The sequence below is a fragment of the Telluria sp. Soil_C_11 genome, assembly GCF_057657395.1.
Map to the genome: position 1 here is coordinate 396,253 of NZ_JBDGIN010000003.1, position 112,645 is coordinate 508,897.

A 112,645-nucleotide genomic window follows, 5' to 3' on the forward strand; every position below is an offset into this window, starting at 1 on the left:
CTCGATCACGCCGTCCAGCGAGCCGTGCAGGGTCAGCCACTTCACGGCCGTCTTCGGACCGCACTTGCTCACGCCGGGCACGTTGTCGACAGTGTCGCCGATCAGGGTCAGGTAATCGATGATGCGATTCGGCGGCACCCCGAACTTGGCCAGCACGCCGGCTTCGTCGAGCTTCTCGTTGCTCATCGTATTGATCAGCATGACCTTGTCGTTGACCAGCTGGGCCAGGTCCTTGTCGCCGGTCGAGACCACGGTGTTCATGCCGCGCGCGGTGGCCTGGGCCGCCAGGGTGCCGATCACGTCGTCGGCCTCGACCCCTTCGACCATCAGGATCGGCCAGCCCATGTGGCGCACCACTTCGTGGATCGGCTCGATCTGCTTGCCCAGGTCTTCCGGCATCGACGCGCGCGTGGCCTTGTACTCGGGGTAGAGGTCGTCGCGGAAGGTCTTGCCCTTGGCGTCGAACACACAGGCGATGTAGGCGGCCGGGAAGTCGGCGCGCAGGCGGCGCAGCATGTTGACCATGCCATGCATCGCCCCGGTCGGGTGGCCGTCCGGGCTGCGCAGGTCGGGCAGCGCGTGGAAGGCGCGATACAGATAGCTGGAACCGTCGACGAGAAGCAGGGTATTGTCCATGTATGGGATCGAATGAGCAAAAGTGGGCCGTGGCGGGCGGGAAATGTGCGCCATTATCGCAGAATCGGGAATGCCTCCCATATGGGGCCGATTCCCTCTTTTCATACGCTTTTTACTGGCGGGCGGCGCTGTTTGTTACAATGGACTAAACGATAAAGGTGATCACCATGCCACGCATTTCCTCCCGCCTGCCCCTCCTCGCACCTTGCCTGACCCTGCTGCTGGCCGCGCAGGCCGGACAAGCGCTGGCGCAGCAATCGACGCAACCGCAGACCCAGCAAACCCAGCCGCAGGCGGCGCAAAACCAGGCGCCGCCCAAGCTCGAACGCGTCGAACCGGGCAGCGATGTTCCGGCCACGAACATCCCCTCGCGCACCCGCACCCAGATCACGGAAAGGCGCGACGGCGGCCAGGTCACCGAAGTCGAAGTCAACAGTAGTGGCAGCCATTACACCATGAAGCCGAATACCCCGCCAGGCAATGCCGTACCCGGCAGCAACGCCAACTCGATCCGCGCCCCACAATGGAAAGTGGGCGAGTTCGACCTGTCGGGCAAGCGCAAATCCGCCGCCGAGGCAGGAACCAACGCCCCGGCCGCCGCCGATGTGCCACCGCCTCCGCCGCTGCCGGCCAGCGCCGAGAAAAAATAAAGACCGGCCGCGGAATGCGGCCGCCACAGTGACTTACTCTTCGTGAACGATGGCAGTTTTCACCGCGGTCACACTGGACGACCTCAGCCAGTGGATCAAGCAGTTTCCCCTTGGTAAAGCCCTGGACCTCCAGGGCATCTCGAGCGGCATCGAGAACAGTAATTTCTTCCTGACGACCGAGCGTGGCGAATTCGTCCTGACGATCTTCGAGAACCTCAGCTTCGAGCAATTGCCCTTCTACGTGCAGCTGATGCGCCACCTGGCCGAGCGCGGCGTGCCGGTGCCGGCCCCGGTGCCGAACGACCAGGGCGAACTGGTGGTGGCGCTTGCCGGCAAGCCGGCCGTCGTGGTCAGCAAGCTCGACGGCAGCTCGCAGATGGATCCGCAGCCCGTGCATTGCGCCGAAGTGGGCACCATGCTGGCGAAGATGCACCTGGCCGGACGCGATTTCCCGCTGCGCCAGCCGAACCTGCGCGGCCTGGACTGGTGGATCGAGACCGTGCCCAAGGTCCTGCCCTTCCTCGATGCCGATAAAGCCGCCCTGCTGGAGTCGGAACTGGCGTTCCAGCGCGAATTCGCCGCCGGCGCGGTGTACGCCGGGCTGGAACAGGGCCCGGTGCACGCCGACCTGTTCCGCAACAACGTGATGTTCGTCGGCGAACGGCTGAGCGGCTGCTTCGATTTCTATTTCGCCGGCTGGGATACCTGGCTGTTCGACATCGCCGTCACCGTCAACGACTGGTGCATCGACCTCGCCACCGGCCGCCTCGACGAAGCGCGGGTGCGCGCCCTCACCCAGGCCTACCATGCGGCCCGCCCCTTCACCGAGGGCGAGCGCCAGGCCTGGCAAGCGATGCTGCGCGCGGCGGCGCTGCGCTTCTGGCTGTCGCGCCTGTACGACTTCTACCGTCCGCGCGAGGCCGAGATGCTCACGCCGCACGATCCGACCCATTTCGAACGCGTGCTGCGCGAGCGCATCGCGGTTCCCGCACCTGGCCTGACAGCATGAACAATCTGCCCGCACGTACCGGCTGGGAATGGCTGAAAGGCGGCATGGGCCTGTTCCGCAAACAGCCGGCCGCACTCACGACCCTGCTGTTCGCCAGCATCCTGCTGGCGATCGGCATCAGCGCCGTGCCCATCATCGGTCCCATCGTGGTGGTGGTGCTGATCCCTTCGTTCTCGATGGCCTTCATGCAGGCCTGCCTGATGATCGACAACGGCGACCGGGTGACGCCAGCCGTGCTGCTGACCGGCTTCCGCAAGCCGGTACTGGCCGGCCTGTGCAAGGTCGGGGTGATCTACCTGGGGGTGTTCCTGGTGCTGACCCTGATCACGCTGGCGATCACGCCGGAATCGCTGCGCCAGCTGCCGGGCAATATCAAGCTCGATCCGAAGGACAAGCTGCCGTTCACGCTGGGCGACGTGATGACCGTGTTCGGCCTGCTGATCCTGGAAACGGTATCGCTGCTGACCCTGTGCTTCGCCGCCCCGCTCACCTACTGGAAGCGGATGGGGCCGGGCAAGGCCACCTTCTACAGCTTCTTCGCCGTGGTGCGCTCGGCGCGCGTGTTCGGCGTGCTGCTGCTGTCGTGGTTCGGCATCTTCACCGCCATCACCTTCGTGGTGGTGAACCTGTTCAGCGCGATCGCGCTGGCCCAGGTCGTGCTGATGTGGCTGACGTTCCTGTTCGTGATGTTCCTGCAGTGCGCGATCTATGCAGGCTATCGGGACATCTTCGGCAAGCCGGCCGGGCCGGAAGCGCAGCCGGCGTAAGGCGTGGGCTCGGGGAGCCCACCCTACATGCAGCCGTAGGGTGGGCACCACGTGCCCACCATCGCATCACCGGGCGACCTTCTCCAGCTTGGCCACCGACAGGTCGAGCATCTTCATGCCGGCCCCGCCGAAGTTGATCAGGGCGCGCGGGCTGCCGGCCCCGCCCTCGATGTTGACGATCACGCCTTCGCCGAAGCGCGAGTGCGACACCTGCTCGCCGATGCGCCAGCCGATGCCCTTGTCACTGTTCGACTTTTGCGTGATCTGCTTGGCGATCTGGTTGTCGCTGCCGCCCTCGCGGAAATTCGCGTCGTCCCAGGCCGTGCTCGCCTTGCGGTTGCTGAACCAGTTGGTCTGCACGCGCGGCGACAGCCACTTCAGCGATTCCTCCGGCAGTTCGTCGAAGAAGCGCGACTTCATGTTGAAGCGGGTCTGGCCGTGCAGCATGCGCTGCTGGGTAAAGCTCATGTACAGGCGCTTGCGCGCGCGCGTGATCGCCACGTACATCAGGCGCCGTTCCTCGTCGACGCCGTCCAGCTCGCGCGAACTGCTCTCGTGCGGGAACAGGCCCTCTTCGAGGCCGGTGATGAACACGGCGTCGAATTCCAGGCCCTTGGCCGAGTGCACCGTCATCAGCTGCATCGCGTCCTGGCCGGCCTGGGCCTGGGCGTCGCCCGCTTCCAGCGAGGCGTGGGCCAGGAAGGCCGACAGCGGCGACATCACGGCCGCCAGCGGCGCGTCGGCATCCAGCACTTCGACGCCGTCGGCATTCACGATGGCCGTGCCGCTGCTCGGCTGCGCCTGCGGTCCCAGGTGGGCCGGCGCCTGGATGCCGAAGCCCTCTTCCTGCACGAAGTGGGTGGCGGCGCTGACCATCTGCTGCAAGTTCTCGATGCGCTCCGCGCCTTCCTTTTCCTTCTCGTAGTGGGCCAGCAAGGTGCTGCGCTCGAGCACCACCTTCACCATCTCCGGCAGCGGCAGCTGCTGGGTCTCGAAGCGCGCGCTCTCGATCAGCTTGACGAAATTGCCCAGCGAGGTGCCGGCCTTGCCCGTCATGTAGGGCACCGCCGCGTACAGCGACACGCCGTAGCTGTCGGCCGCCATCTGCAGCTGCTCGATCGAGCGCGCGCCGATGCCGCGGGTCGGGAAGTTCACCACGCGGAGAAAAGCGGAGTCGTTGTGCGGGTTGTCCATCAGCTGCAGGTAGGCGATCGCGTGCTTGACCTCGGCGCGCTGGAAGTAGCGCAGGCCGCCGTACACGGTGTACGGCAGGCCGGCTGCGAACAGCGCGTGCTCGATCACGCGGCTCTGCGCGTTGGAGCGGTACAGGATCGCGATCTCGCTCCGCGGCATGCCCTCGGCCATCAGGCTCTTGGCTTCGTCGATGATCCACTGCGCTTCTTCGAGGTCGGACGACGCTTCGTAGATGCGCACCGGCTCGCCCTGCCCCGCATCGGTGCGCAGGTTCTTGCCCAGCCGCTTGCTGTTGTTGGCGATCAGGTAGTTCGCGCTGTCGAGGATGTGGCCGTGCGAGCGGTAGTTCTGCTCCAGCTTGATCAGGTTCTTCACCTCGAACTCGCGCTCGAACGCCTGCATGTTGCCGACGTTGGCGCCGCGGAAGGCGTAGATGCTCTGGTCGTCGTCGCCCACCGCGAAGATCGCGCCGCCGGCCGGTTCGTTATGCCCGGCCAGCAGCTTCAGCAGGTTGTACTGCAAGTCGTTCGTGTCCTGGAACTCGTCGACCAGGATGTGGCGGAAACGCATCTGGTAATGATGGCGCAGCGGGTGGTTACGCTGCAGCAATTCGTAGGCGCGCAGCAGCAGCTCGGCGAAATCGACCACGCCTTCGCGCTGGCATTGCTGGTCGTAGGCATCGTACAGCTCGACCATGCGGCGCTGGACATGGTCGTAGGCCTCGACCTGGCTGGCGCGCAGGCCGTTGTCCTTGGCGTTGTTGATGAAGTACATCAGGTCTTTCGCCGGGTACTTCTCGTCGTCGACGTTCAGGGCCTTCAGCATGCGCTTGATCATCGACAGCTGGTCCTGCGAATCCAGGATCTGGAAGGTCTGCGGCAGCGCGGCGTCGCGGTGGTGGGTGCGCAGCAGGCGGTTGCACAGGCCGTGGAAGGTGCCGATCCACATGCCGCGCGTGTTCACCGGCAGCATCGTCGACAGGCGGGTCAGCATTTCCTTCGCCGCCTTGTTCGTGAAGGTCACGGCCATCAAGCCGGCCGGCGAGACCTGGCCCGTCTGGATCAGCCAGGCGATCCGGGTCGTCAGCACGCGGGTCTTGCCCGAACCGGCGCCGGCCAGGATCAGGGCGCTCTGGGACGGCAGCGTGACGGCGGCGAGCTGTTCGGGATTCAGATTGTCGAGGAGATTCATGCGGGCATTATAAACGTCGGGATGCGCCGGGGGAGGCTTTCGGCGTCAAATTTACTGGTTATATATACAGTATCACAACAGTTTCCTCAAGGCTCGCTAGCGCCATCCAAACGGGACTTATCGTAAGTTGATTGCAGATGTGTTCCCAAGGACGTACATCGCAACCCACGCTCTATTTGTGACAAGGAGGCAACAATGCTGAATCGAGTCGTAACTGTGGCCGCACTCGCGGTCGGCGGCATGATGCTGTCGAAGAAAATGAAGAACCGTGCTTCGGGCATGGAATCGTCGATCGTCGAGACCATCGAAATCAACGTGCCGGTCCGCACCGCCTACAACCAGTGGACCCAGTTCGAGGACTTCCCGCAATTCATGGACAGCGTGAAAGAGATCCGCCAGCTGGATGACAAGCACCTGCACTGGCGCGCCAACGTGGCCGGCGAAGAGAAGGAATGGGATGCCGAGATCACCGAGCAGATCCCGGACAAGCGCATCGCCTGGCGCAGCGTGACCGGGGTGCCGAACGGCGGCGTGGCGACCTTCCACAAGATCTCCGACAGCACCTGCCGCGTGACCGTCCAGATGGACTACCAGCCGGAAAACGCCGCGGAAAAACTGGGCGACGCGTTCGGCGCCGTCCGCATGGAACTGCGCGGCAACCTGCAGAAGTTCAAGGAAATGCTGGAATCGCGCGGCAAGGAAACCGGCGCCTGGCGCGGCAGCATCGCCCAGCACTGATCCGTTTTGACTTGTGCGAGCGCCGCCTCCGGGCGGCGTTTTTTTATGATTTTTCCGCGCCTAAACGGATCGCGGGCCCTTCCCGGCCAAGCGTAGGATGACAGTCCTTTTCAGGAGGAAGAACATGGACAACACCGACGATCCGATCCAGGCCCTGGTGCGCGACCACGACATGGTGCGCAAGCTGGCCGACAAATACCTCAACAGCAACGACATGGCAGTCAAGAAGCAGGCGGCCACCCAGCTGCTGCAGGCCATCCACACCCACTCGCGGCTGGAAGAATCGATTTTCTATCCGAACGTGCGCTGCATCGACGAAAGCCTGGTGCACCATTTCGAACAGGACCATTTGAAGGTCGACGAACTGCTCGCCACCCTGCAGGGCATGGCCCCGGACGCTCCGCGCGCCGAGCCGATGATGCGCGAGATGCTGAATGCCGTGCTGGCCCATATCCAGGAAGAGGAAACCGAGCTGTTCCCGCGGCTGCGGCAGTCGAATGCCGACATGAGCGATATCGGGCTGCAGATGCAGTCATTCGAGGCGAACCTGGTGCACATGCAGGGGCAGGTGAGCGATCAGGTGCGGCGGCGCTGAGCTGGCCTTTACCGTCGCCCCCGCGCACTCTTCAACGTCGCCCCCGCGCACTATTCAACGTCGCCCCCGCGCACTATTCAACGTCGCCCCCGCGCAGGCGGGGGCCCAAGCTTGCGTGCGCTAACGTAACGCTAGCAAAACTTGGATCCCCGCCTTCGCGGGGACGACGTTGGTTTAGGACGCGGGGACGACGTTGGTTTAGGACGCGGGGACGACGTTGGTTTAGTACGCGGGGACGACGGTTCACACGCTTACCAAACCCGGCAACGCTTCTCCTTCACCATCGGCTGCCCCGGCTTGCACTGGAAGGCCTGCTGGAACTGCGGCATGTTCACCACCAGGCCATTCACGCGGTAGCGGCCCGGCGAGTGCGGGTCGGTCATGGCCTTCACGCGCAGGTTTTCCGGGCGGTCGTTTTCGCATGCCCACTGTGCGTAGCCGACGAAGAAGCGCTGTTCCGGGGTCAGGCCGTCGCGCAACTCTTGCGGCTGGGCTTTCTGCGGCATGCTGGCCATTTCGGTCTGCCAGGCCATCCAGCCCAGGATCAGGCCGCCCAGGTCGGCGATGTCTTCGCCCAGGGTCAGCTTGCTGTTGATCTTGATATCGTCCACCACGTTGTACTGCGCGTACTGGTCGACGATGCAGGCGGCGCGCTCTTCGTATTCCTTGGCGTCCTTCCTGGTCCACCAGTCCTTCAGGTTGCCCTTCGCATCGAACTGGCGGCCTTCGTCGTCGAAGGCGTGGGTCAGCTCGTGGCCGATGGTGCCGCCGGTGTTGCCGTAGTTCGGCGCATCGTCCATCTTCGGATCGAACAGCGGCGGCTGCAGCACGCCGGCCGGGAAGTTGATGTCGTTCATCTGCGGATTGAAGTAGGCGTTCACCGTCGGCGGGGTCATCGACCATTCGCCGCGGTCGAGCGGCTTGCCGATCTTGGCCAGGTCGCGGCGCGACTCGAACACATTGCCGCGCTCGACGTTGCCGGCGAAGTCGCCCGGCTTCACGACATAGGAACTGTAGTCGCGCCACTTGTCCGGATAGCCGATCTTGTTGACGATCGCGGCCAGTTTTTCCTGGGCGCGCTTCTTGGTATCCGGACTCATCCAGTCGAGCGAATCGATGTCCTTCTTCATCGCTTCCTCGACCTGGCGGGTCATGTGCAGCGACTTGGCCTTCAGCTCAGGCGAGAACGCGCGGCTGACGAATTCCTGGCCCAGCGCCTCGCCCAGCTGGCGGTCGACCAGGCCGACGCAACGCTTCCAGCGCGGCGGCTGCTGCTGGATGCCGCGCAGCGTCTTGCTGAAGAAGTCGAAGTGTTCCTGGTCGAAGCGCGAAGCCAGTGCCGGCGACAGGTTGCGCGCCACATGCCAGCGCAGGTAGGTGCGGGTCGCATCGATGTCGCTGGTCTTCCACATCGTCGCCAGCGCCTTGAAGAAGGCCGGCTCGGTGACGTTGAAAGTCTTCTGCTTGCCCTGCCCCATCTCGGCCAGGTAGGCGTGCCAGTCGAAGCCCGGGGTCAGGGCCTGCAGGCCCCTGGCGTCGACCTTGTGGAAGAGCTTATATGGGTCGCGCTTGTCGACGCGCGACAGCGAGGCTTTCGCCAGTCCGGTTTCCATCGCCATCACGCGCGCGGCCTGGCGCTGCGCCTGCTCCGGGCTGTCGCCCAGCAGCGTGAAGGTGTTGGCGATGTGGGCGACGTATTTGGCGCGGATCTCCTTCGACTTTTCATCCGTCTTGAGATAGGAATCGCGGTCCGGCAGGCCCAGGCCGCCGGCGCTGGCGAAGGCGATCACGCGCGTGGAGTCGGCGAAGTCCTGGCTCGAACCGAAGCCGAAGAACAGGCCCGGGTCGGCCAGCGCCAGGTGAAGGCGCGCCAGCACGCGCGGCAGGTCCTTGTTGGTGCGCAGCGCCGCGATCTGGTCGAAATAGGGCTTGAGCGGCTCGGCGCCGCGCGCTTCGATGGCGCGTTCGTCCATGCAGGCGCCGAAGTAGTCGCCGATCTTTTGCTGGCTGGCGTTGCGGCCGTCCTGGCGTTTCGACAGGTCTTCGAGGATGCCCCACAGGAAGCGCTGGTTGTCCTGTGCCAGCTTGCTGTACACCGACCAGCGGGCCTGGTCGGCCGGGATCGGGTTGTTCTTCATCCAGCCGCCGCAGGCGTACTGGTAGAAGTCGACGCAGGGGTCGGCGCTGCGGTCCATCGAGCTGGTGTCCAGGCCCGGCGTGTAGGGGAACTCGGTGGCCGGGCGTTCAGCCGCTGTCGTCGGGGCAGGTGCGGGAGAGGTCTGGGCAGTCGCCAGTGCAGCGGCACCGGCAAGGGAAAGAAGGACGGCTAAGCGGGCTGGACGCATAATTCGGGGCTTTATGAAAATATTAATGACCATATGCTGCCATATCGCCCAAAAAAAATAAATGGCACGTGTTTCGCAAACCGAAACACGTGCCATTCATGCATATACAAAAGCGGACGATGAATTACCGCTTATTCACGGCTCGATTAAAACTTGAAAACGATGCCGACGTTGTAATTGGTCGAATCGCTCGACGGCTTCTGCACTTCGATGCGGCCGGAGATGGCCGGGGTGAAGTGGTAGTTCAGGCCGACACCGTACAGGCCACCGCTGGTGTCTTCGCCATAGGTGGCGTTGCCAAAGGAAGCTTCGGCGCGCAGCTGGTTGTAGCCAAGGCGGCCGTAGACGTCGAACTGCGGATTCAGCGGGTAGGAGCCGACAACCGACAGGTGAGTCTGCTTGGCCTTGACGTCAACGCCCATCTCGGTCCACTTGCCCAGCTGGCGATAGCCCAGCTCGACGGCAACGTTCTGGTTGAAGCCGTAGCCCAGGAAGCCGCCGAAGCTGGCCTTGTTGTCGCCGAAGCCGTCGATCTTGGTCGAGCCAAGGTCGACGCCGCCGTAGAAAGCGGTCGGAGCGGCAAAAGCGGAAGAAGCGATGAAGACCAGTGCAGCGGCGGCAGCGATTTTCTTGAACATGTTAATTCCTGTTTTTTTAGGTTTATTTAATGGCACCGGAAAAAATTCTTCCAATTGCCCAAAAGAAATTATACATGTTTTATCTTGCGCCACACGATAATGGTGCGCCAAATCCAGCCAGGCATTTATCCGAACGAATATCGGATGCATATCAAAACAAGGCCAGAAATGAAATCCCATTTTGGCCTTATTCATATGGGTGCAGACGACAGGCCTCAGCCCTGCCCCGGCGCCTGCTGGGCCAGGCCCCTGGCCATGGCGTCGCGGATCAGCCCGCGCATGGTCTTGTCGGCGGTCTTGCTCTCGCGGTCCATTTGCTTGCCGAGCATGTCCATCTTCTTGCCCAGCTCGTCCATCGGCTTGCCGGCCTCGTTCATGCGCTTGCCGACCTCGTCCATGCTGGCGCGGGCGCGGCGCTGGCCTTCGCTCTCGTGGGCAGCGCGCATCTGCTCGCCCGCCTCGTTCATCTGCCGGCCCAGCTTGTTCATCTGCTCGTTCAGGCGGTCGCGCTCGGCATCGCTGCCGGCCTTGCCGATCTGCTGGCCCAGGGTCGACATCTGGCGGCCGAGATCGTTCATCCTGCGTTCCAGCTCATGCACCCGCGCCTCGTCGGGCCGCATGCCGGTGGCCGCCTGTTCCATCTGCTTGCCCAGCGCTTCCATCACCTTGCCGTGCTTGTCCATCTCCTTGCCGTAGGCGTCCATCTGCTTGCCCAGCTGGTTGACCGGCTCCCAGGCGGCACGCGCCTTCGCCAGCGTGTCCGGATCCTGCACGATCCAGGACTTGCCGCCGTCGCGGAACCACAGGAACTCGCCCTTGATGCTGCGCTTGAGCTGCTTGATGGACGACCAGTCGGCGCTGTTGCCGGTCATGTTGAACCCCTCGTCGCCCTCGCCCACCAGGGCGTACGATTCGCCACGTTCCTCGCGCAGGGTCACGTGGACCCCGGGTTTGTTCTGGGCGGCAGCCGGCGCTGCCGGCGTGGTGCCGGCATGGGCGTGGATGGCCGCGGTCAGGGCCAGGCCGAGGGCCGGCAGGGCCAGCTTCCAGTTGAGCGGTTCCGCTTGCGGACGAACCAGGCGTTTGATGCGAGACATGAGATTTCCTCCATGCGCCCCAGGGGCGAGTTGCGGGGTGGAGAGCTGGAACAGGTCCAGCTCGGATAACGCGAGCGCGAGACGACGCGGTTCGCCCAGCGCGCTTGCGGCCAGGTCGTCGGCGATCAGCTCCCGCTCGGCCCGGATGCGGTGCGACAGCCACCACACGGCCGGGTGATAGAACAGCAGGATCTCGATCGCACTCTGGACCAGGTTGACCAGGTAGTCGTGGCGCCGCACATGGGCCAGTTCGTGCGCCAGCAGGGCTTCGAGCAGCTGCGGCGCCATGCCGGTCGCCAGCGAGGCCGGCACCAGCACCAGCGGGCGCAGGCAGCCGGCGGTCACCGGGCTGGCGAGGTCCTCCACCAGCCCCAGGATCACCTTGCGCCCGATGCCCAGGCGCGCCGCCAGGCGGTCGAGCACGGCCTGCCAGGCCGCATCCGGCCGGTAGGCGCCCGGACGGCTGCGCCGGCGCACCCAGGCCAGGCCCAGCAGCAGGCGCAAGGCCATCAGCGCGGCGCCGGCCGACCAGCACAGGATCACCAGCGGCAGGCGCGGCCGCAAGGCCTCGCGCCAGCCCGCCGCGTCCCACGCCGCCGGCAGCGCGGCGCCATCGGCCAGGCCCGCTGCGGCATCACGCACGGCAGCGTGCGCGCCGGACGGCAGCGCCTGCATCAACGCGGACGGCAGCGCCGTCGCGCCATCGACCGCGCCTTGCCCCAGCACGCGCGCCAGCATGCCGGCCAGCGGCAGCGCGGCGCACAGCAGCAACGCGCCGCAGGCGACCAGATAGCGCCACTGCGGACGCGCCCTGCCCAGCAGTCCCAGCAGCACGGCGGCGGCGCAGCCGACCAGCGCGCCCTGCCAGACGAAGTCCAGCAGCGCCCAGGCCAGGCCGGAGATCCAGGCTGCGGCGCTCATCGCGCCTGCCCGTCGCTTGAACGGTGAACGGAGTGCATGCGGTTTCCTTTCGACGGATCCAGAATAGGTCAGCTAGAAAAATTTGTCTAGAACTTTTTTTCTAGATTTGGATGAAGATGCGATGGAGGCAGGATAGGGATCGCGGAAGGCGATCGCCAGCGTGCTGCGACAGGCTGCGGAATCGAGGGAGTGGGTGGAAGAACTTGGGCCCCCGCCTGCGCGGGGGCGACGGTTCATTTGCGCGGGGGCGACGGTTCATTTGCGCGGGGGCGACGGTTCATTTGCGCGGGGCGACGGTTCATTTGCGCAGGGGCGACGTTCCATGCGCGCGCGCTGCCTGCTCATGCGCGCGCGCTGCCTGCTCATGCGCGCGCATGCTACGTGCGCATTCGCGCGCGGGCGAGGCGCTCAGTACACCACGACCGAGCGGATCGACTCGCCCTTCTTCATCAGCTCGAAGCCTTCGTTGATCTGGTCGAGGCGCAGGTGGTGGGTAATCAGGTCGTCGATGTTGATCTTGTTTTCCATGTACCAGTCGACGATCTTCGGCACGTCGGTGCGGCCGCGCGCGCCGCCGAAGGCCGAGCCCTTCCACACGCGGCCGGTGACCAGCTGGAACGGACGGGTCGAGATCTCCTTGCCGGCTTCGGCCACGCCGATGATGATCGACTGGCCCCAGCCCTTGTGGCAGCACTCCAGCGCCTGGCGCATCGTGGTGACGTTGCCGATGCACTCGAAGGAGTAGTCGGCGCCGCCGTCGGTCAGCTGGACGATGGCGTCGACCACGTTCTCGACCTGGGTCGGATTGACGAAGTGGGTCATGCCGAACTTGCGCGCCATCTCTTCGCGGCCCGGATTGATGTCCACGCCGATGATCTTGTCGGCGCCGACCATCTTCGCCGCCTGGATCACGTTCAGGCCGATGCCGCCCAGGCCGAACACGACCACGTTGGCGCCCGCCTCCACCTTGGCCGTGAAGATCACGGCGCCGATGCCGGTGGTGACGCCGCAGCCGATGTAGCAGACCTTGTCGAACGGTGCGTCGGAGCGGATCTTGGCCAGCGCGATCTCCGGCACCACGATGTAGTTGGAGAAGGTCGAGGTGCCCATGTAGTGGTAGATCGGCTTGCCGTCCAGCGAGAAGCGCGAGGTCGCGTCCGGCATCAGGCCGCGGCCTTGCGTGCTGCGGATGGCCTGGCACAGGTTGGTCTTCTGCGACAGGCAGAATTTGCACTGGCGGCATTCCGGGGTGTACAGCGGGATGACGTGGTCGTCCTTGCGCAGGCTGGTCACGCCGGGACCGACGTCGACCACCACGCCTGCGCCTTCATGGCCGAGGATGGCCGGGAAGATCCCTTCCGGATCGGCGCCCGACAGCGTGTACCAGTCGGTGTGGCAGATGCCGGTCGCCTTGACCTCGACCAGCACCTCGCCCGCCTTCGGACCTTCCAGTTCGACCTCCTCGATCGTCAGCGGCTTACCCGCCTGCCATGCAATCGCTGCCTTGGTTTTCATGTCGTCCTTCCTGTATCGATGAATGGATGAAGCGCGGAAACAGCGTCACAGCCGTTCCGCGTAATTTGTCATGATACCAAGCCGGCCGGCAGGCCGTTGGCAGCCTGCTACTTGTTGCGCAGGCGTCCCGCGAAGGCGCCATGCAAGCCGTTCAGCAGCTCCTCCGCCGCCACCAGCTGCTCGGCCACCTCGTTGACCTTGCGGCGGCTCGCGCGCGCATGGTCGCGCAGCACCTCGAAGGCGGTGTTGCGGTCGGTCTGGTAGCGCGCCATCAGCAGTCCCACGGCCAGGCTCGTTTCGCGGCCGGCGGCCAGGGCCGCGTTCAGGTTGGCTTCGGTGCGGCGCAGCTGGCGGATCTCGTCGGCGCGCGCCAGCCCCGCCTCGAAGGCCGGCAACAGGTGGGCCGCATCGACCGGCTTGACCAGGAAGCCGACCGCGCCGTGGCTGGCGGCCCGGCGCCCGGTCTCGGCGTCGTCCACCGCCGACAGGAACATGAACGGCACCTCGGTGTGGTCCCTCAGGCGCTGCGCCAGCTCCAGGCCGGACATGCCGGGCATGCTGATGTCGAGCAGGGCCAGCGCAAAGCCCGGTTCGCCCACGGCATCGCGTTCGGCAATGCGCTGCAGCGCCTCCTGCGCGGAGGCGGCGCCGACGGTGTCGTAGCCGGCGTGCTGGAGCACGGTGGCGATGTAATCGAGAAGGAGGGTGTCGTCGTCGACCAGCAGTATCTGCCGGCGGGGGGAAGCGGGCGCGCTCATGGTTGTCGTGTTCTCGCAGCGGGAAGATGGGCCGGTGCTGGAATTAACAAAATTTCCACAACGCCAACTTCGACGGCCAAAAATATAGCATGCACATTCGTACACATCTAGATTTTTATCAAACGGATCCTGTGTGAAGACGATAACGCAACATTTTCTGCGCACGATTGAAAACTCGTTGCGTCTGTATAAGTTCCATCAATACACTTGCTTGGCTGCTTTTTGAACGGCTGGGCCCGGCCCTTGGAAGGCAGTGATGTATCGGTCTTAACGGTTGTATCGGTTGTTGTATTGGTTGTTTAAACACTTATACCAAAAAGCTCGCGGACCACGAGTCTGCGGCAATAACGAGAAACTTAACGGAGAAACACCGATGAATCAGAAGAAAACTCGCGCATCAAAGTTCGTTCCAGTCCTTGGCCTGTGCGCAGCAGCACTGGCAATCGCCTTTTCGGGTAGCGTGTCGGCCGCCGCGCCGTCGACCACCCGTGTGATCGTCGCCTTCAAGCCAGGCGCGAAAGCAGCCATCAAGGCACAGGTCGCCGCCGCCAAGGGCACGGTCAAGCATGAAATCTTCAACATGGATGCGATGGCAATCGAAGTGCCGACCACGGCGCTGAAGGGCCTCGAAAACAACCCGAACGTCGAATACGTCGAAGAAGACGTGATCCGCAGGCCGTTCTCGCTGACCACGCCGTCGACCGGTACTCCTTACACCCTGGGCCAGCAGGTCCCCTACGGCATCAAGCTGGTCCAGGCGGACCAGCTGTCCGACGCCAACGTCGGCAACCGCAAGATCTGCATCATCGACTCGGGCGTCGACTTCAGCCATGAAGACCTGAAGGACAACGGCGCCAACGTCACCGGCGAATACGACTCCGGCACCGGCTGGTGGTACACCGACGAAACCCACCACGGCACCCACGTGTTCGGCACCATCGCCGGCGTCAACAACGGCCTCGGCGTGGTCGGCGTCAATTCGAACAAGCTGCTCAAGCTGCACATCGTGAAGGTGTTCGGCGCCAACGGTGCCTGGACCTATTCGTCGACCCTGGCTTCGGCCGCCAACAAGTGCGGCGCAGCCAACGCCAACGTGATCACCATGTCGCTGGGTGGCGGCGCCAAGAGCATGACCGAGCAGCGCGCCTTCGACAGCCTGCAGACCAAGGGCGTGCTGAGCATCGCCGCGGCCGGCAACGACGGCAATGCCACCACCTCCTACCCGGCCGGCTACGGCAGCGTGATGTCGGTGGCGGCAGTCGACGAGAACAAGGTCGTGGCCTCCTTCTCGCAGTACAACAGCGACGTCGAGATCGCCGGTCCGGGCGTGTCGGTGCTGTCGTCCGTGCCGATGGGCACCGGCCAGGATCCGGTCCTGAGCGTCGGCTCGAGCACCTACGCACCTACCGCCATGGAAGGTTCGCCGGTCAAGACCGCGACCGCGCCGCTGGCCGACTTCGGCATCGGCGACACGGTCAACACCGCCGTCGCCGGCAAGGTCTGCCTGATCCAGCGCGGCACCGTCGACTTCGCGACCAAGGTCACCAACTGCCAGAACAGCGGCGGCGTCGGTGCGGTCGTGTACAACAACGTGGCAGGTCCCCTGGCAGGCACGCTTGGCACCACCGTCACCAACATCCCGTCGGTCGGCGCTTCCGACACCGAGGGCGCGGCGATGAAGAACCAGCTGGGCCAGACCGCGACCGTGGGCGTGAAGGCTTCGAACTACGCCTACTTCGACGGCACCTCGATGGCGACCCCGCACGTGTCGGCCGTGGCTGCCCTGGTGTGGAGCTACTTCCCGACCTGCACCGGCGCGCAGATCCGTACCTCGCTGAACAACAGCGCGCTCGACCTGGGCACCGCTGGCCGCGACACCAAGTACGGCTACGGCCTGGTGCAGGCCAAGGCTGCCTACGATCGCATCAAGGCGCTGGGCTGCGGCAAGTAATAAAAGGCGCTTCGCCGCCCTTTATTACGTAGGGTGGGCACGCCGTGCCCACGCGTGACGCTGGCATATTGCCGGCTCCGCGTGGGCACGGGGCGCCCACCCTACATCATTTATAATGGCCGTTTTCGCCATATCCTGCCATCACAGCCATATCATGGAATTAGCCAAGTCTTTCGAGCCAGCCGACATCGAACAATTCTGGCGTACCGAATGGGAACAGCGCGGTTACTTCGCCGCCACCATGGACGCCGACAAGCCTTCGTTCAGCATCCAGCTGCCGCCGCCGAACGTGACGGGCACCCTGCACATGGGCCACGCCTTCAACCAGACCGTCATGGATGGCCTGACCCGCTACTACCGCATGCGTGGCTTTAACACCGCCTGGATCCCGGGCACCGACCACGCCGGCATCGCGACCCAGATCGTGGTCGAGCGCCAGCTGGACGCCCAGAAGGTTTCGCGCCACGACCTGGGCCGCGACGCCTTCATCGAGAAAGTCTGGGAGTGGAAGGAAAAGTCGGGCAGCACCATCACCGGCCAGATGCGCCGCCTGGGTGCCTCCGCCGACTGGAACCGCGAATACTTCACGATGGACGAGCCGCGTTCGAAGACCGTGGCCGAAGTCTTCGTGCGCCTGTACGAACAGGGCCTGATCTACCGCGGCAAGCGCCTGGTCAACTGGGATCCGGTGCTGGGCACCGCCGTGTCCGACCTCGAAGTCGACTCGCAGGAAGAAGACGGCTCGATGTGGTACATCCGGTATCCGCTGGTGGACGGCAGCGGCCACCTGACGGTCGCCACCACCCGCCCGGAAACCATGCTGGGCGACGTCGCCGTCGCGGTCGATCCTACCGACGAACGCTATACCCACCTGCACGGCAAGATGCTGAAGCTGCCGCTCACCGGCCGCGAGATCCCCGTCATCGCCGACAGCTACGTCGACAAGGCCTTCGGCACCGGCTGCGTGAAGATCACCCCGGCGCACGACTTCAACGACTACGCGGTCGGCCAGCGCCACAACCTGCCGATGCTGTCGATCATGACGCTCGACGCGAAGATCGTCGACGAGGCGCCGGAAGCCTACCGCGGCCTGGACCGCTTCGAAGCGCGCAAGAAGATCGTCGCCGACCTCGAAGCCCAGGGCCTGCTGGAACAGGTCAAGCCGCACAAGCTGATGGTGCCGCGCGGCGACCGCACCGGCGTGATCATCGAGCCGATGCTGACCGACCAGTGGTTCGTCGCGATGAGCAAGCCGGCCCCGGAAGGCACCTTCAACCCGGGCAAGTCGATCACCGAAGTGGCGCTCGAAAAAGTCGCCAGCGGCGAGATCCGGTTCGTCCCCGAAAACTGGACCACCACCTACAACCAGTGGCTGGGCAACATCCAGGACTGGTGCATCTCGCGCCAGCTGTGGTGGGGCCACCGCATCCCGGCCTGGTACGGCCCGAACGGCGAAATCGTGGTTGCGCGCACCGAAGAAGAAGCCCAAGCCAAGGCCAGGGAGCAAGGCATTGCCGGTGACATCAAGCGCGACAACGACGTGCTCGACACCTGGTTCTCTTCGGCCCTGGTGCCCTTCTCGACCATGGGCTGGCCGGAGCAGACGAAGGACATGGACCTGTTCCTGCCGTCGTCGGTGCTGGTGACCGGCTTCGACATCATCTTCTTCTGGGTCGCGCGCATGGTCATGATGACCGCGCACTTCACCGGCAAGGTGCCGTTCAAGACCGTCTACGTGCACGGCCTGGTGCGCGACTCGTCCGGCCAGAAGATGTCGAAGTCGAAGGGCAATACCCTCGACCCGATCGACCTGATCGACGGCATCGGCATCGACGCGCTGGTGGCCAAGCGCACCACCGGCCTGATGGATCCGCGCACTGCGCCGAAGATCGAGAAAGCGACCCGCAAGGAATTCCCGGACGGGATCCCGGCCTTCGGCACCGACGCCGTGCGCTTCACCATGGCCAGCTACGCCTCGCTCGGCCGCAACATCAACTTCGACCTCGGCCGCTGCGAAGGCTACCGCAACTTCTGCAACAAGCTGTGGAACGCGACCCGCTTCGTGCTGATGAACACCGAAGGCAAGGATTGCGGCAAGCCGAACGCGGAAGACCTGTCGCAGGCCGACCGCTGGATCATCTCGCTGATGAACCGCGTCGAGCTGGACGTGGCCAAGGGCTTCGCCGACTACCGCTTCGACAACATCGCCAGCAGCATCTACAGCTTCGTCTGGGACGAGTACTGCGACTGGTACCTGGAACTGGCCAAGGTCCAGGTCCAGCAAGGCAGCGAGGCGCAGCAGCGCGCCACCCGCCACACCCTGCTGCGCGTGCTGGAAGTGATCCTGCGCCTGGCGCACCCGATCATCCCGTTCGTGACCGAGCAGCTGTGGCAGGCCGTCGCGCCGCTGGCCGGAAAAACCGGCGAAGGTGAAAATAAAAGCGTCATGCTGCAGCCCTACCCGGTCGCCGACGAATCGCTGATCGACGCCGGCGCGGAAAGCTGGATGGAGCAGTTCAAGAAGCTGACCGACGCCACCCGCAACCTGCGCGGCGAGATGAAGCTGTCGCCGTCGCTGCGCGTGCCGCTGATCGTCGAACCGGGCTCGGAAGCCGACCGCGCCGCCGCCCGGAGCTTCGCGCCCTACGTGCAATTGCTCGGCAAGCTGTCGGAAGTGCAGATCGTGGACACCCTGCCGGAATCGCCGGCCGCGGTCTCCATCGTCGGCACCACCAAGCTGATGCTGAAGGTCGAGATCGACGTCGCCGCCGAGCGCGAGCGCCTGTCGAAGGAGATCGCGCGCGTGCAGGGCGAGATCGCCAAGGCCAACGGCAAGCTGTCCAGCGAGAGCTTCGTGGCCCGTGCCCCGGCCGCCGTGGTGGCCCAGGAGCGCGAACGCGTGGAGAACTTCAGCGCCACGCTGGCCAAGATGCAGGAACAGCTGGCCAAGCTGCCGGCGGCCTGATCGTCGTCGCTCAGTAAAAAGCCGCGCCCGGGTTTTGCCTGGCGCGGCTTTTTCTTTGCCCTGTCAATTGCCGTACACCGCAAGCGCCAAGTTTTTCCGCCAGGCCGTTTACCGAACGACCGTACTGTTTGCTACACTCCATTGCCTATCACCATAATGATTTCACTGGAGACACCATGCGCACCCTCACCAAGATCTCGCTGATTGCCGCCGTCCTCGCCGCCCCGTTTGCGTGGGCGCAGGAGGGTTCGCCGGTCGGGCTGTGGAAGGCCATCGACGACAGCTCGGGCAAGCCGACCGCGCTGATCCGCATCACCGACAACCATGGCGAGCTGCAGGGCAGGATCGAGAAACTGTTCCGTACCGCGGACGAAGAGCAGAATCCGAAATGCGTGCTGTGCAAGGACGCGCGCAAGGACCAGCCGATCGTCGGCATGACCATCGTCTCGGGCCTGAAGAAGAAGGGCGACGAATACACCGGCGGCGAGATCCTCGATCCGAAGGACGGCAAGGTCTACAAGAGCAGGCTGACCGTGCAGGAGGGCGGCAAGAAGGTCGAAGTGCGCGGCTATGTCGGCGTGCCGATGTTTGGCCGCTCGCAAATCTGGCTGCGCCAGGAATAAACGGGTCCCCTGCGCCGGGAGGCGCGCCGTCTGCGCTACACTGCCCTGAACCATGTAGAGGGAGAAAGCGATGGCAGAACGGCCCGGCACCCCGCCGGTTGCAACGCACGCGAGCCCGGCCTCGAGCCAGGTCGCGCGTTACCTGGCCGCCGCGGCGCCGCCGGTACCGCTGCATTACCTGACTTACCTGTTCGAACACGTCGCCGACGTCATCTTCTTCCTCGAGGTGCTGGACGGCGACCGTTACCGCTTTTCCGCAGTCAACGAGCGCTTCACCCTGACCACCGGCCTGCCGGTTGCCGAAGTGGTGGGCAAGGAAGTCGACGAGATCATCCCGCCCGACTCGCTCGCCCTGGTGAAGTCGAAATACCGCGAAGCCATCGCCACCCGCAAGGTGGTGCAGTGGCAGGAGGTGTCGAACTACCCGTCCGGCACCAAGACCGGCGATGTCACCGTCTCTCCCGTGATCGACGCGGACGGCGCGTGCCGTCTCCTGATGGGCGTCGTGCACGACGTGACCGAACACCACCGCAACCAGCAGCGCCTGGCCGAGCTCGAGGAACGCTGGCGCCTGGCCCTCGAATACTCGGGCGCCGGCGCGTGGGAATGGCAGGCCGGCGCCGATGGACTGAGCGGCGAACTGAGCATCTTCCCCTTCTACCAGTCCATCATCGGCATGGCGTGCTCGCCCCTGATGGCGACGCGTGAAACCCTGCTGAACTGGGTGCATCCCGACGACACCGGGGCCGTCGAGGCGGCGGTCGGCGCCGTTGCCGCAGGCAGGACCGAACGGCTCGATGCCGAAGCCCGGGTGCGCCACCGCGACGGCCACTGGGTATGGATCCGCATGCAGGGCAAGGTCGTCTTCGACGCGCAGCGCCAGCCGCTGCGCATGCTCGGCACGGTCACCGACATCTCGGCGCTCAAGGCCGCCCAGCACAGCCTGGAACTGGGTTCGCTGGTGTTCCAGAACAGCCACGAGGCGATCGCCGTGCTCGATCCGGAGGGCCGCATCGAAACCGTCAATCCGGCCTTCACCAGCATGCGCGGCTTCACCCCGGACGACATTACCGGCAAGGCGCCGCGGGTGTACAACGCCGGCCTGGACGAGTCCGACTTCGACGACGCCTTGTGGGCCGAGCTGCGCGCGACCGGGCAATGGCAGGGCGAATTGTGGAGCCGGCACAAGGATGGCCACGTGATCGCCGAATACCGCACCATCACCGCCGCCTACGGCCCGGACCGGCGGGTGCGCAACTACATCGAAATCGGCACCGACATCACCGAGACCAAGCGCGCCGAAGAACTCGCCTGGCGCCAGGGCAATTACGATGCCCTGACCGGCCTGCCGAACCGCCAGATGTTCATGGAGCGCGTGGCCCAGGCCGTGCACGGCGCCGACCGCGATGCCGGCGGCTTCACCCTGCTTGTCATCGACCTCGACCGCTTCAAGGACGTCAACGAAACCCTGGGCCACTCCGCCGGCGACGAGATCCTGCGCGAAGCGGCCCAGCGCCTGCTCGACTGCACGCGCGACGGCGACACCGTGGCGCGGCTGGGCGGCGACGAGTTCACGGTGTTGCTGGGCACGGTCCGGGAACACGTGGACGGGGAAGCGTTCGCGATCGACCGGACTGCCCAGGACATCATCCAGGCCATGGCCCGGCCCTTCACCATCGGCGACGAGACCCTGCACCTGTCGGCGAGCATCGGGATCACGCATTACCCGAAGGACGCGGCCGACATGGAAAGCCTGATCAAGCACGCCGACCAGGCGATGTACGTGGCCAAGCAGCAGGGCCGCAACCGCTACACCTATTTCTCGCACGTGATGCAGGAGCGCGCCCAGGCGCGGCGGCAACTGATCAAGGACCTGCGGACCGCGATGGAGGAACGCCGGCTCGAGGTCTACTACCAGCCCATCGTCGACCTGGCGACCGGGGCGCTCAAGAAGGCCGAATCGCTGGTGCGCTGGACCCATCCGCTGCGCGGCATGATCGGTCCGGCCGAGTTCATCCCGCTGTGCGAGGAAACCGGCCTGATCGTCGAGCTGGGCGAGCAGATCTTCGAGACGGTGGTGCGCGACGTGGTCGCGTGGAAAAAAGAGAACGGCACCTCGCTGCAGGTCGGGATCAACGTCTCCCCGGTCCAGCTGCTGGCCGGGCGCGAGGCCTGCGAGCGCTGCTTCCAGATGGCCCGGGATGCCGCGCTGCCGGAACACACGCTGGCGGTCGAAGTCACCGAGGGCATGCTCCTCGATAACAATCCCTTCGTCGTCCAGCAGCTGCGCCAGATCGCCGAGCATGGCATGGACCTGTCGCTGGACGACTTCGGCACGGGCTATTCGTCCCTGTCCTACCTGAAGAAATTCAAATTCCAGTTCCTGAAGATCGACCGCTCCTTCGTGATGCATCTGGAAGCCGGCACCACCGACTATGCCCTGTGCGAAACCATCATCACGATGGCCCACAAGCTCGGCATGCGGGTGATTGCCGAAGGCATCGAAACGCCCGAGCAGCTCGAACTGCTCAAGCAGGCCGGCTGCGATTACGGCCAGGGCTACCTGTTTTCGAAAGCCGTTCCCGGGCAGACGATCAGCCGCTGGCTCGCCAGCGGAACCATGCCCTGGATGCACGCCGGCTTCGCCGCACAGGCCTTCAGGCGTGCGCCGAAGAAATTATCTTAATGTTAATCTCGGCACACCTTGTTTTTGCATTTAACAACATGACCATGACAACCCGATCGTCCGGTGCCCGGAAAACCTTGCGCGTCCAGGGGGCATCGGCATGATCGTGCTGCGCCTGCTTGCCCTTGCCGCCGGCGGCCTCGTCCTCATTGTGCCGCCGCTGCTGGCCGCGGGAACCCGGCGGCCCGACCTGCCGGTCTGGGTCGCCGTCGGCGGCCTGGCCGGGCTGGCACTGATCGCACTCAGCTTCCTCTACGTGGCCGCGCTCGGCGACCGCATGCGCCGTTCGGCCCAGGCCCGCACCCTCGGCGGCCTGCTGTTGATGATCCCCGCCGCCGCCAGCATCGCCATGCTGGCCACCCGCAGCGATATCCCGCTGCTGTGGGGCAGCGGCGTCCTGCTGTCGTTCACGGTGCTGCTGTTCCTCAGCTTCGTCTACCCGGCCGCGCCGGACCGCCGCCAGCGCCCGATGCGCCAGCGCGAGCGCACCGAACCGGTACTGGCGGTCGTGCACCAGCTCCCTGTCGCCAGGCGGCGCGACTCGCGCTTTTAAGAACGGCGCCGGGCCAGATAGCGGTCGAGCGCATTGGCGAACTGCTGGCGGTCGGCCTGGCTGAAGGCACTGGGGCCGCCGGTGTCGATGCCGCCGCTGCGCAGTTCTTCCATGAAGGCGCGCATCGTGAGCTGCTGGGCAATATTGTCCTTTGTGTAGAACTCGCCGCGCGGATTCAGCGCATCGCCGCCCTTCTCCAGCACGCGCGCCGCCAGCGGAATGTCGCCGGTGACCACCAGGTCGCCCGGCGCCAGGCGCTCGACGATTTCGGTATCGGCCACATCCGGACCGCTCGGCACCTGGACCGCACGGATGAAACGCGAGCCCGGCACCCGGATCAATTGGTTGGCGACCAGGGTCACCTGCAGCTGCAGCCGCTCGGCCACGCGGAACAGGATGTCCTTGATCACGCCCGGACAGGCATCGGCATCGACCCAGATCTCCATGCTCAGGCCGGCGGCAGGTTGTCCCACAGGTCGCCGGTGGGGCTGATGCGCGGCGCCGTGACGCCGAAGTGCTGGTACGCCAGCGGCGTCGCGATGCGCCCGCGCGGAGTGCGCTGCAGATAGCCCTGCTGGATCAGGTAGGGTTCCAGCACGTCCTCGATGGTGTCGGCGGCCTCGCCGATCGCCGCCGCCAGGTTGCCGATCCCGACCGGGCCGCCGGCGAACTTGAACAGCACCGCTTCGAGGAGTTTACGGTCCATCACGTCGAAGCCGACGGTGTCGACGTCGAGCATCTTCAGCGCGCGGTCGGCCATGTCCTTGGTGATCTCGCCGTTGCCCTTCACTTCCGCATAGTCGCGCACGCGGCGCAGCAGGCGGTTGGCGATACGCGGGGTGCCGCGCGCGCGCTTGGCCACCTCGCGCGCGCCCTCCTCGTTGATCGGCGCTTCCAGCAGCGCGGCGCTGCGGGTGACGATCTTCGTGAGTTCGTCGACGTTGTAGAACTCCAGGCGCGCGACGATGCCGAAGCGGTCGCGCAGCGGATTGGTCAGCATGCCGGCGCGGGTGGTCGCTCCCACCAGCGTGAACGGCTGCAGGTCGAGCTTCACGGAACGCGCGGCCGGGCCTTCGCCGATCATGATGTCGATCTGGTAGTCTTCCAGCGCCGGATACAGGATCTCCTCGACCACCGGAGACAGGCGGTGGATCTCGTCGATGAACAGCACGTCGTTCGCTTCGAGGTTGGTCAGCAGCGCCGCCAGGTCGCCCGGACGTTCCAGCACCGGGCCGGAAGTCTGGCGCAGGTTGACGCCCATCTCGCGCGCGATGATGTGGGCCAGCGTGGTCTTGCCCAGGCCCGGCGGGCCGAACAGCAGGGTGTGGTCGAGCGCCTCGCGCCGCTTGCGGGCGGCGTGGATGAAGATCTCGAGCTGGTCGCGGATCTTGGACTGGCCGACGTATTCGTCGAGGTGCTTGGGGCGCAGGGCGCGCTCGATCGCCTCCTCGTTCGGCGAGGCCGGCGCGGCGTCGATGATGCGCTGCTCGGTGAAGTTGTCGGTCTGGATGCTCATGTATGTATCACTCATAACGTCGTCCCCGCGCAGGCGGGGACCCAAGTTCTGCGTGAGCTATCGGAACGCATGCAAACTTGGGCCCCCGCCTCCGCGGGAGCGACGGATTAGGCTTTCGACAGCGATTTCAGCGCCAGCTTGATGCCCTCGGACACCGTGGTCCCGGCCGGCATGTTCTTGATGGCCGCCAGCGCTTCCTTGTCAGAATACCCCAAGGCCAGCAGCGCATTGAGCACGTCTGCCTGGGCGTCGTCCTGCACGGCGCCGCCGACCGCGCCGATGTCGGCGCCCAGCTTGCCCTTCAGTTCCAGCAGCAGGCGCTCGGCGGTCTTCTTGCCGATGCCGGGCACCTTGACCAGGCGCCCGGCTTCCTGCAGGGTCACGGCCTGGGCCAGGTCGGCCACCGACATGCCGGACAGGATCGCCAGCGCGGTGCGGGCGCCGACGCCGGTGATCTTGATCAGCTGGCGGAACACGGCGCGCTCGCTGGACGAGCCGAAGCCGAACAGCAGGTGCGCATCCTCCCGCACCACATAGTGCGTGAAGAGGACCACTTTTTCGCCCGTGTGCGGCAGGTTGTAGAAGGTGCCCATCGGCACGTCGACTTCGTAGCCGACGCCCTGGCAATCCACGAGCACTTGCGGGGGATTCTTTTCCAGCAGCACGCCGGAGAGACGACCGATCATCGCTAGCCTTTCGCTTTCAATGTGTTATCAGGATGAGACCAGGCGGCCGCGCCGCATGTGCAGGCCCTTTTCCGGCGACAGCGAACCGATCAGCGCCAGCGCATCCATGCCATGGGCGTGGCAGATCGCGATGCCGAGGGCGTCGGCGGCGTCGGTGCCGGGCAGGCCGGGGAGTTTCAGCAGGCGCGCCACCATCTCCTGGACTTGCGCCTTGACCGCGCGGCCGGAGCCGACCACGGCCTGCTTGACCTCGGCCGGCGTGTATTCCGCCACCTCGAGGTCGGCCCCGACCAGCGCCGTGATGGCCGCGCCGCGCGCTGCACCGAGCAGCAGGGTCGACTGCGGATTCACGTTGACGAAGACTTTTTCGATGGCCGCGCAGGCCGGCTTGTAGGTGGCGACGACTTCGCTGACGCCGCCCAGGATGATCTTGAGGCGCGGCGGCAAGGCACCATCAAGGCCGGTCTTGATGGTGCCGGACGCGATGTAACGCAGCCGCTGACCGTGTTTTTCAATGACCCCGAACCCCGTCGTGCGCAGGCCCGGGTCGATGCCGAGGATAATCATTATCGAATGTTATACCGGCTGGCGTGTTTCGTGGGAAAAATACTGTGCAAAAACACAGGTCGTGGCGAGTTTGTCACCGTAACCTGCGTGGGCTCGGGGAGCCCACCCTACCACGATCACGTAGGGTGGGCACCCCGTGCCCACGCGTGACCTCCGATCAGTGACGGAAGTGACGCGTACCAGTATAGAGCATGACGACCCCACGCTCGTCCGCCGCATCGATCACCTCCTGGTCGCGCATCGAGCCGCCCGGATGGATGACGCAGGTCGCGCCGGCGTCGACCACCACGTCCAGGCCGTCGCGGAACGGGAAGAAGGCATCCGAGGCCACCGCCGAGCCGACCAGCGACAGGCCGGCGTTATGCGCCTTGATCGAGGCGATGCGGGCCGAGTCGATGCGGCTCATCTGGCCGGCGCCCACGCCCAGGGTCATGCCGCCGGCGCAGAACACGATCGCGTTCGATTTCACGAACTTGGCCACGCGCCAGGCGAACATCAGGTCCTGCAGCTGCTGCGGGGTCGGCTGCTTCTTGCTGACCACGCGCAGGTCGTCCAGGCCGATATTCTTCGCGTCCGGCGATTGCACCAGCAGGCCGCCGCCAACGCGCTTGACGTCGAAGGGGTTCTGGCCGTCGCCCAGTTCGATCTCCAGCAAGCGCACGTTCTGCTTGGCCGCCATGATCTGGCGCGCTTCCGGCGTGAACACCGGCGCGATCACGACTTCGACGAACAGCTTCGAAATCGCTTCCGCGGCGCGGCCGTCGACCGGCACGTTGAAGGCGATGATGCCGCCGAAGGCCGAGGTCGGGTCGGTCTTCAGCGCGCGCTGGTAGGCATCCAGGGCATCGAGACCGATCGCCACGCCGCAGGGATTGGCATGCTTGATGATCACGCAGCCGGCCGGCTGCTCGAAGCCCTTCATCGTCTTCACGCATTCCCAGGCGGCGTCGGCGTCGGCGATATTGTTGTACGACAGTTCCTTGCCCTGCAGCTGGCGGTAGTTGGCCAGGCTGCCGGCGGCCGGGGCCAGGTCGCGGTAGAAGGCGGCGCTCTGGTGCGGATTTTCGCCGTAGCGCATGTCCTGGACTTTCTCGAAGTGCAGGTTCAGGGTCTGCGGGTAGGCCGCGCGGGTGGCGTGCTGCTTGTCTTCGCCCAGGCTGGTCAGGTAGTTGGTGATCGCGCTGTCGTACTGCGCGGTGTGGGCGAACACCTTCTTTGCCAGGCGGAACTTGGTGTCGTACGACACGCTGCCCGCGGCCTCTCCGGTACCTTTCATCTCGGCCAGCACCGGGCCGTAGTCGGCCGGGTCGACGATCACCACCACGTCGCGGTGGTTCTTGGCCGCCGAGCGCAGCATGGTCGGGCCGCCGATGTCGATGTTCTCGATCGCATCTTCCAGCGAGCACTGTTCCTTGGCGACGGTCGCCTGGAAGGGGTAGAGGTTCACCACCACCATGTCGATCTGCGGAATGCCGTGCTCTTCCAGCTTGGCAACGTGTTCCGGCAAGTCTCGGCGCGCCAGGATGCCGCCGTGCACTTTCGGGTGCAGGGTCTTGACGCGGCCATCGAGCATTTCCGGGAAACCCGTGTAGTCGGCGACTTCGGTGACGGGCACGCCATTGTCCTGCAGCAGCTTGGCAGTGCCGCCGGTCGACAGGATGTTCACGCCGAGCGCGGACAGCGCGCGTGCGAAGTCGAGTACGCCGGTTTTATCGGAAACGGAGATGAGGGCTTGTTTGATCATGGGAGAGGCCTGTTGATAAAAATCGGTGCGGACGCATTTTTTCCTGCTGCTATATTCCATTACGCCGGCGGTGGCCGGCGCACGCTCGCACGCACCGGCCCCCTCGCCGGCGTTTACAGCAGCCCGTGCTCCTGCAATTTCTTGCGCAAGGTGTTGCGGTTGATGCCCAGCATCTGCGCCGCATGCGACTGGTTGCCTTCGGCACGCGTCATCACCACTTGCAGGATCGGTTTTTCGACGGTCAGCAGCATCATGTCGTAGATATTCGTCGGTTTTTGCTCGCCCAGGTCGTTGAAATAATCTTCGAGGCTTTTCTGAACGACTTCCTGGATACTCTCTTTGCTCATGTCTGCTACTTCACCTTGGTTAATGGCGCTGCTTTTGGCAGCCCTGTCTCCGATTATTTTTTATTTTTTACTATTTTTTATGCCGCGATCGCGACGTCATCAGAATGCGCGGGCCGGTATTGTAACCGCTCGCCAAACCGGTGTTGCGATTTGAAAAAATCGTCCACGGCCGCCAGCTGCTCGGCGGTCGATTCCAGCAGATTCATGCGCTGGCGGAATTCCTCGCCGCCGGGCAGGTCTTCCACATACCAGCCGATGTGCTTACGCGCCGTGCGCACGCCCAGGTATTCGCCGTAGAAGGCATAGTGCGCCGGCAGGTGTTCGTTCATCAGTTCGCGCACTTCGTCGACCAGCGGCGCCGGCAGGTGCTCGCCAGTCGTCAGGTAATAATCGATCTCGCGGCAGATCCAGGGACGCCCCTGGGCTGCGCGGCCGATCATGACGGCGTCGGCGCCCGTGTGGTCGAGCACGAATTTCGCCTTTTCCGGGGTCGTGATGTCGCCGTTCGCCACCACCGGAATCGAGACGGCCGCCTTCACCGCGGCGATGGTGTCGTACTCGGCATCGCCCTTGTAGCCGTCGGCGCGGGTGCGGCCGTGCAGGGTCAGCATCGCGATGCCGGCCTGCTCGGCCATGCGCGCGATCGTCAGGGCGTTCCTGTTCTGGCGGTCCCAGCCGGTGCGGAACTTGAGCGTGACCGGCACGTCCACCGCGCGCACCACCGCTTCCAGGATGCGCTGGACCAGGTCTTCGTGCTGCAGCAGGGCCGAACCGCACCAGTTGTTGCAGACCTTCTTGACCGGGCAGCCCATGTTGATGTCGATGATCTGGGCGCCGCGGTCGACGTTGAATTTCGCGCACTCCGCCAGCTCTTCCGGCACCGCGCCGGCGATCTGCACCGCCTTCGGCTCCATCTCGCCCGCATGGTCGGTGCGGCGCGAGGACTTTTCGCTGGCCCACAGGCGCGGATTCGAGGCCGCCATCTCCGACACCGCATAACCGGCGCCCAGCTTCTTGCAAAGCTGGCGGAACGGGCGGTCGGTCACCCCGGCCATCGGGGCGACGAAGACGTTATTGCGCAGCGCGTAAGGACCAATTTGCACGGGAGTAAGACCAGGAAAACAATCGGGAACTCGCTATTTTACCCGAACCGCTGCTCAATTTATCAGCACAAGTTTTTTCTAGTGTTGAAAATCTGACATATTTCTTTCGTGCCAAGCTCAGGTGAGCTCGTCGAGCACCGCCGGACGCAGGTGGGACACCTCGCCCCAGCTCTCCAGCACCAGCTTGCCGCCGTCGACGCGGAAGCGGTTGACGCTGGCGTTGTAGACCTTGAAGTCGCGCGGCGTTTCCAGCGGCAGGTTGCCGGCCATCCGGTAGGCGCACTCGAGCACGCCGCCGTGGGCCACCAGGGCCAGGGTGCGGCCGGGGTGCATGCGGGCCAGGCCCAGGATCGCTTCGGTGGCGCGGGCGTAGAACTGGCGGAAGGTTTCACCGCAATTTTTGCCATCCGGCAAAATCGCATCGATGTCGCGCGCCTGCCAGGCCGCGAACTCGGCCGGGAAGCGCTGTTCGATCTCGGAGTACAGCAGGCCTTCGAAGCCGCCGTAGCAGCGTTCGCGCAGGCCGGGCTCGATCTGCAGCGGCATGCCGCGCAGCGCGGCAACGGCCTGGGCGGTCTGGCGGGCGCGTCCCAGGTCGCTGGAGACCAGCAGGTCGATCGGCTCGTGCGCCAGCGCCCCGGCGAGCAGGCGGGCCTGGCGCTCGCCCTCCTCGTTCAGCGGAATGTCGAGATGACCCTGCAGGCGGCGCTCCGCGTTCCATGCGGTTTCGCCGTGGCGGATCAGGAGGATGTTGGTGGGTGGGTGTGCTGCGTTAGTCAATGTCTTGCCGGGTTTATTTATCGATGATGGTGGCGGCGATTTGCGGGTTCAGCGAATACACGCCGAAGATCCGGGCTTCGTCCAGGATATGGCCGGTAATGGCGAGGCGCGCCTCCTTGCCGGTGAAGCGCCCGGTCAGCGGCAGGCGCGGGATGTCGAGCGCATACAGCGTGAACACGTAGGTGTGGACGCGCTCGTCGTTCCAGGGCGGACAGGGGCCGTCGTAGCCGTAGTAGTCGCCGGCCATGTCGGGATCGCTCGCGAACCAGCTGGTGTAGTCGTTGAGGCCATGGCGCAGCTGGTGCTCGGTGCCGTTCTTGATCGTGAACGGGACCAGCGGACCGCTCTTGCCGCCCGGGGTCACCATGTCCGAGAACAGGCCCTCGGCGAAGGACTTCAGGCACACCGGGATGTCGACCAGCGCCCAGTGGAAGAAGTCGGTGCGCGGCAAGGCGTCCGGCACCGTCCTGCCTTCCTTGTTGACGTCGGTGCCGTCGGTCGGCACGTCGAGGTCGTGGCACAGCAGCACCAGCGACTCGGCGCCCGCCGGCACCTCGTCCCAGGAGAAGTGGGGACTGCGGTTGCTCGACAGCTTGATGTGGCTGCCGGGATCGATCTCGGCGAACGCGCAGCGGGGCGGAATCGGGCCGCCCTCGGTAAAGGAATCGCTCCAGATATTCATCGCCCTACCCTCCCTTCTTTCCTAGTCAGATTGACCGGCGCCGTCCGCCGCAGTTTCAACCAGAAACCTTGGGTGGATCAATACGAAGCCAGAAAGTTACTGGACCGTCGTTCGTCAACGACACCTGCATATCGGCGCCGAAGCGGCCGGTCTCGACCTTACCGTGACGCTCGCGCGCCTGGCGCACGACATGCTCGAACAGCCGGCGCCCATCGTCCGGCGCGGCCGCCGGCGAGAACGAAGGCCGGGCCCCGGAGCGGGTGTCGGCCGCCAGCGTGAACTGCGGCACCAGCAGCAGGCCGCCGGCGACATCGGTGACGCTGCGGTTCATCTTGCCGGCCTCGTCGGAAAACACGCGGTAGCCCAGCAATTTGGCCAGCAGCGCATCCGCCTCGCGTTCGGTATCGCCCTTTTCGGCGCAGACCAGCACCATCAGGCCGTGCCCGATGGCGCCGACGGTCTCGCCGTCGACCACGACGCTGGCCTGGGTGACGCGCTGTAGCAGGCCGATCATGCCGCGAGGGTCACGCGCGCGAACTTGCGCTTGCCGACCTGCAGCACGAAGGTGCCGGCCGCGACCTGCAGCGCCTTGTCGGCCACGACGGTGCCGTCGATGCGCACGCCGCCCTGGTCGATCATGCGCATGGCTTCCGAGCTGGACGCGCACAGGCCGGCCTGGCGCAGCAGCTGCGGCAGGCCCAGCGGGGCGCCGCCGGTGCTCACTTCCGGGATGTCGTCCGGGATCCCGCCCCGGGAGCGGTTGACGAAGTCCGCCAGCGCATCCTCGGCCGCCTGCTGCGAGTGGAAGCGCGCCACGATCTCCTGGGCCAGCGCGACCTTGGCGTCGCGCGGGTTGCGGCCGCCTTCGACCTCGACCCTGAGCTGCGCCAGGTCCTGGATCGAGCGGAACGACAGCAGCTCGTAGTACTTCCACATCATGACGTCCGAGATGCTCATCAGCTTGCCGAACATGGTGTTGGCCGGCTCGGTGATGCCGATGTAGTTGTTCTTGGACTTCGACATCTTCTCGACGCCGTCCAGGCCTTCGAGCAGCGGCATGGTCAGGATGCACTGCGGCTCCTGGCCATAATCTTTCTGCAATTCACGACCAACGAGCAGGTTGAATTTCTGGTCCGTTCCACCCAGCTCAAGGTCTGCTTTCAAAGCGACCGAATCATAGCCTTGCATGAGCGGGTAAAGGAACTCATGCACGGAAATCGGGGTCCCATTCTTGTAGCGCTTGGTGAAGTCGTCGCGTTCCATCATCCGCGCCACGGTATAGCGCGAGGCCAGCTGGATCATGCCGCGCGCGCCGAGCGGGTCGCACCACTCGGAGTTGTAGCGGATCTCGGTGCGCGCCGGGTCGAGCACCAGCGAGGCCTGCTTGAAATAGGTCTGCGCATTGGTTTCGATCTGCTCGCGGGTCAGCGGCGGACGGGTCACGTTGCGGCCCGACGGGTCGCCGATCATCGAGGTGAAGTCGCCGATCAGGAAGATCACCTGGTGGCCCAGGTCCTGCAGCTGGCGCAGCTTGTTCAGCACCACGGTATGGCCCAGGTGCAGGTCGGGCGCGGTCGGATCGAGGCCGAGCTTGATGCGCAGCGGCGTGCCGCTCTGCTCGGAGCGCGCCAGCTTCTGTGCGAATTCGCTCTCGATCAGCAGTTCGTCGACGCCACGCTTGGTGATCGCAAGGGCTTCCTGGACGGCATCGCTCAAGGGAAGAGCCGCAGCCCCGGCGGAAGTTGCAGTTTTGGCATTACCAGAAAGCTCAGAGGAAGTCATAAAAATCTTGTAGGAGAATGGCTAAAACGGTTGTAGGAGCCGGTATTTTGATATAATTCGCGATCCCGTCAATCTTGCCGCTTGAAAAGTTTCAAAGACAATAAGTAAGAAAACAAAAGAAAAAACGTTTGTCTTGGGACGGTGAAGCGGTAAATTTTAACTGATTGCATGAACCCAATACAGAAAATCACTGGCAAGCGCTGGTTCGGTCTCGCCGACACGAGCCGCAAGACCCGCATCATTGCGGGCGGCGCCGCTGCCCTGGCCCTGTGTGCCTTCGGCGCGACCGCGGTCGCCCCGATCGCGCCGGATGCCGCCGACATTCCTGTGAAGTCCATCGCACAAGACCTGCAACTGCCGAATCTGGCCGACCAGATCGCCGCGCTGCAGCAGGACCAGCAGGAATTCATCCACGAAGAGCGCATCCGTCCCGGTGATTCCCTGGGTTCCGTCTTCACCCGCCTCGGCATCGACGACCAGCAGGCCGCCGCCTTCGTGCGCAGCGACAAGCTGGCGCGCAGCATCCTGAACCTCAAGACCGGCAAGCGCATCCAGGCCGAGACCGACGAGAACGGCCTGATGCTGTCGCTGCGCGCGACCATCCCGGTCGACAAGGACACCTTCAATACCGTCACCGTGACCCGCAAGGGCGACAAGTTCGTCGTCAGCAAGGCGCCGGCCGAACTCGAGCGCCGCGTCGAAATGCGTTCGCGCGAAATCAGCACCTCGCTGTACGCCGCGACCGACGCCAACGTCGACGGCGGCCAGATCCCGGATTCGGTGGTCAACCAGATCATCGAGATGTTCTCGACCAACATCGACTTCCGCTCCGACCTGAAGCGCGGCGACCGTTTCAACGTCGTCTACGAAACCTTCTGGCAGGACGGCGAACTGGTCCGCACCGGCCGCGTGCTGGCCGGCGAATTCATCAACCGCGGCGTGGCCTACCAGTCGGTCTGGTACGAAGACCCGGTCAGCCACCAGGGCGGCTACTACGGCCTGGATGGCCAGTCGCTGAAGAAAGCCTTCCTGAAGTCGCCGGTCGCCTTCAGCCGCATCTCCTCCGGCTTCTCGATGCGCGTGCATCCGGTGTTCAACGTCTGGAAAGCACACAAGGGCGTCGACATGGCCGCCCCGATGGGCACCCCGATCCGCGCCGCCGGCGACGGCACCGTCGATTTCGCCGGCGTGTCGAACGGCTACGGCAACATGGTCGTGCTCAAGCACTGGTCCAACTACAGCACCGCCTACGGCCACATGAGCCGCTTCGCCAGCGGCATGCGCAAGGGCCAGAAGGTGCACCAGGGCGACGTGATCGGCTACGTCGGCGCGACCGGCTGGGCCACCGGCCCGCACCTGCACTATGAATTCCGCATCGGCGGCACGGCAACGGACCCGATGAAGCTGAAGAACCTGCAGGCACAACCGCTGACGAACGGCGAAATGTCGCGCTTCCGCATGGCGGCCGCCGAGATGTCGCACCGCTTCTCGCTGCTGAGCCCGGCTGGCAACGCGATGGCTGCACGCTAAGCCGTCGCCGAATCACGGATAGAATGAGGCGCCTTGCACTGCACAGTGCAAGGCGTTTTTCTTTTAGAGACCAATATGCCCGCTTCTTCCCTCTACATCGGCCTGATGTCCGGCACCAGCCTGGACGGCGTCGACGGCGTGCTGGCCGACTTTGCCGGCCGCGGCATCCGCACCCTGCAAGCCGCGTTCACGCCCTTTCCCGCCGAACTGCGCACCGAGCTGATGGCGCTGCAGGCCGCCAGCGATAACGAACTGGAACGCGAAGCCCTGGCCGCGAACGCGCTGGCGCGCTGCTATGCGGCTTGCGTACAACAGTTGCTGGCCCAGGCGCCGGGACCGGTGCGCGCCGTGGCCGTGCATGGCCAGACCATCCGCCACCGTCCGGAACTCGGCTTCACGCGCCAGACCAACAATCCCGCCCTGCTGGCGGAATTGACCGGCATCGACGTGATCGCCGATTTCCGCACGCGCGACATCGCCGCCGGCGGGCAGGGCGCGCCGCTGGTGCCGGCTTTTCATGAAGCCCGGTTCGGCAAGGCGAAGACGGTGCGGGTGGTGGTGAACATCGGCGGCATCGGCAATATCAGCGTGCTGCACGGCGACGGCCGGGTGAGCGGCTACGACACCGGCCCCGGCAATGTGCTGATGGATTTGTGGGTCGCGCGCCACACCGGCAAGCCCTACGACGAGGATGGCGCCTTCGCCGCGTCCGGCAAGGTCGACGAAGCGCTGCTCGAGATCCTGTTGGACGAACCCTATTTCCGCCAGCCGCCGCCCAAGAGCACGGGCCGCGACCTGTTCCATGCGGAATGGCTGGATGCCAGGCTGGCCCGGCGCCCCGGCCTGGCGCCGGCCGACGTGCAGGCCACCCTGACGCGGCTGACGGCGGTGTCGATCGCGCGCGCGATCCGGGACGCGACCACCGGCCAGGCGGCGCAAGCCGTGTACGTGTGCGGCGGCGGCGCCTACAACGGCGTGCTGCTGAAGGAAATTGCCGATGCGCTCGGCGGGACTATCCCGGTCGCCTCGACCGATGCGCTGGGCGTGGCGCCGAACCGGGTCGAGGCCCTGGCCTTCGCCTGGCTGGGCTACCGCTTCATGCGGCGCCAGCCGGGCAACCTGCCGGCCGTGACGGGGGCTGCCGGGCTGCGCGTGCTGGGCGCGCTCTACCCGGCATGAAAAAAGGCCGCCGGCAATGCCAGGCGGCCTTTCTATTCGTGCGAAGAAACGATTACGCCGAGAACGACGAACCGCAGCCGCAGGTCGAGGTGGCGTTCGGATTCTTGATGACGAACTGGGCGCCTTCGAGGTCGTCCTTGTAGTCGATCTCGGCGCCGACCAGGTACTGGTAGCTCATCGAGTCGATCAGCAGGGTGACGCCGTTCTTTTCCATGGCGGTGTCGTCGTCGTTCATGATCTCGTCGAAGGTGAAGCCGTACTGGAAGCCGGAGCAACCGCCACCCTGCACGAAGACGCGCAGTTTCAGGTCGGGATTGCCTTCTTCCTCGATCAGCTGGGCGACCTTCTGCGCGGCGCTGTCGGTGAAGTTGATGGGCGACGGCATTGCGTCCTGCTCTTGCGAGCGATGCAATTCGGCGATTGCGGTCATGGATAAACTCCTGATTGAATTCGGATTTCGTCCATTATAGACGGTTAGCGCCAGTCATGCTGATGCCCCTTCCGCCGCCACTCCTAAATGAAACACCGGCTCGGCGGCCGGGGTCGCGGTGGCTTCGTGGGTCAGCTTGCCCGTCACCAGGGCGCCGCCATGCATTTCCAGCAGGCGGTAATGGACATCCCCATGTATGCGGCCTTTCGGCTGCAATTCAAGCAGTTCCGTCGAAAAAACGGTCCCGGCAATATAGCCGTTGACGACCAGGTTGGCGCAGCGCACCTCGCCCTCGATGCGGGCGTGTTCGGAGACGATCAGGACGCTTTCACCGGCGTCGCCGGCGATCACGTTGCCATGCACCTCGCCGTCGATGCGCAGGCCGCCGGTGAATACCAGGTCGCCTTCGATGCGGGCGGAAATGCCGATCAGGCTGTCGATTTCGCTTTTTGCATTACGACCGAACATGGTAGTCCCCTCGCGTAGTAACACGTTGCCAAACGCACCAGTGCAACGGTCAATTTACCGTGCTCAACATCAGCTGCCTTGATCTGCATCTTGTCGGCAACCCTTACGAGGGGAAGCGCGGCGCCACGGCGGGCGCGCGCGCGGTCCGGCTCAAGGCAGCAGCGCGACCTGCTTCAGGCCCATGTTTTCCGGCACGCCGAACATCAGGTTCATGCACTGCACGGCCTGGCCGGCGGCGCCTTTGACCAGGTTGTCCTGGACCACCAGGATCACCACGGTGTCGCCGCCGTCCGGACGGTGCAGCGCGATGCGCAGCATGTTCGAACCGCGGGTCGAGCGGGTTTCCGGGTGCGAGCCGAACGGCATGACGTCGACGAATTCGTCGTCGCGGTAGGCGTCCTCGAACAGGGCTTGCAGGGTCGCGTTGTCGACGTCCCTGGTCAGGCGCGCGTACAGGGTCGAGTGCATGCCGCGGATCATCGGCACCAGGTGGGGCGTGAAGATCAGGCCAACTTTCTGGTCGGTGTAGCGCTGCAGCTGGGCCGAGGTCTCCGGGGTGTGGCGGTGGCCGGCCACGCCGTAGGCCTTGAAGTTGTCGCTCGCTTCCGAGAACAGGGTGCCGATCTCGGCCTTGCGGCCGGCGCCGGATACGCCCGACTTGCTGTCGGCGATCAGGTTGCCGGCGTCGATGAGGCCGGCCTTCAGCAGCGGGTAGAAGCCCAGCTGCATGGTGGTCGGGTAGCAGCCCGGATTCGCGATCAGGCGCGCCTGCTTGATGTCGTCGCGGTTCAGTTCCGGCAGGCCATACACCGCTTCCTCGATCAGCTCGGGAGCGGTGTGCTCCATCTTGTACCACTTCTCGAAGGCGGCGCGGTCCTTCAGGCGGAAGTCGGCGGCCAGGTCGATGACCTTGACGCCGGCGGCCAGCAGGGCCGGCGCCTGGGCCATGGCGACGCCGTGCGGGGTGGCGAAGAACACCACGTCGCACTGGGTCAGGTCGGCCTTGTCGGGACTCGAGAAGGCCAGGTCGACGTGGCCGCGCAGCGACGGGAACATGTCCGCCACCGGCAGGCCGTCTTCCTTGCGCGAGGTGATGGCGGTCAGCTGCACCTCGGGATGGGCTGACAACAGGCGCAGCAGCTCCACGCCCGTGTAACCGGTACCGCCAACGATGCCAACTTTGATCATGTTCTTTCCTTCGTAAGTAAATAAGTGCCGAGCAAGGCCGAGGGTGCAATTTTATGCGAAAAATCAAACCGGGGTCAGACTCCCGTTTTTGGAAATAGCCTGAGCGCTTTTGCCAAAATTGGGAGTCTGACCCCGGTTTGATGGATAACAAAAAAGCCGCCGGCTTTGCAGCGGGCGGCTTTCTGTCTGGATGCAGCGCGGAGGCGCTGCGGATCCAATTAACGCTTCGAGAATTGCTTTGCGCGACGTGCTTTGCGCAGACCAACTTTCTTACGCTCGACTTCACGGGCGTCACGGGTGACGAAACCGGCACGTGCCAGGTCGCCCTTCAGGCCTGCGTCGTAGTCGATCAGTGCACGGGTGATACCGTGGCGCACTGCACCTGCCTGGCCGGACTCGCCGCCGCCATGCACGTTGACCTTGATGTCGAAACGCTCGACGTTGCCGGTCAGTTCCAGCGGTTGACGGATGACCATCAGGCCGGTTTCGCGCGAGAAGTACTCGGCGGCCGGTTTGCCGTTCACGATGATCTGGCCGGTGCCAGCCTTGATGAACACGCGGGCGACTGCACTCTTGCGACGGCCGGTGCCGTAATTGTAGTTACCGATCATGTCAGTTCCTTAGAAATCGAGTGCTTGCGGTTGCTGGGCGGCGTGCGGGTGGGTGCCTTCCGCATAGACCTTCAGCTTCTTGATCATGGCGTAGCCCAGCGGGCCCTTCGGCAGCATGCCTTTGACAGCCTTTTCCAGGGCACGGCCCGGGAAGCGCTGTTGCATTTTCAGGAAGTTGGTTTCGTAGATACCGCCCGGGTAGCCCGAGTGACGGTAGTAGGTCTTCTGGGTGGCCTTGGTGCCGGTCACGCGCAGCTTGCCTGCGTTGACGACGACGATAAAGTCACCGGTATCGACGTGCGGAGTAAATTCCGGCTTGTGTTTGCCGCGCAGTCGGCGTGCCACTTCGCTGGCAACACGTCCGAGGACTTTGTCCGTCGCGTCAATCACGTACCAATCGCGCTGGACTTCATGGCCCTTAGCGGAAAAAGTTTTCATGTTGACTTCCTATATATAGGTGTAAATGCTCAAATGGTGGTTCCGCCAAACACCCGCGGACTCTGCCTTATTGTCTTTTCCTGAGCAAATGGAAAGCCCACGATCATAGCTGATCCGCCCTCCTTCAGTCAAGCCAGCCTTGGCGCATGCCCGACACTCTCCGCTTGGAGATAGCGCAAATTCTTTTTAGACAAGCTCGCTAGACTCAGAATTTAATGCATTTTTGCAACTTATTCGTTGACCATGAAAAGAATAACAAACTAACATGGTCGGCAACGAAGAGGAGACGCCGTGACCACCCGCACCATCCTGCCCGCCCTGTTTGCCCTGCTGTGCTCGACATCCGCGCTCGCCGCACCGCCCGCCGGGACACCGGCCAGCGCAGGCCCGGCCGCTGCCCGCAGCTGCCACCTGCCCGGCGCCGAGGAAGCGCTGCGCTGCCTGTCCGTCACCGTCCCGCTCGACTATGCCAGGGCCGGCGCCGGCACGCTGAAGCTGCACGTGACCGTGGCTCCGGCCTTCCGCGAATCGGCCCGCCCCGATCCGCTGTTCGTGCTGGCGGGGGGGCCCGGCCAGGCCGGCAGCGACGTGCTGCCGCTGCTGTCGGCCGCCTTCAAGCGCGTGCGCGCCACCCGCGACATCGTCTTCATCGACCAGCGCGGCACCGGCCTGTCCGGCAAGCTCGATTGCGAGAACCCGTCCAACGAAGAGACCATGAGCGACGCCGAGCTGGAAGCGGAACTGCGCCGCTGCATCGCCGGCAGCCGCACCGACTTCGCCGCCTACACCACGGCAAACGCCGCGCGCGACATCGAACAGGTGCGCCGCGCGCTCGGCTACGGCAGGATCAACGTCTGGGGCGGCTCCTACGGCACCCGCCTCGGCCAGGCTTATGCGCGCGCCTTCCCGGGCAGCGTGCGCAGCCTGGTGCTGGACGGCGTCGCCGCGCCCGACCAGGTGATCCCGGCCGGCGGGCGCGACGGCCAGGCGGCGCTCGACAAGCTGTTCGCCCAGTGCCAGTCCGATGCTGCCTGCCACGAGGCCTACCCGAACCTGCGCGCCGAGTTCGAGGCCGTGGCCGCGCGCGCCGAGGCCGGCCTGAAACTGTCGATCGCCGACCCGCGCACCGCCCAGCCGGTAAGCTTCACGATGACCGGTCCGCGCTTCCTCGGCACCGTCCACAACATCCTGTATTCGCCGGCCGACGCGCGCCGCCTGCCCTTCCTGATCCACAGCGCCTGGCAGGGCCGCTGGGAGCCCTTCGTGGCCCGCCATAACATCGCCGGCGACTTCGCCAGCGACGCCTCCAGCGCGATCCTGCTGCACCTGGCGGTGGTATGCGCCGAGGACGTGCCGCGCATGACGCCGGCGCTGATGAAGGAGGACGCCTCCGCGCTCACGCGTCCGCTGGCCGACCGCATCCCCGCCCTGTGCAGGACGCTCAAGGTGCCGGCGGCGCCGTATGCCGAGCCGTCCGCGATCCAGGCCCCGGCGCTGCTGCTGTCCGGCGCGCTCGACCCGGTGACGCCGCCGCGTCGCGCGGAAAGCGCCGCGCGCCACATGCCCAGGGCGCGGCAGCTGGTGGTGGCGAACGCCGGCCACGGCGTCTCCCAGCTCGGCTGCGCGCCGCGCCTGCTGCGTGAATTCCTCGACCGCCCGGACGGCAAGCTCGACGCCAGCTGCCTGGCCGAGATCCCCGCCCCGACCTTCCAGCTCGGCAGCGCCGGGCCGCAACCCTGAATCGAGCCTGCCATGATAGAAGTCCAGGAAGTACGCAAACAGTTCGGCACCGTGCAGGCGCTCGGCGGCGTCAGCTTCACCGCGCGCGACGGCCAGATCACCGCCCTGCTCGGCCCCAACGGCGCCGGCAAGACCACCCTCCTGCGCACCCTGGTGGGGCTGCTCAGGCGCGACCACGGGACCATCGCCATCGACGGCATCGACCCGGAAAAGGATCCGCTGGCGGTACGCCGCAGCCTCGGCCTCCTGACCGACCAGTTCGGACTGTACGAGCGCCTCAGCACGCGCGAATACCTGGGCTATTTCGGTGAACTCAACGGCATGGCCGGCCCGGCATTGCGCCAGCGGATCGACGAGGTCGCCGACCTGCTGCAGATGGGCGACATCCTGGAGCGCCGCACCAAGGGCTTCTCGCAGGGCCAGCGCATCAAGGTCGCGCTGGCGCGCACCCTGCTGCACCGTCCGCGCCACCTGCTGCTGGACGAACCGAGCCGCGGGCTGGACGTGATGAGCACGCGCGCCCTGCGCCATGCCCTGGCCGCGCTGCGCGCCGACGGCTGCTGCGTCATCATGGCCACCCACGTGATGCAGGAAGTGACCCACCTGTGCGACGACGTGATCGTGATCGCCAAGGGGCATACCGTGGCCCAGGGCTCGCCCGAAGAACTGTGCCGGCGGACCGGCATCGCCAACCTGGAAGACGCATTCGTCAGCCTGGTCGGCACCGAAGAAGGGATCGCCGCATGAAACCGAAATTCCTGGTCGTGTTCCTGAAAGAGCTGCGCGAAACGCTGCGCGACAAGCGCACGCTCGGCCTGCTGCTGCTGTTCACCGTGATGTATCCGGCGCTGATCGGCTACGTGGTCCAGCAAACCATCAACCGCGCCACCAAGTCGGAGCGCGAAGACCTCAGGATCGCCGTCATCGGCGCCGGCCAGGCGCCCACGCTGATGGCCCAGCTCAAGCAGCGCAACATCAAGGTCGAGGATCCCGGCAAGCTCGACGAAGCCGGCATCACCGACCTGCTGCAAGCCCGCAAATATCCGGTGGTGCTGCGCCTGACCGACAAGTTCACGGAGAACTATGCCGCCATGCGCCCGGCGCGGGTGGAACTGTGGTACGACTCGGCCGACGAGAAAGGCGCGCGCCGCCGCGACGTCGAGGACGTGCTCGAAGCCTACGGCGCCAACGTCGCCAGCGCGCGCCTGCTGGCGCACGGGGTATCGCCGGCGACGCTGGCGCCGATCCAGGTGCAGCGCTTCGACACCGGCACCAATGCTTCGCGTTCGGCGGGCCTGATCGGCAGCCTCCTCGGGGTGTTGTTCGTACCGGTCTTTATCTGCGGTATGTCGGCCGCCATCGACAGCACCGCCGGCGAGCGCGAACGCCGCTCGCTGGAGGTGCTGATGGCGCAGCCGGCGCACGCCTGGGAGCTGGTGGTCGGCAAATGGCTGACCTCCGCCAGCCTGGCCCTCGCCGGGGTCATGTTCGAGATGCTGCTGGCGCACGCGATCCTGTCCTGGCTGCCGCTGGAGGAAATCGGCATGTCCTGGAGCCTGACCCTGGCCGACCTGGCATTGGTGGTCTCCGTCACGGTGCCGCTATGCCTGTTCGCCGCCGGCCTGCAGGTGGCGCTGGCGATGAATGCCAGGTCGTTCAAGGAAGCGCAAAGCACCCTGAGCTTCGTGATGCTGTTGCCGCTCCTGCCGGGCATCGTGATCCCGATGATGGAATTGAAGACTGCGTCGTGGATGTACATGGTGCCGGTGCTGTCGAACCAGACCCTGCTGCGTGAAATGACCAAGGGCGGCGACCTCGGCGTCCTGCCTTACGCAATGACCTTCGCCTGCTCGGCGCTGGCCGCGCTCGTCGCCGTCGGCTTCGCCACCTGGCGCATGAAGAGCGAGCGCTACGTGTTGTCCGTGTAAGGCTTAGAATAGATTCTTTTCGGAGGAATCGAATGGAAGTCAAAGTCAGCTGGAACGGCCCGTCCGGGATGAGCTTCCGGGCCGAAACCGGCTCGGGCCACATGGTCAGCATGGACGGCGCGCCGGAGGGCGGCGGCCACAACCTGGCGCCGCGCCCGATGGAGATGGTATTGCTGGGCACGGGCGGCTGCACCGCCTATGACGTGGTGCTGATCCTCAAGCGCGGCCGCGAAGACGTGCGCGGCTGCGACGTCACCCTGAAGGCCGAGCGCGCCGACACCGACCCGAAGGTGTTCACGAAGATCCACTTCCACTTCATCGTCAGCGGCCGCAACCTGAAGCCGGCGGCGGTGGAGCGGGCCGTCAACCTGTCGCACGACAAGTACTGCTCGGCCTCGATCATGCTGGCCAAGACGGCAGAAATTACCCACTCGTTCGAGATCGTCGAAGCGTAACCGCGTCAGATGTAGTAAGCGGTGGTGGTCATCACCTTCGACATCGCCCGCATCGCCATGCGCACCGGCAGCGGCATCTCGGCCGCGCCCATCGCCTGCGCCTTCGCGCCGTGCTCGATCTCGTCGACCCGCATCTGGTCGACGATGGCGCGCGACTTGGCGTCCTGCGGCGGCAGCTGGTCCAGGTGGCTGTTCAGGTGGGCCTCGACCTGGCGCTCGGTCTCGACCACGAAGCCCAGGCTCTGGGCGTCGCCCATGCGCGCGGCCACGGTCCCCAGCGCATAGGCGCCGGCATACCACAGCGGATTCAGGAGGCTGGGCTGGGAACCCAGCTCGGACAGGCGCTCGGCCGTCCATGCCAGGTGGTCTTCCTCTTCGCGGCCGGCCTGGCGGAACTGCTCGCGCATCGCCGTGCTGCCGGCATGGCGCGCCTGCGAGTCGTACAGCGCCTGGGCGCAGACTTCGCCGACGTGGTTCACGCGCATCAGGCCGGCGCTGTGGCGCGCCTCCTGGGCATTCAGTTCGCAGTCGCGGGCGACGGCGCCGGGATTCGGGCGCGAGGCCTTGGCCACGCCGCCGACCACGCGCAGGGCGCGGTCGAAGCCGGCGATCAGGTTGTCGAGGGGGTTGATCGAGCGGGTCAGGTTGTCCATAACTTAAGCTTGCATAGTCGATACGCTTGAAAGCGTCATTATATGCCTTGCCCGTCCTGCCCCCGGTCCGCTTGGCCCTGCCGTTGCCGCTGCAGCCAGTCGTGCACCGGCCCCGCCACTTCCAGCTTCGAGATGTTCTTCGCCACGCCCAGGTTCAGCTCCAGCAGGAACGGGATCGAGTCGGGCGGCACCTCGGGACAGGTCTCGCCGAAGACCGCCATGAAGCGCGCCGACTGCAGGGTCGGCAGCACCTTTTCCCCGCTCATGAACTGCAGGATGCTGGTGATGGTGTGGCCGCCGCCGATGCTGTGGTAGATGAAGCGGTTGTAGTCGCGGTCGACCTTCGCGAAATCGATGGCCTCCTTGGTCATCAGCCCGGCAAGGTAGTACAGCCCGGTGGCGACGCGAAACCAGTCGGTCGCCTCGACGCGGGTGCGGCCCTGGCGCGTGACGGCCAGGATCTTGTCCTCGATGATGGTATCCATGAGCACATTATGCATCGATCCGCGCATGGATAGGAAGTTGCCAAAGTGGACAGGAATTTTCCCCTGCCGTATGCTGGAGCGCTGTTTCCACTGCGCCCTGCTCCCTCAAATTTGCAATCTGGGCCGGTGAAACTGCCGTGTGTCGCAAGGGCGCTGTCGCTGGCGCTTCTTTTTAATACAATGCAATTGTCGTCAAAATACGCAGATTCTCACTATGGAACTAGACATCCGCAACCTGTCCAAAACCTACGCCAACGGCGTGGTGGCGCTGGACGCGGTCACGCTGAGCATCCCGCCCGGGATGTTCGGCCTGCTCGGGCCGAACGGCGCCGGCAAGTCGACCCTGATGCGGATCCTGGCAACCCTGCAGGAATGCGATTCCGGCTCGGTGTTCCTGGACGATATCGACGTCCTCGACGAAAAGGATGAAGTGCGCCGCCTGCTCGGCTACCTGCCCCAGGATTTCGGCGTTTACCCGAAAGTGACCGCTTACGAACTGCTCGACCATTTTGCGCAATTGAAGGGCCTGGCGAACCGCACGCGCCGGCGCGAGGTGGTCGACGGCCTGCTCCAGCAGACCAACCTGTTCGAAGTGCGCGACCAGCGCCTGGGCACCTTCTCGGGCGGCATGAAGCAGCGCTTCGGCATCGCCCAGGCCCTGCTCGGCGACCCGCAGCTGATCATCGTCGACGAGCCGACCGCCGGCCTCGACCCGCAGGAACGGGTGCGCTTCCACAACCTGCTGTCCGACATCGGCCAGGACAAGACCGTGATCCTGTCGACCCACATCGTGTCCGACGTCGCCGACCTGTGCGCCAACATGGCGATCATCAACAAGGGCCACGTGCTGCTGTGCGGCGAGCCGGCGAAACTCATCGAAGGCATCGAAGGCCGGATCTGGGCGCGCTTCGTCAGCAAGCCCGAGCTGCTCGCCTTCCAGAAGCGCCACACCGTGATCTCGACCCGCCTGCTGAGCGGGCGCCCGATGATCCACGTGTATGCCGAGCGCTATCCGGGCGACGATTTCGAACCGGTCCACCCGACCCTCGAAGACGTCTATTTCGCCACCATCGCCGGCCGCCACAACGCGCAAGCGGGAGACTGCTGATCTCATGCGCGCGCTCTACGCCATCGCGCTGTTCGAAGCCCGGCAGCGCCTGAAGCTTCTCTCGACCTGGATTTATTTCTTCGGCTTCCTGGCGCTGGCGATGTTCTGGGTGGCGGCCGCCGGCGGCGCCTTCAAGGACATCACCATCTCCTTCGGCGGCCGGGTGCTGGTCAACGGCCCGCGCCAGGTGGCGCTGTCCTCGGCTTTCCTGGGCTGCTTCGGGATCGTCGTGGCGGCCGCCATGATGGGCCGCTCGGTGCAGCAGGACTTCGAATACGAGACCCATCACTTCTTCTTCAGCGCGCCGATCCCCAAGTACGCCTACGTGTTCGGTCGCTTCCTGGGCGCGCTGGCGACGATGGCCGTGGTGTATTCCTCGATCGTGCTGGGCAACCTGCTGGGCGCCCTGCTGCCGGCGGTCGACCCGTCGCGCGTGGGGCCGTTCTCGGCCCTGGCCTACCTCGCGCCCTACTTCCTGACGCTGCTGCCCAACCTGTTCATCTTCGGCGCCATCTTCTTCGTGCTGGCCGCCCTCACGCGGCGCATGCTGCCGGTCTACGTGTCCGGCGTGGTGATGATGATCGGCTACCTGGTGGCGCCTTCGCTGGCGCGCGACCTCGATTACAAGACCCTGGCCGCGCTGATCGACCCCTTCGGCACCACCGCCCTGATCCGCCTGACGGAATACTGGACCATCGCCGAACGCAATGCGCGGCAGGTAGGGTTCGAGGGCGTGTACCTGGCGAACCGCCTGATCTGGTCGGCCTTCTCGCTGGTCGTGCTGCTGCTCGGCTACTGGCGCTTCAGCTTCATGTCCAGCCCCGCGACCCGGCGCGCGGCCGCGCGCGGCGAAGGCGAGACCGCGGCGGCGGTGTCCCGGCCGGCCGCCGCCACGCGCGAGGAGCCCGACTTCGCGGCCCGCAGCCTCGGCCTGCTGCTGCTGAAGTCGGCCTGGCTGGAGCTGCGCGAATCCGGCAAGAACATCTACTTCGCGGTGATCGCGCTGGCCGGCGTGCTGATGCTGGTGGTCAGCTCGCTCGACCTGGGCGCCATCTACGGCACCAAGACCTATCCGGTCACCTACATGGTGCTGGAGCTGATCCGCGACGTGTTCGCGCTGTTCCTGCTGATCGTCACCACCTTCTACGCCGGCGAGATGGCCTGGCGCGAGCGCGAGGCGCGCATGGCCCAGATGCTGGACGCGCTGCCGGTGCCGAGCTGGCTGCCGCTGGCCGCCAAGACCCTGGCCCTGGTCGGCCTGCAGGCCGTGCTGCTGCTGGTGGCGATGGTGTGCGGGATGCTGATCCAGCTGTTCCGCGGTTACGTGGCGCTGGAGCCCGGCCTCTACCTGTTCACCCTGTTCGGCGTGCTGCTGCCGAAGTATGCCCTGGTGGCGGTGCTGGCGATCGCGGTGCAGGCCATCGTCAACCACAGGTACCTCGGCTACTTCGTGCTGGTGCTGTACTACATCGCCAGCATCACCCTCGGCGCGCTCGGGCTGGACCACCCGATGCTGCTGTACGCGGCGCTGCCGGACGTGACCTATTCGGCGATGAACGGCTTCGGCCACTACCTGGCGCTGCAGCGCGCGCTGCTGGTGTACTGGGGCGGCGCCGCGCTGGTGCTGCTGGCGGCCGCGCTGGTGCTGTGGCCGCGCGGCGTGGCCGACAGTTTCAAGGACCGCCTGCAGCTCGCGCGCCAGCGCCTGAGCCCGGGCGTGCTGGGTGCCTTCGGCCTGGGCGCGCTGCTGTTCCTGGGGACCGGGGCCCTGCTCTGGTACAACCTGGAGCACCTCGGCGCCTATCAATCCGCCTGGACCAGGGACCGCCTGCACGCCGAGTACGAGCTGCGCTACCGCCGCTACGCGAAACTGCCGCAGCCGCGCATCACCGCCGTCGACCTGCAGGTCGACATCATGCCGGCCAGCCGCACCCTGAAGGTGAAGGGCGCCTACCAGCTGGAAAACCGCAGCGGCGCGCCGGTCGCCGAACTGTTCCTGACCCAGCAGCCCGGCCCGACCCTGCGCCCGCGCTTCTCGCAGCCGGTGCGGCTCCTGGCGGCCGACGCGGAGCGCGGCTTCTACCGCTATGCGCTGGCGACGCCGATGGCGCCGGGCGCCCGCATCGCCCTCGAATTCGAACTCGAGGATGCGCCCGGCGGCGTGCTGGGCCTGGGCCGCGAGACGGCCGTGGTGGCCAATGGGACCTTCTTCAGCAACGCCATCCTGCCCCACATCGGCTACCAGCAGAGCGTCGAGCTGAAGGACGACCGCGACCGCAAGCGCCACGGCCTGGCGCCGAAGGAGCGCATGGCGGCGCGCGAGGACGACGCCGCGCGCGCCAACAACTACCTCGGCAGCGACGCCGACTGGATCCGCTTCGACGCGGTCGTCAGCACTTCGCTCGACCAGATCGCGGTGGCGCCCGGCACCCTGGACAGCGAATGGATGGCCAAGGGCCGCCACTACTTCCACTACCGGATGGACAAGCCGATCCTGAACTTCTACACCTTCCAGTCGGCGCGCTACGAAGTGCGGCACGACCGCTGGCAGGACGTGACGATCGACGTCTACTACCAGCCGGGCCACGACTTCAACGTCGACCGCATGATCGGCGGCGCCAAGGCCGCCCTCGAATACGGCAGCAGGCAGTTCGGCCCCTACCAGCACCGCGAGCTGCGCATCGCGGAGTTCCCGCGCTATGCGTCATACGCGCAGGCGGCGCCGGGCGTGATCGCCTTTTCCGAGAGCGCCGGCTTCATCGCCAGGGTCGATCCGGAATCGCGCAAGGACATCGACTACCCGTATTACATCACCGCACACGAGGTCGGGCACCAGTGGTGGGCGCACCAGCTGATCGGCGCCGGCAGCCGCGGCGCCACCGTGCTGTCCGAGAGCCTGGCCGAGTACACCGCACTGATGACGATGAAGCGCAGCTTCGGCTCCAGCAAGATGCGGCGCTTCCTGCGCTACGACCTCGAGGAATACCTGATGGGCCGCGCCACCGAGGCCAGGAAGGAGCTGCCGCTGGCGCAGAACGAGGACCAGCCCTACATCCACTACCGCAAGGGCAGCCTGGCGATGTACCTGCTGCAGGACCTGCTGGGCGAGGACGCCGTGAACGGCGCGCTGCGCCAGCTGCTGGCGGAAAACGCCTTCCGCGGGCCGCCCTACCCGACCGTCACCACCCTGGTCGAGAAGCTGCGCGCGATCGCGCCGCCGGACAAGGCCTACCTGATCGACGACCTGTTCGAATCCATCGTCCTGTACGGGAACCATGCCGACAGCGCCGCCGCGCGCCGCCGTGCGGACGGCAAGTACGAGGTGACGATCCGCGCCACCGCCGGCAAGGTGCGCGCCGGCGAGCTGGGCGAAGAGCGGGAGGTGCCGCTGAAGGACTGGATCGAATTCGGCGTCGACGACGACAACGGCAACCCGCTGGCGCGCGAACGCCGCCTGGTCGAACACCGGCTTCAGACCGTGACCCTGGTGGTCGATGGACGGCCGGCGCGGGCCGGTATCGACCCGGACAACAAGTTAATTGACAGGAAACCAACAGATAATATGGTCCCTGTCGACATACCGTAAAGTTCACGCTATGATCAGCTCACAATTTCCTGTTAGGAGCACAAGGATGTCCACCGTCGCCGAACTGGCCACACAGATCCAGCAACTTTCCGCCTCGGAAAAGCGCGAGCTGCTGCAATTGCTGCTGACCGATAGTGACGAGCCGGAGCAGGACGCCGACGAAGCCTGGCGCGCCGAGATCGTGCGCCGCGTGAAGGCGATCCGCAACGGCGAAGCGGCGATCCGCGCCTTGCAGGACTGGCAGGAATAATCCTGCCGCTGCCGCTCTTGCGGCAGACGTAAAAAAACCGCGAAACGATTCGCGGTTTTTTTACGTCCATGGCTGGCGTCTCAGACTTCGCTCGTCTTGATGTGGGCAAGCGGCTGGAGCAGGCCGAAGTCGAATTCCTCCAGCCCGCCCCCGTTCACGGCCCGGCGTGGCCAGTCGCGGTTGGCGAGGGCCGACTTGCCGAGCGCAACGATATCGGTATCGCCCCTGGCCAGGATGGCTTCGGCCGCTTCCGGCGTGCCCAGTTTGCCGTTGGCGATGACCGTCAGCTTGCCGAAGCGTTTGGCGTAGCCGGCCAGGGTGTCGCCATCGCTGTTCGCCTTACCGAAGGCGGGCGCTTGCGCATCGTGTTCGGTGGTGTGGATGTAGTCGGCACCGGCGGCCGCCACCCGTGAAAAGATGATCTCGGCATCCTGCTGGCCGTTGGCCCACTTGTGATCGTAGTCGTTCACCTTGCCCTGGGAGATGCGGATGCCGACCACGAAGTCCGCTCCGACCGCCGCGCGCACCGCCTGGATCACCTCGGCCAGCAGGCGCACCCGGTTTTCGGTCGAGCCGCCGTAGCGGTCGGTGCGCCGGTTCGCGTAATCGGTCAGGAACTGGTCGAGCAGGTAGCCGTTGGCGCCATGCACCTCCACGCCATCGAAACCCGCCTGGCGCGCGCGCAGCGCGGCGGCGGCGAACGACTGGATCACGCCGGCGATTTCCTGTTCCGTGATCTCGCGCGGCATGCGGTACGGCCCCTCGCCGCGGTAGAAGCCCAGTTGCTCCCCCTTCGGCTGGACCGCCGATGGGCCGACCGATTCGCCGCTCCAGTGATTACCCTGGCTCAGCGCGCCGGCATGCATCAGCTGCATGATGACTTTGGCGCCGGCGCCATGGATCGCCTCGACCACCGGCCGCCACGACTGCGCCTGGCGATCGTCGGCGATGCCCGGCTGGTGCAGGTAGCCCTGGCTGTGGGCCAGGTCGGGATAGATGCCCTCGGTGATGAGGAGACCGAAGCCGCCTTCGGCGAACCCCTGGTAATACCGGACCATGTCTTCGGTAACGAGGCCGTCCTCGGTGGCGCTGATGCGGGTCATCGGCGCCACGGCGATGCGATTCTTGAGCGATACAGACCCTAACTGGACCGGGGTGGACCAAGCGTGCTGCGATGTCATCGTGGATTCTCCATGCAAATAATTTGCTTAGTGTAGAACCCACATTGGCATAGGTACCGCACGTTTCCTTTGCGTCAAGCTCCCGTCAGAAGGTTTCCCACTCATCGCCGGCCGGCACCGGCTCCCTCTTCGGCCGAGGGATCGGCGGCCGAGGGGTCAGAGTCCGGCTTACGCGGGGGGACTCTGACCCCGGTGCCAATTGGCGGCGCGTCGGAAAACCGGGATCCCGACCGGTACGGAAGGTAGCGACCAGCCCGGCCAGGCCGGCCGCCTGGTCCTGCATCGCTTCCGCGGCGGCAGCGGCCTGTTCGACCAGGGCGGCATTCTGCTGGGTCACCTGGTCCATCTGGACGATCGCCTGGTTGACCTGCTCGATGCCGGAGCGCTGCTCGTCGCTGGCCGCGGCGATCTCGCCGATGATGTCGGAGACACGCTTGACGCTGCCGACCACCTCTTCCATCGTGGCGCCGGCCTGGTCGACCAGGCGCGAGCCGGTCTCGACCTTCTCGACGGAGTCGCCGATCAGGCCCTTGATCTCCCTGGCGGCGGCGGCGGAACGCTGGGCCAGGTTGCGCACCTCGCCGGCCACGACCGCGAAGCCGCGGCCCTGTTCGCCGGCGCGCGCCGCTTCCACCGCCGCGTTCAGCGCCAGGATATTGGTCTGGAAGGCGATACCGTCGATGACGCCGATGATGTCGGCGATGCGGCGCGCCGACTCGTTGATCGAGCCCATGGTGCTGACCACCTGGGCCACCACTTCGCCGCCGCGCACGGCGTTCTCGGCGGCCATCGCCGCCAGCTGGTTGGCCTGGCGCGCATTGTCGGCGTTCTGCTTCACGGTCGAGGTCAGCTCTTCCATCGACGACGCGGTCTCTTCCAGCGAACTGGCCTGCTGTTCGGTGCGCGAGGACAGGTCCTGGTTGCCGGCGTTGATCTCGGTCGAGGCGGTGGCGATGGCGTCGGTGCCGGCGCGCACGCGGGTCACGATGTCCAGCAGCGAGGTATTCATGTCCTTCAGCGCTGCCATCAGCTGGCCGGTCTCGTCCTTCGAGCGCACTTCCACGCTTGCCGTCAGGTCGCCCTCGGCGACGCGCTTGGCGACGTTGACCGCATGGCCGAGCGGCGCCGTGATGTTACGCGCCAGCCAGATCGCCACCGCCGCGCCCAGCACGACGGCGATGATGCCGCCGCCGATCAGGGTGCGCGACATGGTCGTCGCCAGCGAGGCGGCGTTCATGGCGCGCTCGCCCATCAGGCCGGATTCCTCGCTCTTGATGTCGGCCACCAGCTTGCGCATCGCATCCATGCCCTGCTTGCCCCTGCCCTCCTGCTCGGCGGCCACGACGGCGGCCATGTCGGCATCCTGGGCGCCGCGGCGCAGCTTGATGGTCGGATCGATGGCGCTGTCGAGCCACTTTTGCTGCTCGGTTGCCAGGCGCTGCAGGCGATCCTGCTGGCGCGGGTTGTCCGCGGTCAGCTTGCGGGCTGCCTCCACGTGCTGGCGGAACGCGTCCTTGCCGGCGTTGTAGGGCTCGAGCGAGGCCTCCTTGCCGGTCAGGGCGAAGCCGCGTTCGCCGGTTTCGATGTCCACCAGGGCCATCAGGGCGGCATCGACCTCGCCCAGCACCTGGTAGGTGTGGATGTTCATCTGGTTGGCGCTGCCCAGGCGGGCGAAGTTGAAGTAGGACTGGCTCACCAGCACGATCAGGAGGGCAACGACCACGCCGAAGCCGAGGCGCAGGCGGGTCGCAATGTTGAGGTCGGAAAGTCTCATTTCAGTGTGTGGGAATTGAGTGATTTGCGAAGTTGCAGCACGGAAATATACCTGATTTTGTCGGATTTTTTTACCACAACCGCATTTTCGTTAAATTTTTGAGACACTCGTACGCCCCGGAGCTCCGCCCCTGTCCTGCCTGCCCTTGCCGGGCGGGCCTGGCGCCGGCGCACCGGTGAATGCTCCGGTTACCAGGAGCGCCCGACAAAACCTCATGGCAGCGTTGCACCGTCTCACCTGCAGGTATCGTTAAACGCTTGAAATGACTTTCCGGTTTTTTATTTAGCCTTATCAAACCGTTTCTCGGCCGTTCAATACGATTCAATTCTCCATTAAAAAATAGAAAATAATATGGACTATAAAATGCCGGGATTCCCCGACATTTAACTAAATACGGAACATCGACGAAAACGTTTTCCCCGCTTTCTTCGCTTGATTAATTCCCGCACCCGCCTAAACTGGCCATCACGCTGTAAATACGGCGTTAGAAAACCTGGGGAGGGATGATGAGTTCAAAACTAGTTTCGCGCGCCATCGCGATTTCTCTGGCATTCGTCGCAGTCGCCGCCTCGGCAGATTCGCCGCACTTCGTCAAGGGGCCGACCGCCTCCCTCGACGGGGACGGTAACTACACGGTCAGCTTCAAGGAAGTGGGATTGGGAAATCAACCGATTACTTATTCCCTGACCGCGACAGAAGCTACATTTACCTTCCAATGTTTTAACCCCGCGGGAAATAAACCGCAAGGCGCGCCGAATGGCCAAAGCCTTTCGAATATCAGCACATTCACCACGCTGGATCCACGCAATGGCCAGATTACCGGGTCCATTACAATGTCGCCGCAAAAAGGCGATGCAAGCTGCCAGGGCAATGCGATGAAGCTATGCCTGATTGCCGTCGATTATAAAGGAGTGCAATTCACGGAGGAAACCACGCCGATCGGACCGATTTCAATGCCCAACAAGTCACTGACCTTGGCGAAACCGGACTGCAGTTACTGATCACGCCGGAAATGGTTTGACACCATGCTCGAGGATCATCGTCAAATCGTGAAAGCGCAGGTGGCCGCGCACCTGCGCGCACGGCAGCAAGCGCTGGCAAGGATGCCAGCGCCGGAACCGCGCATCAGCAACGCCATGCTGCTGGCTTCGCCCTTCGGCAAGTTGCCCCAGGACGCAAGCCTGGCAGCCCACACCACTGGCCGCAGCACGACGCTGGCGCCAGGCAACCCGGCACCGCCTGCGCCGCCCCAGGAGCCCGACCTGTGGATGAGCGGCATGGCAACGGTGCTCGGAGTGGCGGTACTGCTGTCGGCATTGCGGAGCGTCTGGGAATAGCCGGCCCTGCCTTCGGGCGGCTCCAGATAAAAAAACGCGGGTCATGCCCGCGTTTTTCATGGGAAACAGCAGGCTTACTCGCCCGCCGCCTTCTTGGCCGCCGTGGCGCGCTTGGCCGCCGGCTTCCTGGCCGCGACCGCCTTGGCCGCAGGTTTCTTCGCCGCCGCTGCCTTGGCGGCAGGCTTCCTGGCGGCGGCCTTGGCGGCCGGCTTGGTCGCTACCGCCGTGCCGCCCTCGTCCCCGCCCTCGTCGGCGCCGGCCTTGCCCTTTGCGCCCGGCTTGGCCTTGCGCTCCTCGAACTCGAAGCTGATCTTGCCATCCTTGCCGCGCACCAGGTAAGCCTTGAACGGACGGCGCGTACGCTGCGAGACGAAGCCCGGCAGCAGGTCGGTCTTGCCTTCGTTCAGCAGCTTGGCCATCTGGTCCGGCAGGATCTCCTGCTGCAGGATGATGCGGCCGCTGCGGAAGTCGCAGGTCTTGGGCTTGGCGACCTGGTGTTCGCACACATAGGCCAGGCCCATCTCGTAGACGCCGCCGTTGCACTTCGGGCAGGGGCCAAGCGGGGTCTGGCCGGTGAAGTCGACGCCCTCGCCTTCCTCGCCCTCGTCCTGGTCCTGGCCGAAGTCGAACTCCAGCTTGTAGTTGTGGATGTCCTCGTCTCGCACGATGCGCAGGATCGCCGCGAACGGACGTCCCATCTTCGAGCGGAAGCCCTGCAGCGGGCCGATGGTGCGCTTCTGCAGGAGTTCCTCGACTTCCTCGATCTCGAACTGGCGGCCGCCCGGCACCTTGCTCATCGAGAAATCGCACTTGGTGCAGGCGAAGCGGCGGTAGTTTTCCTTGACCACGCCGCCGCAGTTCGGGCACGGCGTCTTCAGGGTGGCGTACTCGCCCGGGATCGTGTCGTTGTCGTATTCCTTGGCGCGCTTGACGATGATCTGGGTCATCTGTGCGATCTCGCGCATGAACTCTTCACGCGAAATCTGGCCCTTCTCCATCTGCGACAACTTGTATTCCCACTCGCCGGTCAGTTCCGGCGCGGTCAGCTCGTTCACGCCCAGGCCGCGCAGCAGGGTCATCAGCTGGAATGCCTTCGCGGTCGGGATCAGGTCGCGGCCTTCGCGCAGCAGGTATTTCTCGGTCAGCAGGCCCTCGATGATGGCGGCGCGCGTCGCCGGCGTGCCGAGGCCCTTGCCGGCCATGGCGTCGCGCAGCTCGTCGGAATCGACCAGCTTGCCCGCGCCTTCCATCGCCGACAGCAAGGTCGCTTCGTTGTAGCGTGCGGGCGGTTTCGTCACCAGGCCGTTCGGCGTGACCTTGTCGGCCAGCACTTTCTCGCCCTTGGCGACCGGCACCAGGGTCGCGCCATCCTTGTCGTCGCCAGCGGCTTCCTTGCCGTACACGGCCAGCCAGCCGGGGTTGGTCATGACCTTGCCTTCGGTCTTGAACTGGTGGCCCGAGACTTCGGTGTAGCGGGTCGTGACGAGGAACTCGGCGGCCGGGAAGAACACGGCCATGAAGCGGCGCGTGACCAGGTCGTACAGTTTCTGTTCCGGCTCGGACAGGTTCTTCGGCACGACGCCGGTCGGGATGATCGCGAAGTGGTCCGAGATCTTGCTGTTGTCGAAGATGCGCTTGTTCGGCTTGACCCAGCCCTTGTCGAGGATCTGCTTGGCGAACTGGTGGTAGTTCGCATTCCCCTTCAGCACTTCGAGGGTCTGCTTGACGGTGCCGATGTAGTCTTCCGGCAGCGCGCGCGAATCGGTACGCGGATAGGTCAGCACCTTGTGCTTTTCGTACAGCGCCTGGGCCAGGCCCAGGGTGTTCTTGGCCGAGAAGCCGAAGCGGCCGTTGGCTTCGCGCTGCAGCGAGGTCAGGTCGAACAGGGCCGGGGCCATCGAGGTGGTCGGCTTCGATTCCTCGGTGACGACACCCTGCTTGCCGTGGCAGGCCACGACGATGGATTCGGCGGCGGCCTTGCTCCACAGGCGTTCCGCACGCTTTTCCGGATCGTTCTCGTCCTTCTTGAATTTCGTATCCAGCCAGCGCCCTTCGTAGACGCCGGCGGCGCAGACGAACTCGGCGCGCACTTCCCAGTAGTCGCGTGGCACGAACTTGCGGATCTTCTCTTCGCGCTCGACCACGATCGACAGGGTCGGGGTCTGCACGCGGCCGACGGTGGTCAGGAAGAAGCCGCCCTCCTTCGAGTTGAAGGCGGTCATGGCGCGGGTGCCGTTGATGCCGATCAGCCAGTCCGCTTCCGAGCGGCAGCGCGCGGCGTCGGCCAGCGGCATCATCTCTTCGTCGCTGCGCAGGTGGGCGAAGCCGTCGCGGATCGCGTTCGGCGTCATCGACTGCAGCCACAGGCGCTTGACCGACTGCTTGGCCTTGGCGTTCTGGGCGATCAGGCGGAAGATCAGCTCCCCTTCGCGGCCCGCGTCGCATGCGTTGATCAGGGTGGTGACGTCCTTGCGCTTGATCAGCTTGTTCAGCACCTTGAGGCGCGATTCGGTCTTGGCGATCGGGTTCAGCGCGAAGTACGGCGGGATCATCGGCAGGTGGGTGAAGCTCCACTTGCCGCGCTTGACGTCGTACTCCTCCGGCACCGCGATCTCGAGCAGGTGGCCGACGGCGGACGACAGGACGTATTCGTCGGATTCGAAATACTCATCGTGCTTGGTAAAGCCGCCGAGCGCCTTGGCGATGTCGTTCGCCACGGAGGGTTTCTCGGCAATGATGAGGGCTTTGGTCATATGGTTTCTCTGTGTGTTCGATAGTCGCGGCTCGCGCATCATACATGACGGCGGCCGCACGGATCACGATCCCTTCCCCGGGATGCCTGTCCGTTGATAGCTTGTTGGTAACAATTGGCGATTTGCGGCAAATGATAAGCGGGTTGACGCGCACTCCGCAAGTACACAATGCCAGCGGTACGCAGAGGGAAAATACGCCGCATCTTGCTTTATTGCAAGAAAAAACGGGGCCGCAGCCCCGTTTTCGTCATGACGATTGTGAAATCTCAGTGTGTTAGTGCAGCAGACGCGGTTCGGCGTCTTCGTCTTCGTCAGCGCCGAAGAGGTCGTCGAACATGAGCGCATCCGGCTCCTTGCCCTGGCTCCACAGCAGCATGAGGATGATGATTTTGAGCTTGCCCAGCGTGACCGGCGACTCGTCCAGCGCCAGCGCGCGTTCGATGACGATCTCGCGCTGCGAGGCGGTGAGCAGGCCGGCCAGTTCGAGGAACTGGATGAAGCCGATGGCAGCGGTGCCGAGGGTGTCGACTTCTTGCGATACATAAAAACGGGTGCCGCTGGATTCCAGGGCGGGATTGGTGGTGCCGGCCATTTCGGTGAGGCCGTTCAACCAGTCCAACGCTTCGGAAATTTCGACATCGTCGAAACCGACGGCGGACAGCTTGCGGGCAAGCGCTTCCGGCTCGGGGCAGGCATCGGGACGGTAGTACGTCTCGTAAAGATAGACTAGGATGTCGAACATGGTGACGCTACTGTAGCAGCTAAGTTCGCCCCGGCACAAGTGCGTTACAAGGTCGACTGCCGTCCAGAAACATCACCGTTGTTTATCGGCCTTATTCGCTTCTCTACTCACTTCACCACTCTTTGCACCCTGCCACCAGGCTGCCGTTCCAGCATTCCAGCGAGCTCCAGCGCGAGCAATTGGCTGCTCAATAATGCCGGGCCGATGCCCAGCGTGGCCAGTAAAGAATCGGGCTCGACCGGGTCGTGGCCGAGCGCGGCCAGCAGGGTTTCGGCGCCGGCCGGGAGGGCGCCGGCCTTGGCCCCGGTCGGCTCGCCGCCGCACTCCGCTTGCGCGCATGCGCGTGCGTGAGCGGGCCGGCGCGCCAGCGGCGACAGCGCCATCGCTTCCTGCACGTCGGCCGCCGTATCCACCAGCTTGGCGCCTTCGCGGATCAGGATGTGGCAACCCTTGGCCAGCGTGGCGTGGATCGAGCCGGGAATCGCGAACACGTCCCTGCCCTGCTCGGCCGCCTGGCGCGCCGTGATCAGCGAGCCGGAATGGACCGCCGCCTCGACCACCAGCACGCCGGCCGCCAGTCCGCTGATGATCCGGTTGCGCTTCGGGAAATTGCCGGGCAGCGGAGGCGTGCCGACCGGGTATTCGCTGACGATGCAGCCGTCAAGGGCGATGCGCTCGGAAAGAAAGCGGTTGCGCGCCGGGTAGACCAGGTCGGGCCCGGTGCCGACCACGGCGACGGTCGAGCCGCAGCCCTTCAGCGCGCCTTCGTGGGCCGCCGCATCGATGCCCAGCGCCAGGCCGGACACGATGCACAGGCCGGCGCCGGACAGGCTTTCCGCGAACGCCAGCGCATTCGCCCTGCCCTGGGCGCTGGCATTGCGGCTGCCGACCATCGCCAGCATGGGCGATGCCAGCAATTCCACACGTCCTTTTATATAGAGCAGCAGCGGCGGATCGGGAACTTGCGCCAGCAGTTCCGGATAGCCGGGCTCGCCCAGCGCCAGCACATGGTGGCCCGGCTGTTCGCGCCAGCGCAAGGTGGCGTCGAGCAGCCGTTCCAGCTCGCCCGACGGCGGCGCGCGCAGGGCACGCGCCTGGGCCGGACCCAGGTGGGCGGCCAGCGCCTCGGCGCCGGCCGCGAAGATGGCGTCGACACCGCCGAAGGCCTCCAGCAGCTTGAGGCCGGTACGCGGCCCGATGCCGCCCGTGCGTTCCAGGCGCAGCCAGGCCGCCAGGCGGCCGGCGCTCATGGGCATTTCCATGGCGCCTCCAGAAACACAGCGGCCGCTGGATTGACTGCAGCGGCCGCTTTGGGGTGGGGGTCCGTGTCCTGCACGGCAGATTTACTCCGGTGATTTCGCCACGTCGCCGATCTGCACCGGCAACGTCACTTGCATGACCAGTCCATACGAAACATGGCCGAACACCCGGAAAATGAACAGTTCGCCATACTGCTCGTCCGGCATCCGTATCGTCGACTTGCCGAAGCCGAGGAAGCCTTTGCTGCCGCCCGGGTCCTGGATCGTCTTCCCGAGATGATAGAGCTGCAGGACGGAGCCGACATCGAGTCCGTCAAGCGCGCCCCGGTTGACAGTCACGACCTGGCTCTGCGCGGCGTAATTCGATTCGGTGGCCATCGACATGACGCGCGCCGTCACCGGCGTGGCCGGCGCATGCGGCACGTAGTTCCGCAAGGGCATGGGCGGCGTGGGCAGCAGGCGGTCGCCGACGCCCATTTCCTGCACCGAGCGGGTGACCGTGAAGGTGTGCACGTCCACGCCCGGCTTCGCTTCCGCCACTAGTTTGGCGGCGCCGACATAGGCGGCTTCGTGGGCGATGACCTTGCCGGTGTCGGGGTCGACCAGCTTCTTGCCCGGACGGAAGACCTGGAAGCTGGTGGCGCCGTTCAGCGGACCGCGCACATAGATGCGGTCGTCTTCGGCCAGGTAGACCCGGGTTTCCGGCGTGGCGGCGATGCGCGGGGCCGCGTCCAGCTCGTGCGGCTCGACCACCAGCGGCTGGGTCAGGAAAGGTTCGATCACGCTCGACGGGATCGAGGGCACGGCATCGGCGCCCAGCGCCTCGGTGCGGACCTGGGGCGCCAACCTGGTCACCGGCGGCAGGCCGGCCTCGGCATCACTGGTTCCGGGCTTCACCAGCGTCAGGCGGCCGTGGGCGCGGTCGAAATAAATGATCTGGCCCGGGTAGATCCAGTGCGGATTGCGGATCTCGTCGCGGTTCATGCCCCAGACTTGCGGCCAGCACCAGGGATGCTCGAGGAAAGTGCCGGAAATATCCCACAGGGTGTCGCCCTTGACGACACGGTGCTGGTCGGGCGCGTTCGGGCGGAAGCTGCAATGCGGGCCAGCGGCGGCGGGCGCGGCCTGGGCGGGAGCGGCGAACATGGCGGCGGCCAGGGCTGCCGTGGCGAGATGCCCCGCGAGCGGTCGGGCGACGCCTGTGCTAAAATTTTTCATCAAAGAGTCCGTAAAGTGCGGCATAAAACACATCGGCCTGCATGGCGCGAAACAGCAAACGACTCCCTGACTGCACGCCGCATCCAAAAGGTTGCTGTACTGAAGGGTTGCCGAACTGAATCAAATTCTGCCCACAAATCCTTGAACTAGCAAGACAAGCGCGTCCTGCTGCGAGCGCGGCATGTTGCTTTTATGTCCGTACGGCAACAATAACACGACTTGCAAAGGCACGGCGGACTCCCCATCTACGCATCACTGACAGAATATAAATAGACAGCCATGGCTTTACTGAACATCCTCCGCTATCCCGACCCGCGCCTGCACAAGGTGGCCAAGCCGGTCACCGAATTCGACGCGCGCCTGCACAAACTGGTCGAGGACATGGCCGAGACCATGTATGACGCCCCGGGCGTGGGCCTGGCCGCCACCCAGGTCGACGTGCACGAGCGCGTGATCGTGATCGACGTGACCGAGACCCACGATGAGCTGATCGTGTTCGTCAACCCGGAAATCACCTGGTCCAGCCCGGAAAAGCAGGTCTACGACGAGGGTTGCCTGTCGGTGCCCGGCATCTACGACGGCGTCGAGCGCCCGGCGCGCGTCAAGGTCAAGGCCGTCGACCAGTACAACAAGCCGTTCGAGATGGAATGCGAAGGCTTGCTGGCGGTTTGCATCCAGCACGAAATGGATCACTTGATGGGCAAGGTCTTCGTGGAATACCTGTCGCCGCTCAAGCGCAACCGCATCAAGACCAAGCTGCAGAAGGAAGAGCGCGCCCAGCAAAACAGCGGACCCAAGGCCGCCGGCCGTCGTTGATGGCGGCGCGCATGAAGGTCGTGTTCGCCGGCACCCCGGAGTTTGCCGCCGTGGCACTGCGCGCCCTGATCGGGGCCGGCTTCGAGATTCCGCTGGTGCTGACCCAGCCGGACCGCCCGGCCGGGCGCGGCATGCAGCTGCAGGCGTCCGCGGTCAAGCAGGTGGCGCTGGCGCATGGCATCGAGGTGCTGCAGCCGCTTTCCTTACGCATGGATAGCAAAGATCCGCAGCGCGCCGAAGAGGCGAACGCCGCCCACCAGCGCCTGCTGGCCACCGACTATGACGTGATGGTGGTGGCGGCCTATGGCCTGATCCTGCCGCGCTCCACCCTCGACATCAAGCCCTGCATCAATATCCACGGCTCCCTGCTGCCGCGCTGGCGCGGCGCCGCGCCGATCCACCGTGCGATCGAAGCGGGCGATGCCGAGACCGGCGTGACCATCATGCAGATGGAAGAAGGCCTGGATACCGGCCCGATGCTGTCGATGGAGCGCTTGCCCATCCTGGACACGGACACCACCGGCTCGCTGCACGACAAGCTGGCGGACCTGGGCGGCCGCATGATCGTCGCTGCCCTGAACCGCATGGCGGCGGGCGGATTGCACGCCGAGCCGCAGCCGGAAGCAGGCATCACCTATGCCGCCAAGATCAGCAAGGACGAGGCGAAGCTGGACCTGCAGCGCCCCGCCGCCGAGCTGGCGCGCAAGGTGCGGGCATTCAATCCCTTCCCCGGCGCGCATGCGCAGGCGGGCGGCGTCACCGTCAAGATCTGGAATGCGCAGGCGGTCGACGCCAGGGGCCGGCCCGGCCAGGTCCTGTCGGCGGACGCTCAGGGAATCGTGGTGGCTTGCGGAGAAGGCGCGCTGCGCCTGACGGAACTGCAGAAGCCGGGCGGCAAGCGCCTGGCGGCAGGGGAATTCCTGAAGGGATTTTCGTTCGACGGCGTGTCGTTCGAGTAAACAACGAAGGGGGCGACATTGCCCCCTTTTTCGCTTAGTGCTGCTCGCCCTGAGCACGCACACGATTCGCTTCCATATACTCGCGCAGGACCTGGTTGATGCGGGTCTGGTAACCCGGGCCTGCCGACTTGAACCACTCCAGCATGTCGACGTCCAGGCGGATCGTCACGATCTGCTTCACGCCGCTCACGGCGTTCTTGTTCACGGTGCTTTCTTCGGTGCGGGTTGCCGGCTGATCCCATTCAGGCACATATTCTTTGTTCATTGCAATTCTTCCCATTGAGGCGGCGGACGACGGGTCCGCACATTCCGTTCGATTTGGAGGTGGGCCGCGCCAGCGGCGGCTCCATGGAATTAATTGTCGTCTCTGTATGTATCCGGGAAATTGCTAATTAGCCTCATTTTGTATCGCACTGTAACAATGTGGCTTTTGATACATAACGTTACAAACGTCTTTACGCTGGCGATGATTTCGCACTGCTTCGGTGCATTTTGATGCAGTGCGGCTTGACATCCGGACTAACTCTGCTAGTGAAGGTATAATTTCAGATCCCCCTCAGTAGATCCGCCCTGGAAAGACCAACGATGACCACCGCCGCCCTCGCCACCTCTCCCGTCGACGCCCAGCTCCGCGAGATTCTCGCGCGCCGCATCATGATCCTCGATGGCGCGATGGGCACGATCATCCAGCAATACAAACTCGACGAGCAGGCTTACCGCGGCGAGCGCTTCAAGGACTTCAGCGCGCCGGAAGGCAGCGGGGCCCGTGAGCTCTTCGTCAAGGGCAACAACGAACTGCTGAACCTGACCCAGCCGCAGATCATCCAGGAGATCCACGAGCGCTACCTCGCGGCCGGCGCCGACCTGATCGAAACGAATACCTTTGGCGCGACCGGCATCGCCCAGGACGACTACCACATGGCGCACCTGGTCTACGAGATGAACGTGGAGGCCGCCAAACTGGCGCGCGCCGCCTGCGCCAAGTATTCGACCCCGGACAAGCCGCGCTTCGCCGCGGGCGCCCTCGGCCCGACCCCGAAGACCGCCTCGATCTCGCCCGACGTGAACGACCCGGCGGCGCGCAACGTCACGTTCGACCAGCTGGTCGCCTCGTATTACGAACAGCTGCGCGGCCTGGTCGACGGCGGCGTCGACCTGCTGCTGGTCGAGACCATCTTCGACACCCTGAACTGCAAGGCCGCCCTATTCGCGATCGACCAGTACTTCGACGAGCATCCCGACACGCCGCGCCTGCCGCTGATGATTTCCGGGACCGTCACCGACGCCTCGGGCCGCATCCTGTCCGGCCAGACCGTGCCCGCCTTCTGGAATTCGGTGCGCCATGCGAAGCCGCTGACCATCGGCCTGAACTGCGCGCTGGGCGCGGCCCTGATGCGCCCGTACGCGCAGGAGCTGTCGACCATCGCCGACACCTTCGTGTGCATCTACCCGAACGCCGGCCTGCCCAACCCGATGAGCGACACCGGCTTCGACGAACTGCCGGCCGATACCTCGAACCTGCTGAAGGAGTTTGCCGAAGCGGGCTTCATCAACGTGGCCGGCGGCTGCTGCGGCACCACGCCGGAACACATCAAGGCCATCGCCGACGTGATGGCGAAGGCCACGCCGCGCGCCGTGCCGGAAGTGCCGACCGCGCTGCGCCTGTCGGGCCTGGAGCCGTTCACCGTCGACGATTCCTCGCTGTTCGTGAACGTCGGCGAGCGCACCAACGTGACCGGCTCGAAGGCCTTCGCGCGCATGATCCTGAACGAGCAGTTCGACGAGGCGCTGTCGGTGGCGCGCCAGCAGGTCGAGAACGGCGCCCAGGTCATCGACATCAACATGGACGAGGCGATGCTCGATTCGCAGGCGGCCATGACGCGCTTCCTGAACCTGATCGCATCCGAACCGGACATCTCGCGCGTGCCGATCATGATCGACTCCTCGAAGTGGAGCGTGATCGAGGCCGGCCTGAAGTGCGTGCAGGGCAAGGCCATCGTCAACTCGATCTCGATGAAGGAAGGCGAAGAGGAATTCCTGCGCCAGGCCAAGCTGTGCCGCCGCTACGGCGCCGCGGTGATCGTGATGGCCTTCGACGAGCAGGGCCAGGCCGACACCTTCGAGCGCAAGATCGAGATCTGCAAGCGCGCCTACGACGTGCTGACGCAGAAGGTCGGCTTCCCGCCGGAAGACATCATCTTCGACCCGAACATCTTCGCGATCGCCACCGGCATCGAGGAGCACGACAACTACGCCGTCGACTTCATCAACGCCACGCGCTGGATCCGCGAGAACCTGCCGCACGCGAAGGTGTCGGGCGGCGTGTCGAACGTGTCCTTCTCCTTCCGCGGCAACGATCCGGCGCGCGAAGCCATCCACACCGTGTTCCTGTACCACGCGATCAAGGCCGGCATGACCATGGGTATCGTCAACGCCGGCATGATCGGCGTGTACGACGACCTGGCGCCGGAACTGCGCGAACGCGTCGAGGACGTGGTGCTGAACCGCCGCAAGGACGCCACCGAGCGCATGATCGAATTCGCCGGCACTTTAAAAGCCGGCGGCAACAGGCAGGAAGCGAACCTGGAGTGGCGCAATGCCGCGGTCGAGCAGCGCCTGTCGCACGCGCTGGTGCACGGCATCACGCAGTGGATCGTCGAAGACACCGAAGAAGCGCGCCAGAAGATCGACGCCGCCGGCGGCCGTCCGATCCAGGTAATCGAAGGCCCGCTGATGGACGGCATGAACATCGTCGGCGACCTGTTCGGCCAGGGCAAGATGTTCCTGCCGCAGGTGGTGAAATCGGCGCGCGTGATGAAGCAGGCCGTGGCCCACCTGATCCCCTTCATCGAAGCCGAAAAGGCGGAAGAGGAACGCCGCACCGGCATCGTCGCGAAACCGAAGGGCAAGATGGTGATCGCGACCGTGAAGGGCGACGTGCACGACATCGGCAAGAACATCGTCTCCGTGGTCCTGCAGTGCAATAACTTCGAGATCGTCAACATGGGCGTGATGGTGCCCGCCGCCGAGATCCTGGCCAAGGCCAAGGAAGAGAACGCGGACATCATCGGCCTGTCCGGCCTGATCACCCCGTCGCTGGAAGAGATGGCCTACGTGGCGCGCGAGATGCAGCGCGACCCCTACTTCCGCGAGCGCCAGATCCCGCTGCTGATCGGCGGCGCCACCACCAGCCGCGCCCACACGGCCGTCAAGATCGCGCCGCACTACGAAGGCCCGGTCGTGTACGTGCCGGACGCCTCGCGCTCGGTGTCGGTCGGCCAGGCCCTGGTCAGCGCCGATACCCGCGACGCCTACGTGGCCGAACTGGCCGGCGACTACGAACGCATCCGCGAGCAGCACGCCAACAAGAAGGCGCTGCCGATGGTGAGCCTGGAACAGGCGCGCGCCAACAAGGCGAAGCTGGACTACGCGCCCGTGAAGCCGAAGTTCATCGGCCGCCGCGTCTTCAAGAACGTCGACCTGGCCACCATTGCGCGCTACATCGACTGGGGTCCCTTCTTCCAGACCTGGGACCTGGCCGGCCCCTACCCCGCCATCCTCACCGACGAGGTGGTGGGCGAAGCCGCCAGCAAGGTGTTCGAGGAAGGCCAGGCGATGCTGAAGAAGATCATCGACGGGCGCTGGCTGCAAGCAAATGGCGCCATCGCCCTGCTGCCGGCCAACTCCGTCAACGACGACGACATCGAGATCTATACGGACGACACCCGCAGCGAAGTCGCCTTCACCTGGTACGGCCTGCGCCAGCAGGGCGTGAAGCCGGTGGTCGACAGCGTGCAGCGCCCGAACCAGTGCCTGTCCGACTTCATCGCGCCGAAATCGTCCGGCGTGGCCGACTACATCGGCATGTTCGCGGTGACGGCCGGCATCGGCGCCGAAAAGATCGAGAAGCGCTTCGAGCTTGAAGGCGACGACTACTCGTCGATCATGGTGAAGGCCCTGGCCGACCGCCTGGCCGAAGCCTTTGCCGAGTACATGCACGAGCGCGTGCGCACCGACCTGTGGGGCTACGAACCGCTCGAGGCCCTGACCAACGAGCAGCTGATCAAGGAAGCGTACGTGGGCATCCGCCCGGCGCCGGGCTACCCGGCCTGCCCCGAGCACACGGTGAAGGCCGAGCTGTTCGAGACCCTGCAGGCCGGGGAGATCGGCATGCAGCTGACGGAATCGTTCGCGATGTACCCGGGCGCGGCGGTGTCGGGCTTCTACTTCTCGCACCCGGAATCGAAGTACTTCGTGGTCGGGAAGATCGGGCAGGACCAGCTGGACGACATGGTTGCGCGCCGTGGTTTGCCGAAAGAGGAGCTCGAGCGCTATCTGGCGCCGAACCTGTAAGACCGTCGCCTCCGCCTCTTCCCCGTCGCCAGCGCCTCTTCCCCGTCGCCCGCGCCTCATCCCCGTCGCCCGCGCCTCTTCCCCGTCGCCCGCGCCTCTTCCCCGTCGTCCCCGCGCAGGCGGGGATCCAAGTTTGTTCGCGTATCGATAGCTCACGCAGACCTTGGATCCCCGCCTTCGCGGGGACGACGTTTTAGAGGCGCGGGGACGACGTTTTAGAGGCGCGGGGACGACGTTTTAGAGGCGCGGGGACGACTGTTAGAGGCGCGGGCCCGACGTTATGCCCGCTTGAACTTCCACATGGCCAGCAGGGTAAACAGCAAGGCAAACCCCAGCTGCGCCCCCATCGCCGGCACCGCCGCCAGCGCATCCATGCCGCGCCAGGTGATGGCGTCCAGGCCGTCGATCGCCCAGCGGGTCGGCACCGCCACCGTCAGCTTCTGCATCCATTCCGGGAACAGGAAGGACGGCATCCAGGCGCCGCCCAGCATCACCATGACCAGGACCACGAACATCGCGATGCGGCGCGCCGCTTCCGGGGTCTTGCCGAAGGCGGCGATGACCAGGCCCAGGCTGGCCGTCAGCACGCCGAAGCACAGCGCCAAACCGACGAAGCCCGCCAGGCTGGCGATATGCACGCCGAAGCCGAACACCGCCACCGCGAACACGGTACACAGCAGCGAAAAGGCGATGATGGCGCCGGACGCGGCGCGCGCCAGCAGCACCTGGGCCAGGCCCACCGGCGCGGCCAGCAGGCGGTTCCAGACCCCGCTGCGCTGGGCCAGCAGGATGCCGATGCCCATGTCGATGCCCATGAACAGGATGAACTGCACGCCCATGCCGGCGAAGGCGTGCGCATAGGCGTTGTAGCCCTGCTCCGCCATGCCGTTCACCAGCTGCCTGTCCTGCGTGGTGAAGGGCATGCTCAGGCCCTTCGCGCCTTGCCCGCCCTGCGCATCGGACTTCTGCGGCAGCGCCTGGTACTTCTGCACGCTGGCCAGCATCTCGCGCAGCGCCTTGCTGTCCGGGTCCGTCTTCGCCTTCTCGTCGAGTTGCCGCAGGCTGCGCTCGGTGAGTTCCTGGCCCATCTTCCCGCCGAACATCTCGGCGCTCACCACCGACATCACCTGCTGGGTCAGCATCCCCTTCACCATCGCCAGCACGGCCGGCTGCGAGGGGTCGTACAGCAGGGGGATGGCCGGCTTCTCGCGGTTGCCGAACAGGGCCGCGCCGGCCGCTTCGCCGAAGCCTGCCGGCAGCACGATCGCCACCTTCTTCTCGCCCTTGCGCACCGCGGCTTCCGCGGCCGCCATGGTCATCGGGGCGATGCGCAGGTTCGGATCGTTTTTCAGGCCGGCGGCGATCTTCGCGCCGACCTCGCTGCTGTCCTGCTGCACCAGCGCGACCTCGATCGCGCTGCCCTTGCTGCCGCCGCCGAACAGGGAGCCGAAGAAGGCCGCGATCACGATCGGCAGCGCCAGGCTGATGGCGAGGGCGCGGCGGTCGGACAGGAACAGGATCAGGTCTTTCCTGATGAGGGCAAGGAAGGCGGTCATGTCAGTCGCGCAGGGAGCGTCCGGTCAGGGACAGGAAGATGTCTTCCAGGCTGGTGCGGGCGGTGGCGAAGTGCAGCGGCCGGCAACCGGCCTGCTGCAGCCAGCCCATCACGGGCAAGGCATCGGCGGCCTGCGCCAGGCCGATGTCGATGGCGCCGCCCTCCGCGCTGAGCGAGGTGACGCCGCGCTGGCTGCGCAGGCCATCCAGCAGGCTCGCATGGGCCGGCTCGGCCAGTTCGACCCGCAGCGCGGCCTGGGCCGCCAGGCGGCTGTGCAGCGAGGCCGGGCTCTCGTCGGCCAGCACCTTGCCGTGGTCGACGATGACGATGTGGTCGGCCAGGCGCTCCACTTCTTCCATGTAGTGGCTGGTGTAGATCAGGGACTTGCCCTGGGCCTGCAGGGCCTCCAGGGTGTCGAAGATGGCGTTGCGGCTCTGCGGATCGACGCCGACGGTCGGCTCGTCCAGGATCAGGAGCTGCGGGTCGTGCATCAGGGCCGCGGCGATGTTCAGGCGGCGCTTCATCCCGCCGGAAAAGGTGGCCGGCTTGTCGCGCGCCCGGTCGCGCAGGTTCACCTGGCCCAGCACGGTATCGATGCGCTCAAGCAGCACCTTGCCGCGCAGGCCGTATAGCGCCCCGAACAGGCGCAGGTTCTCGAGCGCGGACAGGTCGTCGTACAGCGCCAGCTCCTGCGGCACCACGCCGATCCTGCGCTTGACGGAAACGGCGCCCGGCCCGACGCGCTCGCCGGCCAGGAAGATGTCGCCGGCATCCGGCGTGATCAGGCCGCACAGCATGCCGACGGTGGTCGACTTGCCGGCGCCGTTCGGCCCCAGCAGGCCGACGGTCTGGCCGGCCAGCACGCGGAACGAGACGCCGTCGACGGCGCGGCGTGTCCCGTACGTCTTGACCAGGTTATGCACACTCAACAAGACAGAAGACATGCCCGCCTCCTCACTCAGATCGCGTATCGGACGACGCTGTCGCTCCACTGGAAGGCGGACATCTCGAGCTCCACCATGTCGTCGCCCGACATCGCCAGTCCGCGCAGCGCCGGCAGCGCGCCCTCTTCCTGGCTGTCCGGCTGTTCGATGCATTCGGCCAGCTTGAGCAGCTCGCCGAAGAAGCCGCCGCGGCGCAGCAGCGCGTTGGCGATTTCTTCGCTGACCGGGATCTGTTCGACGATGTCGGCCATCGGGATGCCGAACAGGACGTCCATCAGCGACATGATGCCGACCGTGAAGGCGATCTCGGACAGGTAGCGCTGGCCCGGCCGCAGGCGCTGGGCCAGCAGTTCCATCAGGCGGCCGCGGGTCGTGGCCAGCATCAGCAGCGGGGTCTGGTTGTGGCCGCGCGTGCCCGGTTCGGCGTACAGCATGATCTGCAGCCAGCGCTGCAGCTGGCGCCGCCCCAGCACCAGCAGGGCCTGGGACAGCGAATCGATGCGCTGGCATGCGCCCACGGCCGGCGTGTTCACCAGGCGCAGCAGGTTCATCGCCACGGTGACGTCGCGCTTCACGGCGCGTTCGATGTCGGCGTTGTCGACGTCCGAAGTGACCAGCTTCATCAGCTCCAGCAGCGCCATCTGCGAAGGCGAGAGCTTGCGTCCGCCCAGCACCGAGGGACGGGCGAAATAATAGCCCTGGAAGTAGTCGATGCCGAGGTCGAGGCAGGCCTGGTATTCCTCGCGGGTCTCGACCTTGTTTGCCACCACGGTTTTCTGCATGCCGTGCAGGCGCGCCACCAGGGCGGCCAGCGCCGGCTGCGACGTCCGGCGCAGGTCGAGCTTGACGAAGCGCGCCAGCGGCAGCAGCTTCTGCAGGCGCGCCGTGTCTCCGGCACTGCCGCTGCCGACGCCGTCCAGCGCGAACTGGAAGCCATGGCCGGCCAGTTCGGCCAGGCGCGCCAGCACGGCCTCGGTCGGCATCACCGATGCCGCCAGTTCGAGCACGGTGCGCTCGCGCGGCAGGAAGGCGTAGATGTCGCTGGCCAGCACGTCGGTGTCGACGTTCAGGAAGCAGTGGGCGTCGCCGATCGCGCGCGCCAAGCCGAGCTGGGCGGCATGGGCGATCACGGCGGCGGTGGCGCTCAGGCCGGGCATCGGCGCCGCCTCGCCGGTCGCGCCGTCGCCCTGCCCGATGTCTGCCTGTCCGAGCGGCGTGCTGCGGAACAGCAGCTCGTAGCCGAACAACGCCTGGTTGCGGTCCAGCACGGGCTGGCGGCCCAGGTAAAAGTCGCGCACCCGCAAGGGATGGTCGGCGTGGTCCTGTCTCTGGGTATCGGTCATCTCGGACTCTTCGGCAGCTTGTAGTTCGGCCTACTTTACCCCATTCCGCCCGCTTAGTGGCTTTTAGGCATTAATTTCCATAGAAAAACGTGCCATTCCGATCACAGAATCGTCATTCCGGCTGCGGTAATCCGTCGACGAAGACTTTCAGTTCCCCCGGCGCGAATTCGGTCCAGGTTTCGTTGGTCGTCAGCGGCGTGGTGACGATGATGGCGACGCGGTCGTTCGGCGTGGTGACCTGGGAAAAATCGACGGACAGGTCTTCGTCGGCCAGGCAGGCCTTGTCGAAGGGGTACTGGCGCACCACGTAGCACAGCTTGGTCGAGCAATGCGCGAACATCGCCGTACCGTCGGACAGCATCATGTTGAAGGTGCCGTGGCGCGCGATCACGTGCACCAGGTCGCGGATCGCCGCGCGCAGGGCCGGCATGGCGGGCGCGCGGTCGCCGAAGCGGGCGCGCAGTTCCTGCAGCAGGAAGCAGAAGGCGCGCTCGCTGTCGGTGTTGCCGACCGGGCGGAACGGGCCGTCGAGGGTGGGATTGAAATCCTTCAGGTCGCCGTTGTGGGCGAACACCCAGTAGCGTCCCCACAGTTCGCGCACGAAGGGATGGCAGTTCTCCAGCGCGACCTGGCCTTGCGTGGCCTTGCGGATATGGGCGATGACGTTGAGCGACTTGATCGGGTACTGCTTGATCAGTTCGGCGATCGGGGAGGCGATGGCGGCCTGGTGGTCGACGAAATGGCGAACCCCGGCGCCCTCGAAGAAGGCAATGCCCCAGCCGTCATGGTGGGTATCGGTGCGGCCGCCGCGGTGGGCGAATCCGGTGAAGCTGAAGACAATGTCAGTGGGGACATTGCAATTCATGGCAAGTAATTGACACATGGGCCAAGCTTACCATGGGATGGGTGCCGGGCCGGTCTTGGAGAAGACGACAGGCCCGGAGGATGCGGTTCAGTGCAGGACGACCGGCTGGCTCATCAAGGTATCGTAAGACCCCAGGAACTCGTCGATCTCTTCCATCGTCGGCTCGCTTGCGATCAGGTTGTTCACGTCACGCCTGAATGCCTGAGCCAGTTTGCCGCCGATGAACGCTTCGCGGCGCCCGGATTTGTCGACGATCTCGTAGCCGCCGAAGCGCAGCGCTTCGAGGTTGTGATCGACGCCAAACTCGACGACGCTGTACTGCTCGCTGTTATAGATCATGTTCATGATGACTCCTTCACTCGATCAGATTGGCGAAGCTTGGTGCCCGGCGGCGGGCAGCCAATGATGAAATCCACTTCAATGCTGAGGTGGGGCTGTCGCAACCGATTTCAAGTAGCCGGAAACGCCTGAGGCGTTGTAGGTGCGCTCCTATGCGCTATGAGATCAGGTCGGCTGTCAGCCTTAGCAGCTGATCGTATGGCTCGGCCTGCAGCCACGATCGCAACTGATCAAGATGCTCGCTGCGGGCGACGCCGATGAAGAGGCGCTCGGGGCGCTGGCGCAGCATGCGATTCAATGTTACACGCAAAACCAGGTTGCCGGCGCAGCACAGGCAACCGGGGGCAATGCGCGCGAACAGGACCTGTTCAGGAAGAGTGTCCAGAGCGGAATTGCCGGGCGCGAGGCCTTCCAGGATGACCGCCGTTTTTGCACCAGATTGGTGCAAATCTGACAACTTCAGCTGGTCGTGGATGGCCTGCTCGCGTCCGCCCGCCGAGGGGCCTGTGACCAGCGTCGTGGTCACGCGGCCTGCGGGCAGCGCCGTCATACGCCGGCGTTTTTCTTGCCCAGTTTGCCCGGCTCGACGCCGAGCTGCTTGAGCTTGCGGTACAGGTGGGTGCGTTCCAGGCCGGTCTTTTCGGCAACGCGGGTCATGGAGCCGCCTTCGCGGCCCAGGTGGTGTTCGAAATACATGCGCTCGAAGGCGTCGCGCGCCTCGCGCAGCGGCAGGTCGAAGGACAGCGTGTAGCCATGCGCATGGGCTTCGCCGTTGCTGGCCGGGCGGGCGATGCCGATCGCGCCGTTCTGCGGCGGCTGGGGCGCGTACATCGGGGCGCTGGGCATGCTCGGCTCCGGCGCGGGGACGCTGGCGACGGCCGGGCGCGGCGCGATGGCCGGCGCGCGCGCCACTTCCTGTGCGCGGGTCAGGCCCTGCTGCACCGCCTTCAGCAGCTTTTGCAGGGCAATCGGTTTTTCGAGGAAGTTCAGGGCGCCGATGCGGGTCGCCTCGACCGCGGTGTCGATGGTGGCATGGCCCGACATCATGATCACGGGCATGCTCAGCAAGCCGTCGCGCTGCCATTCCTTCAGCAGCGTGACGCCGTCGGTATCCGGCATCCAGATGTCGAGCAGGACCAGGTCGGGCGCGCCCTGCTGGCGTGCGACCCTGGCTTGCTGTGCGTTCTCGGCCAACTGCACCACGTGGCCCTCGTCGCCAAGGATTTCCGAGAGCAGCTCGCGGATCCCCATTTCATCGTCCACTACGAGTATGTTCGCCATCTTGTCTTGCCTTCCTGTCTGACCCTCACAGCCCAGATTCTATGCGCGATTTACACTTCGGCCAAGTTCGCCTCGGGAGCTAACTTTAACAGCAAAATCGATACCGAAGCGCCAGATCCATCCGCGCGGTTGGCAACGTCAATACGTCCGCCGTGTTCGTCGACGATCTTCTTGACCATCGGCAGGCCCAGGCCGGTCCCGCGGGCCTTCGACGTGACGTAGGGTTCGAAGGCGCGCGACAGGATTTTCGGTGCGAAGCCGGGGCCGTTGTCGACGATCGCCAGGCGCACCGCGGTGCCGGCGCCGCCGTCCGCGCCTTCGTAGTGAATGGCCTCGGTGACCACGTCGACGCGCGGCGGCTCGTCCTTCGGCGGGGCGTCGGCCAGCGCGTCCTGGGCGTTCTGCAGCAGGTTGTGGATCACCTGGCGCAACTGGGTGGGGTCGCCCATCACGCGCGGCAGGTTCGGCGCCAATGCGGCGTGGATGACGTCGGACTCGTCCTCAGCCAGGTAGAGGTTCAGGATCTGCCCGATGAGGTCGTTCAGGTCGAGCGGCTCGAGCACCGCCGGCGGCGCCTTGGCGTAGTCGCGGAAGTCGTCGACCATGCGCTTCATGGCGTCGACCTGGTTGACGATGGTGTCGGTGCCCTTCTTCAGCAACGCGGCGCTCTGCGGATCCAGGCTGTCCGACAGCTTCATCTGCAGGCGCTCGGCCGACAGCTGGATCGGCGTCAGCGGGTTCTTGATCTCGTGCGCCAGGCGCCGCGCGACTTCGCCCCAGGCCACCGAGCGCTGGGCCGAGATCACGTCGGAAATATCGTCGAACACCACGATGAAGCCGCTGCCCGCGCCCACCGGCAGGCGCGAGCCGCGCGCCAGCAGGGTCAGGTCGTGGTCGTCGCTGCTGCCGGGACGGCGCGGCACTTCGATCTGCTGCTGCCAGTGGGCGCGCTGGTCGCCGTGGCGGCGTCCGCGGCCGGCGGCCGACTGCGCGCTCTGGGCCGAGAAGGCGCGCGTGACGGCGCTGGCGAATGCTTCCAGCCCTTCGATGTCGTCCAGCGGCCGGCCGGCCAGCGCGCTGGCGTCGATCTGCAGGATGCGGTGCACGGCGTCGTTCGAATTCACCACCACGCCGTCGGCATCCATCACGATCACGCCGGCCGACATATTGGCCAGCACCGACTCCAGGTGGGCCTTGGCGCTTTCCAGCGCGGAGCGGTTGCGCTCGACGGCCGAGCGGGCTTCGAACAGCTGGCCGGTCATGGCGTTGAAGGACTGGGTCAGCGTGCCGAGTTCGTCGTTGGTCTCGACGATCGGGCGCGGCGACAGGTCGCCCTCGGCCACCGCGCGCGTGCCCTCGGCCAGCACCAGCAGCGGCTGCGCCAGGTTGCCGGCGATGAGGAAGGCGCTGCCGATGGCCGAGAAGATCGCCAGCAGCAGGGTCAGCGTCAGGGTCTCGATGTACATCTTGCGCAGCCCGGTGCGGGCGAAGGCGCGGTTCTGGTAGGTGCTGTAGGCGTCCTGCAGCACCTGGGCGTTGGAGGCCAGGTTGACCGGCACCGCCTGCATCAGCTGCAGGTAGCGCGGCGCCGTGCCGGGCGGCTCGGGCACCGCCACCACCACGCGCTGGCGCAGGCCGGTCGCCATGTCCAGGCCGCTGGGCGCGCTGGCGCCCTGGAAGTCGCGGAACTCGCGCTCGGCGCTGCCTTCGGATTGCGCATAGCCGCCCGGCATGCCGGCGCGCTTGAGCATCTGCGGCGTCGGCAGGTCCGGCGCCAGGTCGACCTGCGGATCGCCGGCCGCCGAGGCCAGCACGTGGCCCTCGGCCGACAGCAGCAAGGCGCTCTGCATCCCGGTCTCTTCGCTCACCAGGCGGGTCAGGGTGACGCGCGCGCTGACCGGGTCCTGCCCGGCCAGCGTGGTCGCGGCGGTGCTGGCGGTCGCACCCAGTTCGGACAGCGATTCGTCGAGCGCCGCCCGGCCCAGGTTCAGGCCGGAATCGAGCGCGGCCTCGATCTTGACGTCGAACCAGGAGTCGATCGAGTGCGACACGAACTGCACCGAGACCATGAAGATCACCAGCCCGGGCAGGATGCCGATGCCGGCGAACATCAGCATCAGGCGGGTCATCAGGCGCGAGCCGAACTTGCCGGCCTTGTGGCGCGCATACAGGCGCGTCAGGGCGACGATCACGAGGATCAGCAAGGCGCCGGCGACCGCGGCGTTCAGCCCCAGCAGCCAGGAATAGTTACGGTCGAAGAAGCCCGAGTTGTCGGACGCCGAGGCGAGCACGAACAGCAGGATCGAGCCGATCGCGCTGCCGATCACGAGTGCGTAGCGCAGGACCTGGGTCACGGCTTACTCCGCCCGGTAGGTGAAGGTCTTTTTGTGGGACGCCAGGCGCAGGTCGGAATTGTTGAAGGCATCCACCTGGAGCGGCTTCTGCAGGTATTCGCGGTCCATGAACATGCGCAGGGTGACGTTATAGGTTTCCCCGGGTTTGAGCTCGCCCCGCGACGCGATCAGCCAGCGGCTCGGGCGGCGGATCAGGAACAGCGCATCGTCGAGGGTGGCGAAGCTCTGCTGGATGCTGCCCATCACGAACACGGTGTACTGGCGGGTCAGGAGGTCGTAGTGCAGGCGCACGGTGCGGCGCTTGGACACGGCCTTGTCGTCGGTCCACCACCAGCGCGGGCGGGTCAGCTCGATCTCGGTGGTGAAGTACACGGGCACGCCGTGCATCACGGCCTGCTCGAGGCCGGGGGTCAGGTCGAAGGAATAATTGGCGGCCAGGCGGTAGCCGTCGTCGGAGGCCTCGATGCTGGCGCGGGTGATCTCGATCCCCTCGGCCGCATGCGCGCTGGCGCATGCGAAAACCAGCAGCAACTGGCAGACGAGGAGGCGGAAAAATCGGGCAGTCACTAGGGCCGGAACCTTAAAAAAGCGTGTTATCGGGAAGTCTCACGCCCCGGCCTTCTGGAACAGGGCATAGAACAGACCATCATGATCCTGCCCGGCACCGCTCGTTGGAAGAAGCTGGCCCGGCGCATCGAGTCGGACCGCACCATGGCGCGCCGCGAAGGCGGCGGCCTGCGCTTCCGATTCCTGCGGCCAGAGCGAACATGTCACGAACAGCAATTTACCATCGGGCCGCAGCATCTGCCAAAGGTTGTCGAGTATTTTGGTGGAAAGTGTTGCAAGTTGGTGGGTATCGCTCTTGCGGCGCAACCAACGGATGTCCGGATGGCGCCGCACGATGCCCGAGGCGGTGCACGGCACGTCGGCCAGGATGCGGTCGTACTGGCGTCCATCCCACCAGTCGGCATGCTCGGCCGCGCCGGTTTTCACGGCCGCCTGCAGGCCCAGGCGCTGCAGGTTCTGGTCGACCCGCGCCAGGCGGCGGCTGTCGACGTCCAGCGCGGTCAGGTCGACGTCGGCGGTCTCGAGGATGTGGCCGCTCTTGCCGCCCGGCGCCGCGCAGGCGTCCAGCACGCGCATGCCGTCGCGCAGGTCGAGCAGCGGCGCGGCCAGCTGGGCGCCGGCGTCCTGCACCGACACCAGACCGGCCTCGAAGCCGGGGATCTGCATCACGTTCATGGCCTGGGCCAGGCGCAGGGCGGTGGGGCCGACCCGGCTGGCCTCGATGCCGGCCGCGGCGAGCGTCTGCATGTACGCCTCGACGCTGGTCTTGCGCAGGTTGACGCGCAGGGTCAGCGGCGGCTGGCGGTTGCCGGCCTGGAGGATCTCCTGCCACTGCTGCGGGTAGCTGCTGCGCACCGCATCGATCCACCACTGCGGATAGTTCCAGCGCGCCAGCGGCTGCGCCAGCGCGGTGGCGAGCAGGCTGTCCTTCTCGCGCAGGAAGCGGCGCAGCACCGCGTTCACCATCGCCTTGGCGTGTGCGAAATCAGGATGCGCGGCGGCGGCGCCGACCGCCTGGTCGACCACGGTGAAGGCTTCATAGGGCGGCGGCGATCCTTCCGGCGGATCGAGCAGGGCCAGCGCGGCGCACAGCAGGCCGGCCAGCATCGGCGGTTCCGGTGATTTGCTGGTCATCATGGCCAGCAGGGTTTCGCTGCGGCCCAGCTGGCGCATCGCGCGGTAGGCGATGTCCTGGATCGCGCCGCGCGCCTGCGGCGCCGCGCCATACGCCTGGAACACTTCAAGCAGGGCTTGCGGCAGCGCGGTGCCGGTCCACACACGGGCCAGGCTGCTGGCCGCGCCGAGCAGGGCAAAGGCGAGCGAATCGCCCTTCAGCTCCGGGCGGTAATCGAGCTGGACCAGAACCCGGACTTCATGGCTCTGGCGCAGGCGCGCGGCTTCGCGCGGCGCCTCGTTCAGGGCAGAGGGCGCCTTGGCCTGCGGGATGGCATCCGGTGCCGGGCTGCGTGCGCCCTGCTCCGGCCGGCCCGCCGGACGTCCTTGCGGCGCCGCGCCGCGCGGGCCCGCAGCTCTCCCCTGGCCTTCCTTTGCCGGCGGCCGCGCCGGGCCGGATGTGTTCTGGCCCGGACGCGCGGCGCCAGGGCGGGCGGCCTTGGCCTTGGGTTTGAGGGTGAGCGTCGGGCGCTTGTCAGTCATGGCGAATCGGTCAATGCATAAAGACGCACATTGTAGCGGTTAAGCGTTGCGCAGGCTTAAACGAAGCTTTGGGGCAATGGCCGGGAACGTATTCCGCGTTGCGTCAAACCAGTATAATGGCCGATGTTTGCCTGCGGCCCTGTCGCCGTGTCAGAGGCCCCAACCATTTCATTTTCGACCACATTCATGCTCGCCCAACAAAAACACGAAATCGTTGCCCTGTTCCAGGCCGCCCTGGCCCCGATCGTCGCAGGCACCGATTTGATCCCGAACGTCGCGCTGGAGCGTCCGCGCGACCCGACCCATGGCGACATCGCCTGCAACATCGCGATGCAGCTGGCCAAGCCGCTGAAGACCAATCCGCGCGAGCTGGCCACCCGCCTGGTCGCCGCCCTGCAGGCCGATCCGAAGGCGCAAGGCCTGATCGCCTCGGCCGAGATCGCGGGTCCGGGCTTCATCAACCTGCGCCTGGCCGACGCCGCCAAGCAGTCGGTCGCGCGCACCATCCTGCAGCAGGGCGCAGCCTACGGCCACGGCGAGGCTGGCCTGGGCCACCACGTGATCATCGAATTCGTCTCGGCCAACCCGACCGGTCCGCTGCACGTCGGCCACGGCCGCCAGGCCGCGCTGGGCGACGCCCTGTCCTCGCTGTTCGAAGCCCAGGGCCACAAGGTCACCCGCGAGTTCTACTACAACGACGCCGGCGTGCAGATCCTGACCCTGGCCAATTCGGTCCAGGCGCGCGCGCGCGGCTTCCGCCCCGGCGATACCGAGTGGCCGGAGTCGGCCTACAACGGCGACTACATCCAGGACATCGCCGACGATTTCATGGCGAAGAAGACCGTCTCCTGCAGCGACGGCGCGCCGGTCACCGCCAGCGGCGACACCAACGACCTCGAATCGATCCGCCGCTTCGCCGTCACCTACCTGCGCAACGAGCAGGACCAGGACCTGCAGGCCTTCGGGGTCAGGTTCGACAACTACTACCTGGAGTCGTCGCTGTACAGCGATGGCAAGGTCGAGGCGGCCGTGCAGGCCCTGATCGACGCCGGCGTCACCTACGAACAGGACGGCGCCCTGTGGCTGAAGACCACCGACTACGGCGACGACAAGGACCGCGTGATGCGCAAGTCCGACGGCACCTACACGTATTTCGTGCCGGACGTCGCCTACCACATCCAGAAGTTCAAGCGCGGCTTCGACCAGGCCATCAACGTCCAGGGCAGCGACCACCACGGCACCATCGCGCGCGTGCGCGCCGGCCTGCAGGCGGTGAACATCGGCATTCCCAAGGGCTACCCAGACTACGTGCTGCACAAGATGGTCACCGTGATGAAGAACGGCGAGGAGGTCAAGATCTCCAAGCGCGCCGGTTCCTACGTCACCGTGCGCGACCTGATCGAATGGTCGGGCAACGGCGACGTCACCCGCGGCCGCGACGCCGTGCGCTTCTTCCTCATCTCGCGCAAGGCCGACACCGAGTTCGTGTTCGACGTCGACGTCGCCCTGGCCACCAGCGACGAGAACCCGGTCTACTACGTGCAGTACGCCCACGCCCGCATCTGCTCGGCCCTGGCCAACTGGGGCGGCAACGAAGCCGAGCTGGCCAACGTCGACCTGTCGCCGCTGACCCAGCCGCACGAAGCCAGCCTGCTGGCCAAGCTGGCCGCCTATCCGGAGATGCTGCAGCGCGCCCAGGCCGAACTCGGCCCGCACCAGGTCGCGTTCTACCTGCGCGAACTGGCCGGCGAGCTGCACAGCTACTACTTCGCCCACAAGTGGCTGATCGAGGACGACGAAGCGCTGAAGCTGGCGCGCCTGGCCCTGGCCACGGCGACCCGCCAGGTGCTGCGCAACGGCCTGGCGCTGATCGGCGTCTCGGCACCGGAGAAGATGTAATCGCCATGACCGCCTTCCGTTCCCGCACCATCCGTGCCGTCGCGCGCCAGCGCGGCAGCACGCTTACCGGCCTGATCATCGGCCTGATCGTCGGCCTCGGCATCGCCGTCGCGGTGGCCCTGACGATCACCAAGGGCGCCTCGCCGTTCACCGAAAAGGCCGCCAAGTCGGGCCGTCCGGCCGACCCGGCCCCGGGCCAGGCGATGGATCCGAACAAACCGATGTACGCCAACCGCGACGCCGCGCGCGAAGCGAACAAGGAAGTGACGGAAAAGGCGGCGGCGCGCAACGCCAGGCCGGCCGAACCCGCCGCACCGGCGGACCCGCTGGGCCAGGCGATCGCCAGCATGGAGGCGAGGCCGCCAGTGGCGGCCTCGCCGGCCGCGGCGCCGGCCCAGCCGGCCGCGCGCGACGCCCATCCGCTGGCCGCTTCCGCCGCTGCCCCGGCCGCCCCGGCAGCCGCGCCGGCCGCCGGCGCGGGCGAGTACGTGTACTACCTGCAGGCGGGCGCCTTCCGCGACATATCGGACGCCGAGGCCACCCGCGCCAAGCTGGCCCTGCTCGGCTTCGAAGCCGCGATCAGCGACCGCAGCAGCGACAGCGGCGTGCTGCACCGCGTGCGCATCGGCCCGTACAACCAGGTCGAGCCGATGAACAAGGCGCGCGCCAAGCTGCTCGACAGCGGCGTCGACGTCGCCATCGTGCGCAACCAGCGCTGAGCCATGGCGCGCCCGCTCCGCCGTCCGTTCCTGCGCCGCTGCTGCGCCGCCCTGCTCGGCCTGGCCGCGGCGGCCGCGATGCCGCTGCCCGCCGCAGCCGCTGCCGCCGCCGAGCCGCAGGACGGGGTTGATTACCTGACCCTGCCCGCGGCGCTGCCCACCGACACCGGCCGCAAGGTCGAGGTCATCGAGTTCTTCGCCTATTACTGTCCCCACTGCTACGCCTTCGAACCGCGCCTCGCGGCCTGGGTGAAGCAGCAGGGCGACAACATCGTGTTCAAGCGCGTGCACGTCTCGGGCAGCGCGAGCGTGGCGCCGCAGCAGCGCCTGTTCTTCACGCTGGAGGCGATGGGCCTGCTGGAGCAGTACCACGACAAGGTGTTCAACGCCATGCACGTCGAGCGCCTGCGCCTGAACAGCGACGAACAGGTGTTCGACTGGATCGCGCAGAACGGCATCGAGCGCGCCCGCTTCGTCGACACCTACCGCTCCTTCGGCATCCAGCAGCGCCTGCGCCGTACCAACGCCATGATGGACGCCTACCATGTCGACCGCTGGCCGCTGGTCGCGATCGGCGGCCGCTACCTGACCTCGCCCTCGCACGCCGGCGCGCACGCGAAGGAAGCGCGCACCGAGGCCGAGCAGCAGGACATGGCGCTGCGGGTGATGGACTACCTGGTGGCCAAGGCCAGGCAATGAGCGTCGCGCCGCCGCGCGTCTTCATCACCGGCGCTTCCAGCGGCATCGGCGCCGCGCTGGCGCGCGAGTATGCGGCCAGGGGCGCCGTGCTCGGCCTGCTGGCGCGCCGCCGCGACATGCTCGAGGCCCTGGTCGCCACCCTTCCCCACCCCGAACGCCACCGCGCCTACGCGCTCGATGTGACCGACCATGCGGCGCTGGCGGATGCGGCCCGGGACTTCATCGCCGCGCACGGCGGCGCCGACATCGTGATCGCCTCGGCCGGGATCTCGTACGGCACGCTGACCGAGCGGCCCGAAGACCTGCCCCTGTTCGCCTCCGTGTTCGCCACCAACGTGCAGGCCACCATCGCCACCTTCGCGCCCTTCATCGGCGCGATGAAGAACGGCGCCGGCGCGCGCCGGCTGGTGGCGATCGGCAGCATTGCGGGCGTGCGCGGTAGCCAAGGCGGAGTGAAAGCCTTGGCAGGCGCCGGCGCCTATTGCGCGTCGAAGGCGGCGGTGCACAGCTATTGCGAATCGCTGCGCCTGGAGATGCGCCCCCACGGCATCCGGGTCGTGACCATCGCGCCCGGCTATATCGATACACCCATGACCAGCAATAACCGATTCCCCATGCCCTTCCTGATGCCGGCCGAGCGCTTTGCGGCCCGCGCCGCCGATGCCATCGCGGCCGGCAGCAGCTTCCGCGTGATTCCCTGGCAGATGGGCCTCGTCGCCCGCCTGCTGCGCGTGCTGCCGAACGCGCTGTTCGACGCGCTGTTCGCGCGCGCGCCGCAGAAGGCGCGCAAGGAGGCCGCATGAGCACGCAGATGAGTACGCACATGAGCGCCCAACGGATCATGACGCTGTCGACTTCCGGCGTCGCCGTCGAGGTGGTGGCGCAGACCGGCTCGACCAACGCCGACCTGCTGGCGCGCGCGCCCGCGCTGGCGGCGCCGATGCTGCTGGTGGCCGAACACCAGACCGCGGGACGCGGCCGCGCCGGGCGCAGCTGGCTCTCGAGCCCCGGCCATTCCCTCACCTTCTCGCTGGCCTGGAAGTTCGGCGGCGGCGTGCAGAAACTGACCGGCCTGCCGCTCGCGGTCGGCACCGCGCTGGCCGAGGCCCTGGGGCGGCTCGGCCAGCCCGTGCAGCTGAAGTGGCCGAACGACGTGCTGAAGGATGGCGACAAGCTGGCCGGCATCCTCGTGGAGACCGCCTCCGCCGGTGACGACGGCGTGTGGGCCGTGATCGGCATCGGCCTGAACCTGGCCATGCCGGACGAGCTGGAACAGCAGATCGGCCGCTCCGTGGCCGCCGTGCCCTGGCTGGCGCGGATGGACCGCGACACCCTGCTGGCGGCCGTGCTGGACGGACTGGCCGAGGCGCTGCGCCTGTTCGACAAGGCCGGCTTCGGCGCCTTCAGCGCGCGCTGGAACCTGCTGCATGGCTGGCAGGGCCAGCTGGTCACCATCCTCGACCGCGGCGAAGTCCTGCACGAAGGCCTGGCCGCCGGGGTCGACGATGCCGGCCGCCTGCTGCTCGATACCGAAGGCGGCCGCATCGCCATCGTCGCCGGCGACGTCTCGCTGCGCATCAAGGGCTGAGCGCCATGACGATGCTGCTGGTCGACGCAGGCAATACCCGGGTCAAGTGGGCCCTCGCGCAGGAAGGCGCGGCGCCGGGCGACTGGCTCGCCCACGGCGCCGTGGTGCATGCTGGACTGGACGGCCTGCGCGAAGCCTGGACCGCTTACGGCGTCACGCGCGCGATCGTCTCGAACGTGGCCGGCGCCGCCTTGCGCGAACGCCTGGCGGCCCTGCTGGCGCGCCTCTGGCCAGCGCTGCGGCCGGAATGGTTTGCCGCACAGGCCGAGCTGGCCGGGCTGCGCAACCGCTACCGCAATCCGGCCCAGCTGGGCGCGGACCGCTTCGCCGCCGCGCTGGGCGCACGCACCCTCGTTCCGGCCACGGCGCTGGTGGTCGCCACCTGCGGCACCGCGACCACCGTGGATGCCGTCTCGGCGGACGGCGAATTCCTCGGCGGGATGATCCTCCCGGGCCTGGGCCTGATGCTGGATTCGCTCGCGCGCGGCACCGCCCAGCTGCCCGAAACCAGCGCGCAGGCCGTGCTGCCGCCGGTCTTCGCCGACAACACGCTGGACGCGATCCGCTCGGGCTGCATCTCGGCCCAGGCCGGCGCCATCGAACGCGCCGTCGCCAGCCTGCCGGCCGAACTGTGCATCGTCTCGGGCGGCGCGGCGGGCCATGTGGCGCCGGCTTTGTCGGTGCCCTACCGGATGCTGGATAATATCGTGCTGGTCGGCCTGCACGCGGCCGCCATCGCCTCACCTTCACCATAGGGAAATGCCGTGTTGAGATTCGTCTTCTGGTCGCTGCTGCTCCTGAACGCCGCCCTGTTCGCGTATGCCAAGGGCTTCCTCGGCAATGGCAAGGGAAGCGAGGAAGAGCGCGCGCACATCAAGCCGCAGCTGGAAGCGGCCAGGCTGACCGTGCTGACCAATGCGCAGGCCGAGGCCGCGAAGGCGGCGCCGGCGGCATCGGCAGCCGCCGGACAGGCCGGCGCCCCGGCCGCGGCGGCCGTGGAAGCGAGCGCCCCGGCGGCCCCCGCCGCCGCGAAGCCGCTGGCCTGCATCGACGTCGGCACCTTCAGCGCCAACGAGGCGAAACGCTTCGAAACGCGCCTGGCCAGGCTGGACCTGGGCGAGCGCCAGTCGCGCCAGGCCGTGCAGGCCCAGGACGTGACCAGCTACCTGGTGAACATCCCGCCCCAGGGCAGCAAGGAAGCGGCCGACCGCAAGGCCGGCGAGCTGCGCAACCTGGGCGTCACCAATTTCTTCGTCATGTCGGGGGATTCGCCCATGAAGTACGCGATTTCGCTGGGCGTGTTCAAGACCGAGAGCGGGGCCCAGACCCTGCTGGCGCAGCTGAACAAGCAGGGCGTGCACACGGCGCGCATCACGCCGCGCGGCCCTGCGAGCACGCGCTACAGCTACCGTTTCAAGGATATCGAGGCGGAGACGCGCGAGCGCATCGTGGCGCTGGCGGATGCGGTGTCGTCGGCGGAAGCGAAGGACTGCCGCTGATCGAACGTACCCGCGTTTCGCTTATCTGCGCACGACGATCGGCTTCAGGCCCAGCGAAGACGGCAGCGCACGCGCCGCTTCCTGCGCCATCGCGCGCGTTTCGAAGGGACCGCTGTAGAGGCGGTTGACGGAACCCGAGCGCACCACTTCCAGCGCCTGCGCGACGCCGGATTGCTTCAGCTTCTCGCTCACCTCTTCCGCCTTGCCTTCGCGGCCGTAGGCGCCCAGCTGCAGGTAGAAGCCGGATTTGACGGCCTTCGCCTGCCCGGGCTGCGCGCGCGCCACCGCGGCGCTGTCCATCGCGACCCGGTCTTCCAGCATCAGCGCGGCGATCTCCGCCGGCGCCGGTGCGGCTTGCGCGGCCGAGGCGGCGGCGCGGCGCACGGTCGCGATGCGGGTCGGATCGTCCGGGAACAGGCGTTCGACCTCGACCTGGTGGCTGCCCTTGCCCAGCAGGCCGAGCTTGAGCGCCGCCGTGTAGGAGACGTCGACGATGCGGTCCGAGTGGAAGGGACCGCGGTCGTTGATGCGCACCACCACCGATTTGCCGGAATCCAGGCTGGTGATGCGGGCGTAGGACGGGATCGGCAGCGTCGGGTGCGCGGCCGTCATCTTGTACATGTCGTAGGGCTCGCCCGACGAGGTGCGCTGGCCGTGGAATTTCACGCCGTACCAGCTGGCGATGCCGCGCTGGCTGAAGGGTTCGTCGTTGACCAGCGGGACATAGGTCTGGCCGAATACCGAATACGGCTTGTTGGCGAACTTCGCGTAGGGCTCGTACTTGACCACCGCATCGGGGGTGTCGCGCAGGCCGGACGGCGGATTGTCGCCGGGGCCGTCGTCCTGGTAATAGCCGCCGCGGCCCGAACCGGCCGGGGGCAGTTTCGGAAGGCTGGGGTCGATGTCGCCGTGCTTCGTTGCCACCCTGTGCTTCCAGGGCAGCGGAATCAGGCTTTTATGTTCGCCGTTCTCGGTCGTACTGCAGCCGGTGATCAGCGTAGCGGACGCTAACGCCATGACCGCTGGCAAGAACCGAACGGCCATTGCGTTCTCTTTCATGTCAGGTCTGCACCAGTTTGCGGTGTCTTTGAATGCTCATCAATATACCACTGCAAAGCCCCAAAGTAATCAACGCAGTACCGCCATAGCTCATGAAAGGAAGCGGAACTCCGACCACCGGCAGGATCCCGCTGACCATACCCATGTTAATGAAACAATAAGTAAAGAACATCATCGAGACCGCGCCGGCCAGCAGGCGCGTGAACAGGTTCGGGGCGTTTGCAGCGATCATCATGCTGCGCCCGATGAGCAGCAAATACAAGAACAGTAACACCAGGTTACCGATCAGGCCGAATTCCTCGGAGTACACCGAGAAGATGAAGTCGGTGGTGCGCTCGGGGATGAATTCCAGATAGGCCTGGGTGCCCTTCATGTAGCCCTTGCCGCCCACGCCGCCGGAACCGATCGCGATGGTCGACTGGATGATGTGGAAGCCCTTGCCCAGCGGGTCCGAGGTGGGGTCGATCAGCGTCATCACGCGGTCGCGCTGGTAATCGTGCATCATCGACCAGGCCACCGGCAGGCCCGCGCAGGCCGACACGAACAAGGCCAGCAGGGCCTTCCACGACAGGCCGGCCAGGAAGATCACGTAGAAGCCGGACGCGCCCACCAGCATCGCGGTGCCGAGGTCGGGCTGCTTGGCGATGAAGGCGAAGGGAATCAGCAGCAGGACCGCCGCCACCACGAAGTTCTGCCACTTCATGAACCCGGCCCGGGTCTGGAAATACCAGGCCAGCATCAGCGGCGTGGCGATCTTCAGGATCTCGGATGGCTGGATGTCGACGCCGACGTGCAGCCAGCGCCGCGCGCCCTTCTTGATGGTGCCGAACAGCGCCACCGCCACCAGCAGCGCCACGCCGAAGGTATAGATCGGCACGGCGAGCCGCAGCAGCATCTGCGGCGGGATGTTCGCCGCGATCCACATCACGGTGAAGGACAGGATGATGTTGCGCATCTGCCCTTCCATGCGGCCGGGGAAGTCGTGGCCGGCCGAGCTCATGGTCAGGGTGCCAACCGAGAACAGCAGGAACAGGATCAGGGCCAGCGGGCCGTCGAACACCAGCAGATAGGGTTTCAGGCGCCGGCTCAGCGAACGCCGTTCGGGAATATGGGCTGGCATCGTTTACTCCTTGTTGCCAGGGGTTTCGCCGCCCGGCGGCTTCGGCAGGCCGGCGTTCGGGCCGAAGGACTCTTCCGGCACCGCCAGGTCTTCCTTCGGCACCACCGGCTTGTCCGCGGGCTTGGCCTTGTCGCCGGGGCGCTTGCCGAGCAGGTAGTAGTCGAGCGCCTTGCGCGCGATCGGCGCGGCATAGCTGGCGCCGAAGCCGGCGTTCTCGACCACCATCGCGATCGCGATGCGCGGCTTGTCGGCCGGGGCGAAGGCGGTGAACAGCGCGTTGTCGCGCATGCGTTCCGGGGTCATGTTGTGGTTGTACTTGGCGCCCTTCAGGCCGACCACCTGGGCGGTACCGGTCTTGCCGCCGGCGATGTAGCCGGCGTTGCGGAAGGCCATGAAGCCGGTGCCGCTCTGGTCGGTGGTCACGCCCACCATGGCGCGCTTGATGATGTCGATGTTTTCCTGCTTGAGCGGGATGCGGCCCGATTCCTTCGCCACCGTCAGCGTGCGCTGGTGGGTAGCCCCGTCCTCGAGGATCTTGACCAGGTGCGGCTTCATGATCACGCCGTTGTTGGCCAGGGTCGCCACCGCGTGCGCCAGCTGCAGCATGGTGTAGCTGTTGAAGCCCTGGCCGATGCTGATCGAGATGGTATCGCCGCCGACCCACTTCTGGGCCGCACGGTTCTTCTTGAAGCGGTCGCGCTTCCACTCCTGCGAGGGCAGCACGCCGCCCTTCTCGTGCTCGAGGTCGATGCCGGTCGGCGAACCGAAGCCGAACTGCTTCATGAAGCCGCTGATGGCGTCGATGCCCATGTCGTTGCCGAGCTGGTAGTAGTAGGTGTCGCAGGACATCACGATCGACCGGTACATGTCGATGTAGCCGTGGCCGCCGGGTTTGTCGTCGTTGAAGCGGTGTCCGCCCAGCATGAAGAAGCCGGGGTCGCTGATGCCCTGCTCCGGGCGGCGCTTGCCGAGTTCGAGGGCGGCCAGCGCCATGAAGGGCTTGAAGGTCGAGCCGGGCGGATAGGTGCCGGACAGCGGGCGGTTCATCAGCGGACGGTCGAGCGAGGTATTCAGTTCGTTCCAGTTCTGGGCGTCGATGCCGTCGACGAACAGGTTGGGGTCGAAGCCCGGGCGCGACACATAGGCCAGCACGTCGCCGGTTTCCGGTTCGATCGCGACCAGCGCGCCGCGGAAGTCGCCGAAGGCTTCCTCGATCACCTTCTGCAGCTCGATGTCGATCGACAGCACCAGGTTGGTGCCCGGCACCGGCGCCGTGCGCGACAGCGTGCGGATCGCGCGGCCGCCGGCCGAGCGTTCGACTTCCTCGTAGCCGGTGACGCCGTGCAGCTGGTGTTCGTAGCTCTTCTCCAGGCCTTCCTTGCCGATGTGGTCGGTGCCGTTGTAGTTGGCGGCATCGTCGCTGGCCTCGATCACCTTGGCTTCGTTCTGGTTGATGCGGCCGATATAGCCCAGCACGTGCGAGGCGACTTCGCCCAGCGGGTACTGGCGGAACAGGCGCGCCTGCACCTCCACGCCCGGGAAGCGGAAGCGCTGCGCGGTGAAGCGCGCGACCTCGTCGTCGGTCAGGCGGGTGCGGATCGGCACGCTCGAAAAATTCTTCGACTCTTCCAGCAGGCGCTTGAAGCGCTTCCTGTCCTTGGCTTCGATGGTCACCAGCTTGGACAGCTCGTCGATCACGGAGTCGAGGCTGGCTTCCAGCTTGGACGGCGTGATCTCCAGCGTGTAGGCCGAGTAGTTGCTGGCCAGGACCACGCCGTTGCGGTCGAGGATCAGGCCGCGGTTGGGGACGATCGGCACCAGGGCGATGCGGTTGTCCTCGGCCTGCGCCATGTACTGGTTGTGCTTGACCACCTGCAGCCACACGAAGCGGGCCACCAGCAGGCCGAAGCAGATGAACACCAGCCCCACAAGCGCCGTCAGGCGCATGCGGAAGCGGTGAATCTCGCGATCGCTGTCTTTAATTTCGGTCATTCGAACAGATCAGATAGGACGGGTGTGGTCCTTGTCGACCGCACGCCGTTGCGGCGCCAGCAGCAGCCAGGTAATGGCCGGCCACAGGGCCACCGCGATCACGCTCTCGATGAAGTGCAGCCAGCCCGCAAAGCGCCCGGTGACGATGAGGCGCACCACCACCTGGATCGCCTGCGTCATCAGGAGCAGCGGGAACACGTGCATGGCCTGCGTCACCAGCGGGAACCACAGCACGCGGCGATGGATCATGATCGCAAAATACGACAGCAGCGTATAGGCCAGCGCGTTCTCGCCGAGCAGCGTGGCGTCGTGCACGTCCATCAGCAGGCCCATCGAAAAGGCGATGCCGATGCCGACCTTGCGCGGCTGGTGGATGCCCCAGAACACCAGCACCAGCGCGACGAAGTCCGGCGCGCCGACCCAGCGTCCCCAGGGCATCAGGTTGAGCATGAAGGCGCAGATCAGGCTGAACGCGATGAACAGCGGGCTGACCGGCAGCAGGATGTAGTGCGGACGGGTCGGCATCATGCGCCCTCCCCGGTCCGTGCGTCGGCGGCCGGCGTGCGCGTGGCCGGGACCCGCTGCACGGCCGGCGCCGGCGCGTTCGATGCCGGCGCGGCGCCGGTAGCGGCGCCGGTAGCCGTGCCGGCGCCGGCCGCGGGTGGCGTGGCGGGCGGCGTGGCGCGCGCCGGAGCGGGACGACGGTTCGGCGTGACTGCGGGCGCGCCCGTTGCCGGCGATGTGGCTGGCGAGGTGGCCGGCGCGGTCGTGGCCGGCGTGGCGGCACCGGCGCCCGGACGTGCGGCGCCGGGCGCCGCGGCTGGCGTTGCAGCGGGCGCAGTGCCGGCTGCAGCGGGCGCGGTGCCGGCCGCGGCAGGCGCGGTGCCGACCGCGGCGGCGGCCGGCTGCTGTGCCGGCGGCAGCGGCTGCGGCGCCAGCGGCGGCAGCGGGATCGGGTCCATTTTCGGCAGGTTGCGGCGCGGCGTGTTGTTGCCGTTGCCCTTGGCGGCTTCGGCGGGCGGACGCGGCTGCGCCGGCTGGTCGGACATCACCACCAGCAGCTGCCGGTGGCGGTCGATGCCGGCCAGCGGCTGGCACACCACGCGTCCGAATGCGCCCTGGGCCACGCTCTCCACCTGGACGACCTTGGCGACCGCCAGGCCGGCCGGATACATGCCGTCCAGGCCGGAGGTGACCAGCACGTCGCCGACCTGGATGTCGGCGTTCGGCGCCACGAAGCGCAGGTCCAGCAGGCCGGACTGGCCGCGGCCGTAGGCGACGCTGCGCAGGCCGTTCCTCAGCACCTGCACGGGAATCGCCTGCTCCTTGTCGGTCAGCAGGGTGACTTCGGACGTGAACGGGAACACGCGCGTGACCTGGCCGACCACGCCGGCATTATCGATCACCGGCAGGCCGAGCTTGACGCCGTTGCGCGCGCCGCGGTCGAGCACCACGCGGCGGGTCGATGGGTCGCGGGCGTCGTACAGGATCTCGCTCATCATCGAGCGCACCGGCAGGTGCTCGCGCGCGTCCATCAGCTTGCGCAAGTGGCCGTTCTCGGCCATCTGGAGCTGGGCCTGCTGCATGGCCTGGGCCATCGCCACCTGCTGGCTCTTCAGGTCGCGCACTTCCTTCTGCAAGGCGGAGATCGAGGAGAAATAGCTGCCCATATTGCTCATCGCATCGCGCGGCATCAGGGCAACCATCTGGAAAGGATAAAGGACCGTGGCCGCCACCTGGCGCACGGCGCTGAGCGCATGAAACCGCGCGTCGACCACAAGCAGTGCGATCGAGATGAGAGCGAACACCGTCACCTTGACCCTGGCGGGAGCGCCTTGCTTGAAGAGCGGCGGAGGACTGTATTCCATGACTTCCAATAATGAGGGCGCCCGCGGGATGCTGCCGGGCGCCGACGTGAAGACACACTAGCATTGAACGCAAGGAGACAGGCAAGACAGGCCGCGCGAAGACCGCCCGTCCTGCCTCCCGATCCTGCGGGCCGGCTTACTCGTAGGAGAAGATCGAACCCAGCTTGTCCATGCGCTCGAGCGCCATGCCCGAACCGCGCACCACGCAGGTCAGCGGATCTTCCGCGACCAGCACCGGCAGGCCGGTCTCTTCCATCAGCAGGCGGTCGAGGTCGCGCAGCAGCGCGCCGCCGCCGGTCAGCATCATGCCCTTCTCGGCGATGTCGGCGCCCAGCTCGGGCGGCGCCATCTCGAGCGCGTTCTTGACGGCGGAGACGATGTTGTTCAGCGGGTCGGTCAGGGCTTCCAGGATCTCGTTGCTCGAGATCGTGAAGGAACGCGGGATGCCTTCGGACAGGTTGCGGCCCTTGACTTCCATTTCCTTGACTTCGGAACCCGGGAAGGCCGAACCGATGGCCTTCTTGATCGCCTCGGCGGTCTGTTCGCCAATCAGCATGCCGTAGTTGCGGCGGATGTAGTTGACGATCGCTTCGTCGAACTTGTCGCCGCCCACGCGCACCGAACCCTTGTAGACCATGCCGCCCAGCGAGATGATGCCGACCTCGGTGGTGCCGCCGCCGATGTCGACGACCATCGAACCGGTCGCTTCGGCCACCGGCAGGCCGGCGCCGATCGCGGCCGCCATCGGCTCTTCGATCAGGTAGACCTGGCGGGCGCCGGCGCCCAGCGCCGACTCGCGGATCGCGCGGCGCTCGACCTGGGTCGAACCGCAGGGCACGCAGATGATGATGCGCGGCGACGGGCGCAGGAATTTCGAGTCGTGCACCATGCGGATGAACTGCTTCAGCATCTGCTCGGTGACGGTGAAGTCGGCGATCACGCCATCCTTCATCGGGCGGATCGCTTCGATGTTGCCGGGCACCTTGCCCAGCATCTGCTTCGCTTCCTTGCCGACCGCCTGGATCGTCTTCTTGCCGTTCGGGCCGCCTTCCTGGCGGATCGCGACGACCGACGGTTCATCCAGGACGATGCCCTGGCCGCGCACGTAGATCAGGGTATTCGCGGTACCCAGGTCGATCGCCAGATCGTTCGAAAATAATTGCGTAACAAAACCAAACATGTGTGTCCTGATGCGCATCCAAGTGCGCCTAAAGCGGACCTCGACTTATCGAGATCCCAAACATTAATCGGGGAATCCTCGCCGCGATTGATGAATCCGCACCGCGGGCTTTCATGCGCGGTCCGCCCGCTTTCGGCGCCGGAGAACGCATTAGCCCGCCATTCTACCTTATAATTTGCCGATTAAACGCTGAAAAACGGGTGGAAACACGCCTATATCAGCCCGCGAGATCGACGGTATTAGAAAGCTTTTATCAGCTTTAGCAAGCCGTTAACCAAATTTCATTATTCGCACAACCATCTTTGAACGCGGCCATTGACCGCGCCTTAAGCCATGTCCCTGACTCTCTCAGACGTAAAACGGATTGCCAACCTGGCCCAGCTCGATATGGACGAGGCCCATGCAGAGATCGCCCTGAAGGAGCTGAACGGCATCTTCGCCCTGGCCGAGCAGATGCAGGCCGTCGACACCACCGGCGTCGAGCCCCTGTCGCAGCCGCTGGCCGCCGTGCTGGCCCTGCCGTTGCGCTTGCGCGACGACGTGGTGACCGAGGAGGACCGCCGCGCCGACTACCAGGCGCCGGCGCCGAAAACCCAGGACGGCCTGTACCTGGTGCCGAAAGTCATCGAATAAACAACGCTGGGGATTTTCTGAATTATGCATAACAAGACCATCAAGGAGCTGTCGACGCTCCTGCATTCGAAACAGATCTCGGCGACCGAGCTGACCCGGCATTACCTCGACCGCATCGCCGCGAGCCAGCACAACGCCTTCCTGCACGTCGACTTTGATCTGTCGCTGGCCCAGGCCAAGGCCGCCGACGCGCGCTTCGCGGAGGGCTCGGCCGGCCCGCTGACCGGCATCCCGATCGCGCACAAGGACATCTTCGTGACGCGCGGCTGGCGCTCGACCGCCGCCTCGAAAATGCTGGGCAACTACGTCAGCCCGTTCGACGCGACCGTGGTCACGAAATTCGCGGACGCCGGCATGGTCACGCTGGGCAAGCTGAACTGCGACGAATTCGCGATGGGCTCGGCCAACGAAAATTCAAGCTTCGGCGCGGTGGCGAACCCGTGGGATACCCTGGCCGTGCCGGGCGGCTCCTCGGGCGGTTCGGCCGCCGCGATCGCCGCACGCCTGGCGCCGGCCGCGACCGGCACCGACACCGGCGGCTCGATCCGCCAGCCGGCCGCCTTCTGCGGCATCACCGGCATCAAGCCGACCTACGGCCGCGTGTCGCGCTTCGGCATGATCGCCTTCGCCTCCTCGCTCGACCAGGGCGGCCCGATGGCGCGCACCGCCGAGGATTGCGCCCTGCTGCTGAACGAGATGGTCGGCTTCGACGAACGCGACTCGACCAGCCTCACCGCCGAGCAAGGCAATGCGCGCGAGGACTTCACCCGCGACCTGGACAAGCCCCTGAACGGCCTGCGCATCGGCGTGCCGAAAGAGTACTTCGGCGAAGGCCTGGCCGCGGACGTCGAACAGGCCGTGCGCGCCGCGCTCGACGAATTCGTCAAGCTGGGCGCGACCCTGGTCGAGATCTCGCTGCCGAAGACCTCGCTGTCGATCCCGGTCTACTACATCATCGCGCCGGCGGAGGCTTCGTCCAACCTCTCGCGCTTCGACGGCGTCCGCTATGGCTACCGCACGCCGGAGTACAAGGACCTGCAGGACATGTACAAGAAGACGCGCGCGGAAGGCTTCGGCAAGGAAGTCCAGCGCCGCATCATGGTCGGCACCTACGTGCTGTGCCACGGCTACTACGACGCCTACTACGTGCAGGCGCAGAAGATCCGCCGCCTGATCGCCGACGACTTCCAGGCCGCGTTCAAGGACAAGTGCGACGTGATCATGGGCCCGGTGGCCCCGACCGTGGCCTGGGACCTGGGCGCGAAATCGGACGACCCGGTCGCCAATTACCTGGCCGACATCTTCACCCTGTCGACCAGCCTGGCGGGCCTGCCCGGCATGTCGATCCCGGTCGGCTTCGGCCAGGGCGAGAAGAACGCCAAGCGTCCGGTCGGCCTGCAAATCATCGGTAATTATTTTGCCGAAGCCAAGCTGCTGAACATCGCGCACCAGTACCAGCAAGCGACCGACTGGCACACCCGCGCACCGGAAGGCGTATAAGGAGAAGAATATGCAATGGGAAGTCGTCATCGGTCTTGAGAACCACGTCCAGCTCACGACCAATTCGAAAATCTTCAGCGGCAGCTCGATCCGCTTCGGCGCCGAGCCGAACACCCAGGCCAGCCCGGTCGACCTGGCGCTGCCGGGCGTGCTGCCGGTGCTGAACCGCGGCGCGGTCGAACGCGCGATCCGCTTCGGCCTGGCGGTCGGCGCGAAGATCGCGCCGCAGTCCGTGTTCGCGCGCAAGAACTACTTCTACCCCGACCTGCCGAAGGGCTACCAGATCAGCCAGTTCGAGGACCCGGTGGTCCAGGGCGGCACCGTCAGCTTCGCCTACGAGAAGGACGGCAAGATGGTCACCAAGACCGTCAACCTGACCCGCGCCCACCTCGAGGAAGACGCCGGCAAATCGCTGCACGAGGACTATGCCGGCATGAGCGGCATCGACCTGAACCGCGCCGGCACGCCGCTGCTCGAAATCGTCTCGGAACCGGAGATGCGCAGCGCCGCCGAGGCGGTCGCCTACGCCAAGGCCCTGCACTCGCTGGTGATGTGGCTGGGCGTCTGCGACGGCAACATGCAGGAAGGCTCGTTCCGCTGCGACGTCAACGTCTCGGTGCGCCCGGTCGGCCAGAAGGAATTCGGCACCCGCTGCGAGATCAAGAACCTGAACTCCTTCCGCTTCATGGAAGAGGCGATCCACTACGAAGTGCGGCGCCAGATCGAGCTGATCGAAGACGGCGGCAAGGTGATCCAGGCGACCCGCCTGTGGGACCCGGACAAAAAAGAAACCCGCTCCATGCGCACCAAGGAAGACGCGCAGGACTACCGCTACTTCCCGGACCCGGACCTGCCGCCGCTGGTGATCTCGCAGGACTGGATCGAGCGCGTGAAGGCCGGCATGCCGGAACTGCCGGGCGCGATGCGCGACCGCTTCGTCAGCGACTACGGCCTGCCGGAATACGATGCGCTGATCCTGACCTCGTCGCAGGCGATGGCCAGCTACTACGAAGCCGTGGTCGCCAAGGCCGGCAAGGAAAATGCCAAGGCCGCCGCCAACTGGATGATGGGCGACGTCTCCTCGGCCCTGAACCGCGCCGACCTCGACATCGCCGAGTCCCCGGTGGAAGCATCGCAGCTGGCTGTGCTGCTGAAGCGCATCCTTGATGGCACCATCTCGAACAACGCCGGCAAGAAGGTGTTCAGCCTGATGTGGGAAGCGCAATCGGAAGACGAGAACCTGGCCGACACGATCATCGAGCGCGAAGGCCTGAAGCAGATCTCCGATACCGGCGCGATCGAAGCGATCGTCGACGACGTCCTGGCCAACAACGCCAAGTCGGTCGAGCAGTACCGCGCCGGCAAGGAAGCGGCGATCAACGCCCTGATCGGCCAGTGCATGAAGGCTTCGAAGGGCAAGGCCAATCCGGCGCAGGTGACCGAGCTGCTGAAGAAGAAGCTGGCGGGCTGAGCCTAATTTTTGCCAGATGTAAAAAAAACCGGGGCATGTCCCCGGTTTTTTGTTTCCGTTGCTTTTCTTGGCTATCTGAATTTCGGAATTTCAGAAATCAAGATGGCAAAGCCAGGCAGAACCGGAATATTTCTGAAAATCCGAAACGCGACACCCATGAAACCGAACCCTGCCGTTCTTGAACAAGCCAGTAATTTAGGGGCGCTGGTGCGCCAGCGTCGTCGCTCTCAGCACTTGCGGATCGATGACGCCGCGGCGTTGATTGGTGTCTCTGTAGACTTGATGTCACGGCTCGAGAACAGCCAAGGCAGCGTTCGCTTGGACAAGGTAATGGCAGTACTGGATGGCCTCGGGCTGGCACTGATGGTCGTGCCGAAAGAAGATCTTTGGCTGCGCCAAGCCGCATCGGCATCTCCACTGCGGACACCAGTGGAAACGCCTTGAAATCGGACCGGCCCGCCCTTACGGCCGGCCGGTCCGCGCGTAGCGCATCATGCAGACATAATCGGCCAGCGGCATCACGCCGAGCTCGCGCCGATGGGCCTCGACCTCGCGGACGCTCTCATCGTCGGGCAGACCGAAGTGGGCCTGGGTCCACTGCTCCGGCGTGAACTGGGTGCCGTAGCGTTGCGGCTTGCCCTGCGCCTTCAGCACGCGGTCGGTGAAGCGCGCCAGGTTGTCCCCGCTCAGCTCACCGTCCGCGAAGCGCCGTTCCAGCGTCGGCAGGAGCGCCGCCTGGAACTGCGGGTCGTCATCCATATGCTGCAGCAGGACCCAGGCATGGCTGACGCCCATTTCGCCGACCTGGGCCACGGTCGGGAATCCCTTGCCGGCCACCAGCTCGCGCAGCCAGCGCAGGTTGTTCTGGTCCGACAGCCGGACCGCGCGCCAGCGCTGCCGGTCCGAACGATCGGCAAGCCAGGCCAGGCGCGCGTCCTGGTCACTGGAGAAGCGCGCGTCCAGTTCGGCGCGCAGCGCAGGCTCGAGCAGGGTGCGCGCGGCGTCGCGCCGGATCAAGGCGTCGCGCGTGTCGTCCGGATGGGCCTTCATCCACGCCGTGACGCCCGGACAGGGATAAGGCGCCGCCGCGTCTTCGCCGGCGGCCAGCGCCGGAAGCGCACAGGCGGCGCACAGCAGCGCCGCAAGCAAGGCCCTGCCGGCGCGGATCATTCCGCCACGCCGTACTGCGCGCGATACGCCGCCACCGCCTCCTTGTGCTGCGCCATCGCCGGATCAGCCGACAGGTAAGTGAAGAGGTCCGACAGGTTGGCGATCGAGATCACCGGGATGCCGTAGTGTTGGCTGACTTCCTGCACCGCCGACAGCGGCGACAGCACGCCGTCCTTGCCGCCGCGCTCCATGCGATCCAGCGCGATCAGCACCGCGGCCGGCTCGGCGCCGGCGGCGCGGATCATCTGCACCGACTCGCGCACCGAGGTGCCGGCCGAGATCACGTCGTCGATGATCACCACCTTGCCCTTGAGCTGGGCGCCGACGATGGTGCCGCCCTCGCCGTGGTCCTTGGCTTCCTTGCGGTTGTAGGCGAACGAGGTGTCGCGGCCTTTCGCCGCCAGCGCCACCGCGGTGGCGCTGGCCAGGGTGATGCCCTTGTAGGCCGGGCCGAACAGCATGTCGAATTCGATGCCCGAGTCGAGCAGGGTCTGGGCGTAGAACTGGGCCAGCTTGCCCAGCGTGGCGCCGTCGTGGAACAGGCCGGCGTTGAAGAAATACGGCGACTGGCGGCCGGCCTTGGTGACGAACTGGCCGAACTTCAACACTTCGGCCTCGACGGAAAACGCAATGAACTGCTGGCGCAGATTGTCCACGAATTACCCCTGATCTGGTCTGTAAAACCCGTATTTTAACCGGGGAGGCGCGCCGGCCATCAGGGCCCGGCCGCGGCCAGGCGCACGACCAGGTCGGGGTTGACCGGCTTGACCAGGTGCCGTTCGAAGCCGGCCTGCCCGCTCCTGGCCTTGTCGGCTTCCTGGCCGTAGCCGGTCAGCGCGACCAGGCGGCAGGGGTGGCCGTCCAGCAGCGCGCGCATGCGGCGCGCCAGCTCGTAGCCGTCGAGGACCGGCAGGCCGATGTCGAGCACCGCCAGGTCCGGCAGGAAGCTGCGCACCGCGGCCAGCGCGGCGATCGGTTCGTGGAACACCCGCACCTCATGGCCGTGCGCGACCAGCAGGCGCGCCAGGGTCTCGGCGCCGTCGACGTTGTCGTCGACCAGCATGACGCGGCGCCGTCCGCCGGCAGGCGCGGGCTGCGGCGCCGGGACGCTGTCCGCGGCCGCGGCGCCCGGCGTGCGCAGGGGCAGCAGGACCACGAACTCGCTGCCCTTGCCCTTCCCTTCGCTGCGCGCCTCGACCCGGCCGCCGTGCAGTTCGACGATGTTCTTGACCAGCGCCAGGCCGATGCCGAGGCCGCCCTCCGCGCGGTCGATGTTGCGCTTCCCCTGGAAGAACAGCTCGAACACCTGGGTCCGCAGTTCCGGCGCCATGCCCACGCCGTTGTCGGCCACGCTGATGCGCAGCCAGGACGTTCCTTCGCGCGCCGCGCGCAGGCGCACGTGGCCGCCGGGCTCGGTGTAGCGCGCCGCATTGGTGAGCAGGTTCGAGACCACCTGCGCCAGGCGCACCGGGTCGCCTTCCCAGGCCAGGCCGGGTTCGACCTCGACGTCGAGCCGGTGGCGGCGTTTTTCCAGCAGCAGGCTGGCCATCTCGACGGCCTTGTCGAGCGGCTGGGCGATCTCGACGCGCTCGAACTTCAGGTCGATCTTGCCGCGCGTGACGCGCGAGATGTCCATCAGGTCGTCGACCAGGCGGACCAGGTGGCCGACCTGGCGTTCGATGATCTCGCGCTCGCGCATGCCGCCCTCCTCGCCGCGCAGGCGCATCAGCTGGAGCGAGGTGACGATCGGTGAAAGCGGATTGCGCAGCTCGTGGCCGAGCATGGCCAGGAACTCGTCCTTGGCCTGGCCGGCGGCGGTCAGTTCGGCCAGCAGTTCGGCGCGCTCGGCGTGGGCGCGTTCGATCTGCTGGCGGCTGCGCACGTGTTCGGTGACGTCCACCGCCACCAGGATCACGCCCGGCTCGTCGCCTTCGGTCACGGCCAGCGGTTCGAGGCTGAACTTGAGGAAGCGTTCGCGCGGCTGGCCGTCGGCATCCTGCAGGACGATCCGCAGCTCTTCCGCGCGGGCCATCCGGCCGCTGTGGTAGACCCGTTCCAGCAGGTGCAGCGGCTCGCTGTCGCGCAGTTCCGGAAAGACCTGCAGGAAGGCCTTCCCTTCCAGCCCGCTGCGGCCGACCAGTTCGCAATAGCTGCGGTTCGCCAGGCGGAAGATGAAGTCCGGTCCGGTCAGCAGCGCGGCCGCCACCGGGGCGTTGAGCAGCATGCGGTCGCGCTGGGCCAGCGCGATGTCGCGCTCGCGCCGTTCGGTGGCGTCGCGCGTGAAGCAGCGGGTATAGCGCAGCGTGCCGTCCTCGAAGTGGCCGTTCGAGTGGATCAGCACGTGCTTGATCGAACCGTCCTTGCAGCGCAGGCGTGCCGGCTGGTCGTACAGGGTTTCGCCGCTCGACAGCCGGAACAGGATGCTGCCGATGACGGGTTCGTCGACGTGGAATTCGGCGATGTGGTGGCCGACGTATTCTTCCCAGCGGTAGCCCAGCATCTGCAGCTCGGCCTTGTTGGCCCACAGGATGGTGCCGTCGGCGCCGACCCGGTGCAGGCCTTCGGCCGCGTTCTCGATGAAGTCGCTGAATTCCCGCTCGGTCTGGCGCAGGACTGCCTCGGTCTCCTTGCGGCGCGCCAGTTCGGCTTCGAGCGCGCAGACCTTCTGCTCGAGCTTGACCAGTTCGAGGTCGGCATCGCCGTCGGTGGGCAGGGCCATCGCGGCGTCCGCGCAGGCGTGATCGTGCTCGGCGCACACCTGCTGGAAGGCGTTCGCCAGCTTGGCCGAGGGGAACAGGCTCCATGGATAGCCGCAGAACAGCGAGAACGCAAGCCGTTCCGCCAGCCCGTTCCACAGCCTTTCGAGCTGCAGCGCGGCCTCGTACTCCCCGCGCGCGCACAGCACCGCCACCATTTCGCCGAACGCGTGCACACGCACGCCGCCGGCGCAGGCCTCCTCCACGAGGCTGCCGACCACGTTCTCGAAGCGCTGCCGGTCCGGCCAGCCGTCGACCATGAAGGCGTCCAGCGTCGCCTCGGCATCCAGCCAGACGACCCGCGCGGCGGCCTCATCCAGGCGCCGGCACAGCCCGTCGCGATGCGCGGCGCTGGCGATCACGATTCCCTTGCCGTGGGCGCGCAAGGCCTGGTCGACGAAGGCCGCGACCTCGTCGAGCAGGGTATCGTCATTGTCGTAGAAGCGGACGAAGTGCCCGCTCTTGCCGTATTTACCGGACAGGACGTCGTCGGTCTTGATGAGCACGCAAACTCCATCTGCATTGGTGGAAGGTGCCGCAGGAAGTAGACACCACGAAAAAGTTTAACACGCGCAACGGGCTGGTTCACAATTTGCGGGCAAATCGTCCTCAACTGTACACAATCGGCATAAGTCCGGTCCATGGCTGATATGTTGATATAGATCAAAACGCGCTACACTCTTATCCTTCCAGATACCCTCTGCCCTCTTTCTTTTCGATCCATGCCAAGAATTATTTCCGCGAACCTGAACGGGATCCGCTCCGCCCACAAGAAAGGCTTTTTCAACTGGATGGCGGCCCAAGACGCCGACTTCATCTGCGTGCAGGAACTGAAAGCCCAGCAAGCCGACATGACCGAGGAATTCCTCGCGCCGCATGGCTACCACGGCCACTTCCACTACGCCGAGAAGAAGGGCTATTCCGGCACCGGCGTCTACAGCCGCAGCAAGCCGGATGCCGTGAAGACCGGCTTCGGCTGTGTCGAATTCGACAACGAAGGCCGCTACACCCGTTGCGACGTCGGCAACCTGACCGTGATCTCGGTCTACTGCCCGTCCGGTTCGTCGTCGCCGGAGCGCCAGGAAGCCAAGTTCCGCTTCATGGAAGTGTTCCTGCCGCATTTGCAGGAGCTGCAGGCCGAGGGACGCGAGATCGTCATCTGCGGCGACTGGAACATCGCGCACAAGGAAATCGACCTGAAGAACTGGAAGGGGAACCTGAAGAATTCCGGCTTCCTGCCGGAAGAGCGCGCCTGGATGACCCGCATCTTCGACGAGCTCGGCCTGGTAGACGTCCACCGCGGCATCGACCAGCGGCCCGAGCAATATACCTGGTGGAGCAACCGCGGCCAGGCGTGGGCGAAAAACGTGGGCTGGCGCATCGACTACCATGTCGCCACCCCGGGCATCGCCTCCAGGGCGCATGCCGTCTCGATCTACAAGGACGAGCGCTTCTCGGACCACGCTCCGCTGATCATCGACTACGCCCTGTAAGCGATCCGCTGGCGGCCCTCAGGGCCAGTCCAGCTCCCGCAAGCTGGCGAAGCTGCGCGCTTCGCCGGTGAGCGGATCCTCGAAGGCGATTCGGCGCGCCAGCAGCTGCAGCGGCCTTGAAAAATCGTCGCCCTTGCAGGGCAGCGCCACCGGATAGAAAGCGTCGTTCAGGATCGGCACGCCCAGCGAGGCCATGTGCAGGCGCAGCTGGTGCTTGCGGCCCGTGTGCGGATGCAGGCGGTAGCGCGCGAGCATCCCGCGGCGCTCGACCAGCTCGACCAGGGTCTCCGAATTCGGTTCGCCCTCTTCTTCCTTCATGACGAAGAACTTCTCGCCGTCGACCATCCGGCTGCGGTAGGTGAAGGGGAAGTCGCGTCCTTCCAGCATGGGCGCCAGCGCCTCGTAGGTCTTGCGGATCACGCGCTTCTGGAACATCGACTGGTAGGTGCCGCGCGTGGCCAGGTTGTGCGAGAAGATCACCACGCCGGCTGTCTCGCGGTCGAGCCGGTGGATCGGTGTCAGGTGCGGCAAGGCCAGCTTGCGCTTCAGGCGCACCAGCAGGGTCTCGCGCAGGAAGCGTCCGGTCGGGATCATCGGCAGGAAGTGGGGCTTGTCGACCACCAGCAGGTGCTCGTCCTGGAACAGGATGGCTTCCTCGAACGGTATCGGGGTTTCTTCTTCGAGTTCGCGGTAATACCAGATGCGCATGCCCTGGCGCACATGGCTGTCGGCCTGCAGGCGCTCGCCCTTCGCATCGACCACGTCGCCGCGCGCCAGCCGCTCGCGCCAGGGCGGCCCGCCAACATCGGGGAAACGCTCCTCGAGGAAGGCCAGCATGCCGCCGGGGCGGGTTTCCGTGATCCACAGGTAGCTGGGCGCGACGCCGTCGCGCACCGGCAGCGGGACGTAAGCGTTGGCTTCGGCCTGGTGGCCTTTCCTGACGAATCGCGCCATGCTTCCCCTAGCGCGCCGCGACGTTGCTGCGGTAAGGCGGCAGGCGGTCGACCGAAGTGCCCTTGGCGCGCGCATACAGCGGCAGCAGCACGTTCAGGTGCTCTTCGATCTGCTCGATGCGGTGCTCGCCGCCCGGGTGGGTCGACAGCAGTTCGATCGGCGCGCCGCGCTGGTTCAGCGCCGCCATCTTGTTCCACAGCGCGATGCCGGCGCGCGGGTCGTAGCCGGCGCGGGCGGCGATGTCCAGGCCGACCAGGTCGGCCTCGCGTTCTTCGTCGCGCGAGAACTTCAGCACATACAGCTGCCCCGCCGTGTTGGCCAGGCCGCGCACGTCGTAGCCCAGCCAGGCCGACAGCGCCGCGCCGCCCAGGCTGGTGACCAGGCCGGTGGTGGCGGACTTGCTCTGGCGGTCGCGCCCGTGCTCGCGCAGCGCGTGCGCGATCTCGTGGCCCATCACGGCGGCGATCTCGTCGTCGGTCAGCTTGAGCTTGTCGATAATGCCGGTAAAAAAGCCGATCCGTCCGCCGGGCATGCAGAAGGCGTTCACCTCGCCGGACTGCACCAGGTTGACCTGCCACTTCCATTGCTGGGCATGCGGGTTCCAGCGCGCGGTGTAGGGAATGATGCGCTCGGCGATCGCGCGCAGGCGCTTGACGCGCGGATCGGTGGCCGGCACCAGCACGCCCTTCTGCTGGGCCTGGGACATCATGGCCGTGTACTGCTGGGCCGCCTGCTCGTTGATGGCCTGCTCCGGGGCGGTGATGTTGCGCCATACCCCATCCTTGAGCGGCTTGACGGCGATGCCGTCCTGTACCACCTGCCCCTGCTTGCGGTCCTGCGCCGGCGCCCCCTGCATGGCGGCGCACAAGGCCAGCACGAGGGCCGGCTTGAAGAACTTGTTCATGGTCGTCTCCGATGCGGATGTGTCGTTACATCGCATCATACACAAGCATACCGCAGCACGATTCAGGTGACGACCAGGTCCTTCTTGCGCAGGCGGAACACCGCCAGGCTGCCGCGCAGGTTCGGCAGGAAGGACACGACCTGGCCCTCGGCCAGGGCGACGTATTCCAGCACCTCCAGCCCGCATTTCTCGGCCAGGTCACGGAAATCGTGGATCGTGGCGTAGCGCACGTTGGGCGTGTCGAACCACTGGTAGGGCAGCGTGCGCGAGACCGGCATGCGGCCCCGGATCAGCGAAATGCGGTGCGGCCAGTAGGCGAAGTTGGGAAAGGACACGATGGCTTCGCGGCCGACGCGCACGATGTCGCGCAGCCGCGCCTCCACATGCTGCATCATCTGCAGCGAGGACAGGCACAGCACCATGTCGAAGGCGTTGTCGCCGAACAGGTCCAGGCCCTGCTCCATGTCGTGCTGGATCACGCTGATGCCGCGCTGGGTGCTTTCCAGCACCTTGTCGTCGGCGATCTCGACGCCGTAGCCGGTGCAGCCGCGGCTGCGTTCCAGGTAGCGCAGCATGGCGCCGTCGCCGCAGCCCACGTCCAGCACGTGCGAGCCTTCCTTCACCCAGTGCGCGATGAAGGCCAGGTCGGGGCGCAGGGTGCTCAGGTCTTCGAACTTCATGCGGCCTCCTTCCAGATGCGCTCGTAGTAGGCGCGCACGATGTTCATGTACTTCGGGTCCTCCAGCAGGAAGGCGTCGTGCCCGTGCGGGGCATCGATTTCGGCATAGCTGACCTTGCGGCGGTTCGCCAGCAGGGCTTCGACGATCTCGCGGCTGCGCTCCGGCGAGAAGCGCCAGTCGGTGGTGAAGGAAGCGACCAGGTACTGCGCCTTGGTGTTCTCCAGCGCCTTGGCCAGGCTGCCGCCGTGCTCGCGCGCCGGATCGAAGTAATCGAGCGCCTTGGTGATCAGCAGGTAGGTGTTGGCGTCGAAGTATTCCGAGAACTTGTCGCCCTGGTAGCGCAGGTAGGACTCGATCTCGAAGTCGACGCCGAAGCCGAATTTGTAGTCGTCGCCCTCGGAGGCGTTGCGCAGCTTGCGGCCGAACTTCTCGGCCATGTCGTCATCCGACAGGTAGGTGATGTGGCCGACCATGCGCGCCACTTTCAGGCCGTTCTTCGGCACCACGCCGTGCTCGTAGAAGTCGCCGCCGCGGTAGTCGGGGTCGGTCAGGATGGCCTGGCGCGCGACGTCGTTGAAGGCGATGTTCTGGGCCGACAGCCGGGGCGTCGAGGCGATCACGATGCAGTGGCGCAGGCGCTCGGGGAACATGATGCTCCAGGCCAGCGCCTGCATGCCGCCCAGCGAGCCGCCCATCACCGCGGCGAACTGCCGGATGCCGAGGCGATCGGCAAGGCGCGCCTGGGCCGCGACCCAGTCCTCCACCGTCACCACGGGGAACGCGGCGCCATACGGCTTGCCGGTGGCCGGATTGGTGTGCATCGGGCCGGTCGAGCCGAAGCAGGAACCGAGGTTGTTGACGCCGATGACGAAGAAGCGGTCGGTGTCGACCGGCTTGCCGGGTCCGACCATGTTGTCCCACCAGCCCGCGCTCTTGGCTTCGCCCGCGTAGTGGCCGGCCACGTGGTGCGAGGCGTTCAGCGCGTGGCAGATCAGCACCGCGTTGGACCTGTCGGCGTTCAAGGTGCCATAGGTTTCATACATCAGCGTGTAGTCGCCGATGGTGGCGCCGCTCTGCAGGCGCAGGGGCTCGGCGAAGTGCATCGCCTGGGGTGAGACTATTCCAATCGATCCCATGAGGTTCTTGGTTTTTACAATGTTTGCAGCTGCTCGACGGCGTCAAGGATTTCCGCCGGCTCCATCGTGCGCAGGATACGGCGGGTGCGCCGGCTCAACAGGGTCAGGTCGCTGGACAGGATCTCCTGCTTGACCGCCAGCAGCTGGGCCGGATGCATCGAGAATTCGCGCAGGCCCATGCCCAGCAGCAGGCGGGTGAGCTTGATGTCGCCCGCCATCTCGCCGCATACGGCGACGTCGATGCCCGCCTTTGCGCCTGCGGCGATCGTCATCGCGATCAGGTGCAGCACCGCCGGGTGGAGCGGATTGTACAGGTGCGCGACTTCGTAGTCGACGCGGTCGATCGCCAGCGTGTACTGGATCAGGTCGTTGGTGCCGATCGACAGGAAGTCCATGCGCTTGACGAACATCGGCAGCGCCAGCGCGGCGGCCGGGATCTCGATCATGGCGCCGACCTCGATGCCTTCATCGAACTTGACGTTCTGCTCGCGCAGCTGCTGCTTGGCCTGCGCGATCATGCTGAGGGACTGGTCGATCTCGAAGGCATGCGCCAGCATCGGGATCAGGATGCGCACCTTGCCGAAGCTTGATGCGCGCAGGATCGCGCGCAGCTGGGTCAGGAACAGTTGCGGCTCGGCCAGGCAGTAGCGGATCGCGCGCAGGCCCAGGGCCGGGTTCAGCGCGGTGTGCTCGGTCGGGTCGAGCGGCTTGTCGGCGCCCACGTCCAGGGTGCGGATCGTGACCGGGCGCCCCTTCATCGCCAGCACCGCCTTGCGGTACTGCTCGAACTGCTCGTCCTCGCCGGGCACCCGCAGGGCGTGCGCGCCGCGGCCCATGAACAGGAACTCGGAGCGGAACAGGCCGACGCCGGCCGCGCCCGCTTCCAGCGCGGGGCCGCAGTCGTCCGGCAGCTCGATGTTGGCCAGCAGCGTGACCGGCGTGCCGTCCTTCGTGATCGCCGGGGTCTTCTTCAGCTTCAGCAGGCGCTTCCTGGCCTTGATCAGCGTCGCCTGGCGCGCGCGGTACTGCTCCAGCACCAGGGCGCTCGGGTTGCAGATCACGACGCCGGCATCGCCGTCGACGATCACCCAGTCGTCCTGCTCGATCAGGCGCGAGGCCTGGCTCATGCCGACCGCGGCCGGGATGTCCAGGCTGCGCGCGACGATCGCGGTGTGCGAGTTCTGGCCGCCGACGTCGGTCACGAAGCCGACGAAGGAGCGGTCGCGGAAGGCCAGCATGTCGGCCGGCGAGATGTCGTGGGCGACCACGATCATCTGCGGCTGGAACTCGTCCTCGCCGGCGTTCCTGGCCGGCGGCGCCGCCAGCGCGGTGCCCATCAGGACCTTCAGTACGCGCTCGGCGACCTGCTGGATGTCCTGCTTGCGCTCGCGCAGGTACTCGTCCTCGATCTCGTCGAACTGCGCCGACAGCTCGTCGATCTGGGTCACCAGCGCCCATTCGGCGTTGTAGTGGCGGGTGCGGATGATGTCGAGCGGCGCTTCCGAGATCATCGGATCCGACAGGATCAGCACGTGCACGTCGATGAAGGCGCCCAGTTCGGTCGGCGCGTCCTTCGGCAGCTCGGTCCACAGTTCCTGCAGGGTGCGGTGCACCTCGGTGATCGCCTCCTGCAGGCGCCTGACCTCGGCCTCGACCTGCTCTTCCGGCACCAGGTAATGCTTGACGTCGAGCGCGGCCGGCGTCAGCAGGTGCGCGCGCCCGATCGAGATCCCGCGCGAGACCGGAATGCCGTGCAGTGTGAACGATGCCATCGTTTTTCCTGGATGGTAGCGGCCGCCCCTCGAGTCCGGCATCAGTTACTCGCCTTCGCCGAATTTATCGTTGATCAGGGCGGTGAGCGCGGCGATGCATTCCTGTTCGTCCGGACCGTCGGCTTCCAGCGTCACCTTGGCGCCCTTGCCGGCGGCCAGCATCATCACGCCCATGATCGACTTGGCGTTGATGCGGCGCGCGTTGCGGGTGAGCCAGACGTCGCTCTTGTATTTCGCGGCCAGTTGGGTGAATTTGGCGGAGGCGCGGGCATGCAGGCCCAGTTTGTTGATGATCTCAAGTTCCTGTTGAATCATGTTCTCGTTCTGGTCTCGTTTATCAATCCAATCAGGTCCCTACGCGAATCCGGTTGTCCACCCTGACGGCGCCGTTCTGCGCGCCGGCCAGGGCCATCTCGACCACCACGTCGAGGGTGTCGCGGCGGTAGGTGATGGCGCGCAGCAGCATCGGCAGGCTGATGCCGGCGATGACTTCCACGCGGCCCGCCTCGGCCAGCGAATTGCAGCAGTTGGACGGCGTGCCGCCCTTGATGTCGGTGATGACCAGCACGCCGTCGCCATCGTCCAGGCGCCGGATCGCCTCGTGCGCGAGCCGGTTGACCTCGTTCGTGTCCTGGTCCGCGGTCACGTCGATCGCCTCGAAGCGCTCGGTGGGGCCGCGGAACACGTGTGCCACCGCCGCGATGAATGCCTGTCCCAGCGGTGCGTGGGTCATCAGCAGAATGCCTACCATGTTCTTTCCTGTCGCCTGCTTCGCGTTCGGTTGTTCGCCCGGTTACCCGCTCAATTACCCGCTGCGCGGCGCTCTACCGCGTCGATGAACATCGCGGGCACGTCGAAACCGGTCTGGTCGGTAATCTCCTGGAAGCAGGTCGGACTGGTGACATTCACCTCGGTCAGGAAATCGCCGATCACATCCAATCCTACCAGCAACAGGCCGCGCTCGGCCAGTGTCGGGCCGAGCGCTTCCGCGATCTCGCGCTCTCTGCTCGAGATCGGCTGGGCCACGCCGACGCCGCCGGCGGCCAGGTTGCCGCGCACTTCCCCGCCCTGCGGGATGCGCGCCAGCACGAAAGGCACCGGTTTGCCGTCGATCACCAGCACCCGCTTGTCGCCCTTGACGATGGCCGGGATGTACTTCTGGGCCATGATGGTACGGGTGCCGTTTTCGGTCAGGGTCTCGATGATGGAGCCAAGGTTCAGGCCGTCGTCGCGGACGCGGAAGATGCCGGCGCCGCCCATGCCGTCGAGCGGCTTGAGGATCACGTCGCCGTGCTCGGCGTGGAAGGCGCGCAGGCGGGTCGGCGAGGACGTCACCAGGGTCGGCGAGGTGAACTCGCTGAACTGGCCGATCGCCAGCTTCTCGTTATGGTCGCGGATCGCCGAAGGCTTGTTGAACACGCGCGCGCCCTGGCGCTCGGCCAGCTCCAGCAGATAGGTGCCGTACACGTATTCCATGTCGAACGGCGGGTCCTTGCGCTGGATGACGGCGTCGAACTCGGACAGGCGCATGGTCTGCGCCTCGCCCTCGCTGTACCAGTCGTCGGGGTCGCCGGTCAGCGTGATCTCGACCACGTCGGCGGTCACCACGCCCTCCTCCAGCACCATGTGGCGCTGCTCGAAGGCATAGATCTGGTGGCCGCGGCGCGCCGCCTCCCGCATCATCGCGAAAGTCGAGTCCTTGTAGATCTTGAATCCGGACAGCGGGTCGGCGAGAAAAGCGATTTTCATGTTGGTTCCAGTCAGGACAATGCATCGATTTTAGCCGGAAACGCGGATTCTCGCGGAAAGCCGGCCAGAAGCGCCGGCCATGCCAGCCTGGCCAATTCCCCTTGGCAAAAACGCACTTATCCGGATCGCATTTGCGGGCTCTCAAGCGTGCGCGCGGAGGGCTTGCGGATCATGGCGGCTTGGAGATCGACGATGAGCAACCAGGCCGAACAGGAACGCATCGAGCACGGCCATCGCCAGTGGCACGGCGCTGCGGCGCCGGCGCGCCACGACTGGTTTCGGCCGGACATCGTGAGCCAGCAGGCAGCGCGCGCGCGCGTGCTGGCCGGGCTGCTGGCGCGCACCGTGGGACGCGACCTGTCCGCCGTGCGCGTGCTCGACGTCGGCTGCGGCAGCGGCGCCTTCCTGCGCCAGCTGATCGAGTGGGGCGCCACGCCCTCGCACCTGGCCGGCGCCGACCTGCGGCAGGACCGCCTCGACCACGCGCGCCTGCACACGGCGCCCGGGGTGCGCTGGCACCTGGGCAGGCTGGACGCGTTTCCCGACAACGGGGTCGACCTCGTCAGCGCGCATGGCGTATTTTCGTCGCTGACGGACGAAGACGCGCGGCGCGAGCTGGCCGCGGACATGTGGCGGGTCCTGAAGCCGGGTGGCTGGACGATGATCTTCGACGTCCGCCATGGCCATCCGCGCAACACGGGCATCCGCAAGGTCACCGATGTCGAGCTGCTGCGGTTCTGGCCGGCCGAGCAGCGCCATTACCGTACCCTGGTGCTGGCGCCGCCGCTGGGCCGGGCGATGGCGCGCCTGCCCTGGCTGGCGCCGGAATTGCTGGGTGCGCTGGTGCCGCTGCTGCGCAGCCATTTCGTCTACATGGCGCGCAAGGAGCCGGGCTAGCCCGGCGACGGTAGGGTGGGCACCCCCGTGCCCACGCGTAACGCCCGCAGGGCCGCGGCCGCGATCGAAGGATCAGTAAATCTCCGGATCCGGATCCGTCCGCTCCAGCTCCAGCGACGCCGCCAGCAGCGCCAGGCGCGCCACCACGCCATACACATAGAAGCGGTTAGGCGCCGCCGTGCCCGGCTTGGCCTTCAGGTCCGGCACCGCATGCTGCTGGGAGAACGCCAGCGGCACGAACTGCGAGCCCGGCGCGTTCAGGTTCTGGTCGATGCCGCGCTCGGCATGGATGCGGTAGAAGCCGCCCACCACGTAGCGGTCGATCATGTACACGACCGGCTCGGCCACCGCGTCGTTGATCGATTCGAAGGTCGGCACGCCTTCCTGGATCAGCACGTCGGTGACGGTGACGCCGTCCTTGATGACCGACATCTTGTTGCGCTGCTTGCGGTTCAGGTCCTTGACCTCGGAAGCGTCCTTCACGGTCATGATGCCCATGCCGTAGGTGCCGGCGTCCGGCTTGACGATGACGAAGGGCTTCTGGTCCTTCATCCCGTATTCCTTGTACTTCTTCTTGATCTTCGACAGCAGGGCCGAGACGTTGTCGGCCAGGCACTCCATGCCGACGTCTTCCTGGAAGTTCACCTCGCCGCACTTGCTGTGCAGCGGATTCACCAGCCAGGGATCGATGTCGATCAGCTTGCCGAACTTCTTCGCCACTTCGTCGAAGGCCTTGAAGTGGTTGCTCTTGCGGCGCACCGCCCAGCCCGCGTGCAGCGGCGGCAGCAGCGACTGTTCGTGGATGTTCTCGAGGATGGATGGGATGCCTGCCGACAGGTCATTGTTCAGCAGGATCGTGCAGGGGTCGAAATCGGCCAGGCCGACGCGCCGGCCGTTGGGCGAGCGCACCAGGGGCTCGACCACCAGCATGTTCCCGTCGGGCAGGGCCAGCGGGGTCGGCTGGGTCACTTCCGGCGACAGCGAACCGAGGCGCACGTGCAGGCCGGTCTGGCGGAAGATCTGCATCAGGCGCTGCACGTTCTGCAGGTAGAAGGGGTTGCGGGTATGGCTTTCCGGGATCAGGAGCAGGTTGCGCGCGTCCGGACAATACTTGTCGATCGCCGCCATCGCCGCCTGCACCGTGAGCGGCAACATCTCGGTGGACAGGTTGTTGAAGCCGCCCGGGAACAGGTTGGTATCCACCGGCGCCAGCTTGTAGCCCGCGTTGCGCAGGTCCACCGAGCAATAAAACGGCGGCGTATGCTCCTGCCACTCGAGGCGGAACCAGCGCTCGATGGCGGGGGTGGCTTCGAGGATCTTCTTTTCCAGGTCCAGCAGGGGACCGTTGAGGGCTGTGGCAAGGTGGGGAACCATGGTGACGTCCTTGGGGCTTCTTAGCGATGTGGGAAATGCAACATGGGGGCTTTGCCCCTTTTTTAAAGACCACATCCTATCTTAAAAGCAAAAAAGCGCCCCGGAGGGCGCTTTGCCGACAGCCAGGACAGGCGATCAGGAATGATACGCCGATTCGCCGTGGCTGGTGATGTCCAGGCCTTCGCGCTCCTGCTCTTCCGGCACGCGCAGGCCGATCACGATGTCGACCAGTTTATACGCGATCAGGGACACCACGGCCGACCACAGGATGGTGGTGCCGACGGCTTCGGCCTGGATCAGCACCTGGCTGGCGATCGAGTACGGGTCGGCCGACATCTTGTTGGTGGTGTAGTCGAACAGGCCCTGCCCGCCCAGCTGCGGCGCCGCGAACACGCCGGTCAGCAGCGCGCCCAGGATGCCGCCCACGCCGTGCACGCCGAACACGTCCAGCGAGTCGTCGGCGCCGATCATGCGCTTCAGGCCGTTCACGCCCCACAGGCAGACCACGCCGGCCACCAGGCCGATGACCAGGCCGCCCATCGGGCCGACGAAGCCGCAGGCCGGGGTGATGGCGACCAGGCCGGCCACCGCGCCCGAGGCGCCGCCCAGCATCGACGGCTTGCCCTTGGTGATCCATTCGCCGAACACCCACGACACGGCGGCCGCGGCGGTTGCCAGCAGGGTGTTGATGAAGGCCAGCGCGGCGACGTCGCCCGCTTCCAGCGCCGAGCCGGCGTTGAAGCCGAACCAGCCCACCCACAGCAGCGAGGCGCCGATCATGGTCATGGTCAGCGAGTGCGGCGCCATGTGTTCGCGGCCGTAGCCGATGCGCTTGCCGATCATGATGGCGCCGACCAGGCCGGCGACGGCGGCATTGATGTGCACCACGGTGCCGCCCGCGAAGTCGAGCGCACCCTTCTGCCACAGCCAGCCGGCTTTCGCGGATTCGGTCGCCAGGGTGGCCGCATCCTTGATCGCATCCGGGCCGGTCCAGAACCAGACCATGTGGGCCACCGGCAGGTAGCCGAAGGTGAACCACAGCACCACGAAGGCCAGCACCGCGGCAAAGCGGACGCGCTCGGCGAAGGCGCCGACGATCAGGGCGCAGGTGATGGCGGCGAAGGTGCCCTGGAAGGCGACGTAGATGAACTCGGGAATCACCACGCCCTTGCTGAAGGTGGCGGCGGTCGAGAACGTGGCCTTGACCGGATCCCAGATGCCGTTCAGGAAGGCGCGGTCGAAGCCGCCGAAGAAGGCGGTCTTTTCCGTGAACGCCACCGAATAGCCGTAGATGCACCACAGCACGATGACCACCGCGAAGATCATGAAGACCTGCAGCAGCACCGACAGCATGTTCTTCGAGCGCACCAGGCCGCCGTAGAACAGGGCCAGGCCGGGGATCGTCATCATGATCACCAGCAGGGTGGCGACGAACATCCAGGCGGTGTCGCCTTTTTGCGGGGTCGGTGCGGCGGCCGGTGCGGCTTCGGCCGGCGCGGCCGCTGCCACGGCAGGAGCGGCAGCAGGAGCAACAGCAGGCGTGGTGGCTGCAGGCGCGGAGGCGGCTGCGGCGGCGACCGGTGCGGCAGGCTTGGCGGTATCTTGCGCCATGGCCGGCAGCGAACTGCCCAGCGCCATCGCCACCGTGAAGCCTGCGATCAGTTTTGTGATTGTGCGAATCATCGGTTCCCCCTTACAGCGCATCGTTGCCGGTTTCGCCGGTACGAATACGGATTACCTGCTCCAGACTGGAGACGAAAATTTTGCCGTCACCGATCTTGCCGGTGCGTGCCGCGCTCTGGATGGTGTCGATCACCTGGTCGACGATGGCGTCGTCGACCGCCGCCTCGATCTTGGTCTTCGGCAGGAAATCGACCACGTATTCGGCGCCGCGGTAGAGTTCGGTATGGCCTTTCTGGCGGCCGAACCCCTTCACTTCGGTCACCGTAATACCCTGGACATTGATCTCGGAAAGGGCCTCGCGGACCTCGTCGAGCTTGAAGGGTTTGATAATGGCGGTGATCATTTTCATGCGATTGCCTCTTCAGAAAGTTTTTGAAACAGAAAGCAGGGCCGCAGACTTCCCGAGGTTTTCTCCGGACGGGCTCAGGTAGCCGCTGGTATTCGCTTTCACATACGCCAGCGACAGCGAGCAGACGCCGAGGTCCTTGGTCACACCGACCTTGTAGTCGGTGTAGGAAAAGGCGCCGTTGTGGCGCACGTTCTGGTGGCCTGCATGCAGGTTCAGCGTGAACCCGTTGCCGACATCGACGTTGGCGCCGACGTCGATGTAGCCGCTGCCCTTGCTGTCGGCGGTGCCGAACAGGTTGGTGAGCGAGTGCGAGTACTTGACGTAGGCCGGTCCGTAGCCCAGCTGGCCGTACAGCTCGAAGGTGTTGGCGTTCGGGTGCAGGCCGTTGTCCGGGTAGAAGTAGTACAGCCCGCCGACGTCATAGGTAATATCCGCGCTCAGGTTGCCGCGCTTGCCGCCGTAGATATCCCATTCGACGTTGCCGCTGCCGCCCAGGTCCTTGGTCCACTTGATGGTGGACAGCCAGGTGCCCACGTACAGTCCGGTCGGGTTGTGCACATAGTCGGCGCCGCCCTGCAGGGCCGGGTCGAGACGGCTTTGCGACAGGCCGCGGTAACGGTAATCGCTGGTCAGCGCCGCGTTGAAGCTCACCTCATGTTCGGGCTTCTGCTCCTGCTCCTGCGCGGCGGCCAGTCCGGTAGTCAGACTCCACAAACCTGCTGCCAGCACGACGACGTGCGGCCACTTGCTGCTTCGACGCTTCATACGACACTCCCTTCATCAATGAACTTTGGACCTGATGGGTTTACAATCCGGACTTCGCGTCCTGATTCTTTATGTTGTATGGTTGCTTTAGCAGGATGCGTGCCACCCCTGATCGGCGCGGCTGGCCTTGTATTTCCGGTGCCTGCCCCCACTCTGGGATTCAAAAAATGCAAACGACGCTGCGCGGGCGTGCGCCACACGGGTGCACGCACTAAATGAGCGAGGCGCGCACGAAAAAAGTGCGCCATGCGCCGCGTCGTCACTATGGACAGAAATGGATATGAACAGCTTCTTCAACGACCTGCAGGGCAGGATCAACCAGGCGATCGAGAATTCGCCGGCCAAGGACATCGAACGCAACGTCAAGGCCATGATGACCCAGGGCTTCTCGAAGCTCGACCTGGTGACGCGCGAAGAGTTCGACATCCAGGCCCAGGTACTGGCCAAGACCCGCGCCAAGCTCGAGGCGCTGGAACTGCGCGTGGCGGAACTGGAAGCGAAGCTGGCGGCGGAACAGAAGGTTTAACGCACCGCCAGGCGCCACACGCCGAACAGCGCCGCGCCGCCCAGGCTGACGGCCAGGATAACCGCCAGCATGACGCCAAGCGGATTGCGCAGGCCGATGCCGTCGGCCACGAAGATGAGCACGGCGGCCAGCGCCAGCTGCGCCAGCCACACATGCCGCAGCGGCCGCAAGGCCGCGACATCCCCTCCCCGCCTGAACCGGAGCGCCACATACAGCACCGGCCCGCACAGCAGGCAGAACAGCAGCGCCAGCACGGCGCAGGTGAGCAATAGTTTCGGCATCCCGGCACTATACACATTTGGCCGCTCTCAACAATCGCAGGCCGCCCAGCGCTCACCATCTGCAAGTCTTCATCCCGACAGGATCACCATGAGTCTTGCAGTACTGCGCAGCCGGGCACTGGCCGGCATGGACGCGCCGTCCGTCAGCGTCGAAGTGCACCTGGCGAACGGTTTGCCCGGCCTCGCCATCGTCGGCCTGCCGGATGCCGAAGTGCGCGAATCGAAGGACCGGGTCCGCGCCGCGCTGCAGAATTCCGGCTTCGAACTGCCGAACCGGCGCATCACCATCAACCTGGCCCCGGCCGACCTGCCGAAGGAATCCGGCCGTTTCGACCTGCCGATCGCGCTGGGCATCCTGGCGGCATCGGAACAGATTCCTGCCGATGCGCTGGAGCGCTACGAATTCGCCGGCGAGCTCTCGCTGTCGGGCGAACTGCGCCCGATCCGCGGCGCGCTGGCGATGACCTTCGCCATGCACTGCAGCCCGGACGGCGCCAGACGCGCCTTCGTCCTGCCGCAGGCGAATGCCGACGAGGCGGCGCTGGTCACCGACGCCGCCATCTACCCGGCGCGCACCCTGCTCGAGGTGTGCGCGCATTTCGCCGCCCAGGCAGATGATTGCCGCCTGGCGCGTCACCGGGCGCCGGCCGCCCTGGCCCCGCCCCGCTATCCCGACTTTGCCGACGTGAAGGGCCAGCAGCACGTCAAGCGCGCCCTCGAGATCGCGGCGGCCGGGCTGCATTCGGTGCTGCTGGTCGGCCCGCCCGGCGCCGGCAAGAGCATGCTGGCTTCGCGCTTTCCGGGCCTGCTGCCGCCCCTGAGCGATGAAGAGGCGCTGGAGTCGGCGGCGATCCAGTCGCTGGCCGGGCGCTTTTCGATCGAGTGCTGGCGGCGCCGCCCTTTCCGCAGCCCGCACCACACCAGCTCGGGCATGGCCCTGGTCGGCGGCGGCGGCGTGCCGCGCCCGGGCGAGATTTCGCTGGCCCATCATGGCGTGCTGTTCCTCGACGAGCTGCCGGAATTCAGCCGTCACGTGCTGGAAGTGCTGCGCGAGCCGCTGGAATCGGGCCACATCACGATTTCGCGCGCGGCGCGCCAGGCCGATTTCCCGGCCAGCTTCCAGTTGATCGCGGCGATGAATCCCTGTCCCTGCGGCTGGTTGGGCCACCCGTCCGGCAAGTGCCGCTGCAGCCAGGATGCGGTGCTGCGCTACCAGGACAAGATCTCCGGCCCCCTGCTCGACCGCATCGACCTGCAGGTGCCGGTATCGGCGATGGCGCCGGAAGCGATGGCGGCGCATGCCGACGGCGAGCCGAGCAGCGCCATCGCCGCACGCGTGGCGCAGGCCCATGCGGTCCAGCTGGCGCGCCAGGGCAAGGCCAACCAGCGCCTGTCGAGCCGCGAGATCGACCGCCATTGCGAGCTCGACGAAGCTGCCGAGCAGCTCTTGCGTGGCGCAATGCGGCACCTGCAGTGGTCGGCGCGGGCCTACCACCGGGTGTTGAAAGTGGCGCGAACGGTGGCCGACCTGGCGGACTCCGCCCG

General features: G+C 65.9%; 103 protein-coding genes (2 of these 103 running past the window's edge). 39 read left to right on the forward strand and 64 right to left on the reverse strand.

The annotated features are described in order from the left end of the window. Nucleotides 1-636 carry the 5' end (the start) of a DNA polymerase I gene (polA, locus tag AC3A6M_RS07415; protein ID WP_487852084.1) on the reverse strand. The gene continues 2,118 nt to the left of window position 1, outside the view, so the window shows 636 of its 2,754 coding nt (coding positions 1-636); it begins with the start codon at nt 634-636; its stop codon lies off the left edge, out of view. A 167-nt stretch (nt 637-803) separates the two neighbouring features. Between polA and AC3A6M_RS07420 the strand changes: the two genes are divergently transcribed. Genes AC3A6M_RS07420 through AC3A6M_RS07430 form a run of 3 tightly spaced genes read left to right on the forward strand, consistent with a single transcriptional unit; the run spans nt 804 to nt 3,062 of the window. Beyond that, nucleotides 804-1,286 carry a hypothetical protein gene (locus tag AC3A6M_RS07420; protein WP_487852085.1) on the forward strand — a complete coding sequence of 161 codons (483 nt, stop codon included), beginning with the start codon at nt 804-806 and terminating at the stop codon, nt 1,284-1,286. Between the two features lie 49 nt (nt 1,287-1,335). Then, nucleotides 1,336-2,295 (forward strand): homoserine kinase, encoded by a 960-nt coding sequence (locus tag AC3A6M_RS07425; RefSeq protein WP_487852086.1) that lies wholly within the window; start codon nt 1,336-1,338, stop codon nt 2,293-2,295. Continuing rightward, on the forward strand, nt 2,292-3,062 hold the full coding sequence (locus tag AC3A6M_RS07430) for a BPSS1780 family membrane protein (protein ID WP_487852087.1): 771 nt from the start codon (nt 2,292-2,294) through the stop codon (nt 3,060-3,062). Before AC3A6M_RS07425 ends, AC3A6M_RS07430 begins: the two co-directional genes overlap by 4 nt. Nucleotides 3,063-3,128: 66 nt before the next feature. Here AC3A6M_RS07430 and AC3A6M_RS07435 read toward each other — a convergent pair whose 3' ends face one another. Continuing rightward, a complete protein-coding gene (locus AC3A6M_RS07435) occupies nt 3,129-5,447 on the reverse strand; it encodes a UvrD-helicase domain-containing protein (RefSeq protein WP_487852088.1) in 2,319 nt (772 codons plus the stop codon). Nucleotides 5,448-5,642: 195 nt separating this feature from the next. Between AC3A6M_RS07435 and AC3A6M_RS07440 the strand changes: the two genes are divergently transcribed. Together AC3A6M_RS07440 and AC3A6M_RS07445 are read left to right on the forward strand one after the other, a co-directional pair. After that, nucleotides 5,643-6,185 carry an SRPBCC family protein gene (locus AC3A6M_RS07440; protein ID WP_487852089.1) on the forward strand — a complete coding sequence of 181 codons (543 nt, stop codon included), beginning with the start codon at nt 5,643-5,645 and terminating at the stop codon, nt 6,183-6,185. A 124-nt stretch (nt 6,186-6,309) separates the two neighbouring features. Beyond that, complete coding sequence (locus AC3A6M_RS07445) at nt 6,310-6,780, forward strand: hemerythrin domain-containing protein (RefSeq protein WP_487852090.1); 471 nt, start codon at nt 6,310-6,312, stop codon at nt 6,778-6,780. 251 nt (nt 6,781-7,031) lie between these two features. Here the strand turns inward: AC3A6M_RS07445 and AC3A6M_RS07450 are convergent, their stop codons facing one another. The 5 genes from AC3A6M_RS07450 to AC3A6M_RS07470 all read right to left on the reverse strand — a co-directional run bounded on the left by AC3A6M_RS07450 (nt 7,032) and on the right by AC3A6M_RS07470 (nt 14,054). Further along, nucleotides 7,032-9,125, reverse strand: coding sequence for a M13 family metallopeptidase (locus tag AC3A6M_RS07450; protein ID WP_487852091.1), 2,094 nt, complete (start codon nt 9,123-9,125; stop codon nt 7,032-7,034). Nucleotides 9,126-9,271: 146 nt separating this feature from the next. Next, nucleotides 9,272-9,763, reverse strand: coding sequence for an outer membrane beta-barrel protein (locus AC3A6M_RS07455; protein ID WP_487852092.1), 492 nt, complete (start codon nt 9,761-9,763; stop codon nt 9,272-9,274). 215 nt (nt 9,764-9,978) lie between these two features. Next, nucleotides 9,979-11,781 (reverse strand): M56 family metallopeptidase, encoded by a 1,803-nt coding sequence (locus tag AC3A6M_RS07460; RefSeq protein WP_487852093.1) that lies wholly within the window; start codon nt 11,779-11,781, stop codon nt 9,979-9,981. A gap of 408 nt (nt 11,782-12,189) precedes the next feature. Next, complete coding sequence (locus AC3A6M_RS07465) at nt 12,190-13,296, reverse strand: S-(hydroxymethyl)glutathione dehydrogenase/class III alcohol dehydrogenase (protein ID WP_487852094.1); 1,107 nt, start codon at nt 13,294-13,296, stop codon at nt 12,190-12,192. Nucleotides 13,297-13,403: 107 nt separating this feature from the next. Further along, a complete protein-coding gene (locus AC3A6M_RS07470; protein ID WP_487852095.1) occupies nt 13,404-14,054 on the reverse strand; it encodes an ANTAR domain-containing response regulator in 651 nt (216 codons plus the stop codon). 373 nt (nt 14,055-14,427) lie between these two features. Here AC3A6M_RS07470 and AC3A6M_RS07475 point away from each other — a divergent pair, with 373 nt between their 5' ends. From AC3A6M_RS07475 to AC3A6M_RS07495, 5 genes are all read left to right on the forward strand, one after another. Continuing rightward, nucleotides 14,428-16,005, forward strand: coding sequence for a S8 family serine peptidase (locus AC3A6M_RS07475; RefSeq protein ID WP_487852096.1), 1,578 nt, complete (start codon nt 14,428-14,430; stop codon nt 16,003-16,005). 154 nt (nt 16,006-16,159) lie between these two features. After that, nucleotides 16,160-18,970, forward strand: a complete 2,811-nt coding sequence (locus AC3A6M_RS07480) for a valine--tRNA ligase (protein WP_487852097.1) — start codon at nt 16,160-16,162, stop codon at nt 18,968-18,970. A 176-nt stretch (nt 18,971-19,146) separates the two neighbouring features. Next, entirely contained in the window at nt 19,147-19,593 is a 447-nt protein-coding gene (locus AC3A6M_RS07485; RefSeq protein WP_487852098.1) for a DUF2147 domain-containing protein, read from the forward strand. Nucleotides 19,594-19,663: 70 nt separating this feature from the next. Next, complete coding sequence (locus AC3A6M_RS07490; protein ID WP_487852099.1) at nt 19,664-22,279, forward strand: sensor domain-containing protein; 2,616 nt, start codon at nt 19,664-19,666, stop codon at nt 22,277-22,279. A gap of 100 nt (nt 22,280-22,379) precedes the next feature. Continuing rightward, nucleotides 22,380-22,832, forward strand: a complete 453-nt coding sequence (locus AC3A6M_RS07495) for a hypothetical protein (RefSeq protein ID WP_487852100.1) — start codon at nt 22,380-22,382, stop codon at nt 22,830-22,832. Here AC3A6M_RS07495 and AC3A6M_RS07500 read toward each other — a convergent pair. The 11 genes from AC3A6M_RS07500 to tyrS form a co-directional block, all read right to left on the reverse strand. After that, complete coding sequence (locus AC3A6M_RS07500) at nt 22,829-23,278, reverse strand: YaiI/YqxD family protein (protein WP_487852189.1); 450 nt, start codon at nt 23,276-23,278, stop codon at nt 22,829-22,831. The genes AC3A6M_RS07495 and AC3A6M_RS07500 overlap by 4 nt on opposite strands. Before the next feature lie 2 nt (nt 23,279-23,280). After that, nucleotides 23,281-24,348, reverse strand: coding sequence for a Holliday junction branch migration DNA helicase RuvB (gene ruvB / locus AC3A6M_RS07505; RefSeq protein ID WP_487852101.1), 1,068 nt, complete (start codon nt 24,346-24,348; stop codon nt 23,281-23,283). 107 nt (nt 24,349-24,455) lie between these two features. Next, a complete protein-coding gene (gene ruvA, locus AC3A6M_RS07510; protein ID WP_487852102.1) occupies nt 24,456-25,034 on the reverse strand; it encodes a Holliday junction branch migration protein RuvA in 579 nt (192 codons plus the stop codon). Between the two features lie 27 nt (nt 25,035-25,061). After that, the gene (gene ruvC / locus AC3A6M_RS07515; protein ID WP_487852103.1) at nt 25,062-25,601 is read right to left on the reverse strand and encodes a crossover junction endodeoxyribonuclease RuvC; all 540 of its coding nucleotides are present in this window, start codon (nt 25,599-25,601) and stop codon (nt 25,062-25,064) included. A gap of 157 nt (nt 25,602-25,758) precedes the next feature. Further along, on the reverse strand, nt 25,759-27,345 hold the full coding sequence (gene purH, locus AC3A6M_RS07520) for a bifunctional phosphoribosylaminoimidazolecarboxamide formyltransferase/IMP cyclohydrolase (protein ID WP_487852104.1): 1,587 nt from the start codon (nt 27,343-27,345) through the stop codon (nt 25,759-25,761). A 113-nt stretch (nt 27,346-27,458) separates the two neighbouring features. Further along, on the reverse strand, nt 27,459-27,692 hold the full coding sequence (locus AC3A6M_RS07525) for a helix-turn-helix domain-containing protein (protein ID WP_036235444.1): 234 nt from the start codon (nt 27,690-27,692) through the stop codon (nt 27,459-27,461). 77 nt (nt 27,693-27,769) lie between these two features. Next, entirely contained in the window at nt 27,770-28,795 is a 1,026-nt protein-coding gene (gene dusB, locus AC3A6M_RS07530) for a tRNA dihydrouridine synthase DusB (protein WP_487852105.1), read from the reverse strand. A 117-nt stretch (nt 28,796-28,912) separates the two neighbouring features. After that, on the reverse strand, nt 28,913-29,575 hold the full coding sequence (locus AC3A6M_RS07535; RefSeq protein ID WP_487852106.1) for a histidine phosphatase family protein: 663 nt from the start codon (nt 29,573-29,575) through the stop codon (nt 28,913-28,915). A gap of 13 nt (nt 29,576-29,588) precedes the next feature. Then, entirely contained in the window at nt 29,589-30,257 is a 669-nt protein-coding gene (locus tag AC3A6M_RS07540) for a YbhB/YbcL family Raf kinase inhibitor-like protein (RefSeq protein ID WP_487852107.1), read from the reverse strand. A 55-nt stretch (nt 30,258-30,312) separates the two neighbouring features. Beyond that, the gene (dtd, locus tag AC3A6M_RS07545) at nt 30,313-30,771 is read right to left on the reverse strand and encodes a D-aminoacyl-tRNA deacylase (RefSeq protein ID WP_487852108.1); all 459 of its coding nucleotides are present in this window, start codon (nt 30,769-30,771) and stop codon (nt 30,313-30,315) included. Then, on the reverse strand, nt 30,768-32,039 hold the full coding sequence (tyrS, locus tag AC3A6M_RS07550; protein ID WP_487852109.1) for a tyrosine--tRNA ligase: 1,272 nt from the start codon (nt 32,037-32,039) through the stop codon (nt 30,768-30,770). Before tyrS ends, dtd begins: the two co-directional genes overlap by 4 nt. A gap of 168 nt (nt 32,040-32,207) precedes the next feature. On the opposite strand from tyrS, the gene AC3A6M_RS07555 reads away from it, so the two are divergent. Together AC3A6M_RS07555 and AC3A6M_RS07560 are read left to right on the forward strand one after the other, a co-directional pair. Next, entirely contained in the window at nt 32,208-33,569 is a 1,362-nt protein-coding gene (locus AC3A6M_RS07555; protein WP_487852110.1) for a peptidoglycan DD-metalloendopeptidase family protein, read from the forward strand. A 75-nt stretch (nt 33,570-33,644) separates the two neighbouring features. Then, entirely contained in the window at nt 33,645-34,748 is a 1,104-nt protein-coding gene (locus tag AC3A6M_RS07560) for an anhydro-N-acetylmuramic acid kinase (protein ID WP_487852111.1), read from the forward strand. Nucleotides 34,749-34,800: 52 nt separating this feature from the next. Here the strand turns inward: AC3A6M_RS07560 and erpA are convergent, their stop codons facing one another. The 5 genes from erpA to rplM all read right to left on the reverse strand — a co-directional run bounded on the left by erpA (nt 34,801) and on the right by rplM (nt 37,883). Next, nucleotides 34,801-35,178, reverse strand: coding sequence for an iron-sulfur cluster insertion protein ErpA (gene erpA, locus AC3A6M_RS07565; RefSeq protein WP_230020263.1), 378 nt, complete (start codon nt 35,176-35,178; stop codon nt 34,801-34,803). A 54-nt stretch (nt 35,179-35,232) separates the two neighbouring features. Further along, nucleotides 35,233-35,646: a bactofilin family protein gene (locus AC3A6M_RS07570; protein ID WP_487852112.1), complete on the reverse strand. Its 414-nt coding sequence runs from the start codon at nt 35,644-35,646 to the stop codon at nt 35,233-35,235. A gap of 150 nt (nt 35,647-35,796) precedes the next feature. Beyond that, nucleotides 35,797-36,834 (reverse strand): N-acetyl-gamma-glutamyl-phosphate reductase, encoded by a 1,038-nt coding sequence (argC, locus tag AC3A6M_RS07575; protein WP_487852113.1) that lies wholly within the window; start codon nt 36,832-36,834, stop codon nt 35,797-35,799. 218 nt (nt 36,835-37,052) lie between these two features. Further along, nucleotides 37,053-37,445 carry a 30S ribosomal protein S9 gene (gene rpsI / locus AC3A6M_RS07580; protein WP_028102305.1) on the reverse strand — a complete coding sequence of 131 codons (393 nt, stop codon included), beginning with the start codon at nt 37,443-37,445 and terminating at the stop codon, nt 37,053-37,055. A 9-nt stretch (nt 37,446-37,454) separates the two neighbouring features. Next, entirely contained in the window at nt 37,455-37,883 is a 429-nt protein-coding gene (rplM, locus tag AC3A6M_RS07585; protein ID WP_258844852.1) for a 50S ribosomal protein L13, read from the reverse strand. A 291-nt stretch (nt 37,884-38,174) separates the two neighbouring features. Between rplM and AC3A6M_RS07590 the strand changes: the two genes are divergently transcribed. The 4 genes from AC3A6M_RS07590 to AC3A6M_RS07605 are packed head-to-tail and all read left to right on the forward strand — an operon-like array spanning nt 38,175 to nt 42,006. Beyond that, nucleotides 38,175-39,623 (forward strand): alpha/beta fold hydrolase, encoded by a 1,449-nt coding sequence (locus AC3A6M_RS07590; RefSeq protein WP_487852114.1) that lies wholly within the window; start codon nt 38,175-38,177, stop codon nt 39,621-39,623. A gap of 12 nt (nt 39,624-39,635) precedes the next feature. After that, nucleotides 39,636-40,370 carry an ABC transporter ATP-binding protein gene (locus AC3A6M_RS07595; RefSeq protein WP_487852115.1) on the forward strand — a complete coding sequence of 245 codons (735 nt, stop codon included), beginning with the start codon at nt 39,636-39,638 and terminating at the stop codon, nt 40,368-40,370. After that, complete coding sequence (locus AC3A6M_RS07600) at nt 40,367-41,551, forward strand: ABC transporter permease (protein ID WP_487852116.1); 1,185 nt, start codon at nt 40,367-40,369, stop codon at nt 41,549-41,551. Before AC3A6M_RS07595 ends, AC3A6M_RS07600 begins: the two co-directional genes overlap by 4 nt. Before the next feature lie 32 nt (nt 41,552-41,583). Then, nucleotides 41,584-42,006, forward strand: a complete 423-nt coding sequence (locus tag AC3A6M_RS07605) for an OsmC family protein (protein ID WP_487852117.1) — start codon at nt 41,584-41,586, stop codon at nt 42,004-42,006. A gap of 5 nt (nt 42,007-42,011) precedes the next feature. Here the strand turns inward: AC3A6M_RS07605 and coq7 are convergent, their stop codons facing one another. Together coq7 and AC3A6M_RS07615 are read right to left on the reverse strand one after the other, a co-directional pair. Next, nucleotides 42,012-42,659, reverse strand: a complete 648-nt coding sequence (coq7, locus tag AC3A6M_RS07610) for a 2-polyprenyl-3-methyl-6-methoxy-1,4-benzoquinone monooxygenase (RefSeq protein WP_487852118.1) — start codon at nt 42,657-42,659, stop codon at nt 42,012-42,014. Nucleotides 42,660-42,697: 38 nt separating this feature from the next. After that, nucleotides 42,698-43,144: a hypothetical protein gene (locus AC3A6M_RS07615; RefSeq protein ID WP_487852119.1), complete on the reverse strand. Its 447-nt coding sequence runs from the start codon at nt 43,142-43,144 to the stop codon at nt 42,698-42,700. A 214-nt stretch (nt 43,145-43,358) separates the two neighbouring features. On the opposite strand from AC3A6M_RS07615, the gene AC3A6M_RS07620 reads away from it, so the two are divergent. The 3 genes from AC3A6M_RS07620 to AC3A6M_RS07630 are packed head-to-tail and all read left to right on the forward strand — an operon-like array spanning nt 43,359 to nt 48,088. Beyond that, complete coding sequence (locus AC3A6M_RS07620) at nt 43,359-44,252, forward strand: ABC transporter ATP-binding protein (protein WP_487852120.1); 894 nt, start codon at nt 43,359-43,361, stop codon at nt 44,250-44,252. A gap of 4 nt (nt 44,253-44,256) precedes the next feature. Then, entirely contained in the window at nt 44,257-47,838 is a 3,582-nt protein-coding gene (locus tag AC3A6M_RS07625; protein WP_487852121.1) for an ABC transporter permease/M1 family aminopeptidase, read from the forward strand. A gap of 46 nt (nt 47,839-47,884) precedes the next feature. Beyond that, the gene (locus tag AC3A6M_RS07630) at nt 47,885-48,088 is read left to right on the forward strand and encodes an addiction module protein (RefSeq protein ID WP_487852122.1); all 204 of its coding nucleotides are present in this window, start codon (nt 47,885-47,887) and stop codon (nt 48,086-48,088) included. Nucleotides 48,089-48,168: 80 nt separating this feature from the next. On the opposite strand, the gene AC3A6M_RS07635 is transcribed toward AC3A6M_RS07630, so the two are convergent. Together AC3A6M_RS07635 and AC3A6M_RS07640 are read right to left on the reverse strand one after the other, a co-directional pair. Next, complete coding sequence (locus AC3A6M_RS07635) at nt 48,169-49,269, reverse strand: oxidoreductase (protein WP_487852123.1); 1,101 nt, start codon at nt 49,267-49,269, stop codon at nt 48,169-48,171. An 85-nt stretch (nt 49,270-49,354) separates the two neighbouring features. Then, on the reverse strand, nt 49,355-51,043 hold the full coding sequence (locus AC3A6M_RS07640; protein ID WP_487852124.1) for a methyl-accepting chemotaxis protein: 1,689 nt from the start codon (nt 51,041-51,043) through the stop codon (nt 49,355-49,357). Nucleotides 51,044-51,549: 506 nt separating this feature from the next. Here AC3A6M_RS07640 and AC3A6M_RS07645 point away from each other — a divergent pair. Together AC3A6M_RS07645 and AC3A6M_RS07650 are read left to right on the forward strand one after the other, a co-directional pair. Beyond that, entirely contained in the window at nt 51,550-52,044 is a 495-nt protein-coding gene (locus AC3A6M_RS07645) for a hypothetical protein (RefSeq protein WP_487852125.1), read from the forward strand. A gap of 24 nt (nt 52,045-52,068) precedes the next feature. After that, entirely contained in the window at nt 52,069-52,380 is a 312-nt protein-coding gene (locus tag AC3A6M_RS07650; protein WP_487852126.1) for a hypothetical protein, read from the forward strand. A 74-nt stretch (nt 52,381-52,454) separates the two neighbouring features. On the opposite strand, the gene AC3A6M_RS07655 is transcribed toward AC3A6M_RS07650, so the two are convergent. From AC3A6M_RS07655 to AC3A6M_RS07670, 4 genes are all read right to left on the reverse strand, one after another. Then, nucleotides 52,455-55,133, reverse strand: coding sequence for a DNA topoisomerase III (locus AC3A6M_RS07655; RefSeq protein WP_487852127.1), 2,679 nt, complete (start codon nt 55,131-55,133; stop codon nt 52,455-52,457). Nucleotides 55,134-55,407: 274 nt separating this feature from the next. Continuing rightward, on the reverse strand, nt 55,408-55,875 hold the full coding sequence (locus AC3A6M_RS07660) for a Smg family protein (protein ID WP_487852128.1): 468 nt from the start codon (nt 55,873-55,875) through the stop codon (nt 55,408-55,410). Between the two features lie 107 nt (nt 55,876-55,982). Continuing rightward, the gene (gene dprA / locus AC3A6M_RS07665; protein ID WP_487852129.1) at nt 55,983-57,137 is read right to left on the reverse strand and encodes a DNA-processing protein DprA; all 1,155 of its coding nucleotides are present in this window, start codon (nt 57,135-57,137) and stop codon (nt 55,983-55,985) included. Nucleotides 57,138-57,218: 81 nt separating this feature from the next. Continuing rightward, entirely contained in the window at nt 57,219-58,352 is a 1,134-nt protein-coding gene (locus AC3A6M_RS07670) for a LysM peptidoglycan-binding domain-containing protein (RefSeq protein WP_487852130.1), read from the reverse strand. Nucleotides 58,353-58,631: 279 nt separating this feature from the next. Here AC3A6M_RS07670 and def point away from each other — a divergent pair, with 279 nt between their 5' ends. Together def and fmt are read left to right on the forward strand one after the other, a co-directional pair. Then, nucleotides 58,632-59,168, forward strand: a complete 537-nt coding sequence (def, locus tag AC3A6M_RS07675) for a peptide deformylase (RefSeq protein ID WP_487852131.1) — start codon at nt 58,632-58,634, stop codon at nt 59,166-59,168. Between the two features lie 11 nt (nt 59,169-59,179). Continuing rightward, nucleotides 59,180-60,127, forward strand: a complete 948-nt coding sequence (gene fmt / locus AC3A6M_RS07680) for a methionyl-tRNA formyltransferase (protein WP_487852132.1) — start codon at nt 59,180-59,182, stop codon at nt 60,125-60,127. A gap of 34 nt (nt 60,128-60,161) precedes the next feature. Here the strand turns inward: fmt and AC3A6M_RS07685 are convergent, their stop codons facing one another. Beyond that, nucleotides 60,162-60,392 carry a BrnA antitoxin family protein gene (locus tag AC3A6M_RS07685; RefSeq protein WP_052233632.1) on the reverse strand — a complete coding sequence of 77 codons (231 nt, stop codon included), beginning with the start codon at nt 60,390-60,392 and terminating at the stop codon, nt 60,162-60,164. Nucleotides 60,393-60,712: 320 nt separating this feature from the next. On the opposite strand from AC3A6M_RS07685, the gene metH reads away from it, so the two are divergent. Next, nucleotides 60,713-64,480 (forward strand): methionine synthase, encoded by a 3,768-nt coding sequence (metH, locus tag AC3A6M_RS07690; RefSeq protein WP_487852133.1) that lies wholly within the window; start codon nt 60,713-60,715, stop codon nt 64,478-64,480. Nucleotides 64,481-64,758: 278 nt separating this feature from the next. Here the strand turns inward: metH and AC3A6M_RS07695 are convergent, their stop codons facing one another. The 10 genes from AC3A6M_RS07695 to rsmB all read right to left on the reverse strand — a co-directional run bounded on the left by AC3A6M_RS07695 (nt 64,759) and on the right by rsmB (nt 75,384). Further along, nucleotides 64,759-66,036 (reverse strand): ABC transporter permease, encoded by a 1,278-nt coding sequence (locus tag AC3A6M_RS07695; RefSeq protein WP_487852134.1) that lies wholly within the window; start codon nt 66,034-66,036, stop codon nt 64,759-64,761. Between the two features lies 1 nt (nt 66,037). Beyond that, nucleotides 66,038-66,979, reverse strand: a complete 942-nt coding sequence (locus AC3A6M_RS07700) for an ABC transporter ATP-binding protein (RefSeq protein ID WP_487852135.1) — start codon at nt 66,977-66,979, stop codon at nt 66,038-66,040. A gap of 14 nt (nt 66,980-66,993) precedes the next feature. Then, nucleotides 66,994-68,322, reverse strand: a complete 1,329-nt coding sequence (locus AC3A6M_RS07705) for an EAL and HDOD domain-containing protein (protein WP_487852136.1) — start codon at nt 68,320-68,322, stop codon at nt 66,994-66,996. Nucleotides 68,323-68,434: 112 nt separating this feature from the next. Next, nucleotides 68,435-69,205 carry a class II glutamine amidotransferase gene (locus tag AC3A6M_RS07710; protein ID WP_487852137.1) on the reverse strand — a complete coding sequence of 257 codons (771 nt, stop codon included), beginning with the start codon at nt 69,203-69,205 and terminating at the stop codon, nt 68,435-68,437. A 69-nt stretch (nt 69,206-69,274) separates the two neighbouring features. Next, complete coding sequence (locus tag AC3A6M_RS07715; RefSeq protein WP_047827039.1) at nt 69,275-69,532, reverse strand: BTH_I0359 family protein; 258 nt, start codon at nt 69,530-69,532, stop codon at nt 69,275-69,277. A gap of 151 nt (nt 69,533-69,683) precedes the next feature. After that, entirely contained in the window at nt 69,684-70,076 is a 393-nt protein-coding gene (locus AC3A6M_RS07720; RefSeq protein ID WP_487852138.1) for a GTPase, read from the reverse strand. Next, nucleotides 70,073-70,807 carry a response regulator gene (locus AC3A6M_RS07725; RefSeq protein ID WP_487852139.1) on the reverse strand — a complete coding sequence of 245 codons (735 nt, stop codon included), beginning with the start codon at nt 70,805-70,807 and terminating at the stop codon, nt 70,073-70,075. Before AC3A6M_RS07725 ends, AC3A6M_RS07720 begins: the two co-directional genes overlap by 4 nt. A 50-nt stretch (nt 70,808-70,857) precedes the next feature. Further along, nucleotides 70,858-73,161, reverse strand: coding sequence for a sensor histidine kinase (locus AC3A6M_RS07730; RefSeq protein WP_487852140.1), 2,304 nt, complete (start codon nt 73,159-73,161; stop codon nt 70,858-70,860). A gap of 3 nt (nt 73,162-73,164) precedes the next feature. After that, nucleotides 73,165-73,728 carry a DUF4390 domain-containing protein gene (locus AC3A6M_RS07735; RefSeq protein ID WP_487852141.1) on the reverse strand — a complete coding sequence of 188 codons (564 nt, stop codon included), beginning with the start codon at nt 73,726-73,728 and terminating at the stop codon, nt 73,165-73,167. A gap of 39 nt (nt 73,729-73,767) precedes the next feature. Next, nucleotides 73,768-75,384: a 16S rRNA (cytosine(967)-C(5))-methyltransferase RsmB gene (rsmB, locus tag AC3A6M_RS07740; protein WP_487852142.1), complete on the reverse strand. Its 1,617-nt coding sequence runs from the start codon at nt 75,382-75,384 to the stop codon at nt 73,768-73,770. Nucleotides 75,385-75,570: 186 nt separating this feature from the next. On the opposite strand from rsmB, the gene argS reads away from it, so the two are divergent. Genes argS through AC3A6M_RS07775 form a run of 7 tightly spaced genes read left to right on the forward strand, consistent with a single transcriptional unit; the run spans nt 75,571 to nt 81,788 of the window. Next, complete coding sequence (argS, locus tag AC3A6M_RS07745) at nt 75,571-77,283, forward strand: arginine--tRNA ligase (RefSeq protein WP_487852143.1); 1,713 nt, start codon at nt 75,571-75,573, stop codon at nt 77,281-77,283. A 5-nt stretch (nt 77,284-77,288) separates the two neighbouring features. After that, entirely contained in the window at nt 77,289-78,002 is a 714-nt protein-coding gene (locus AC3A6M_RS07750; protein ID WP_487852144.1) for an SPOR domain-containing protein, read from the forward strand. A 3-nt stretch (nt 78,003-78,005) separates the two neighbouring features. After that, nucleotides 78,006-78,701 (forward strand): thiol:disulfide interchange protein DsbA/DsbL, encoded by a 696-nt coding sequence (locus tag AC3A6M_RS07755; protein ID WP_487852145.1) that lies wholly within the window; start codon nt 78,006-78,008, stop codon nt 78,699-78,701. After that, on the forward strand, nt 78,698-79,504 hold the full coding sequence (locus AC3A6M_RS07760; RefSeq protein ID WP_487852146.1) for an SDR family oxidoreductase: 807 nt from the start codon (nt 78,698-78,700) through the stop codon (nt 79,502-79,504). Before AC3A6M_RS07755 ends, AC3A6M_RS07760 begins: the two co-directional genes overlap by 4 nt. Next, nucleotides 79,501-80,289, forward strand: a complete 789-nt coding sequence (locus tag AC3A6M_RS07765) for a biotin--[acetyl-CoA-carboxylase] ligase (protein ID WP_487852147.1) — start codon at nt 79,501-79,503, stop codon at nt 80,287-80,289. Before AC3A6M_RS07760 ends, AC3A6M_RS07765 begins: the two co-directional genes overlap by 4 nt. A gap of 11 nt (nt 80,290-80,300) precedes the next feature. After that, entirely contained in the window at nt 80,301-81,044 is a 744-nt protein-coding gene (locus AC3A6M_RS07770; protein ID WP_487852190.1) for a type III pantothenate kinase, read from the forward strand. A 9-nt stretch (nt 81,045-81,053) separates the two neighbouring features. After that, entirely contained in the window at nt 81,054-81,788 is a 735-nt protein-coding gene (locus AC3A6M_RS07775) for an SPOR domain-containing protein (RefSeq protein ID WP_487852148.1), read from the forward strand. A 21-nt stretch (nt 81,789-81,809) separates the two neighbouring features. Here the strand turns inward: AC3A6M_RS07775 and AC3A6M_RS07780 are convergent, their stop codons facing one another. The 6 genes from AC3A6M_RS07780 to AC3A6M_RS07805 all read right to left on the reverse strand — a co-directional run bounded on the left by AC3A6M_RS07780 (nt 81,810) and on the right by AC3A6M_RS07805 (nt 89,007). Then, nucleotides 81,810-82,712, reverse strand: a complete 903-nt coding sequence (locus AC3A6M_RS07780) for a septal ring lytic transglycosylase RlpA family protein (protein WP_487852149.1) — start codon at nt 82,710-82,712, stop codon at nt 81,810-81,812. A 136-nt stretch (nt 82,713-82,848) separates the two neighbouring features. After that, nucleotides 82,849-83,967, reverse strand: coding sequence for a rod shape-determining protein RodA (rodA, locus tag AC3A6M_RS07785; RefSeq protein WP_487852150.1), 1,119 nt, complete (start codon nt 83,965-83,967; stop codon nt 82,849-82,851). Nucleotides 83,968-83,970: 3 nt separating this feature from the next. Next, nucleotides 83,971-85,959: a penicillin-binding protein 2 gene (mrdA, locus tag AC3A6M_RS07790; RefSeq protein ID WP_487852151.1), complete on the reverse strand. Its 1,989-nt coding sequence runs from the start codon at nt 85,957-85,959 to the stop codon at nt 83,971-83,973. 9 nt (nt 85,960-85,968) lie between these two features. Then, the gene (gene mreD / locus AC3A6M_RS07795; RefSeq protein WP_487852152.1) at nt 85,969-86,487 is read right to left on the reverse strand and encodes a rod shape-determining protein MreD; all 519 of its coding nucleotides are present in this window, start codon (nt 86,485-86,487) and stop codon (nt 85,969-85,971) included. Then, on the reverse strand, nt 86,484-87,827 hold the full coding sequence (mreC, locus tag AC3A6M_RS07800) for a rod shape-determining protein MreC (protein ID WP_487852153.1): 1,344 nt from the start codon (nt 87,825-87,827) through the stop codon (nt 86,484-86,486). Before mreC ends, mreD begins: the two co-directional genes overlap by 4 nt. A 136-nt stretch (nt 87,828-87,963) precedes the next feature. After that, complete coding sequence (locus tag AC3A6M_RS07805; protein ID WP_230020216.1) at nt 87,964-89,007, reverse strand: rod shape-determining protein; 1,044 nt, start codon at nt 89,005-89,007, stop codon at nt 87,964-87,966. Between the two features lie 333 nt (nt 89,008-89,340). Between AC3A6M_RS07805 and gatC the strand changes: the two genes are divergently transcribed. The 4 genes from gatC to AC3A6M_RS07825 are packed head-to-tail and all read left to right on the forward strand — an operon-like array spanning nt 89,341 to nt 93,055. Beyond that, complete coding sequence (gatC, locus tag AC3A6M_RS07810) at nt 89,341-89,640, forward strand: Asp-tRNA(Asn)/Glu-tRNA(Gln) amidotransferase subunit GatC (protein WP_487852154.1); 300 nt, start codon at nt 89,341-89,343, stop codon at nt 89,638-89,640. Nucleotides 89,641-89,664: 24 nt separating this feature from the next. Beyond that, nucleotides 89,665-91,140: an Asp-tRNA(Asn)/Glu-tRNA(Gln) amidotransferase subunit GatA gene (gatA, locus tag AC3A6M_RS07815; protein ID WP_487852155.1), complete on the forward strand. Its 1,476-nt coding sequence runs from the start codon at nt 89,665-89,667 to the stop codon at nt 91,138-91,140. Nucleotides 91,141-91,150: 10 nt separating this feature from the next. Further along, nucleotides 91,151-92,611 (forward strand): Asp-tRNA(Asn)/Glu-tRNA(Gln) amidotransferase subunit GatB, encoded by a 1,461-nt coding sequence (gene gatB, locus AC3A6M_RS07820; protein WP_487852156.1) that lies wholly within the window; start codon nt 91,151-91,153, stop codon nt 92,609-92,611. A gap of 9 nt (nt 92,612-92,620) precedes the next feature. Then, nucleotides 92,621-93,055 carry a helix-turn-helix domain-containing protein gene (locus AC3A6M_RS07825; RefSeq protein WP_487852157.1) on the forward strand — a complete coding sequence of 145 codons (435 nt, stop codon included), beginning with the start codon at nt 92,621-92,623 and terminating at the stop codon, nt 93,053-93,055. A gap of 18 nt (nt 93,056-93,073) precedes the next feature. Here the strand turns inward: AC3A6M_RS07825 and AC3A6M_RS07830 are convergent, their stop codons facing one another. Genes AC3A6M_RS07830 through AC3A6M_RS07840 form a run of 3 tightly spaced genes read right to left on the reverse strand, consistent with a single transcriptional unit; the run spans nt 93,074 to nt 97,043 of the window. Further along, nucleotides 93,074-93,781: a DUF6624 domain-containing protein gene (locus AC3A6M_RS07830; RefSeq protein ID WP_487852158.1), complete on the reverse strand. Its 708-nt coding sequence runs from the start codon at nt 93,779-93,781 to the stop codon at nt 93,074-93,076. Next, nucleotides 93,778-94,437 (reverse strand): orotate phosphoribosyltransferase, encoded by a 660-nt coding sequence (pyrE, locus tag AC3A6M_RS07835; RefSeq protein ID WP_487852159.1) that lies wholly within the window; start codon nt 94,435-94,437, stop codon nt 93,778-93,780. Before pyrE ends, AC3A6M_RS07830 begins: the two co-directional genes overlap by 4 nt. 59 nt (nt 94,438-94,496) lie before the next feature. After that, nucleotides 94,497-97,043, reverse strand: a complete 2,547-nt coding sequence (locus tag AC3A6M_RS07840; protein WP_487852160.1) for an ATP-binding protein — start codon at nt 97,041-97,043, stop codon at nt 94,497-94,499. 216 nt (nt 97,044-97,259) lie between these two features. On the opposite strand from AC3A6M_RS07840, the gene AC3A6M_RS07845 reads away from it, so the two are divergent. Then, a complete protein-coding gene (locus AC3A6M_RS07845) occupies nt 97,260-98,030 on the forward strand; it encodes an exodeoxyribonuclease III (RefSeq protein WP_487852161.1) in 771 nt (256 codons plus the stop codon). Nucleotides 98,031-98,048: 18 nt separating this feature from the next. Here AC3A6M_RS07845 and AC3A6M_RS07850 read toward each other — a convergent pair whose 3' ends face one another. From AC3A6M_RS07850 to gshB, 8 genes are all read right to left on the reverse strand, one after another. Continuing rightward, a complete protein-coding gene (locus AC3A6M_RS07850) occupies nt 98,049-98,984 on the reverse strand; it encodes an RluA family pseudouridine synthase (RefSeq protein WP_487852162.1) in 936 nt (311 codons plus the stop codon). A gap of 7 nt (nt 98,985-98,991) precedes the next feature. Then, the gene (locus AC3A6M_RS07855; RefSeq protein ID WP_487852163.1) at nt 98,992-99,888 is read right to left on the reverse strand and encodes a M48 family metallopeptidase; all 897 of its coding nucleotides are present in this window, start codon (nt 99,886-99,888) and stop codon (nt 98,992-98,994) included. 62 nt (nt 99,889-99,950) lie between these two features. Further along, on the reverse strand, nt 99,951-100,568 hold the full coding sequence (gene metW / locus AC3A6M_RS07860) for a methionine biosynthesis protein MetW (protein WP_487852164.1): 618 nt from the start codon (nt 100,566-100,568) through the stop codon (nt 99,951-99,953). Next, nucleotides 100,565-101,704 carry a homoserine O-succinyltransferase MetX gene (metX, locus tag AC3A6M_RS07865; RefSeq protein WP_487852165.1) on the reverse strand — a complete coding sequence of 380 codons (1,140 nt, stop codon included), beginning with the start codon at nt 101,702-101,704 and terminating at the stop codon, nt 100,565-100,567. The genes metW and metX overlap by 4 nt, the downstream gene beginning before the upstream one ends. A 14-nt stretch (nt 101,705-101,718) precedes the next feature. Further along, the gene (gene ptsP / locus AC3A6M_RS07870) at nt 101,719-103,476 is read right to left on the reverse strand and encodes a phosphoenolpyruvate--protein phosphotransferase (protein WP_487852166.1); all 1,758 of its coding nucleotides are present in this window, start codon (nt 103,474-103,476) and stop codon (nt 101,719-101,721) included. A gap of 45 nt (nt 103,477-103,521) precedes the next feature. Then, complete coding sequence (locus AC3A6M_RS07875; protein WP_487852167.1) at nt 103,522-103,791, reverse strand: HPr family phosphocarrier protein; 270 nt, start codon at nt 103,789-103,791, stop codon at nt 103,522-103,524. 31 nt (nt 103,792-103,822) lie between these two features. Continuing rightward, nucleotides 103,823-104,227 carry a PTS sugar transporter subunit IIA gene (locus AC3A6M_RS07880; RefSeq protein ID WP_487852168.1) on the reverse strand — a complete coding sequence of 135 codons (405 nt, stop codon included), beginning with the start codon at nt 104,225-104,227 and terminating at the stop codon, nt 103,823-103,825. 50 nt (nt 104,228-104,277) lie between these two features. Further along, nucleotides 104,278-105,225 carry a glutathione synthase gene (gene gshB / locus AC3A6M_RS07885; protein WP_487852169.1) on the reverse strand — a complete coding sequence of 316 codons (948 nt, stop codon included), beginning with the start codon at nt 105,223-105,225 and terminating at the stop codon, nt 104,278-104,280. Nucleotides 105,226-105,417: 192 nt separating this feature from the next. On the opposite strand from gshB, the gene AC3A6M_RS07890 reads away from it, so the two are divergent. Further along, entirely contained in the window at nt 105,418-106,122 is a 705-nt protein-coding gene (locus tag AC3A6M_RS07890; protein WP_487852170.1) for a class I SAM-dependent methyltransferase, read from the forward strand. Nucleotides 106,123-106,194: 72 nt separating this feature from the next. Here the strand turns inward: AC3A6M_RS07890 and gshA are convergent, their stop codons facing one another. The 4 genes from gshA to AC3A6M_RS07910 form a co-directional block, all read right to left on the reverse strand. Then, nucleotides 106,195-107,496, reverse strand: coding sequence for a glutamate--cysteine ligase (gene gshA, locus AC3A6M_RS07895; protein WP_487852171.1), 1,302 nt, complete (start codon nt 107,494-107,496; stop codon nt 106,195-106,197). A 135-nt stretch (nt 107,497-107,631) separates the two neighbouring features. Then, entirely contained in the window at nt 107,632-109,179 is a 1,548-nt protein-coding gene (locus AC3A6M_RS07900) for an ammonium transporter (RefSeq protein ID WP_487852172.1), read from the reverse strand. Nucleotides 109,180-109,189: 10 nt separating this feature from the next. After that, a complete protein-coding gene (locus AC3A6M_RS07905; RefSeq protein WP_047827009.1) occupies nt 109,190-109,528 on the reverse strand; it encodes a P-II family nitrogen regulator in 339 nt (112 codons plus the stop codon). Between the two features lie 12 nt (nt 109,529-109,540). Further along, entirely contained in the window at nt 109,541-110,293 is a 753-nt protein-coding gene (locus AC3A6M_RS07910; protein WP_487852173.1) for a TorF family putative porin, read from the reverse strand. 274 nt (nt 110,294-110,567) lie between these two features. Here AC3A6M_RS07910 and AC3A6M_RS07915 point away from each other — a divergent pair, with 274 nt between their 5' ends. Continuing rightward, nucleotides 110,568-110,819 (forward strand): accessory factor UbiK family protein, encoded by a 252-nt coding sequence (locus AC3A6M_RS07915; RefSeq protein ID WP_487852174.1) that lies wholly within the window; start codon nt 110,568-110,570, stop codon nt 110,817-110,819. Here AC3A6M_RS07915 and AC3A6M_RS07920 read toward each other — a convergent pair. Continuing rightward, nucleotides 110,816-111,100: a hypothetical protein gene (locus AC3A6M_RS07920; RefSeq protein WP_487852175.1), complete on the reverse strand. Its 285-nt coding sequence runs from the start codon at nt 111,098-111,100 to the stop codon at nt 110,816-110,818. The genes AC3A6M_RS07915 and AC3A6M_RS07920 overlap by 4 nt on opposite strands. Before the next feature lie 88 nt (nt 111,101-111,188). Between AC3A6M_RS07920 and AC3A6M_RS07925 the strand changes: the two genes are divergently transcribed. Continuing rightward, nucleotides 111,189-112,645: the 5' portion of a YifB family Mg chelatase-like AAA ATPase gene (locus AC3A6M_RS07925; protein ID WP_487852176.1), read on the forward strand. 61 nt of this gene lie beyond the right edge of the window; 1,457 of the gene's 1,518 nt are visible here — the first part of the coding sequence; the start codon lies at nt 111,189-111,191; its stop codon lies off the right edge, out of view.

Coding starts and splice junctions, on each gene's coding strand:
- AC3A6M_RS07420 (WP_487852085.1), top strand. CDS start 804: ATGCCACGCATTTCCTCCCGCCTGCCCCTCCTCGCACCTTGCCTGACC.
- AC3A6M_RS07425 (WP_487852086.1), top strand. CDS start 1,336: ATGGCAGTTTTCACCGCGGTCACACTGGACGACCTCAGCCAGTGGATC.
- AC3A6M_RS07430 (WP_487852087.1), top strand. CDS start 2,292: ATGAACAATCTGCCCGCACGTACCGGCTGGGAATGGCTGAAAGGCGGC.
- AC3A6M_RS07435 (WP_487852088.1), bottom strand. CDS start 5,447: ATGAATCTCCTCGACAATCTGAATCCCGAACAGCTCGCCGCCGTCACG.
- AC3A6M_RS07440 (WP_487852089.1), top strand. CDS start 5,643: ATGCTGAATCGAGTCGTAACTGTGGCCGCACTCGCGGTCGGCGGCATG.
- AC3A6M_RS07445 (WP_487852090.1), top strand. CDS start 6,310: ATGGACAACACCGACGATCCGATCCAGGCCCTGGTGCGCGACCACGAC.
- AC3A6M_RS07450 (WP_487852091.1), bottom strand. CDS start 9,125: ATGCGTCCAGCCCGCTTAGCCGTCCTTCTTTCCCTTGCCGGTGCCGCT.
- AC3A6M_RS07455 (WP_487852092.1), bottom strand. CDS start 9,763: ATGTTCAAGAAAATCGCTGCCGCCGCTGCACTGGTCTTCATCGCTTCT.
- AC3A6M_RS07460 (WP_487852093.1), bottom strand. CDS start 11,781: ATGAGCGCCGCAGCCTGGATCTCCGGCCTGGCCTGGGCGCTGCTGGAC.
- AC3A6M_RS07465 (WP_487852094.1), bottom strand. CDS start 13,296: ATGAAAACCAAGGCAGCGATTGCATGGCAGGCGGGTAAGCCGCTGACG.
- AC3A6M_RS07470 (WP_487852095.1), bottom strand. CDS start 14,054: ATGAGCGCGCCCGCTTCCCCCCGCCGGCAGATACTGCTGGTCGACGAC.
- AC3A6M_RS07475 (WP_487852096.1), top strand. CDS start 14,428: ATGAATCAGAAGAAAACTCGCGCATCAAAGTTCGTTCCAGTCCTTGGC.
- AC3A6M_RS07480 (WP_487852097.1), top strand. CDS start 16,160: ATGGAATTAGCCAAGTCTTTCGAGCCAGCCGACATCGAACAATTCTGG.
- AC3A6M_RS07485 (WP_487852098.1), top strand. CDS start 19,147: ATGCGCACCCTCACCAAGATCTCGCTGATTGCCGCCGTCCTCGCCGCC.
- AC3A6M_RS07490 (WP_487852099.1), top strand. CDS start 19,664: ATGGCAGAACGGCCCGGCACCCCGCCGGTTGCAACGCACGCGAGCCCG.
- AC3A6M_RS07495 (WP_487852100.1), top strand. CDS start 22,380: ATGATCGTGCTGCGCCTGCTTGCCCTTGCCGCCGGCGGCCTCGTCCTC.
- AC3A6M_RS07500 (WP_487852189.1), bottom strand. CDS start 23,278: ATGGAGATCTGGGTCGATGCCGATGCCTGTCCGGGCGTGATCAAGGAC.
- ruvB (WP_487852101.1), bottom strand. CDS start 24,348: ATGAGCATCCAGACCGACAACTTCACCGAGCAGCGCATCATCGACGCC.
- ruvA (WP_487852102.1), bottom strand. CDS start 25,034: ATGATCGGTCGTCTCTCCGGCGTGCTGCTGGAAAAGAATCCCCCGCAA.
- ruvC (WP_487852103.1), bottom strand. CDS start 25,601: ATGATTATCCTCGGCATCGACCCGGGCCTGCGCACGACGGGGTTCGGG.
- purH (WP_487852104.1), bottom strand. CDS start 27,345: ATGATCAAACAAGCCCTCATCTCCGTTTCCGATAAAACCGGCGTACTC.
- AC3A6M_RS07525 (WP_036235444.1), bottom strand. CDS start 27,692: ATGAGCAAAGAGAGTATCCAGGAAGTCGTTCAGAAAAGCCTCGAAGAT.
- AC3A6M_RS07540 (WP_487852107.1), bottom strand. CDS start 30,257: ATGAATATCTGGAGCGATTCCTTTACCGAGGGCGGCCCGATTCCGCCC.
- dtd (WP_487852108.1), bottom strand. CDS start 30,771: ATGATCGGCCTGCTACAGCGCGTCACCCAGGCCAGCGTCGTGGTCGAC.
- tyrS (WP_487852109.1), bottom strand. CDS start 32,039: ATGACTTCCTCTGAGCTTTCTGGTAATGCCAAAACTGCAACTTCCGCC.
- AC3A6M_RS07555 (WP_487852110.1), top strand. CDS start 32,208: ATGAACCCAATACAGAAAATCACTGGCAAGCGCTGGTTCGGTCTCGCC.
- AC3A6M_RS07560 (WP_487852111.1), top strand. CDS start 33,645: ATGCCCGCTTCTTCCCTCTACATCGGCCTGATGTCCGGCACCAGCCTG.
- erpA (WP_230020263.1), bottom strand. CDS start 35,178: ATGACCGCAATCGCCGAATTGCATCGCTCGCAAGAGCAGGACGCAATG.
- AC3A6M_RS07570 (WP_487852112.1), bottom strand. CDS start 35,646: ATGTTCGGTCGTAATGCAAAAAGCGAAATCGACAGCCTGATCGGCATT.
- argC (WP_487852113.1), bottom strand. CDS start 36,834: ATGATCAAAGTTGGCATCGTTGGCGGTACCGGTTACACGGGCGTGGAG.
- rpsI (WP_028102305.1), bottom strand. CDS start 37,445: ATGATCGGTAACTACAATTACGGCACCGGCCGTCGCAAGAGTGCAGTC.
- rplM (WP_258844852.1), bottom strand. CDS start 37,883: ATGAAAACTTTTTCCGCTAAGGGCCATGAAGTCCAGCGCGATTGGTAC.
- AC3A6M_RS07595 (WP_487852115.1), top strand. CDS start 39,636: ATGATAGAAGTCCAGGAAGTACGCAAACAGTTCGGCACCGTGCAGGCG.
- AC3A6M_RS07600 (WP_487852116.1), top strand. CDS start 40,367: ATGAAACCGAAATTCCTGGTCGTGTTCCTGAAAGAGCTGCGCGAAACG.
- AC3A6M_RS07605 (WP_487852117.1), top strand. CDS start 41,584: ATGGAAGTCAAAGTCAGCTGGAACGGCCCGTCCGGGATGAGCTTCCGG.
- coq7 (WP_487852118.1), bottom strand. CDS start 42,659: ATGGACAACCTGACCCGCTCGATCAACCCCCTCGACAACCTGATCGCC.
- AC3A6M_RS07615 (WP_487852119.1), bottom strand. CDS start 43,144: ATGGATACCATCATCGAGGACAAGATCCTGGCCGTCACGCGCCAGGGC.
- AC3A6M_RS07620 (WP_487852120.1), top strand. CDS start 43,359: ATGGAACTAGACATCCGCAACCTGTCCAAAACCTACGCCAACGGCGTG.
- AC3A6M_RS07625 (WP_487852121.1), top strand. CDS start 44,257: ATGCGCGCGCTCTACGCCATCGCGCTGTTCGAAGCCCGGCAGCGCCTG.
- AC3A6M_RS07630 (WP_487852122.1), top strand. CDS start 47,885: ATGTCCACCGTCGCCGAACTGGCCACACAGATCCAGCAACTTTCCGCC.
- AC3A6M_RS07635 (WP_487852123.1), bottom strand. CDS start 49,269: ATGACATCGCAGCACGCTTGGTCCACCCCGGTCCAGTTAGGGTCTGTA.
- AC3A6M_RS07640 (WP_487852124.1), bottom strand. CDS start 51,043: ATGAGACTTTCCGACCTCAACATTGCGACCCGCCTGCGCCTCGGCTTC.
- AC3A6M_RS07645 (WP_487852125.1), top strand. CDS start 51,550: ATGAGTTCAAAACTAGTTTCGCGCGCCATCGCGATTTCTCTGGCATTC.
- AC3A6M_RS07650 (WP_487852126.1), top strand. CDS start 52,069: ATGCTCGAGGATCATCGTCAAATCGTGAAAGCGCAGGTGGCCGCGCAC.
- AC3A6M_RS07655 (WP_487852127.1), bottom strand. CDS start 55,133: ATGACCAAAGCCCTCATCATTGCCGAGAAACCCTCCGTGGCGAACGAC.
- AC3A6M_RS07660 (WP_487852128.1), bottom strand. CDS start 55,875: ATGTTCGACATCCTAGTCTATCTTTACGAGACGTACTACCGTCCCGAT.
- dprA (WP_487852129.1), bottom strand. CDS start 57,137: ATGGAAATGCCCATGAGCGCCGGCCGCCTGGCGGCCTGGCTGCGCCTG.
- AC3A6M_RS07670 (WP_487852130.1), bottom strand. CDS start 58,352: ATGAAAAATTTTAGCACAGGCGTCGCCCGACCGCTCGCGGGGCATCTC.
- def (WP_487852131.1), top strand. CDS start 58,632: ATGGCTTTACTGAACATCCTCCGCTATCCCGACCCGCGCCTGCACAAG.
- fmt (WP_487852132.1), top strand. CDS start 59,180: ATGAAGGTCGTGTTCGCCGGCACCCCGGAGTTTGCCGCCGTGGCACTG.
- AC3A6M_RS07685 (WP_052233632.1), bottom strand. CDS start 60,392: ATGAACAAAGAATATGTGCCTGAATGGGATCAGCCGGCAACCCGCACC.
- metH (WP_487852133.1), top strand. CDS start 60,713: ATGACCACCGCCGCCCTCGCCACCTCTCCCGTCGACGCCCAGCTCCGC.
- AC3A6M_RS07695 (WP_487852134.1), bottom strand. CDS start 66,036: ATGACCGCCTTCCTTGCCCTCATCAGGAAAGACCTGATCCTGTTCCTG.
- AC3A6M_RS07700 (WP_487852135.1), bottom strand. CDS start 66,979: ATGTCTTCTGTCTTGTTGAGTGTGCATAACCTGGTCAAGACGTACGGG.
- AC3A6M_RS07705 (WP_487852136.1), bottom strand. CDS start 68,322: ATGACCGATACCCAGAGACAGGACCACGCCGACCATCCCTTGCGGGTG.
- AC3A6M_RS07710 (WP_487852137.1), bottom strand. CDS start 69,205: ATGTGTCAATTACTTGCCATGAATTGCAATGTCCCCACTGACATTGTC.
- AC3A6M_RS07715 (WP_047827039.1), bottom strand. CDS start 69,532: ATGAACATGATCTATAACAGCGAGCAGTACAGCGTCGTCGAGTTTGGC.
- AC3A6M_RS07720 (WP_487852138.1), bottom strand. CDS start 70,076: ATGACGGCGCTGCCCGCAGGCCGCGTGACCACGACGCTGGTCACAGGC.
- AC3A6M_RS07725 (WP_487852139.1), bottom strand. CDS start 70,807: ATGGCGAACATACTCGTAGTGGACGATGAAATGGGGATCCGCGAGCTG.
- rsmB (WP_487852142.1), bottom strand. CDS start 75,384: ATGACTGACAAGCGCCCGACGCTCACCCTCAAACCCAAGGCCAAGGCC.
- argS (WP_487852143.1), top strand. CDS start 75,571: ATGCTCGCCCAACAAAAACACGAAATCGTTGCCCTGTTCCAGGCCGCC.
- AC3A6M_RS07750 (WP_487852144.1), top strand. CDS start 77,289: ATGACCGCCTTCCGTTCCCGCACCATCCGTGCCGTCGCGCGCCAGCGC.
- AC3A6M_RS07755 (WP_487852145.1), top strand. CDS start 78,006: ATGGCGCGCCCGCTCCGCCGTCCGTTCCTGCGCCGCTGCTGCGCCGCC.
- AC3A6M_RS07760 (WP_487852146.1), top strand. CDS start 78,698: ATGAGCGTCGCGCCGCCGCGCGTCTTCATCACCGGCGCTTCCAGCGGC.
- AC3A6M_RS07765 (WP_487852147.1), top strand. CDS start 79,501: ATGAGCACGCAGATGAGTACGCACATGAGCGCCCAACGGATCATGACG.
- AC3A6M_RS07770 (WP_487852190.1), top strand. CDS start 80,301: ATGCTGCTGGTCGACGCAGGCAATACCCGGGTCAAGTGGGCCCTCGCG.
- rodA (WP_487852150.1), bottom strand. CDS start 83,967: ATGCCAGCCCATATTCCCGAACGGCGTTCGCTGAGCCGGCGCCTGAAA.
- mrdA (WP_487852151.1), bottom strand. CDS start 85,959: ATGACCGAAATTAAAGACAGCGATCGCGAGATTCACCGCTTCCGCATG.
- mreD (WP_487852152.1), bottom strand. CDS start 86,487: ATGATGCCGACCCGTCCGCACTACATCCTGCTGCCGGTCAGCCCGCTG.
- mreC (WP_487852153.1), bottom strand. CDS start 87,827: ATGGAATACAGTCCTCCGCCGCTCTTCAAGCAAGGCGCTCCCGCCAGG.
- AC3A6M_RS07805 (WP_230020216.1), bottom strand. CDS start 89,007: ATGTTTGGTTTTGTTACGCAATTATTTTCGAACGATCTGGCGATCGAC.
- gatC (WP_487852154.1), top strand. CDS start 89,341: ATGTCCCTGACTCTCTCAGACGTAAAACGGATTGCCAACCTGGCCCAG.
- gatA (WP_487852155.1), top strand. CDS start 89,665: ATGCATAACAAGACCATCAAGGAGCTGTCGACGCTCCTGCATTCGAAA.
- gatB (WP_487852156.1), top strand. CDS start 91,151: ATGCAATGGGAAGTCGTCATCGGTCTTGAGAACCACGTCCAGCTCACG.
- AC3A6M_RS07830 (WP_487852158.1), bottom strand. CDS start 93,781: ATGATCCGCGCCGGCAGGGCCTTGCTTGCGGCGCTGCTGTGCGCCGCC.
- AC3A6M_RS07845 (WP_487852161.1), top strand. CDS start 97,260: ATGCCAAGAATTATTTCCGCGAACCTGAACGGGATCCGCTCCGCCCAC.
- AC3A6M_RS07850 (WP_487852162.1), bottom strand. CDS start 98,984: ATGGCGCGATTCGTCAGGAAAGGCCACCAGGCCGAAGCCAACGCTTAC.
- AC3A6M_RS07855 (WP_487852163.1), bottom strand. CDS start 99,888: ATGAACAAGTTCTTCAAGCCGGCCCTCGTGCTGGCCTTGTGCGCCGCC.
- metW (WP_487852164.1), bottom strand. CDS start 100,568: ATGAAGTTCGAAGACCTGAGCACCCTGCGCCCCGACCTGGCCTTCATC.
- metX (WP_487852165.1), bottom strand. CDS start 101,704: ATGGGATCGATTGGAATAGTCTCACCCCAGGCGATGCACTTCGCCGAG.
- ptsP (WP_487852166.1), bottom strand. CDS start 103,476: ATGGCATCGTTCACACTGCACGGCATTCCGGTCTCGCGCGGGATCTCG.
- AC3A6M_RS07875 (WP_487852167.1), bottom strand. CDS start 103,791: ATGATTCAACAGGAACTTGAGATCATCAACAAACTGGGCCTGCATGCC.
- AC3A6M_RS07880 (WP_487852168.1), bottom strand. CDS start 104,227: ATGGTAGGCATTCTGCTGATGACCCACGCACCGCTGGGACAGGCATTC.
- gshB (WP_487852169.1), bottom strand. CDS start 105,225: ATGAAAATCGCTTTTCTCGCCGACCCGCTGTCCGGATTCAAGATCTAC.
- AC3A6M_RS07890 (WP_487852170.1), top strand. CDS start 105,418: ATGAGCAACCAGGCCGAACAGGAACGCATCGAGCACGGCCATCGCCAG.
- gshA (WP_487852171.1), bottom strand. CDS start 107,496: ATGGTTCCCCACCTTGCCACAGCCCTCAACGGTCCCCTGCTGGACCTG.
- AC3A6M_RS07900 (WP_487852172.1), bottom strand. CDS start 109,179: ATGATTCGCACAATCACAAAACTGATCGCAGGCTTCACGGTGGCGATG.
- AC3A6M_RS07905 (WP_047827009.1), bottom strand. CDS start 109,528: ATGAAAATGATCACCGCCATTATCAAACCCTTCAAGCTCGACGAGGTC.
- AC3A6M_RS07910 (WP_487852173.1), bottom strand. CDS start 110,293: ATGAAGCGTCGAAGCAGCAAGTGGCCGCACGTCGTCGTGCTGGCAGCA.
- AC3A6M_RS07915 (WP_487852174.1), top strand. CDS start 110,568: ATGGATATGAACAGCTTCTTCAACGACCTGCAGGGCAGGATCAACCAG.
- AC3A6M_RS07920 (WP_487852175.1), bottom strand. CDS start 111,100: ATGCCGAAACTATTGCTCACCTGCGCCGTGCTGGCGCTGCTGTTCTGC.